The following is a 115,343-nucleotide window of genomic DNA, read 5'->3' on the forward strand; positions in this document are numbered from 1 at the left end:
GGATCATCGAGGCCTCGCGCGAGAAGCGCGACAGCCTGCAGGCGCGCATCGCCAAGATGATGGAGATCCGGGCCGAGGACCCGGGCGCCCACCGAATCCTCTGGCACGACCTGGAAGCTGAGCGGCACGCGATCGAGCGCGCGGTGCCCACGGCCGTCAGCGTCTACGGCAACCAGGATCTGGACGAGCGCGAGCAGGCCATCGTGGACTTCAGCGACGGCCGCATCCAAGAGCTGGCGGCCAAGCCCGTGATCGCGGGCAGCGGCTGCAACTTCCAGCGGCACTGTGCCTGGGCCGTGTTCCTGGGCATCGGCTTCAAGTTCAACGACTTCATTCAGGCGATCCACCGGCTGCAGCGCTTCCTCCAGACGAAGGAGGTGCGCGTCGACCTGATCTACACCGAGGCCGAGCGCCAGATCCGAAGGGACCTGGAGCGCAAATGGGCCCAGCACCACGAAATGATGGCAAAAATGACAGAAATCATCCGCGAGTTCGGCCTATCCCAGGCTGGCATGGCCGCTTCCCTCACCCGCAAAATGGGCGTGGAGCGCACCGAGGTGAAAGGCGAGCGCTTCACCTGCGTCCACAACGACTGCGTGCGCGAGACGGCCGCCATGGCCGACAACAGCGTGGGCCTGGTGCTGACCAGCATCCCCTTCAGCACGCAGTACGAGTACTCGCCCAACTATGCGGACTTCGGCCACACCGACAACAACGAGCACTTCTTCCAGCAGATGGACTTTCTGGTGCCGCAGCTGTTGCGGGTGCTGCAGCCGGGCCGGATAGCCGCCATCCACGTCAAGGACAGGATCGTGCCCAGCGGCCTGGGTGACCATGCCTTCCAGACGGTCTACCCTTTCCACCTGGACACGATCGAGTGCTTCCGGCGGCACGGCTTCGGCTACATGGGCATGAAGACCATCGTCACCGACGTGGTGCGCGAAAACAACCAGACCTATCGCCTGGGCTGGACCGAGCAGTGCAAAGACGGTACCAAGATGGGCGTGGGCATGCCGGAGTACTTGCTGATCTTCCGCAAGCCGCCGACCAGCACCGAGAAGACCTACGCGGACACGCCCGTGGTCAAGGACAAGGCCACCTATACCCGGGCCCGATGGCAGGCGGACGCGCACGGCTTTGCGCGCAGCTCGGGCGACCGGCCGCTGCAGCCGGAGCACCTGGCCGGCCTTCCCCACGATGCGATCTACCAGCTGTTCAAGAAGCACAGCCTGCAGGAGGTCTACAACTATGAGCACCACGTGCGCATTGCCCAGCACCTGGAGGACGCCGGCCAGTTGCCGGTGACCTTCATGCTGCTACAGCCTCAGAGCTGGAGCGACGAGGTCTGGAGCGACATCACCCGCATGCTGACCTTGAACGGCGCCCAGTCGGCCAAGGGCAAGGAAATGCACCTGTGCCCGATGCAGTTCGATATCGCTGACCGGGCCATCGTGCAGTGGAGCAATCCGGGCGATGAGGTCTACGACCCTTTCGGCGGCCTGATGACTGTGCCCTACCGCGCTCTGAAGCTGGGCCGGCGCGGCCGCGGGTGCGAGCTATCGCTCCAGTACTTCCTCGATGGCGTCAGCTACTGCCAGGCCATGGAGCGCGAGATCAGCATGCCGTCCCTTTTCGATTCGCTCGAGCTGGCCTGACGCACTTCCATTCCATTCACCCAGCCCACCACCAGGTGGGCTTTCTTTTTGGGACACGTGATGATCACCAAGGAAATCAAGCACTTCCACCTTTTCTGCGGCCTGGGCGGCGGCGCACGCGGCTTCAACCGGGCCAGCCCGCGCGTGGGCAACCTGCAGGCGCGCTTCCGCTGCCTGGGCGGCATCGACGTGGACGCGGCCAGCATCCGCGACTTCAGCCGCCTGACGGGCGTGCCCGGCACCGTGCTTGACCTGTTCGACCGCGAGCAGTACCGCACCTTCCACGGCAGCGAGCCGCCGGCGGACTGGCGCGAGGCCACGGCCACCGACATCCAGCGCGCGGCAGGCGGCGAGCGCCCCCACATCGTTTTCCTCTCGGCTCCCTGCAAGGGCTTCAGCGGCCTGCTGTCCGAGGGCAAGAGCAAGACCGACAAGTACCAGGCCCTGAACCGCCTGACCCTGCGCGGCGTCTGGCTGATGCTCGAGGCCTGGCACGACGACCCGCCGGAACTGATCATCTTCGAGAACGTGCCCAGGATTGCCACGCGCGGCCGGCACCTGCTGGACCAGATCGTCAGCCTGCTGCGCGCCTACGGCTACGCGGTGGCCGAGACGACGCACGACTGTGGCGAGATCGGCGGCCTGGCCCAGAGCCGCAAGCGTTTCCTGCTGGTGGCCCGGCACATCGAGAAGGTACCGCCCTTCCTGTACCAGCCCGATGCCAAGCCGCTGCGCGCCGTGGGCGACGTGCTGGGCCGCATGCTGCTGCCGGGCGACCTGCGCGCCGGTCCCATGCACCGCGTGCCGAGCCTGCAGTGGAAGACCTGGGTGCGGCTGGCGTTCGTGGAGGCCGGCTCGGACTGGCGCAGCCTGAATCGGCTGGCGGTCGAGGACGGAAAGCTGCGCGACTACCTGATCGTGCCAGAGATGCATGCCGGCGTCCTGGGCGTGCAGGGCTGGGAGCGGCCCAGCACCACCATCACAGGCAAAGGCCGGCCAGCCTGCGGCAACTTTGCCGTGGCCGATCCACGCTTCGAGCAGTCCGCCCTGTGGAAAGACGGCCAAGCCTACGGCGTGCGCCGCTGGGACGGCAGCACCGGCACTGTGGCCGGCCAGCAGGGCCCTGGCCAGGGCGCGTACAGCGTGGCGGATCCTCGGCACCATGGCCCAGCCAAGCACAGCAACGAGTTCCGCATCGTTCGCTGGGACCGGGCTTCCATGGCTGTGACCAGTGCTCACGGCACGGGCCAGGCCGTCGCCGACCCACGCGGCGGGGCCGACCCCTCGCAACTGCACGGCAAGCGCCATGTAACCGCCTGGATCGATCCGACACGCGCCGTTATCGCGGGCAGCACGTCGGGCGAAGGTGCATATGCCGTGGCAGATCCACGGCCGGGCATGCGCCGCGAGGCCGGCGACCATTACCTGACCGGCGGCCACTACGGCGTCGTGCCCTGGGAATCCTCGGCCGGAGCCGTCAGCGCCGCGGCCTGCCACGACAACGGCCGCTGGACTGTTGCCGACCCGCGCGCCATGCCGGCGCCGGCGGAAAAGCTGGTCTGCCGGATCGTGGCCGAGGACGGCACCTGGCACCGGCCCTTCACCACCCTGGAGCTGGCCGCCCTGCAGAGCCTCGTGGATCCAGAGGAGATGCTGGAACTGGACGGCTTGAGCGATCAGGCCTGGCGCGAGCGCATCGGCAATGCCGTCCCCAGCGCCGCCGGCGAGGCCATTGCCCACGTCATGGGCGAGACGCTGCTGCTGGCGTGGACTGGCGAGACCTTCCTGCTCTCGGCTCAGCCGATCTGGGTGCGGCCCATGGCTGTTGCCCTGTCCCTGCCTTCCGCAGCCGCCTGAGCGCTGCCCCGCTACCTGCTGGCCTGCCTTGCGCAGGCCATTTCCATGGAGAAAGCAATGTCAGAAAACAGCAAGATCGAATGGACCGATCACACCTTCAACCCCTGGGACGGCTGCCAGAAGGTAGGCCCAGGCTGTGACCACTGCTACGCTGAGACGCGCAATGCGCGCTATGCGGGCGGCACGGCGATCAACTGGGGCCCGGGCGCACCGCGGCGCAGGACCAGCGCCGCCAACTGGCGCAAGCCGCTGGCCTGGAACGCCAACCACGAGGCCTTCTTTGCCGAACACGGCCGCCGGCAGCGCGTCTTCTGCGCCTCGCTGGCCGACGTGTTCGACAACGCGGTCGATCCTCAGTGGCGCGCGGACCTTTTCAGCCTGATCGCCAAGACGCCCAATCTGGATTGGCTGCTGCTGACCAAGCGCATTGGCAACGTCAAGTCCATGCTGGCCGAGATTGCACTCGATGAAGAGGCCTATTGGCCGCTTTCGGAGGAAATGCCTCTGCCCAATGTCTGGGTCGGCGCCACCATCGTGAACCGTGAAGAAATGCTGCGGGACGGGCCGAAGCTCAAGACCATACCGGCGCGCGTGCACTTCTGGAGCTGCGAACCACTGCTGTCCGATCTCGGCGAGATTCCGCGCGAACTGTTGCCGGACTGGGTGATCGCCGGCGGCGAGAGCGGCCCCGGCGCGCGACCGATGCATCCCGACTGGGCGCGCTCCCTGCGCGATCAGTGCCAGGCAGCCGGCGTGGCCTTCCATTACAAGCAGCACGGCGAATGGTTGCCTATTGGCAAGGAGCCTGGAGAAGCCACGCGCCAGATCCTTGCGCACGCCCGCCCGGAAGCGCGCTGCTATTCGTGGCCAGACGGTGAAACCCTGGTGCACGTTGGCAAGAAGGCCGCAGGCCGCCTGCTGGACGGCCGCACCTGGGACGAGGTTCCCACGCCATGACAACCGCCGCCTTCAGCGCCCAGGCGCCGCACATCCGGGCCGCCCTGGCCCAGGTCAAGCGCACGTACTGCGCCCCGCCCGCCTTCGCCCCGGCCGAGAAAGTGTCCGGGCACTTCGAGTGTCCGCGCTGCAAGAGCCGGCTGAACTTCACCGTCCTGACCAGCGGCCTGACCTCGGGCCGCTGCACGGCCGCCGCCTGTATTTCATGGAGCATGCAATGACAGACAAGAGAACTTGCGAAATTTCGCAAACTGCCGTCCGCGGCAATGTGGACGAATTGGCCATGCTGGTGCGCCGGCTCGTCCAGTCCCTTCGCAAAGCCGCGCCGGACAACGATCTCGCCGACCAAGCGCTGGACTACCTCAAGCGATACGGCATGGGTGGAACACTTCTGCGCGATGCTCCAACAAATGTTCCACTGGATGTTCCAGCAGGAATGAAGCCCAGCAAGGCTCCGGGGGCCGCTGGAACATCGCCCAGCGCCAGCGCACCGGAAAATGTTCCAGCACTGCGGGCAGCGCTCGAGGATGCCAAGGCCGCCATCAACAGCATGAAGATGGAAGCCGAGACGGCCGCCCAGGGCGACGAGCAGATGATGCTGGAGGCCTGCGAGCAAATCTCGACCGAGGGCCTGGCTGCTTCGCTGGCGATCGATGCCGTGCTTGCCGCTGCCCCGACAGCGGATGCGCTGGGTGCCAAATGCGCGGCGTGCTTCTTCGCAGGCTGCTGCGAGCACCAGGCGACCGAGCACGCATCGAGGCCGTGATGCGCGATCTGCGCGACCAGGCGAACAACGAAGCGGAAATCGCATGGAAGCGTCACAAGGGGCCGATGGCCGCGTACTGGCGTGCCGTGGCCACCTATGCCCGGCACATAGCGCATGCCTTGAGCAAACCGAAATCACAGCCCGCCCAGGCGCAGGAGGGACAGCAGCATGAACTATGACCATAAACGCGTAAGCCCTGAAGGGCGCGCCCTGGGCATCCAGCTTGCGCGCTTGGTGGAACCCATCATCAAGAACCTCGAAAAGCAAGGCGAGCCGGACGAGCGATGCAAGTCCTGTGCCTTCCGCGCTGGCACGGTTCCCAATGGCTGCCTGCAGACCATGGCAGATGCGATCAAGGCCATGCTGGAGCAGAAGCCTTTTCTCTGCCATGTCCAGCGCTATGCGAACGGCCAGCACAAGCTGTGCGCAGGCTGGCTTGCAACCCAGTGGGGTTCGGCAGATTGGCAACCAGTCCAGTGCTCCTGGGAATTCTCACCTCCCGATGTGCCGGACCTTCATTCAGCTGAGGAAGGAGATCAGCAGCCATGAGCCGCCGTGCACGACAAAGGCGCGACAAGCGCCAGCCCTGGCCAACATGGCCAGACGACGAAACCTAATCGACAGCCGCCTTCGGGCGGCATTTTCATGGAGCAGCCATGAACACGAACATCACCCTCTCTGAACAGGAAATCGCCGACATTACCGGCTACAGGCAGCCAGCCCGCCAGCTGGCCCAACTTCTGGCGCTGGGGTTCTTCCGTGCCCGAATCTCACGGTCGGGCCGCGTGCTGCTGGAACGTGCGCACTACGACGCCGTTTGCACCGGTGCGACCTCAACCTCCATGGCCCAACAGCCACAGCTGCGTAAGCCATCGCTTCGTCTGGCAACTTGAATTTGAGTATGACCAAATCTGACCTACCAAAACGTGTCCACATCAAGAGCGGCTCGTACTGGCATGTACGCGCCGAAGGGAAGAAGCGCGTTTGGACCAAGCTCTGCCGTGTGCGCGATGGCATGCCGGCCATGTACCGGGCCCTCGCAGACTTGGAACAGGCAGAGCTGAAGTCAGAAATGATGCCCGCCCTGATTGCTGACTGGATGCTGGAGGTATCCAGTCAGCACAAGCCAAAAACCCAGGCGAATGACCTCTATCAGACCAACACCATCAAGGAAGCCTTCGCCGAGTTCCGGGCCAGCCAAGTGCGGCCGTCACACATCGCCGAATTCCTGAAAGCCTACAAGAATCGGCCTCGATCCTATAACGCCTACCGCACGATGCTGCGCGAGCTCATGCGATATGCCGAGGAGAAGGACTACCGGGCCGAGGGCACGAACCCCGTGGACTCGATCAAGACCGCGAAGACGCCGCCTCGCACCCGGTACATCACAGACTCGGAGCTGCGGCGAATCAAAGTTGGTATCTGCTACGGCGATGACGGCAAGCGCACGCGCAGCGGTCCGATGATCTGCTGCCTGGTCGAGATGGCCCTGCTCACTGGGCAACGGGCCAGTGACTTGCTGGAACTGGAATGGGGAGACATCAGCAGCAAAGGCATCCTCTTCAGGCCTGGAAAGACCGCTGACAGCACGGCAGTCGCGATCCTGGTGCAGTGGACGCCACGCCTGCGGAAGCTGGTGGACCGGCTCAAGGCCTTCCCACAAAGTGGCCATCGTCATGTGTTTTGCAAACTCGACGGCCAGGCCTACACCTATTCCGGCGCCTCCAGCGCTTGGAAGCGAGGCCTCAAACGGGCCGGCCTGGTGAACACCCAGTTTCGGGATCTGCGCGCCAAAGCGCTCACTGACATCGACGAGTCCCACGACATCAAAGCCGCCCAGCGCCTTGGCGGCCACTCCACCCAATCCCAGACAGCTGACTACATTCGGCATAAGCGAGCCATCACCGCGAAGGCCGCAAAGTAGGTGCAAAAGCCATCTAACCAAGCTCTGCAAGTTATTGATAAATAACGACGCGGAACAGACATAGCGTTAGAAGAAAATCGCCTAAGCGGTTGTTTTTCTTGGCAAACGTCTCTGCTTTGGGAGCAGAGGGTCGCGAGTTCGAATCCCGCCGCTCCGACCATAAAAGACAACGGCCTACGTGAGAAATCACGCAGGCCGTTTTTCTATGCATTTCCGGGCCCTCCAACGCACTGGAAAGCCCTTCTTGCATGGATCCCGCCAGCCAGGCCTGCAAACTCAATTGTCTGGCGGCGCTGCCGCCGCAGGCAGCCGGCCCGCAAGCCCGAAACCACTCGCCTCACGCTTCGCTCAGGCGCCGGTCCCTGGTCCTGGCCTGATAGGCACGCGCCTTTTCTGCGTACATGGCCTGGTCCGCGCGCTGCACGATGGACTCTATGGGCGTGCCCTCGTGACCGCAGGCCATGCCCATGGACACATGGATGGTGTGCCCCGGATAGAACTGGTTGTTCAATTCCAGCAGCGACAGGATCCGCTCCTGCACGGCCTGGGCGCCCCGCTCGTCGGTTGCCGGCAGCAGCACCATGAACTCGTCGCCGCCAATGCGGGCCGCACAGGCCGGCGCATCCACGGCCTTGGCCAGCACTTCGCCCATGCGGCGCAGCATGGCATCCCCTGCCGCATGTCCATGCTCGTCATTGACGCCCTTGAGGCCATTCATGTCTATGGCAATCAGCGACAGCGGCCAAGGCCCCTTGCGGGACAGGCGGTTGAGCTCCTCCGTATAGAAAGCCCGGTTGCGCAGCTGGGTCAGTACATCATGCTTGCCCAGGTACTCCAGATAGGCCTCGGCCTTCTTGCGGGCCGTGATGTCCACCAGAGACAGCAGCACCAGGCCCCAGTTCTCCATATGGCTGGACATGATGGAGAACTCCAGGTGGATGTGGAGCACATCGCCGGTCAGCGCGTAGTTCACAACCTCCCGCTGCTGCACCAGCTTGCCGTCCCACAGGTCCTGCAATTGCTCGGCAAACGACTCATACATCTCCCCGCGGAAGATCTTGGGCAGGTTTTGCAGCAGCTGGGCCTTGCTCTGCGCACCGAACATCTGCAGCGTCTGCCGGTTGACGTCGAGGACGTGGATCTCCTGCATGCACCGCGTGACGAATTCCGGATGTACCTTCAGGAAAGTGCGAAAGTCGCTGATCCCCTTTGCCCGCACTTCATCGAGCAACCGCTTGACCTCGCGGAAGTCCTCCACCCATAGCGATACGGGCGAGTACTCGAACAAGTCCCTGGCATATTGCTCGCTGCGCTGCAATTGCAGCGTGCTCTGCACTTCGGTGGTGACATCTTCCAGCGAAACCAGTACCCGGCTCCAGCTATCCTCATAGCCGGGTAGCACCCGGGCCCGCACCTGCACATCCAGCCGCCGCCCATCCAGTGCATAGTTGACCGACCGGGTCTCGAAGCTGAGCTGCCCCTGCCATAGCGCGAGCAACTCGCTCACGATGCTATCGAGCATGTCACCGCGAAAGACTTCATGCAAACGGCCTTGCAATGTCTGCTGGTCGGGAGCCTTGAACAAATCCAGGGTGTATTGGTTGACGCGCAGGACCTTGTAGGACTGGCTGCAACGCGCCAGTCGCTGCGGGTCTTCTCGCAGAAATGCAAGCAGGTCCACAACCCCGTTGGCTCGCCATTGATCGAACAACTGCCTGAGCTCGCTGTAATCCTCCATCCAGAGCGATACAGGAGCAAGGTCGAACATGTCTTCGAAGTCCAGACCTTCTGCGAGTGAATTTGTCACAAAGAACACCTCCACTCACAATTATTGCCGACATGGCCATGCGGGCGGGCCCATCGCATGAACGCAGCGAAGATCTGACACGGACATTGCCCGAAGGAGCCGGGCCAAGCGCCGGTTGGGAAGAGAGAGGCCTATCTCTTGAACTGGGAATGCAGGCTTACCAGACGCTTGGCCAATGTTTCCGCGTCATAGGCCATCGCATAGACAGAAGTCGTGCCGATGCTTACATGCTCATACCAGAGATGAAGCGCCTCGACGCCCGCCCTGACGCCGACAGCCCCTTGCCGTATGGCTGCCGAAATCGTTACAGCTTGAAATTCGGCAATCTCATTTCTTCCATCAAGAATCCGGGCGCTGTAGATGCCGGGGTCCGTTTGATCGATGTGCAAGGAAATGATCATGCCCTGATGGTAGGGCATGACTGACGTGCGAGCGACTAACTTTTGGCAATGGAATAAGAATAATTCTTGGTTTTAACTATCACATCAAATATCCCAGAACGATTCAATAACGACACATGCTGCAACAGCTATTCCATCAAACCATATAAGGCCGACCGGCCATCAAGAATAGCTCCTACGACCTTTCCATCGGCTTGTCACCAATATTGAACAAGGTTTGCCCGATCCAGAACCACCCGATTTTCAGATGCCTGCATGGCACATTTTTCTGCAGGCTCCACGGGGGATTGAAGCAACACAAGCAGTATTCCGTCCGTCTATTCGATTAGCCGAGTAAAACATGCCAAACATCCAATACAACGTGCAGGAAAAAAACAAAAAAGACGTAATGGGCTCCATGCCTGATTCTTCCAGCGCATCCTATGCCGATCATTCACGGCTGCTGACCGCTTTCGATCACTTTGCCAACAAGGTCACGCGCTGGGCAGGAACACCCATCGCATTCTGCGCAGCACTGGTCGCAGTGTGCATATGGGCAGCGGTGGGCCCGATGTTCCATTACTCGGAGACTTGGCAGTTGGTCATCAACACCGGCACCACCATCGTGACCTTCCTGATGGTCTTCCTCATCCAGCAAAGCCAGAACAAGGACAGCGTGGCATTGCACCTCAAGCTCAACGAACTGCTGGCCGCCAGCAAAGTGGCAAGCAATCGCATGATCGGTATCGAAGACCTTGATGAAGAACAGCTGCGCGAAGTGGCTGCCTTCTATGACAGCCTGGCTGCCCGGGCGCGCAAGGCGGGCAAGGACAAGGAATGCCACTCCATCGATGATGACGATTCAAAGCCCGTCGACTTCTAGCTGCATATGCGCAGGACTCCTCGCCCTCCGCCTTACGCCCGCAATCGGGCCATGGCCTCGCGCTTGCCCATTTTGAGAATTGCCTGAAGACGTTCCAGCTGCGCTGCGCGCGGCATCACTTTGCCGCTTTCCCAGCGACTGACGGAAAGAGTGGATGCCTCCAGCAAGACGGCCATGGCCTGTTGGGAAATTCCCAGTTTCTTCCGTTTGGCAACCAGCATCTGCGCATTGAACTTGAAGCGATTTGCTTTGGGGGCCGCTTCCTCGGCAGCCTGGGAAGCCGCTTTTTCATTGGTGCCGACCCGGACCATATCTCTTCTTGCAGTTTTCAAGTCGGAAGCCAATTTCTTGATTTCCTGCTTCAGCGCCACGATCTCGGCCCGCTGAGCCGCAGCGGCCTTTCGCAGGACTTCGAGTTCCGCTTTGATTTCCTTGCGCGCCACACGCGAAACTTCAGTCCGGAATGCATCAGAAAAAGCAGTCATCATTTCACCCCCTTGTGATGTACTGTACAAAGCTCATCCGTCCATGTGAAGCGGTAGCTGAAACCACAAGGCGCAACGCCATGCATATACAAAGATGGCAAGGTTTTTCTGCCGCCATCCGGCCGATACCGGCACAGAGTACTCGGGCACCAGCACCGGCCAAGCTCGTTTTATTGAAAGAAGGTTTGCATTTGCCATCGTCGCATGCAGCCTCACCGCCGCATGCCATTCCGCAGCGCCACCATCAGAGCCGTGTTTCAGCAAACTTTAAGACGCCGGCGCGACGCTTGCGGCTGAGTCGCTTCATGGAAGCCCAGGTCTAACCATGGCTTCCATGCAGACACTCACGCTAGGCCACAGACGGCAAGCGTTCTCGCACCGACATGAAGGCATCGAAAGCATTCGCCACTTCGATGGACGCATCCGATGCAAAGGATCACACAGGAAATACCATATGAAAACACATACGGCCTCATACAAAGAATTGCTGGCACAGCGTGCGGCACTGGAGCAGCAAATTGCTACAGCCCGTGAAGCAGAGGTCACCGAAGCAATACATCAGATCCGGACCTTGGTAGAGAGTTTCGGTCTCACCCATGAAGATGTTTTTCCTCCAGCCAAGAAGAGGCGTACGACTGGCTTGGTAGCTCCGAGATACCAGGATCCGGCGACCGGCCATACCTGGACTGGCCGCGGCAAGCCGCCTGTCTGGATCAAGGACAAGGACCGCACGCAGTTCGAAATCCAATAAACTCTGGAAAAAATGGCCTTGAAGGCCATTTTTTCCAATACGTCAGCGCTTTATGCCATCACTCGGCACCACCGCTTCCTCGCATGGCATTGAAAGCGTTTTCCGCCCTCTACAGCAAGTGGCTCTTCCAATTCTTCAGATACACGGCTGAAAAACCGAGGTAACGGCAAGCATACAAAGCCATATCCATTGGTGCGACGTACGTATTTCGAGCATCAGGCTACAGTGAACTTCTACGTCTATGGCTCTTTCGACGCCTCGTCTGCAGGCATCACTGCACCACTGACTGCTGCACTCCCGAATGCGCCGACCACGCTTCCCAAGGCACTCCCCACCACCGCCCCTACCGGGCCGGCAACTGCAGCGCCGATTGCAGCACCGGCCGCCATGCCTGCAACCGCAGCGCCACCCGCCATGCTGGTCCGCGCCTCCCGCGCCGCTTCCGCGGGAGACAGCCCGAACTGAGCACCGGCATCAGCATCCTGCGACGGAACACCATGCCCGGGTTTGGCCTGTTCGAGCAGGTCGGGGTCCACCGGCTTGTCGATATGGCGCGGAAAGTTGCTCGCTCTCATCAGCAGGCCTTTCGAATTCCATAAAGCAGATGCTCCCATCCATCCCTACAACGACTCCAGGGGGATAGCCGCTCTTCATCTAAGTCCTGCAGGCAACCCCGGTTGCCGGAGCCGGTCCCGGAGCGCCGTAGTCATGCGGACAGTTGTTGCCCGCTCCGTTTTCAGCCCGCTTGCAGCCAGTAAGACACAAAAGAAAAAACGCGCCAAGCTGCAAGCACTGGCGCGTTTTCTGATTTGGGGTGGCTGATGGGACTCGAACCCACGACAACAGGAATCACAATCCTGGACTCTACCAACTGAGCTACAGCCACCGTAGAAGCAATGATTCTACTGTAAAAACATCGCCTTTCGAGGCTTGCAAAGCAAGTACGACTTTTGGCAATGTAAAACGCCTCATGGTGCATGAGGCGTTTTTTTCTGATCTGGGGTGGCTGATGGGACTCGAACCCACGACAACAGGAATCACAATCCTGGACTCTACCAACTGAGCTACAGCCACCGTAGAGACATCTATTGTACTTCAGGAAAATCAGTCCTCAGTCGAACTTCGAACTAATTTCCCAATTCAGTTCAAGGCCGGGCGACCTTGATCTGGACCTTCAGCTGTTTCTTCAGCAGCTCGTAATATGCCATCACTTCGGCCAGCGACGACCACTGCACGAATTGGGCCCGCTGCTGCTCCAGCAACTGGGCGTCCGTCGCGGGGCGCTCCACAATGCGACCGACCTTCACCACGGCATAGCCTTCGGAACCCAGGTCCACACCCACCCAGGAAGGCAGTGCAGCCGTCGACGCGCTCAGCGCCGCATCCACGACCTCTCGCGGCAGATTCTGGGGCTGGTCGCGGCTCACGGTCACGGCAGCAGCCAGCTGCGCGGCATCAGGCTTGGCCTTCCAGGCGGCCAGCTTGGCCTGCCCTTCCTGGCGAGCCAGTTCGGCCGACTTCTGTGCCACATACAGCTGCTTGAGCTTGTCGCCCACCTCGTTCATCGGCAAGGTGCGGGCCGCCGAATATTGCGTCACGCGGCCGGCGGCCAGGCTGTTGGGAGCCAGCTCCACCGCGTCGGTATTACGCTTGTTTTCCAGCGAATCCTTGGAGAACAACGCCTCCAGGAAACGGGCATTGGCCAGAGGGCCTTGCGCGCCCGCAGAAGGCTGGCGGGTCACATGGTCAACCTTGTGGATGGTCAGCTTGAACTTGTCGGCAACGGGCTGCAGGCTGTCCGACTGCTCGTAGACGCCATTCGAGAAGGCTTCGGCCATTTCGGCGAATTTGCGCTGGGCCTGCTGCTTCCTGAGCTCGGCCTCCAGCTTGGGACGCATTTCCTCGAACGAAGGCGCCTTGGGCTTTTTGATGCCGGTCAGCTCGATGATGTGGTAGCCGAAGTCGGATTCGATCACATCGCTGATCTCGCCTTCCTTCATGCCGAACACGGCATCCTCGAACGGCTTGACCATGGCGCCGCGGCCAAAATACCCCAGGTCGCCGCCGGAAGCCGCGGAACCCGGATCCTGCGAGTTGGCCTTGGCCACTTCCGCAAAGCTCTTGGGGTTCGCACGTACCTTGGCCAGCAGTTCCTCCGCCCTGGCCTTTGCCTTGGCACGATCGGCCGCCGGAGCATCCTTGGCGGCATTGATCAGGATATGGCTGGCGCGCCGTTCTTCAGGGCCGGCCAGACGTTCCGCGTTTTCCTTGTAATAGGTGCGCAGATCGTCTTCGCTCAGCGTGATCCCGGCCTCCACGGCAGCCAGATCCAGCTGCACATATTCCACCGAAGCCTCTTCGGGCTGCTGGAAGCGGCTGGTATGGGCTTCGTAATAAGCCTTGAGCTCGGCTTCTGAAGGCTGCACCTTGTCGGCGAACGCCTTGGCATCGAAGCGGGCCACCTGCACTTCCCGGCGCTGGTACAGCGCATCCATGGCCTGCTTGAGCTCCGCATCGGTCGTGAACACCGTGCCGGAAATGCCGCCCAGCACCTGGTTGAGGGCCAGTTCATTGCGCAGATTGGCTTCGAAGCCTTCGGGCGTCATGCCCTGCGAGCCCACGAGTGCCTTGTAGGCCTGTGCGTCCAACGAGCCATCGGGCTTGCGCAGGGCAGCAATCGCGGGAATCTCCTGCAAGGTGCGCACCAGCTGCTCGTCGGTCGTGGTCAGATGCAGCTTCTTCACGGCCGCCGCCAGCACGCGGTCGCGCACCAGCTTTTCCAGCGTGGCGTAGCGGGCCTCTGGCGAGTCCAGCAGCTTCACATCCATGTTGGGATTCTGGGCGCGCAGCCTGTCGCTTTCCACGCGATGCGCATTGTCCCAATCCTGTTGCGTGATGTCATGACCATCCACCCGGGCCACGGTCTTGCTCGACTCCGTGAAATAGTTCTGGTTGATCCCGACAAAGATGAAGGAGGGAATGATCAGCAAGAACAACAAGATCATCACGAACTTGGAATGCTTGCGGATGGATTCGAACATGGTCTATCTTTCTGCGGCAGCAAAAACAAAGGCGAACTTGCGTTCGCCTTCGGTATTGTTCAGTGGTGAAGCCATCAGGCACGCCCGAGATACGCCACAGACCGGGTCTCTACAGAGCATCAAAGCGCCACAGCATGTGCCATCCAACCTCCACCAACGGGTTAGGCTAATCTGGAGCATTCTACCTGCGCGCCCTACGGTTGCCGCTGCCCGCTGTTGCATGGCCGTCATAAAACCGGATTTGCTCCATGTCGCGGGACAGTGCCTGGCAACAATGCAGAAACGAAAAAGCACCTGGAAACTCCAGGTGCTTTTCAATGTTTTGGTGGTGGGTGCTAACGGGGTCGAACCGCTGACCTACGCCTTGTAAGGGCGCCGCTCTACCAACTGAGCTAAGCACCCCACCGAAAACCGGTTGTCAGTTCAGGGCATCCTTCAATGCCTTGCCCGGACGGAACTTTGGAACCTTGGCGGCCTTGATCTTGATGGTGTCGCCGGTGCGAGGATTGCGGCCGGTGCGGGCAGCACGCTTGCCGACGGCGAATGTGCCAAAACCAACGAGCGATACTGTACCACCTTTTTTCAGCGTCTTTTTCACTGCGTCGATGGTGGAATCCAGTGCACGCGCAGCAGCGGCCTTGGAAATGTCGGCGTTGGTAGCGATGTGCTCAATCAGTTCGGTTTTATTCACAAGATGCCTCTCGAGAAATAAGTGAATGGAATGCCTCTGTGGCCGCAAATTTGGCGCAACCAGATGACCGGTGCGGACAGATACGGAATCTGGCTTGCTGCTCATCTGCACTGCCTTGCGACATCTGCATTCGGCTTGAAGCCATGGACTTTCCACATGTCAATTCGCGCTGCGCATCACAGCGACAAGATTTGATTCTATGCGGTTTTGCGGGCTTTTTCGGCTTCGCAAGTGGCTTTTTTGCTGGGTGCGGCGTGTCGGCTTCACGGATTGACAAGGGTTCACAAAGCATCCGGCTTTTCCCGCACTCGCCGGCGCGCCGTCCACGCACTGCCGCAAAAGCGGCAAATACTCACAAAAACATAGCAAAAAGCGCTTGATGAAAAAGCGCTTCAAGGGATTTCGACGCAGCTCAGTGCGAGATGCGGGCGCGGATCTCGGGCAAAGCTTTCTGCAGGTAATAGACCATGGACCAGACCGTGAGCACGGCCGCGATCCAGATCAGCCCCTGTCCCCAGACGCCGGTATCGAAGCCGCGAAACAACACGCCGTCGTAGAGCAGGAAGGGAATGGCTACCATCTGCGCCGTGGTCTTGAGCTTGCCCAGCATATGCACGGCCACGCTCTTGCTGGCACCGATGTGCGCCATCCATTCGCGCAGCGCGGAGATGGCAATCTCGCGCCCGATGATGATCAGGGCCACGAACACGTCCGTGCGCTGCAGGTGCACCAGCACCAGCAGCGAAGCGCAGACCAGGAACTTGTCGGCCACCGGATCAAGAAACGCGCCGAACGCCGAGGTCTGGTTGAGCCTGCGTGCCAGGTAGCCGTCGAGCCAGTCCGTGGCGGCGAAGACGATGAACATCAGCGTGGCAATCAGATTGCGTGTCGCAGGCTCCAGCGGCGTATAGAACACCCCGACGATGAGCGGAATCGCCACGATCCGCGTACAGGTCATCAAGGTGGGGATGGTCAGAAACATGGGCGCCATTGTGTCACGGGCGCAGGCTCCGGGCATGCGTCAAGACCGACGTGAAGCGCACAAAGCAACACATCGCACGGGTGCTGCGTGCCCTACCGCAGCGGCATGCCTCAATGCAGCGCACGGTAGATGTCTTCGGCGAGACTTGCGGAGATGCCGTCCACCGTCATCAGGTCCTCCACGCTGGCCTCTGCCACGCCACGCACGCCGCCAAAGCGCTGCAGCAGCCGCGCACGCTTCTTGGGCCCGACGCCGGGGATTTCCTCCAGCTGCCCGCCGCCCACGCGCACCTTGGCCCGCGCCGCGCGCATGCCGGTGATCGCGAAGCGGTGGGCCTCGTCGCGGATCTGGGCCACCAGCATGAGCGCTGCGGAGTCGTGGCCCAGGTAGACCTTGTCGCGCCCATCGGCAAAGACCAGCTCTTCGAGGCCGACCTTGCGGCCCTCGCCCTTTTCCACGCCGACGATGCGCGACAGGTCCAGCCCCAGCTCGGTGAACACTTCGCGTGCCATGCTGACTTGGCCCTTGCCTCCGTCCACCAGCACCAGGTCGGGCAGTCGCGGCTGCTTGCCGGTCAGCTCCGCCCCGCCCGCCTCGCGCTGGGCTTCGGCCACGGGCCGGTAGCGGCGCGTGAGAACCTGACGCATGGCCGCGTAGTCGTCGCCTCCCGTGATGCCTTCGATGTTGAAGCGGCGGTATTCGCTGCTCTGCATCCGGTGGTGATGGAACACCACGCAGGAAGCCTGCGTGTTCTCGCCGCTGGTGTGCGAGATGTCGAAGCATTCGATGCTCAGCTCGTCGAGGTTGTCCACGGGCAGGTCCAGCGCCTCTGCCAGGGCCCGCGTGCGCGCCTGCTGCGATCCTTCCTCGGCCAACAGCCGCGCGAGCTGGATGTCGGCATTCTTTTGCGCCATCTCCAGCCAGATGCGGCGCTGCTCGCGCGGCTGCTGCACCACCGTGATGCGCACGCCGCTCTGCTCGGTCAGCAGCTCCACCAGCTTTCGGTCCACCGGGTGGCTGACGATCAGCGTGGGCGGCACGGCCACGCCCACATAGTGCTGCGCGATGAAGGCATCGAGCACCAATTCTTCCACCGGACGTGCGGCAGCGGCCGCATCGAGTTCCTGCTCGCTCGTATACACCGAGGCTGCATCGCCCAGGTTGGCCGGGAAATACGGCCGGTCGCCCAGATGCCGGCCGCCGCGCACCATGGCCAGATTCACGCAGGCGCGCCCGCCCTGCACCTTGACGGCGAGGATGTCCACGTCCTTGTCGTCGGCAGTCTCGATGGACTGCTGGTGCAGCACGCGCGACAGCGCGGTGATCTGGTTGCGCACCTCGGCCGCCTTCTCGTATTCGAGCTTTTCCGCATGCTCCATCATGCGTGTCTCCAGTTGCCGCATCAGCTCCTGGGTTTCGCCGCGCAGCATGGCCTCGGCATTGCGCACGTCGAGCGCATAGGCCTCGGGCGAAATCAAATCCACGCAAGGCCCTGTGCAGCGCTTGATCTGGTAGAGCAGGCAGGGACGGCTGCGGTTGGCAAACACCGTGTCCTCGCAGGTGCGCAGGCGAAACACCTTCTGCAGCAACTGCATGCTTTCCTTCACGGCCCAGGCGCTGGGATACGGGCCGAAGTAGCGGTGCTTCTTGTCGACGGCACCGCGGTAATAGGCCATGCGCGGGAAGGTCTGGAAGGCAGGCTCTCCGTCCTTGCCGTCGCGCTGCGCCACCCCGGTGATCTTCAGATAGGGGTAGCTCTTGTCATCCCGGAACAGGATGTTGTACTTGGGGTGCTGGGTCTTGATGAGGTTGTTTTCCAGCAGCAGTGCCTCGGCCTCGGAGCGCACCACCGTGGTTTCCATGCGCGCGATCTTGCCGACCATGTGGCCTATGCGCGTGCCGCCATGGTCTTTCTGGAAATAGCTGGAGACGCGGCGCTTGAGGTTGATAGCCTTGCCCACGTAGAGCAAGGTGCCTGCGGCGTCGAAGTAGCGGTAAACGCCCGGCAGCGGCGGCAGTGCCGCCACCTGGGCCAGCAGTTCATCGGAATGCGGGGAAGACATGGTCGCTATTGTCCGCGCATGCGGGTACCCCTGGCACCGCAGTCCGCCCGCGAAAGGAAGCCGGCCCGCACTCCGCCGTACATCGCTTCAACAAGAATAGCTACCGACGCTTCATAGACAAGCGATTCAGCCATTTCCATGCAAAAAAGCCCGGATGACCCGGGCCTTTTGCCATGCCGGCAGCCGGCTTACTCGGCCTCGATCCTGGAGGATTTCACCACCTGGGCCCAGTTCGCGTATTCGGTCTTGACCATGGCGCCCAGCTGTTGCGGGTTCATGTAGTCGGCCGTGGCACCCTGCTCCTCGGCTTTCTTTCTGAAGGCCGGGTCTTCCACCACCTTCTTGAGATCGGCCGTCAGCTTGTCGATCACGGGCTGGGGCGTGGCCTTGGGCGCGAACACGGCAAACCACGAGGTGGCATTCACGCCGGGATAGCCGGCTTCGGCCGTCGTCGGTACATTGGGCAGGCTGGGCAGGCGCTGCTTGCCCGTCACGGCCAGCACGCGCAGCTTGCCGCTTTGCACATGGGGCATGAAGGGCGGCGCGGTGCCGAAGGTCAGGTCCACCTGGCCCCCCAGCAGGTCCTGCAGCGCGGGACCCGTGCCCTTGTAGGGAACGTGCACCATCTTCACGCCGGCCTGCTGCTCCAGCATGGCGCCCGTCACATGCTGCAGCGAGCCGTTGCCCGAGGAGGCGTAGTTGAGCTTGCCCGGATGGGCCTTGGCGTAGCTGACCAGTTCGGCCAGCGTCTTCACCGGCAGCTCGGCGCGCGCCACGATGATCTGCGGGGCCGACAGCACATTGGCCACGGGCGCGAAGTCGCTCTGCTCCCAGCTCCTGGCCTTGACCAGATGGGGCGAGATCACGTGGTAGCCCGAGTACTGCATGAGCAGGGTGTAGCCGTCGGGCTCGGCCCGCTTGACCAGGTTGGCGGCAATGGCGCCGTTGCCGCCGCCCTTGTTGTCCACCACCACGGACTGGCCCAGCACCGGGGCCAGGGCCTGCGCCGCCATGCGGCCGGCCAGGTCGGTGGTGCCGCCCGCTGCGGCCGGCACGATCATCAGCACGGTCTTGCTGGGATAGCCACCCTGGGCCAGGGCTTGGCCGGCCGGCAGGCCCAGGGCCAGGGCCGCAGCAGCTGCTGCTGCCAGGTGAATGCGTCGACGTTGAATGCGCATGGAAATGTCTCCTTGTTGATGCCGATGTGATTTTTTTGTGGTGCAGGCGAAAGCCCTGTGCGGCGCCTCCCCCGAGACTCCGCACGCCGACATGCGCCGACAGCTTGCCGGCGCGGCCGTTCAGGCCCTGGCCAGGGCACGTTCCCTGATGTCCGCGAAATCGGCAGGCGGCTGGTGCAGGTCCCAGCGCGTGCCGGCCTTGGCGATCTGGCTGGGCGTCTCATGCCCGATCAGTTCGGGCAGCGCGCGCGCCGCGGCCACGATCTGCGCCAGCTCCACGCCCGTGTCGTAGCCCATGAGCTGCAGCGCGTGCACGATCTCCTCGGTGCAGGCGTTGCCCGAGGCACCTGGCGCATACGGGCAGCCGCCCAGGCCGCCGATCGAGGCATCGAAGCGGTCCGCGCCCGCATCGATGGACGCCAGAACATTGGCCAGCGCCATGCCGCGCGTGTTGTGGAAATGCAGCGTCAGGCCCAGCGCGGGCCAGCGCGCCTTGAAGGCCCGGACCAGTTCATGCACCTGGCTCGGATAGGCCATGCCCGTGGTGTCGCACAGCGTGATGCCCTGCACGCCCAGATCGGCAAAGCGCTGTACCCAGTCCAGCACTTCGGCCTGCGGCACCTCGCCCTCCATGGGGCAGCCGAAGCAGCACGACAGCGAGACATTGACCGGCACGCCGGCCTGCTGCGCCGTGGCGATGACCTGCCGCAGCGAGGCGAACGATTGCCTGCGCTGCATGCGCAGATTGCAGAGGTTGTGCGTCTCGCTGACCGACATGACCAGGTTGAGTTCGTCCGTGCGGGCCTCGATGGCGCGCTCGGCACCGCGCACGTTGGGCACCAGCGCCGTGTAGACGGTGCCGGGCCGGCGCTCTATCTCGCGCATCACGATCTCGCCGTCGCGCAGCGCGGGAATGGCCGTGGGCGAGACGAAGGCCGTGACCTCGATCTTGGACAGGCCGGCTTGAGACAGCGCATTGACCAGCGCGATCTTGTCCCCGGTGGGCACGAAGGCCTGCTCCATCTGCAGGCCGTCGCGCGTGCCGACCTCGTTCATGAAGATGCGCCGGCCCGCGCCCTGCCAGGCGGAAGTGTGGAATGCTGTGCTCATTGGATGATGCCCTTTTCACGCAGCTGCGCGATCTGCGCGGCCGTCAGGCCCACCTCGGCCAGCACCGCGTCGGTGTCGTCGCCCACATGGGGGGCGCTGGCGCGCACCGTGCCCGGCGTGAGCGAGAGCTTGGGCACGATGCCGGGCACCTCGAGGTCGTAGCCGTCGCGCGTGCGCTGGGTCAGGATCATGTCGCGGGCGCGGTAGTGCGGGTCCTCGGCAATGTCGCGCGCCGTATAGACCTTGCCGGCGGGCACGCGGGCCTTGGCCAGCTCCTGCATCACGGCATGCACGGTGCGGCCATGCGTCCAGTCGCCGATGGCCGCATCGATCTCGGCCACGCGTGCCACACGGCCCGCGTTATGGGTCAGGTCGGGCGCATCGGCCAGATCCTGGCGGCCTATGGCCGCCATCAGGCGCTTGAAGATGGAGTCGCCGTTGCCTGCCACCAGCACCCAGCCATCCTGGCAGGGATAGGCATTGGACGGGGCGATGCCCGGCAGCGCGCTGCCTGCGGCCTCGCGCACGGCGCCGAAGGCGCTGTATTCGGGAATCAGGCTTTCCATCACGTTGAACACGGCCTCGTGCAGGGCCACGTCGATGACCTGGCCCGGACCGCCGTTCACCTTGCGGTGGTACAGCGCCATCATCACGCCGATCACGCCATGCAGCGCGGCCAGCGTGTCGCCGATCGACACACCCACGCGCACCGGCACGCGGCCGGGTTCGGCCGTCAGATGGCGCAGGCCGCCCATGGCCTCGCCGATCACGCCGAAGCCCGGCAGATCGCGGTAGGGGCCTGTCTGGCCGTAGCCCGAGATGCGCAGGATCACCAGGCCGGGATTGATGGCATGCAGCGCCTCGGGCGACATGCCCCAGCCTTCCAGCGTGCCGGGGCGGAAGTTCTCGACCAGCACATCGGCCTCGGCGATGAGGCGGCGGGCCACGTCCTGGGCTTCCTTCTGGCGCAGGTCCAGTGCCACCGAGCGCTTGTTGCGCGACTGTACCTGCCACCAGACGGAGGTCCCCTCCTTGATCAGCCGCCAGTTGCGCAGCGGGTCGCCCGCGCCGGGGGCCTCGATCTTGATCACGTCGGCGCCGAATTCGCCCAGCGTCTTGCCGCAGAACGGGCCGGCGATCAACTGCCCCATTTCCACCACCTTCACGCCTTGCAGCGCGCTGGGCGTATCCACGGGCGTGGCGGGATTCCTGATGTTGCTTGCGTTCATCCAGTTGTCTCTCTTGGCGCCATGTCTCCAGGCGAAACACGGCTTTCGGGCCATCTTGCCTCGGGAGCGGCACATTGCAAAACGCTCAAATGCGAAGCTGCCATCGCATTCGGGCATGGCCCGGCGGGATAAAGTCCCTCCCTATGAAACTGGATCCGATCACCTTGCGCCTGTTCGTGGCCGTGATGGAAGAAAACGCCATTGCACGGGCTGCCGCGCGCGAGCACATTGCCCCTTCGGCCGCCAGCCGGCGCCTGGCGGAGCTCGAGGACCGGCTGCAGGTGGAACTGTTCACCCGCAGCAACCGCGGCAGCACGCCCACGGCGGCGGCCTATGCGCTGCTGCACATGGCGCGCGGCGTGCTCAACGAGCTCGACGGCATCGCCACGCAGATGAAGGACTATGCGCACGACGGCGGCCGGGGCCTGCGCGGCCATGTGCGCGTGATGGCCAACATTTCCAGCATCACCCAGTTCCTGCCCGCGCAGCTGCAGAGCTTTCTGAGCCAGCATCCGCATGTGGACGTGCGCCTGCAGGAGCGCGTGAGCAACGACATCGCACGCGCCGTGGCCGACAACGAGGCCGATATCGGCCTGCTCAACAACGGCAGCTACGGCAACAAGATCAGCCTGCGGCCCTACCGCAGCGACCGCCTGGCCGTGGTCGTGCCGCGCGGCCATGCGCTGGCGCGCCACCGCAGCCTGGCGCTGGCCCAGGTGGTGGCGCACGACCTGATCGGCATGCATGCCGACAGCGCGCTCAACCACCTGATCACGCGCGCGGCCGCCGATCAGGGCCTGCAGCCGCGCCTGCGCATGAAGGTGACAGGCTATGACGCGCTGTGCCTGATGGTGGCCGCAGGCCTGGGCATAGGCATACTGCCCGAAGGCAGCGCGCGTATCTACATGGGTACGCTGCCGCTGCGCTGCATACGGCTGGCCGAGCCCTGGGCCGAGCGCCAGCTCATGCTGTGCGTGCGCTCGCAGGATGCGCTCTCGCCCGTGGCCCAGTTGCTGGTCGAACATCTATGCGAGCCCGGCCCCACAGAGATTGAATAGAACATGCTGGATTTTCATCCCCTTTCCTCCGAGGCCGCGCCCCTGGCCCATGCGCCGCGCACCTGGGATATTTTTTGCCAGGTCATCGACAACTTCGGCGATGTAGGCGCGTGCTGGCGCATCGCCGCCGAACTGGCCGCGCGCGGCCAGCAGGTGCGGCTGTGGATGGACGATGCCAGCGCCCTGCAATGGATGGCGCCGCAGCCGCATCCGGCGGGGCTGGCCGTGCGCCCATGGCCCGCACAAGCCGCAAACGTGCCCGAGTCCGCCGGCGATGTCGTCATCGAAGCCTTTGGTTGCGAGATACCCGCGCCCTTTGTGCGGCGCATTGCCGACAGGGCCGCCACGGGAGCGCCGCCGGTATGGATCAATCTGGAATACCTGTCGGCCGAAGACTATGTGGAGCGCTGCCACCGCCTGCCTTCGCCGTTGATGTCCGGGCCCGCGGCCGGCATGACGCGCTGGTTCTTCTACCCTGGCTTCACCACTGCCACCGGTGCGCTGGCGCGCGAGCAGGACCTGGCCGCGCGCCAGCAGGCCTTCGCGGGCCGGAGGGCCGGCTGGCGTTCGCGTTTGGGCATGGCCGAAGGCGATTGCGCGATTTCGCTGTTCTGCTACGAACCCGCAGCCCTGCCCCGGTTCATGGAGCAGCTGCAGGCAGCCGCTACGCTGCGGCCGCACCTGCTGGTGACGCCGGGCCGCGCCACGGCGGCCGTCCAGGCCTTGCCGCCACCTGCGGCGGACCGGCCCGCCCTCCACTATCTGCAGCCCAGCCCCCAGCCGCTGTTCGACGAGATGCTCTGGGGCTGCGACTTGAATCTGGTGCGTGGCGAGGATTCGCTGGTGCGCGCGCTGTGGGCCGGCCAGCCCCTGGTCTGGCACATCTATCCGCAGCATGACGCTGCGCACCATGGCAAGCTCGAGGCCTTTCTCGACTGGCTGCAGGCGCCAGCCAGCCTGCGCGCCTTCCACCATGCCTGGAACGGCATGACCGCACCGCAAGCATTGCCTTTGCTCAACCCTGCGATGCTGCAGGAATGGCAGCAATGCGTGCAGGCCGCACGCACGCGGCTGGCAATGCAAACGGATTTGATTGCACAGCTTCAAGCCTTTGTTGCGGAAAAAAGCTAAAATCTACGTTTTGCCTCCCGGTGCGCGCCGCTTGCAGCCGCAAACTCGCTGTCCGGGTCGCTCCACCGCCGCGGACCACGCGGCAGGCCCCGCCGCCGCACTTTGACTTTTGCGATCAGCTTGCCTGCCGTGTAGAGCGGCTCCAACCTTTCATAAGCAAGCCATGAAAATCGCTCAAGAAATCCGCGCCGGCAACGTGATCATGCAGGGCAAGGACCCCATGATCGTCCTGAAGACCGAATACGCCCGTGGCGGCCGTGGCGCAGCTACCGTGCGCATGAAGCTCAAGTCCCTGCTGGGCAACATGGGCACCGAAGTGGTCTTCAAGGCCGACGACAAGATCGACAACGTGATCCTGGACAAGAAGGAGTGCACCTACTCCTACTTCGCCGACCCCATGTACGTCTGGATGGACTCCGAATACAACCAGTACGAAGTGGAAGCCGCCAACATGGGCGATGCCATCAGCTACCTGGAAGACGGCATGGAAGCCGAAGTCGTGTTCTACGACGGCAAGGCCATCTCCTGCGAACTGCCCACCACCGTGGTGCGTGAAATCACCTGGACCGAACCTGCCGTCAAGGGCGACACATCGGGCAAGGTGCTCAAGCCCGCCAAGATCGCCACCGGCTTCGAAGTGGCCGTGCCCCTGTTCGTGGACCAGGGCGACAAGGTCGAAATCGACACCCGCACCGGCGAATACCGCAAGCGCGTCTAAGCTGCGCCTGCGCTCCCCTGCAAAGCCCCTGGCAGCCCGTCTGCCAGGGGCTTTTTCTTTGCCGGGCCAGCATTGCACAATATTTACCCGGATTTAATTGACTTCATATTTTTATACGGATAATATTTGGCACCATGCCGCTGCATCTTGGGAGGCCGCTGTGGGCCCCCAGGTCAGCGGCATGATCTTTCACCGCCACTGCCGGATAGGACAAGCACATTGACAGGAGAGGCCCTTGCGCAACACATCGAGGTCCTCCCCCAGGACATGCGAAGCTACCTGCACCCGATCAGCCAGCTGGCCGAGACCCTTGCAGAACTGAAGGTTCTGCAGGCCTCCAATTTCTCGTCGCAATACCAGACACACAACACATGACGAAGTCCGACAATGCCCTGCCGCAGGCCGCCGCGCCTGCTCTGCCCGCTCCCGCAGGCCCGCCCATCGCCTCCGGCAGCCAGCCCTTGTGGCGCATCTTTCTGGTGTTCCTCGGGCCCATGGTCCTGGCCAACATCCTGCAGTCGCTGTCCGGCACCATCAACAGCGTCTTCATCGGCCAGATGCTGGGCGTACAGGCACTGGCTGCGGTTGCGGCCTTCTTCCCTGTGATGTTCCTGTTCATTGCCTTCGTGATCGGCCTGGGCGCAGGCGCCTCGGTATTGGTCGGCCAGGCCTACGGTGCACGCCTGCAGGACAAGCTGCGCGCCATCGCCGGCACGGCCATGTGCGTGGGCATGCTGTTCGGCGCCGTCGTCGCCCTGTTCGGCGGCCTGTTCACCGAGCCGCTGATGCGCCTGCTGGGTACGCCGCCCGACATCATGGAGCAGGCCACGCTGTATTCGCGCATCGTGCTGCTGGGCATGCCCGGGCTGTTCGTGTTCCTGCTGGCCACCTCGCTGCTGCGCGGCGTGGGCGACACGGTCTCTCCCATGCTGGCGCTGCTGATCTCCACGGCCACGGGCCTCATCTGCACACCGGCGCTGATCGCGGGCTGGGGCGGGCTGCCGCGCCTGGGCGTGGCCAGCGCGGGCGTGTCCATGATCATCGGCTTCACGCTGGCCCTGGCCTGGCTGTGCTGGCGACTGCGCCGCATTGCCAGCCCGCTGGCACCCAACGCCGCGCTGTGGAAGGCGATGCGCATCGACAGGGCACTGCTCAAGAGCATTCTGCGCGTGGGCATTCCCACGGGAGTGCAGATGATCGCCTCGTCCCTGGCTGGCCTGGTCGTCGTCTCCCTGGTCAACGGCTTCGGCTCCAGCGCCACGGCGGCCTACGGCGCGGTCAACCAGATCAACTCGTTCGCCCAGTTTCCCGTGATCTCGGTGGCCATCACGGCATCCATACTCGGTGCGCAGGCCATCGGCGCGGGCCACAGCGAACGACTGGGAGCCATCACCGCCACGGCCATCCGCATGAACCTTGCTCTGGGGACGGCCCTGGCGCTGATCGGCAGCCTGTTCGCCCGGCCGCTGCTGGGCCTGTTCATCACCGACGAGCAGGTGCTGGCGCTGGCGATCGAGCTGCTGTACATCGTGCTGTGGAGCGGGCTGCTGCTGGGCTGCTTCATTGCGCTGTCCTCGGTCATGCGTGCCAGCGGCGACGTGGTCATTCCGACGGCCATCACCATCGCGGTGCTGGCCGTGCTGGAGCTGCCGCTGGCCTGGTGGCTCAGCCGCGGCTTCGGCCTCATGGGCATCTGGATGGCTTTTCCGCTGTCCTACACCATCACTCTGGGCCTGCAGACCGCCTACTACCGGCTGGCCTGGAAGAAAAAGCCGATCCGAAGAATGGTCTGATGCAGGAAAAAGCAAAAGGCTTCCCGAGGGAAGCCTTTTGCCTGCATGAACGCTCAGGCGTTCAGGTCGAGCACGACGCGGCCTTCGATCCTGCCCGCGTGCATGCGGGAGAAGATGTCGTTGATGTTCTCCAGCCGGTCGGTGGTCACCGTGGCCCTGACCTTGCCCATGGCCGCGAAGTCCAGCGACTCCTGCAAATCCAGCCGCGTGCCCACGATGGAGCCGCGCACGGTCACGCCGCTGAGCACCATGTTGAAAATGGGCAGCGGGAAGCTGCCGGGCGGCAGGCCGTTGAGCGACACCGTGCCGCCGCGCCGCACCATGCCCAGCGCCTGCTCGAAGGCCTGGGGCGACACGGCCGTCACCAGGGCGCCGTGGGCTCCGCCAATCTCCTTCTTGAGGTAGGCTGCCGGGTCCGTGGTCAGGGCGTTGACCGTGACCTGGGCCCCCAGGCGCCGGGCCAGCTCCAGCTTGGCATCGTCCACATCCACGGCCGCCACATTCAGGCCCATGGCCTTGGCATACTGCACGGCCATATGGCCCAGGCCACCGATGCCCGAGATCACCACCCAGTTGCCGGGCCTGGTGTCGGTGACCTTCAACCCCTTGTAGACGGTGACGCCCGCGCATAGCACCGGAGCGATCTCGATGAGGTCCACATTGCCGGGCAGCAGGCCCACGAAATTGGCATCGGCCAGCGCATACTGCGCAAAGCCGCCGTTGACGGAATAGCCGGTGTTCTTCTGCTGCTCGCACAGCGTCTCCCAGCCGCCCAGGCAATGCTCGCAATGGCCGCAGGCCGTGTAAAGCCACGGAATGCCGACGCGGTCGCCTTCCTTGACATGGGTGACACCCGCACCCACGGCAGCCACATAGCCCACGCCTTCATGGCCCGGGATGAAGGGCGGATTGGGCTTGACCGGCCAGTCGCCATGCGCGGCATGCAAGTCGGTATGGCAGACGCCGCAGGCTTCGATCTTCACCAGCACGTGGCCGGGATCGGGCCGGGGCACCTGGACTTCTTCAATGATCAGGGGCTTGCCAAACTCCCGCACCACAGCGGCCTTCATGGTCCTGTTCATTCGCGCCATCCTTTCACTGCTACAAACGATATGGACAGCATCTCAGCGAACTGGCCGCTCCGCCCTGATGAAGATCAAGGCTCTCCGCAAAGCAAAAAAGGCAGGGGGGCCCTGCCTTTTTTGCTTGGCCGCCAGCGCGCCTCAGACCGGCTGGCCCACCAGATCGTGGCCCTGCGTGCCCACAATCTTCACATTGATCAGCTCGCCCACCTTGTAGGTCTTGCTGGCCTTCTCGGGCGGCAGCAGATGGACCACGCCGTCGATCTCCGGAGCATCGGCATAGGTACGGCCCACGCCGCCCTTCTTGCCCAGGCCGATGGACTTGTCCACCAGCACCTTCATGACCTGGCCCACGCGGCGCTGCAGACGCTGGATGGATACCTCCTCGGCCACCTCCATGAAGCGCGCGCGGCGCGCCTCGCGCACTTCCTCGGGCAGCATGCCGGGCAGCTCGTTGGCCGTCGCGCCTTCCACGGGGCTGTAGGCAAAGCAGCCGGCACGGTCGATCCCGGCCTCGCGGATGAAATCCAGCAGATGCTCGAACTCCTCCTCCGTCTCGCCAGGGAAGCCGGCAATGAAGGTGGAGCGGATCACCAGCTCGGGGCAGACCTTGCGCCACTCGCGGATGCGCTCCAGGTTCTTCTCGCCGCTGGCCGGGCGCTTCATGCGCTTGAGGACATCAGGGTGGCTGTGCTGCAGCGGCACGTCCAGATAGGGCAGCACCAGGCCCTGCGCCATCAGCGGCAGGATGGCGTCCACCGTAGGATAGGGGTACACATAGTGAAGCCGCACCCAGGCGCCGTGCTGTGCGGCCAGCTTGCCCAGTTCCTCGGTCAGCTCCAGCATGCGGGTCTTGACCGGCTTGCCGTCCCAGAAGCCCGTGCGGTACTTCACGTCCACGCCGTAGGCCGAGGTGTCCTGGCTGATGACCAGCAGCTCCTTGACGCCGCCTTCGAACAGTGCCTTGGCTTCCTTGAGCACGTCGCCGATCGGGCGCGAGACCAGATCGCCGCGCATCGAGGGAATGATGCAGAAGGTGCAGCGGTGGTTGCAGCCTTCGGAAATCTTCAGGTAGGCATAGTGCTTGGGCGTGAGCTTGATGCCGGCTTCGCCGATGGCCCCCGGGATTCCACCGGGGATCAGGTCCACGAAGGGATCGTGCGGCTTGGGCAGGTGGGTGTGGACGGCATCCATCACCTCCTGCGTGGCATGCGGGCCGGTCACGGCCAGCACGCTGGGGTGCACTTCGGCCACCATGCTGCCGCCTTCCTTGCCCGACTTGGCGCCCAGGCAGCCCGTCACGATCACCTTGCCGTTGGCGGCCAGCGCCTCGCCGATGGTATCCAGGCTTTCCTTGACCGCGTCATCGATGAAGCCGCAGGTATTGACGATGACCAGGTCCGCCCCCTCGAAGGTCTTGGAGGTCTGATAGCCCTCGGCGCTGAGCTGCGTGAGGATCAGCTCGCTGTCGGTCAACGCCTTCGGACATCCGAGGGATACGAAGCCGACCTTGGGCGCCGCCTGTGTGGGGGTGTTGTGTTCGCTAGTCATTGATGTGCTTTAAATCCTTGCGCCCCGGCCGGACAGGACAGCAGCGCGTACGGCCCATCCATGCCCGGCGAGCCAAAACCAACCCTCGATTTTAACGGTGGGCCTGCAACCGTGCTCCGGCACGGCCATGCGCCCGGCCCTGTCTCTGCAGGATTTGCCATGAAAAATGCCGCTCACCGGCATCGGTGAGCGGCATTTCCCCTAGGGCGGTTCCGGAGTGCCGTTCGCAGGGAATGAGGCGCCCGGTGCCTGGGCAGTTACTTCTTCAGCAGATGCTTGAGCGCATTCTGCAGGCGGCGGGCCGAGGCTTCGTCGCGGGCGCTGGCCAGTACCTGCGCTGCATCCTGGCCCCAGGTTTCCTGGGGCGAAGGATCGTTGCGGCGCGTGAGCATCTGCAGTTGCAGCGCGCGGCGGGCGGCCAGCTGGTCGGCCGGCGTGGGCACGTCGGCGGCCATTTCCAGGCGCAGCAGCGCCTGCGAAGCATCACCCTTGGGAGCGGATGCAATGGCCTGGGACCAGGCAGAACGCACAGGTGCCGTCACGCGGCCGCCCAGTTGCTGGGCCGAAGGCAGTTGCGACGCATCGCGCGCTTCCCAGGCGCTCATCAGCTGGCTCAGCGCCTCGCCGTGGGCCTGGGCCGCCAGCTTGCGCAAGGCTTCCTGGGCATGCTCCATGGCCTCGCGCTGGGCGCGGAAGGCCGGATCGGCCAGGCGCGGACCGCGCTCCTCGCGGGCGAAGTCACGCCCGCCGCGGCCGGCATCGCGGCCACGCTCGCCACCGCGGGCATCGCGACCACGGCCGGCATCCCTGCGGTCGCCGGGACGGCCTGCACCGGGACGGCCGGAGACAGCGGCTGCCGCATCCTTTTTCATGCCGGGGCGGTCGTCGCCACGCACGGCCACGACGGAACGGGCAGGCTGGGCCGGTGCTTGCGTTTCCGAAGCGTCGGACGCTTGCTCCGTCTGGCTTTGCGCCTGATTCTGCTGCGCGTCTGCGACGGCCTGGCTCTTGAGCACGGATTCGAGCTCGGCCATGGCTGCGCGGATCTGCTGCGCATCGCCGCTGGCATTGGCCGCCTCGACGGCCTTCGAAGCTTCCAGCACGCGGCGATCGCGTTCGGACAGCTCGGCTGCGGCACGCGGGCCGCGCTCGCTGCCCTTGCGGTTGAAGGCTTCGTCCAGCGGCTTGCGGAAGGCATCCCACAACTTTTGCTCGTGCTTGCGGTCCAGCGGCACGGCCTGGGCCTCGGCCTGCCAGCGCTGCTGCAGGGCCTTGACGGCATCGATGCGCAGGCTGGGCGCAGCGCCCAGGGCCGTGGCTTCTTCGATCATGGCATGGCGGCGCTGCAGGCTGGCCTTTTGCGCGGCATGCAGCGGCGCTTCGGCTGCAGCCATGGCCTGCTTGAACAGCGGCTGCAATTCGGCAAACAGCTTTTCGCCGATGTGGCCGCTCTCGCGCCAGCGCTCGGCAAACTGCCGCAGCGCGCGGGCCATGCCCTTCCAGTCTTCGCTGGCGGCATGCTCGGCCGCCCAGGCCTTGATTTCCTCGATCAGGGCCAGGCGCAGGGCCTTGGCCTGGCTGCTGTCCTGGCGCACCTTCTCATGCCAGGCCTCGACAACCTTGTAGGCCGCGTTGCAGGCCTCGTCGAACTTCTTCCACAGCGCATGGTTGGCCACCGCACCCTGGTCGGCCTGCTTCCACTGCTCGCGCAGGCTGCGCAGGGTTTCCTGGATCTTGCGGCCGCCCAGGGCCTGGCCTTCAGGGCGGTTGATCAGGCCTTCGGCCTTGGCCACCAGCTCCTCGCGCAGCTTGTCGGCATTCTGGCGCTGCCAGCCTTCGGCTTCGCCGGCAGCCACCAGGGCTTCGTGCACTTCGCTCACCAGCGCGTCGTCCACAAAGCGGCCATGGGACTTGATGGCGGCGCGCATGGCCTGCACGGCGGCAGAGCCGGCCTTGCCGGCAGCGGTTTCTTCCTTGAGAGCCTGCAGCGCCTGTCCGATGGCGGCCTTGGCGGCTTCCACCTGCTCGGGCGAAGGCTTGCCTCGGCCGCCGGCTGCGGCACGGCCCGCAGCTGCGGGCTTGGCGGCTTCCGCAGGCGCAGCCTCGGGCGGCAGGCCGCGCGCCACGCGGATCTCATCGGCCCATACGGGCACCGTGGGCAACGGCGCGTTCTCGTCGGCGGCCGCCGCTTCGGTCTGGGCCAGTGCGGACTGGAAGGCTTCCCAGACCAGGGTCAGCTGTGCCGAGGCGGCTTCCAGCTGGGGCGGGAAACGGGCATCCACGCTGCTCCAGCTGGCATCGCCGGTCAGCTCACCGGCCTGCTCCTGCCAGCGGCCCACGTCGGCGCGCAGCGCTTCCAGCGCGGCCTGGGCATCGCGCCAGGACTTGGTGGACAGTACCTCGATACGCTGCGCCAGCAGCAGGGCCACTTCGCGCTGCACCTGGGTGCGGTGCTGCAGGTCTTCCACCGCCTTCACGCGCTCGGCCAGTTGGGCCTTGAACTGCGACAGCGGCTCGCGCGACAGCGCCGCACCGGCCTTGGCCGCATCACGCTGCCAGGCAGCTGCAGCGGCGGCATCGAAAGGCGTGGCCGACAGCAGGGCCTGGGCCTTCTCGGCCCATTCCACGGAGATTTTTTCCTGGTTTTCGGTACGGCGGATCTCGTCCAGGCGCTCGCGCACCGCACGAGCCGCGCTCTTGTCGCGCGCGCTCAGTTCCTTGAGAACGTCCTGGAGCTGCTCCACCGAAGGCTGGGTCGCGAGCCATTCGCGGATGCGCGCGGCGCGGTCGCCCGAGGTTTCGGCGGAGAAAGCGCCACCCGTCAATGCATCCAGCGGATGTTGCTCAGAATTCTTGCTGGGAGCTGGGTTCACTTCGGGTGCATCGGACATGGTGCTGCGAGGAGGAATAGATGACATGTACTGATAAAGGAATGCTTGCTGTCCGCTCCGACGGGAGCGTGGCAACCATTGCCAGCCTATATGGGGGCATATGGAGCAAGCGCAAGCCTGGACGCGGCCGCGTCCGGGCAAAGGCGTATTTTCGCCGTTATTTGCGGCTCGGCCAAAAAACGCCGGAATAAGCGTGCCGTTCCTAGCGGCATGGCCGGCAGGAAGGTACAGCGTACCAAAGTCGGGTCGGCCGCTGCCGCTGCCTGACCTTTGGGCAGGGAGAAAGGCGCGGGCCTTTCCCGATCACTGGGTGGACAGGCTGAGCTGGGCGCGCGGCGTCCAGTCCTTGTCCTGGCCGTCCGTCCTTGGCGCGCCGAGGAACAGGCGCTCCAGCGGCAGCTGCTGGCTGGCCAGATAGTCGCGCACTGCCACGCCGCGCGCCAGCGCGAGTTCGCGCATGGCATCGTCGGGCACGGCGATGCTGTCCACCAGCAGGGCCTTCATCTGCTCGGGCGGCAGGTCCTTGGCCAGGCCGATCATGTTGCGCGGCTTCTTGATGTCGGAACGGCTGTAGACGGCCTTGAGCAGCGCGGGGCGTTCGGCGTCGGTGATCTCGGCCACATCCTCGCCGCTCTTGCCATCGCGGATGGCTTGGCGGCGCTTTTGCGCCAGCAGCAGGCGATCCAGCTCCACGGACTTCCAGGCCTGGCGGTCCTCGGCATCGCGGGCCTCGCCCACCACGGTCATCTTGAGCGCCGGGCGGTCGTTGAGCGCCTTGACGATCTTGGCCAGGCCTTCCCTGGCCTTGGCGTCCAGCTTGGCACTGCCCGGGGCGAAGTTCACCGCACCCGACTCGTCGCCGCCCGAGAACGCACCCGACAGCAGCGCGAACGGCGCCGTCACGGCCTTCATGATCAGGTTGCCGATCACCTTGAAGATGATGGGCGCCAGGCGGAACTGCGGATCGTTGAGCGAGCCGCTGATGGGCACGTCCAGGTCGATCACGCCATTGCGGTCGGCCAGAAGGGCCACGGCCAGGCGCACCGGCAGCGAGGCCGGTGCCCCGGGCACGGCTTCGCCGAAGGTCAGCTGGTTGAGCACCAGCTTGTTGGAGGCCGTGAGCTGGCCGTCGGGCTGGATCTTGTAGTTCACGTCCATGTGCAGCTTGCCACGCTCGATGCCATGGCCTGCGTACTTGATCGAATACGGCGACAGCGGCGACAGCTCCAGATCGCGCATCTGCGCCCGCACGTCCATGGCCAGCGGCCTGGCCAGCGGATTGATCTTGCCGGTGATGTCCAGCGAGGCCGTGCCCTGGGCTCGGCCCTTGATTTCCAGGTCGGCCATCTGGGGCCCGTCCTGGCCTTCGGGGGCCTGCGAGGAGAACGCGCTCAGGCGGCCCGACAGCTCACTGAGGTCGGCCGAGTAATTGGGCTGGATGAAATAGTCGGAGAACTGCACCTTGCCGCCCGTCAGCACGATGGGGCCCACCTTGATGACGGGCGCCGGGCCGGAGTCTTCGGGCTTGGCAGGCGCCGCGGCGGCAACGGGCGCTTCCGGCTTTTCGCCGGCCGCGGCCTTGGCATCGGCCTGCGCGTTCTGCTGCACCGACTGCTCGGAGCGCTCGGTCTTGACGATGTCCTGCAGGTTGATGCGGCCGTTGCGCTGCACGATGACGCGCGCGAAGAAATCGCCCAGTGCCGTCTCGCGCACGGTCACGCGCAGCGGCTGCGCGGGCTTGAGCTGCAGCTCCAGTCCGCGCACGGCCAGCGTTTTCCAGGCAAGCAGGTCGTCGCCCAGACCCAGGCCGGTCTCGCGCGCCAGCGCCTTGGCGCGGTCGGCCGTGGAATCGTTGAGCACCGCTGTCAGTGCGCCCTTGGCCGTGCGCGGCTTGTCGCCGGTTTCAGGCTGCACGGGCGCTGCCAGCCGCGAGCGCATGCGCAGGTCGTTGAGCTCCACATCGCCTTGTACGTTGACTTCGGGCCCTCTGGCCAGCGCCGCATACTGCACCTTGCCCCGGAAGTTGCCGTCGGCACGTACCAGGTCCACGTTGAGCTGGCTGCCGAAATACGGCTCGAACGCATGCAGCGGCACGCCGCGCGCCTGCAGCTGGCCCTGGGCCGAAACCGGCGCCAGGCCGAACTGGCCCCGGAAGCTCAGGCTGCCGGCCTGCACGCGCCGGCCCGAGCCCACCTTGGCCGACAGCTCCAGCGGCGTGGGCGCCGCCTTGGCGGCCAGGGGCTCCAGCGCACCCAGACGTACACGCAGGGCACTCAACTCCAGTTGCACATTGTTTCTGGCACCGGTCTCCGCAGAGGGCGCTTCATCCCTGTACTGAATCACGCCGCCATCGACGTCCACCGCAGCCAGCTTGACCGCCCAGGGCCTGGCCGGCCCACTGCCCTTGGCTGGCGCCGCCTTCGCACGGGATGCATGGGGAGCCGCAGATGCAGCAGGCAGCCAGCGCTCATACATCCAGCGGCCCTGGGCATCGCGCGTCGCGGCCAATTGCGGCTTTTGCAGGACGATGGATTCGATCTGCACCTGCTGCGACGCCAGATCCACCTGCGCACCCTGCACTTTCAACTGCTCGATGCTGACGGGCGCCTGCTTGTCCTGCAGCTGTACCTTGTCGGCCGTCAGTTCGGCGATCCGGGCCACGATCCCGTCCTTGCCCCAGGCCAGTTCGGCCCGGGTGTCGAGCATGGCCGTCAACCGGGGCTTGAAGTGCGCAGCGACATAGGGCTCCACCCACTGCAGCGGCAGTTGCCCCAGCTCCAGGTTGAGTCGGCCCTCTTGCACGGTCGCCGTTCCCTGCACGGCCAGGGAGACTGCGCCAGTTCCTTCCTGCGCCTGGGCGCCCTGGTTCAGCCGGGCCTTGAGCGCCAGATGCATGGGCTGGCTCATGGGCCACAGCACGTCGCGCGCCTCGACATGCAGGGGAGCCAGCGTCAGGACTGCGGGCGCCGTGCCGGTGGCGGCATCGTTCCAGTGCACGGTTGCACCGTCCATGTCGAACTGGTGCAGCGACAGCTTCAGGCCCTTGTCGGCTGCGGGTTGGGCCTCGGCGGTCTTTTCGGCTGGCGCCGCAGGCTCCTTGGTCTTGGCCTGGGCAGCTCCATCATGGGAAGTACCCTGCAGGCTCAGCCAGTTGATCACGCCCTCGGCATTGCGGCTGGCGAAGATTTCCGGCTTGTCCCAGCGCACCGATTCCAGTTCGACCTGCTGCTGCAGCGGCTGCACGTTCTTGAGCTGGGCTTGCAGCTGATCGAAGCGCAGCAGCGGCGCATTCTGCCGGTCATCGATGGCCACCTTGCTCAGCGCCAGCTTGCCGCTGACATGGACCATGGGTTCGGCCAGTTGCTCGAAGCGGATATCCAGGTCGGTATCCAGCACCCCCGAGCGCGGTTGCACGGGCACGGAGGCAGGCACATAGCCCAGGTACGGCGTCAGATCGATGCCCTCCCATTTGAGCTGTACGGAAGTCTGGCGCCTGTCGGTGAACGGCGTGCTCTCGGCCTGCGACTGGAACCGGCTGCCGTTGAGGTCGAAGGCCAGGTGGGGCAGCACCTTGATTTCGCGCTTGGACGCCAGGTTGCTGATGAAGGGAATGCTCAGCTGCAAATCCTTGAGCTCATGCTTGCGCTGCACCACCTCGTCGTTCAGCTCCACCCGGCCGTCGCGCAGGGCGATGTTGTAGAGCGCGAACTGCACGGGCTTGGACGGCTCGGGGCTGGGCTCGGCCAGCTTGGCCAGCACGTCGTCGATGTCCAGCCGGCCCAGCGCATGCTGGGTCAGGCGCACCACGGGCGCGTCCACCTCCACGGCGTCGAGCACGGGCGCCAGCCTGAACAGCGACTGCAGGCTGGCGTTGACATAGATCCGCTTGATCTGCAGCTGCGGCTCGGCTGCGGCGTTTTCTACCAAATTTTGGCTTCCAGCGCTTTCCCCACCTGCGTCGGAAGCTATGCTTTTTGAGGCTTTGTCTATGCTCAGGTCATGGAGGGTAATGGCCAGCGCCCAGGGCTCGAACTGCACCTTGCCCACATGCACAGGGCGCCCCAGCTTGGCCGATGCCTGCTTCTCCAGCTGGCTCTTGGCAATCACGGGCACCAGCGCCCAGGCCAGAAACCCCAGCAGCAGGATGGCAGAAACAGCCCAGATCAGGCGACGCAACCAGGGGCGAGATGCAAGCAATGGCATGAGAGATAGGAAATGGCAAAGAACTCGGGGCAGGCAGGCCCGGCCTCGGGGCAGCGGCGGGCCGGTACGCAAGCAGGTCCGGCCATGGCGCAAATGTACTCTTTGCAGGCACCTTCAGGCAGGACAGGCGCGGTACCGCGCCGCTGACGCGGCATACGGCGCAAAACGCTCTATATATAAGAGCGTGCAGCGGCTTTCCCTGGGAGTGTGCCTGCCATTGACAACCTGCACGGCCAAGGCACCCGGTGCAAATGCAAAAAATCTACAGAAGCCCGAGAAAGCAAAGCAGATGCCTCCAAACGACAAAGCCCGGAAGCGGAGAAACCGGCTTCCGGGCTTTACGGCAAGTACCAGACTGTGCCGTTTTTCGCAGTCAAGGAGGGTGTGGTCCTTGCTGCTGGAAGCAAGAGATTGCTCCCTGGGGTGCCGCAGCGAAGTTGTAGAGCAAATGGCCGGGTAGAGTTCCCTGGCTGGGTTTGCCTTTCCCTTTCCTTTGGCAGTCACCTGCGATGTGCAGGTGGATTCACTATATCCCTGCAGATCCCGCCCAGCCAGGTTTTTTTCATTTTTTTGCGTTTTGATGACAAACCCGGCAATGTGAGCATCCACACCGCTTGAACAGAGCGATTTGCGGCCTTGGAAATTCAAACAACTGTATTCATATACAGTTTTATTATAAATTTAAAGTATAAAAACCAAGGTTGTTAGTGTTGACCTAATATTTAGCCCCCCCCTAGAATCCGCCAGCGCTCGAATAGAGCGTTTTTTGTTTCCGCTGCCTCACGACTGAGCAGATCTGCAAACGCCCTCTGCGGGCTTTTTTTGCGGATCCGCAGCGTACCTCATCAAGGGTGAGTCTTCGGCCTTGCATCGCGCACCCGCTGCGCCTGCCCTGGGCTGACACCGCCGCTAGAAAGGACAAGCTATGCCAGCGTCAGGAAAATTTGTCGCCTCCGCGCGCACGTTGGGCCATCAGGTGGCCAACGGTTTTCTTGCTCTCACTCACAACGGCTTCGCCCTGCTGGGCCTGGCCGTGGCCATTGCGGCCCTTACTCTGATCTCCCGCCCCGACCTGCGCCAGGCCGGCGAGGCCCAGCTGCGCCAGTGGCTGGACCAGCGCCACCCCCAGGCCCTGGCCGCTGCGCCGGCGCCGGCCGCCAATTCGCTGGCTCAGCCGGTCGTTGCCAGCGACCGCGCCACCGCAGCCAACCCCAAGGCCCTGCCCAAGGAACAGGCCGCCGTGGCCTACTGGCTCAGCAAGAAATACCGCGTCGCGCCCGAGCCCATCGCCGCCCTGGTCAGCGCCGCCTACGAGCAAGGCAAGGCCAACAAGCTCGACCCCACGCTGATCCTGGCCATCATGGCCATCGAATCGAGCTTCAACCCGTTTGCCCAGAGCACCGTCGGCGCCCAGGGCCTGATGCAGGTCATGACCTCGGTGCACACCGACAAGTACGAAAGCTTCGGTGGCCAGCATGCGGCTTTCGACCCGGTGACCAACCTCAAGGTCGGCGTCAAGGTGCTCAAGGAATGCATTGCGCGTGCCGGCTCCATCGAAGGCGGTCTGCGCTACTACGTGGGCGCAGCCAACCTCGAAAGCGATGGCGGCTATGCCGCCAAGGTGCTGGCCGAGCACCAGCGCCTGCGCCTGGCTGCCGGCCTGCGCGCCGAATCGGTGATGACCGCCAAGGTCGCGACACCGGTCCAGAAAGCCAGGCCTGCTGCCGTGGCCACCAAGGACGACTCCGTTCCCCCGCCGGCTGCCGACCTGAACGCCAAGCCCGTGGCCGGTGCCATCGCCCCGGCCGCCACGCTGGCACTGGCGCAGGCCGGGCAGAAAGCCAAGATCGGCGCCACCATCACCCACGCGGAACAGGTGGCGCTGGCCGAACCCAAGATCTGACATTCCTGCCGCAGGCAGTCCCAGGCGAAACGAGCTGGCTCAAGCCAGCTTTTTTATTTTGGCGGCAGGTCCGCGCCCGGGCGAACAGCCCGCAGGCAGCCGGCCCGTGCCAGCTCAGCTACACTAGCGGATGTACGCAACTGGCGATAGGCGCAGCTTCCTCTGGGGCTGCCGCTGACGTGGAAACCGACGGATGGGCTTTCATCTGTAACCACCGGGGAGCGTACCGCCCAGGGCCTGCGCGATTGGGACCTGCAAGCGTTTCAGCCGTTCGCCTGGGCAGCCCTTGGCCTCAAGGGAATTTCAAGTTCACAGGACTGCCATGTTTCAACGCACCAATACCGTCGCCAAAGTCGACCCCGAGCTGTTTGCCGCCATCCAGGCCGAAGACCTGCGCCAGCAGGAACACATCGAGCTGATCGCCAGCGAGAACTACTGCTCTCCCGCCGTCATGGAGGCCCAGGGCTCCCAGCTGACCAACAAGTACGCCGAAGGCTATCCCGGCAAGCGCTACTACGGCGGCTGCGAGAACGTCGATGTGGTCGAGCAGCTGGCCATCGACCGCGTCAAGCAGATCTTCGGCGCCGAGGCCGCCAACGTGCAACCCAACTCCGGCTCGCAGGCCAACCAGGCCGTGCTGATGGCCTTTGCCAAACCCGGCGACACCATCCTGGGCATGAGCCTGGCCGAAGGCGGCCACCTGACCCACGGCATGGCGCTGAACATGTCGGGCAAGTGGTTCAATGCCGTCTCCTACGGCCTGAACGCCGAGGAAGCCATCGATTACGACAAGCTCGAAGCCCTGGCCCGCGAGCACAAGCCCCGCATCATCGTGGCCGGCGCCTCGGCCTATGCGCTGCGCATCGATTTCGAGCGCTTCGCCAAGATCGCCAAGGAAGTCGGCGCCATCTTCTGGGTGGACATGGCCCACTATGCCGGCCTGATCGCCGCCGGCGTGTACCCCAACCCCGTGCCCCACGCCGACGTGGTCACGACCACCACGCACAAGAGCCTGCGCGGCCCGCGCGGCGGCGTGATCCTGATGAAGGCAGAGCACGAGAAGGCCATCAACAGCGCCATCTTCCCCGGCCTGCAGGGCGGCCCGCTGATGCACGTGATCGCCGGCAAGGCCGTGGCCTTCAAGGAAGCGCTGACGCCCGAGTTCAAGGCCTACCAGGAGCAGGTCATCAAGAACGCCAAGGTATTCGCCGACACGCTGACCGAGCGCGGCCTGCGCATCGTTTCCGGCCGTACCGAAAGCCACGTGATGCTGGTGGACCTGCGCGCCAAGGGCATTACCGGCAAGGCGGCCGAAGCCGCTCTGGGCCAGGCCCACATCACGGTCAACAAGAACGCCATCCCCAACGACCCCGAAAAGCCCTTCGTGACCAGCGGCATCCGCATCGGCACGCCCGCCATGACCACGCGCGGCTTCGGCGAGGAAGAGACCCGCATCACGGCCAATCTGGTGGCCGACGTGCTGGACAACCCCAACGACGAGGCAGTGATTGCGGCCGTGCGCGCCAAGGTGGCCGAGCTGACCGCAAGGTTCCCCGTCTACGGCCAGTAATCGAGGCTTTCGCCGCTACGCCATGAAGTGCCCTTTCTGCAGTCACCCGGACACGCAAGTCGTGGAGACGCGCGAGTCCGAAGACGGGGGCTTCATCCGCCGCCGCCGCCGCTGCGGCGGCTGCGACAAGCGCTTCACGACCTATGAGCGGCCCGAAGTCAGCTTTCCGACCATCGTCAAGAAGGACGGCCGGCGCATCGAATACGAGCGCGCCAAGCTGCTGGGCTCGTTCCAGATCGCGCTGCGCAAGCGTCCTGTCAGCACCGAGCGCATCGACAAGGCCATAGACCGCATCGAGGACCGGCTGCTCAACGTGGGCACGCGCGAAATCGACTCCAGCCGCCTGGGCGAATTGGTAATGGAAGAGCTCAAGGGCATGGACAAGGTCGGCTACATCCGCTTTGCCAGCGTGTACCGCAGCTTCGAGGATGTAGACGACTTCAAGAGCATCATGGACGAGATGCGTGCGCCCAAGTAAGTGAAGACGCCGCGCTGGAAGCGGCCCGCGTTACCAAAGGCATCGATGGCGACATCGGTGCCTTTTTTCATCTCCGCACGGCAGGCCCCGGACCCGCGATGAAAAAAGCCCGCGCTCCTTCGGGCGCGGGCTTTCCAGGCATGGCTGGCACTGGATCGCGATCAGAGCGCTCCGTCGCCCAGCACAATGCCTTCGCGCCGCGGATCGGCCCCGCCCTGCAGCATGGGCTTGCCGTCCTTGGTCACGCGCATGATGGTCGCCACGCCGCTCGACTGCGGGCTGTTGGACACCTTGTGCCCCTTGGCCTTGAGGCCGTCGATCAGGCCCGTGAGGTCCAGCGTGGTGTTGGAGCCGTCCACGTTCGTGGTCGGGCTGTTGCTGGCGCCGAAAACCACGAGCGACGTGGCCTGCTGCGCATCCAGGCCCCAGTCCAGCGCACCCACCACGGTCTTGAGCACGTACTGGATGATGTTGCCGCCGCCCGGCGAGCCCGTGGCCATCACGAACTCGCCCGGCTCGTTGCCCTTGAAGACCAGCGTCGGCGCCATGGTGCTGCGCGGGCGCTTGCCCGGCGCCAGGCGATTGGCGATCGGCACGCCGCTTGCAGGGTCCGCCGGATCGGCGGAGAAGTCGGTGAGCTGGTTGGTCAGCAGAAAGCCGTCGACCATGTGGAACGAGCCCATGCTGGACTCGACCGTCGTCGTCATCGACACCGCATTGCCATAGGCATCGACCACCGACAGATGCGTGGTGCCATGCTCCACCGTCTTGTCCACGCCCAGCGGCACCGGACCGAGGTCGCCAGCCGTGGCCGTGCCCATGCTCTGGTCCATGTTGATGAGGCTGGCGCGATGCTTGAGATAGTCCGTGTTGAGCATGGTGGCGACGCCGCTTCCAGGCAGCGGGATGAAATCGGTATCCGCCACATACTTGTCGCGGTCCGCGTAGGCCAGACGCTCGGCTTCCGAGACCAGGTGCACACCCGTCACGCTCGGGATGCCGCCCTCGTTGGACGGGTTCGCGGGCCCGTACTGCGCCAGGTTGAACTGGCCCAAGATGCCCAGCGACTGCGCGATCGCGATGCCACCCGAAGAAGGCGGCGCCATGGTGCAGACGTGGTAGCTGCTGCGGTAGTTCACGCAGACCGGATCGCGCTTCTTGGCCTGGTAGCCGGCCAGATCGCCCAGGGTGATCAGGCCGGGGGTGATGGGCGTCCTGGCCGCATCGTCGCCCACCGACTGCGCCACCTTGGCCACGATGGCCTGCGCGATCTCGCCCGTATAAAGCGCATCGGCGCCCTTCTGCGCGATCGCCTTCAGCGTCTTCGCATAGGGCAGATTGGTCATGGTCTCGCCGGTGGCGCGCGGCGTTCCATCCGCGTGGAAATAAGTGGCCATGGCATTGGCATCGAGCGCGAGGCTGGAAGCATTGCTCTTGATCGCATCGCCCAGGCGGCCGGGAATCCTGAAGCCGTCGGTCGACAGCTTGATGCCATAGTCGAACAGGCCGCTCCAGGCCAGCTTGCCGTGTTCCTTCTGCGCCATCTCCAGCATGCGCAGCACGCCGGGCACGCCGATGGAGCGGCCGCTGCGGCGGGCGGACGGTACAGGCTTGGGCGAGTTCGGGTCCGCCTGGTCCTGGCGCAGCAGGTAATAGCCGGTGGCCGCCGCAGGCGCGGTCTCGCGGCCGTCATAGGCCACGACCTTCCTGGTCTTGGCGTCGAAATACACCATGAACGCGCTGCCGGCGATGGTGCTGGATTGCGGCTCCACCAGGCCCAGCACAGCCTGCATGGCCACCGCGGCATCGACGGCCGAGCCGCCGGCCTTGAGGATGTCGCAGCCGGCCTTGACGGCCAGCGGCGTATTGGCAACGGCCATGTAGCGGCTCGAATTCTTGGCCGTCAGCCCCAGCCGGTAGCCCGAAGCCGCCTCCGGCGCGGCGGGGTCGCCGGCCAGGCCGGAGCCGACGACGACCGAGGCGCCGCCGCTGCCCTGTACCGTGCAGCTGTTGGGATTGTTGTCGACGATCAACGCCTGCTCGAGACCGCCGCTTTGCCCGTCCCCACCGCAGCTGGCCAGAAGAAATACCGCCAGCGTCAACGGCGCCAGCGGCCAGAGTTTTCTTGTGCGCATGCTTGCTTGCCTCCTTGTGTGCATGGTGTGCGGCGCGATGAAGCGCCCGAAGCCGGATGGCGTCCCGCACAGCCGTACGGCCCGGGCCGTGCATCCGGTACGGGGCGGCAGCCCGCTCCGCCCGGCGAGCAGGAAGGACGCCACCCGCCTGCCACTTTATCGGCAGGCGCCGGCAAGCCCGATGGTGTTTGGTCTCTTGCACGACAGATGGTTCTCATGCGTACCATCTTGCGGAGGCCGCGGCCACACCCGTGGAAGCGGTGCACAGGAATGCAAAAAAAGAAGCTGCCAGCGTCCGGAACACCTTGGCTTCAGGTGGTTTCATCACCTAAACCAAGGCATGCCATGCGCTGGCAGCTTCGTTTTTGCTAGCAGCAGCTCAGCGGCTGGCGGATGCGGGAATCGGCAGCAGGCCCGTATCCACGTCGCCGCACTGGGCACGATGGCGCAGTGCGTGGTCCATGACCACCAGGGCCAGCAGCGCCTCGGCAATGGGCGCGGCGCGGATGCCCACGCAGGGGTCGTGGCGGCCCTTGGTGATGACCTCGGTGCTCTGGCCATGCACGTCGATGGATTCACGCGGCTTGATGATGGAGCTGGTGGGCTTGACGGCGATGCGCACTTCCAGGTCCTGGCCCGTGCTGATGCCGCCCACGATGCCGCCCGCGTTGTTGCTGCGAAAGCCCTCGGGGCTCAGCGAATCGCCATGCGTGGTGCCGCGCTGGGCCACGCTGTCGAAACCGGCGCCGATCTCCACGGCCTTGACCGCGTTCAGGCCCATCATGGCGTAGGCAATGTCGGCGTCCAGGCGGTCGTACAGCGGCTGGCCCAGGCCCACGGGCATGCCGCTGGCCTGGATGCGCAGCGCCGCGCCGCAGGAGTCGCCCGACTTGCGCAGCTGCTCCATGTATTCCTCGTAGCGGCTCACATCGGACACGGGCGCGAAGAACGGGTTGTGGGGCACATGCTCCCAGCTCTCGAACGGAATATCGAGTTCGCCCACCTGGGTCATGCAGGCGCGAAACTGGGTGCCGAACTTTTCCTTGAGCCATTTCTTGGCCACGGCGCCTGCGGCCACCGTGGGCGCCGTCAGGCGGGCCGAGGAGCGGCCGCCGCCGCGCGGATCGCGGATGCCGTATTTCTGGAAATAGGCATAGTCGGCATGGCCGGGGCGAAAGCTCTGGGCGATGTTGGAGTAATCCTTGCTGCGCTGGTCCGTGTTGCGGATCAAGAGCGCGATCGGCGTGCCCGTGGTCCTGCCCTCGTACACGCCCGAGAGGATTTCCACCGCGTCGGGCTCGTTGCGCTGGGTCACGAACTTGCTGGTGCCGGGGCGGCGGCGGTCCAGGTCGCGCTGGATGTCCGCCTCGCTCAGTTCCATGCCCGGGGGGCAGCCGTCAATCACGCAGCCGATGGCCGGGCCGTGGGATTCACCGAAATTCGTGACGCAAAAAAGGGTGCCAAAGGTATTGCCGCTCATAGACCGACGATTATGCCTGCGGCCTTTGCCGCGCGGCCGTGCGCGGGCGTCACAAGACTGCTGCGCAGCCATCGCGCATGCCGCAGGCCCGGCTCTGCGCTCTTCGGGCTACCAGCGCGGCGGCTGGCTGCCGGGCGGCATGGACGGATGGTCCCAGGCCACGGGCGTGCGCGAGAACTGCGCACAGTGGCGCACGGCCTGCAGCCGGCCGAAGCCGCTGTCCAGCGTTTCCAGGTATGGCGTGATATCGGGCCGCGCCGCATCCCAGTCCGGCTGCGCCACGCGCCCCAGGCTGCGCAGCCAGTGCGCCACCCCGGCCAGCGTGACGCGCACGCGCCAGCTGCCGCCCTCGGCGGCCTGCCTGAGCAGCGCCGCCTGCACGCCAAAGGCCAGCAGAAAGCCCGCGCCATAGTCCAGCGCCTGCATGGGCAGCACACGCGGCTTGGCCAGGAGGGGATTGCCGGGCTCGCGTGCCTGCGCCTCGTCCACATTGATGCCGCTGGCCGTCTGCACGATGGAATCGAAGCCGCGCCGGCCTGCCCACGGCCCCTGCCAGCCATAGGCGCACAGCTCGGCCACCACCAGGCCCGGGCGCAGCTGCGCCAGCCGTTCGGCGCCAAAGCCCCGGGCCTGCAGGGCACCGGGCCGGTAGGCCTGCATGAAGACATGGGCCTGGGAAGCCAGCGCCTCCAGCGCCTGCCGGCCTTCTCCATCGTTCAGGTCCAGGTGCACGGAGCGCTTGCCCCGGCTGGTGTCGGCAATGGCTTCAATATTGGGCAGGCTCGGGCTGTTGACCAGCATGACATCGGCGCCGTAGGCCGCCAGCGTGCGCCCTGCCACCGGGCCGGCCAGGATGCGGGTCAGATCCAGCACCCTGATGCCCGCCAGCGGTCGCTGCTGCGCATCCAGCCCCGGCAGCTTGCGCGGCGGCGCATCGCCCATGCGCTGCAGCGCCACCAGCGGCTGGGCGGCCACCACGGCATCCTGCCCCAGGGCCTGCCAGGCCGCATGGCTGCGCGAGGCCGCCACGGGCAACCCCTGCCCGGCCGCCCTGGCTTCGAAGTCCTGCGCACGCCAGTGCTGCAGCGCCTGCTCCACGGCCGCACGCGGCGTCTCGCTTCCAGCGGGCAAACCCAGCAGCGCCAGCGCACCGTCGCGGTGGTGGTCGAAGTTCGCATGGATGCGCACCCAGCCCGGCTCGCCCACGGCCGTACCGCAGGCATACAGGCCCGAGATCGGCGCCCACAGCTGCGGCACCTGGCCGTCGAGCGTGAAAAAGCCGCTGCTCTCGAACGCCGCATGCTGGGCGTCGATGCCCACGGTCTGCGCCGGCAGGCCCGGCGTGCGCAGCGCGCCGATCTCGGTGGCCGCCAGCGCCGCCGCGCCCACGCTGGCCTGCACCACATCGGCTGAGGCAAAGCTGGAGGCAAAACCGCGCGCCGCGCCCGTCAGCGCTGCGCGATCCAGGGCCCGCGCGTCCAGCCCGCACTGCGTCCAAAGGGCTGCCAGCGCGGCCGGTGCACGAGAGGCTGGGTTGGAGGAATCGTTTTCCATAGCTACCACCGCTTGTCCTTCAACGGCTTGAGGCCGATTTCATTCAAAAAACTGCAGCCCTGGCTCCCAAATGACAGACCCCGCGGCTGCGGGGTCTGGGTGCATGGATTCAGTGCCGGGCCGGCTCCGGTGCCGTCACTCGGCGCCCTGGCGCTCGCCTTCGGGCCAGTCGCGGATATAGGCCTTGAGCATGCGGTTCTCGAAGTTCTGGCTGTCCACCACGGCCTTGGCCACGTCGTAGAGGCTGATCACGCCCATGAGCATGCGCTTGTCCATCACCGGCATGTAGCGCGCATGGCGGTCCAGCATCATGCGGCGCACCTCGTCCATGTCGGTTTCCAGCGTGCAGGTCATGGGCGCGTCGTCCATGGCCGAGCGCACGGTCATGTTGGCAATGCCGCCGGTCTTGACGAAGCCCTGGATCACTTCGCGGAAAGTCAGCATGCCCACCACGTCGCCATGCTCCATGACGACCAGCGAGCCAATGTCCTTGTCCGACATGACCTGCACGGCCGCAGCCAGGCTTTCGTCGGGCGACACCGTGTACAGCGTGTTGCCCTTGACGCGCAGGATGTCACTTACTTTCATTGCCGTTCTCCAATCTTCTCTGGGGTCTCCCGCCCGGCGCAGGCCCGGCTGTCGCCATGGCGGCCGCCGCGCGGCGCGGAAGTGATAGTGCGAGCACAAATATAGCCCACAATGCCCGCTGCAACCGACAACCATGGAGACCTTGCGATGCCCGGTTATTCCGATCCCGGCTTTGACACCCTGAGCCTGCACGCCGGCGCCCAGCCCGACCCGGCCACCGGGGCGCGGGCCGTGCCCATCCACCTGACGACCTCCTTCGTCTTCGAGTCCAGCGACCATGCGGCCAGCCTGTTCAACCTGGAGCGGCCCGGCCACGTCTACAGCCGCCTGAGCAACCCAACCAACGCCGTGCTGGAGCAGCGCGTGTCGGCACTGGAAGGCGGCGTGGGCGCCATCGCCGTGGCCAGCGGCCAGGCGGCGCTGCACCTGTCCATCGCCACGCTGATGGGCGCGGGCAGCCACATCGTGGCCAGCACGGCGCTGTACGGCGGCAGCCAGAACCTGCTGCACTACACGCTGCGCCGCTTCGGCATCGAGACGACCTTCGTTGCGCCCGGCGACATCGACGGCTGGCGCGCTGCCATCCGCCCTAACACCAGGCTGTTCTTCGGCGAGACCGTGGGCAACCCCGGGCTGGATGTGCTGGACATTCCCACCGTGTCTTCAATAGCCCACGAGGCCGGCGTGCCCCTGCTGGTGGACTCCACCCTCACCTCGCCCTGGCTGATCAAGCCTTTCGAACATGGCGCGGACATGGTCTACCACTCGGCCACCAAGTTCCTCTCAGGCCACGGCACGGTGATCGGCGGCATCGTGGTGGACGGCGGCAGCTTCGACTGGGAAAAAAGCGGCAAATTTCCCGAACTCACCGCGCCCTACGATGGCTTCCACAACATGGTGTTCAGCGAGGAAAGCACGGTGGGCGCCTTTTTGCTGCGCGCGCGCCGCGAGGGCCTGCGCGACTTCGGCGCCTGCATGAGCCCGCACACCGCCTGGCTGATCCTGCAAGGCATAGAGACTTTGCCGCTGCGCATGCAGCAGCACATGCGCAACACCGAGAAGGTGGTGCAGTTCCTGGCCAGCCATCCGCTGGTCAGCCGCGTGGGCCATCCCATGCTGGAGTCGCATCCCTCGCATGCATTGGCAAAGCAGTTGCTGCCGCGCGGCGCGGGCTCGGTGTTCAGCTTCGACATCGCCGGCAACCGCAACCAGGGCAAAAAGTTCATCGAGACGCTCAAGCTCTTCAGCCACCTGGCCAACGTGGGCGACTGCCGCTCGCTGGTCATCCACCCGGCCAGCACCACGCACTTCCGCATGAGCGACGAGGCGCTGGCCCAGGCCGGCATCGGCCAGGGCACGATCCGCCTGTCCATCGGCCTGGAGGATGCCGACGATCTGATCGACGATCTGAAGCGCGCGCTCAAGGCCGCCGAGAAAGCGGCTTGAGGCAGACTTCGCCCATGGCCGGCACCACAGCTTTCGACTGGCAGGCTTTCGAGCAGACCCTGTTCGATGCCTGGTGGCAGGACGCGCAGGGCTTTCTCGCGGCCCATCCCGCCGAACGCATTTACGCATTCGCGCTCGGCGGGCTGTACCGCGAGGAAGACGGGCCCATCTACCTGCCCTGCCTTGCCGCGAATTCCGAGGCCGCCTATGCCGAGGACTTCGGCGGCGACGCGGATGGCGAACCGGACAGCCTCGGCCATGTGCGCTTCCATCCGGCCGACTGGCGCTGGCCCGAGCTCGGCTCCGACGCCACCTCGGCCAGGCTCCGGCAGGCCGAGGTGGCGCTGAACGCCGAAGCAACCTCCGGCACCGTGGCGCACTGGCGTGCGACCGAGGCGCGCCTGCTCGGCGTGCTGGTGCGCGTGTGCAGGTCGCTCGCCCAGGCGCTCCGAAGCTCCCGCTGGCAAGACCGGCTCACCGAGGACTTCATCTGCTGGCTCTCCACCCCGGATGACGGTGAAGAAGCGGACCTCGCGCGCCAATGCCTTGGCGACGAGGTTTTCGCGCGCATCTTCAGCGGCAATGCCCAGCAGGACGAGGAGCGGCGGCGCATTGCCGCATTGCCGCTGGATGACCGGATCCGCTACCACATCGCCTGCCTGCAGGGCATTCCCGATGCATCGCTGGGCCTGGACCGCGCGCACGCGCAGTCGCAGCGCGAGGCAGCGCAGACCGCGCTCTGGCACATCGGCGGCCTGCGGGTGGCCCATGCGCTGCTGCCGCTGCTGGACAAGCCCATGCAGCAATGGCAGGCGGCCTTCATGCTCGCGCGGCTGGGCGTTGCCGATGGGCAGGTGATTGCGGCGCTGCGCATGCATGTGCTCCAGCCCGCCGGGAAACGCGAGCACGAGAGCGGCCGCGACTGGTGCGCAGCCGCCCTGGGCGCACTCGGCGACAGCGACTGGCTGCTGCAACAGCTGGACGCCGATCGCGCGGCCTTGCCTGTCCAGCGCATTGCCCACGGCATCGCCCACCCATACCGTGCCTGGAACAGCCGTGAAGACACGGCCCCCATTGCGCTGGACTACGCGCCGCTCGAAGCGGCCCTGGCCCATCGCACCCAGGCGGCGTCCATGCTGCAGGCGCTTGCCAGCGAGCTGGCGCCCGGGTCGGGCTACTGCACGCTGCGCGCGGGCGACGTGGCCGAGGCCGTGCGCGGCCTGCAATCGCCCCATGCGCTGGTGCGCATGCACGCCGCCGCCATCGTGGGCGAGCGTGCGCTCGGCGACGCCGCGGCGCAACAGCTGCTGCCTGCGCTGGCCCATGCCATCGCGCACGAGGCCGAGCTGTCCGTTCGCCGCCTTGCCATGATTTCGCTGCGGGACTGGAGACATGAATGCGCGCCCTGGCGCGCCAGCATCGCGCAGGCGGCAGAGCGCGATGCCAGCGAGGAGATCCGCGGCATTGCCCGCGAGCTGCTGCGCCAGCTGCCCGAAAACAGGATGCCCGCACCATGACCTTCGAGCCGATGACGATCCGCAGTTTCGAAACCGCCGACACGGAAGCCGTGGTCCGGCTCTGGAGCGCATGCGGACTTACGCGCCCCTGGAACGATCCCTACAAGGACATCGAGCGCAAGCGCACCGTGCAGCCCGAGATGTTCCTCGTCGGCACCGGCGCGGAAGGCGCCATCATCGCAAGCGCCATGTTCGGCTACGAGGGCCATCGCGGCTGGGTGAACTATCTGGCCGTGCATCCCGACCATGAACGCCGCGGCCATGCCCGCGCGCTCATGCAGCGCGGCGAAGCCATGCTCGTCGAGCGCGGTTGCCCCAAGCTCAACCTCCAGGTGCGCAGCGGCAACGATGCCGTCATCGCTTTCTACCAGCGCCTCGGCTATGCGGACGACCACACGGTATCGCTGGGCAAGCGGCTGATTCCCGATCCGCCACGCCAGGCGCTGCCATCCACGCATTCCCCATCCATTCTTTAGGAGACCCGCGCATGCACATCGACGTCCATGGCGCCCAGATCTATGCCTATACCGGCGGCAAGTCTTTCGATGCCGCCAAGCCCACGGCCATCTTCATCCACGGCGTGCTGTGCGACCACAGCGTCTGGGCGCTGCAAAGCCGCTACATGGCCAATCACGGCTGGAACGTGCTGGCCATCGACCTGCCCGGCCATTGCAGAAGCGGCGGCGAGGCGCCCAGGTCCGTCGAGGACGCGGCCGCCTTCATCGGCCGGCTGATGGATGCGGCAGGCCTGGAAAAAGCCGCGCTGATCGGCCACAGCTGGGGCAGCCTGATCGCGATGGAAGCCGCCGCGCGGCTCAGGCAGCGCATCAGCCACCTGGTGCTGGTGGGCACGGCCTTTCCGATGAAGGTCTCGCCCGCCCTGCTCGACTCGGCGCTGAACACGCCCGAAAAGGCCATTGCCATGGTCAACACCTTCTCGCGCGCCACGCTGTCGCCGCCTGGCGGCGCGGGCAGCTGGGTCTATGGCGCAGGCATGGCCCTGGGCCGGCGCGTGCTGGCCAGCAATGCCGACACCAATCTGCTGCATGCCGGCTTCGTGGCCTGCGACCGCTATGCGGGCGGCGAAGCCGCCATGGCCGGGATCACGGCGCCCGTGCTGTTCGTGCTGGGCGAGCAGGACCAGATGACCTCGCCCCGGGCCGCCAGGGGGCTGGTCGATGCAGCGCAGGCCGCGGGCAGGCAGGTCAAGGTGCAGATGATTCCCAACGGCCACAACCAGATGACGGAATCGCCCGACGAGACCCTGTTCGCGATTCGCGATTTCCTCGCGCGCTGAGGCCTTATGCTCGGCGCATGACCGATGCTTTTCTGCCCTGCAGCCGACTGCCCCGAGCCTGTGCCGGCTGGAGCGCCATCGCGCTGACCGGCCTCACGCCCCGGCGCAGGCTGGATCTTGCGGACAAGAGGGCGGACTGGAAAGAGGCGCTGGCGGCCCTTGGGCGCTTCGCGGCGAGCCCCGGCTATGCACGGCCCATGGACATGCGCGCTGACGCCGCACTGGACAATTACCACCAGTGGCAGGAAGCCGGGCAGCAGGCCTGCCGGCTGCTGATCTACGGCCTGGACCTGGGGCTGGACGGCGCAGTGCTGCGCCCCATCTACCTGGAAACCGTGGCCTTGTGGAAGGATGCCGCCGCCGTGGCCGGCCATGCCCGCGCCAGTATGGCGCAATACGGGCAGGACGATGGCGTGGCCCCGCCGATTGCCACGATTGCCACGCGCGGCAGCGGCTATCCCTGTGCCGTCATCCTGCTGGCCCTGGCCTCGCTGCTCGATGCCCAGGACGAGGTGCCGGCCATCGTGGAGCAAGTGCTGGCCTTCGATACCGACCGGCTGCTCGACTATCTGAGCGCCGGCGCCATCGAGCTGCACGCCGTCAACGAGACACTGTTCCACAAGCGTCCCTACGGCGCACTGCTGCCGTTCTTCGAGCAGCTCGATGCCGCCCTGCCCGGCCCGCTGGTTCCCTACCTGAAGGCCCAGTACGAAGAGTTCCACCGACTCTCGCCCAGGCAGCAGAAAAAAGGCGGGCCCTGGCTGGGCACCTATTACTGGGCACTGGAGGTCGCCGCGCTGTCCGTGCTGTACGGCTGGGACGATACGGCGCTGCGCGCCTCGCCTTGCTATCCGGCCGACCTGGTGGACTTTGCCCGGGTGCGTGCCACCGCCTGAAACAACCAAGGAAACTCTGGATGCCTTCTTCCACGACGAACAACGAAATACGCCTGATCGACTGCAACGAGGCCGAACACGCCGCACCCATCCTCGACATCCTGAACGAAGCCATCGTCAACTCGACGGCGCTGTACGACTACGTGCCCCGACCTCCGCAAGCCATGCAGGCCTGGTTCGCCACCAAGCGCGCGGGCGGCTTTCCCGTGGTGGGCGCCGTCGATGCCTCGGGCACGCTGCTGGGCTTTGCCAGCTGGGGCGCATTCCGCGCCTTTCCGGCCTACAAGTACACGGTGGAGCACAGCGTCTATGTGCACCACACGCAACGCGGGCGCGGCCTGGGCAAGCTGCTGATGCAGGAGCTGATACGCCGCGCGCGCCAGGCCCAGGTCCATGTACTGGTGGCCTGCATCGATGCCTCCAACGGCGCCAGCATCGACCTGCACCAGCGGCTGGGCTTCACCCATTCGGGCACTTTTCCCCAGGCCGGCTTCAAGTTCGGGCGCTGGCTGGACGTGGCCTTCTACCAGCTCACGCTGGAGACGCCGCTGCACCCCGTGGACGGCTGAACGCCCGGGGCATTGCTGCCAGCAGGCCCATGCGCCGGAGCGGCGCAGGCCGTCCGGGCCTCAAAGCGCGGCCAGAAAGCGCGCGATGCGTTCCGTGATGCGCCCGGGCAGTTCGCGGTGCGGCACATGGCCGCCGCCGGCGATGATCTCGGTCTCCACCGGCCCCGCCGCCCACTGCCGGATGTTCTCGGGATGCACCAGCGAGCCGAATTCGTCGCGCTCGCCATGGATGGCCAGCACCGGGCAATGCACGCGGGCCAGAGCCTGGTCCAGGCGGTAACCCGCAAACTCGGGCGAGAGCCAGCTGTCCACCCAGGCCGACAGCACCCAGGCCGCCTTGTCGCCGTGGTAGCGGGCCAGGCGCTGCAGCTGGCCCGGCTGGGCAAAATCGTCGCGCGCCGCGCGGATGCCCTGCAGCGTGCGGTCCTCCACAAAGGTCTGGGCCGATTCGGTGACCAGGGCCTGGCACTGCGCCCCATAGGCAGCGGCCACCATGGCGGCCATGCCGCCGCCCACGCTGTGGCCCAGCGCGACAAAGGCATCGAGCCCCAGCGCCCGGTGCACCGGGGTGAAGCCGGCCTGCACCTCCTGCGCCACGAAGTCGGCGGCCAGCCGGCCGGGGTGGGGATCCGACCAGCCAAAGCCCAGCCGGTCATAGGCGATCACGTCGCGCCCCGTGGCGGCGGCCAGTTGCTCGGGGAACTCGCGCCACAGCGCCACGCTGCCCAGCGAATCATGCAGCAGCACGACGGGCGCGCGGCCGCCTGCGCCATCCGCATGCCAGCGCCTGGCATACAGGCGGCCGGCGGGCGTGGGCACGAGGGCTTCGCTGGTGGCACAAGAAGGGATGGCGGACGGATTCATGGTGGACGAACCTCGGGCATGAAAGGCGGGCGGGCTGGCTGCGTCGCCCTGCATGGGACAAGCCTAAAGGCTGCAGGCCGCCTGCGGCTGCCGCCATGGCGACGCTGGCAGCATTTGCCGCGCCGCCGTCCCATTTTGCGCAAGGCCGCCAGCCCTTCCCTGTCTTGAGTCTTGGCGGTTTCCCGCTGGCCGGCGGCAGCTGCAGGGCGTATAAAAGCCATGGGCGTGCCCTTGCCGCGCGCCCTGCATGCATCCGGGCCGGCACGCCCGCTCCCGCGATGCGCCGGCGGCAATTCCAAAACACTCCAGGCCGCGCCATCTTGCAAAGGATTTGCCATGTCCCGCACCTCCGACCCTGGAGTCCCTGGCGCTGCCACTCCGGTGGACCCGCGCCAGTTCAAGAGCTTTGCCGAGTTCTACCCCTTCTATCTGCGCGAGCACAGCAATGCCATGTGCCGGCGCTTGCATTTCGTCGGCACCTCGCTGTCGCTGCTGTTCCTGATCGGCTTGGTGGTGACCGGCCACCTCTGGTATCTGATCGCCGGCCTGGCCTGCGGCTACGGTTTTGCCTGGGTCGGCCATTTCGCTTTCGAGAAGAACCGGCCGGCCAGCTTCAAGCGCCCGCTCTACAGCTTCATCGGCGACTGGATGATGTGGCGCGACATTCTGCTGGGCCGCATCTCTCTGCACTGATTCCTTATCGATTTTCGTAGCGGGCAGCGCTTGCCATGGTCCGATTTCAGGCGATAAACCGCCTGAAAACCTTGCTCCACATGCGCAAGCCGCTATGCGTCCAGGAGCTCAAAGCAAGTCCGCCAGCGTCATCTGCGAAAGCTGGGCCCGCTGCCACAGCGGCGCCACGGCGTCCGACGGCGCCAGCAGCAGGGCCTGCACCAGCGGCGCCACAGAGGTGGCGCGCGGATCGACCAGCAGCACATAGCGCGGCTCGGTGCTCTCCAGCGATGCCTGGGCGCCCGGCGGCTGCACGGCGCCCACCCAGTCCAGCTGCGCCAGCGCCTCCAGCACGGGCAGGATCTGCGCGGGCTCCATGCGCAGGCGGCGCGCCAGCTGCCACAGGTACAGGCCCTTGTGCGGCAGCTCGCGCTCCCGGGCCAGGCATTGCAGGATTTCCACGGCCAGCTCGAACTGCCAGCCCTGGTGGCCGCCGAGCCGCTCCACACCGGCCAGCACCGTGGGCAGATAGGCGGTGACCAGCGCGCCGAGCAGCACGATGCACCAGGCCACGTACATCCAGATCAGCAAAATGGGCAAGGTGGCAAAGGCGCCGTAGATCACCGAATACGTGGGTACCGAGGTCAGGTAGACGCCAAGGACCTTCTTGGCCAGCTCCATGCAGACCGAGACGAAGATGCCGCCCACCCAGGCATGGCGCCAGCGCACCGGCGTGTTGGGCACGTAGTGGTACAGGCCGGCCATGCCCGCGGCCAGCACCATGAACTCGATGGAGTCGAACACGAAGCGCAGGCTCTCGGGCAGGGCATTGACCAATCCCCTGGATGCCGACATCACATACGACGACAGCACCAGGCTCAGCCCCAGCACCAGCGGCCCCAGCGTGATCGCGGCCCAGTAGATCAGCACGCGCTGGCCCAGCGGCCGCAGCTGGCGCACGCGCCAGATGTTGTTGAGCGTGCGGTCTATGGTCAGTATCAGCGCCACGGCCGTGACCATCAGGATCGAAAAGCCCACCAGCCCCAGCCGGCTGGCCTTGGAGGCGAACTGCGTGAGGTAGCCCAGCACCTGGCGCGCGATGGTCTCGGGGATCAGGCTGTCCACCAGCCAGCGCTCCAGCACCTGCTGCACCTTGCCGAAAATCGGAAACGCCGTGAACAGGGCCAGCGCCACCGTGAAGAACGGCACCAGCGCCAGCAGCGTGGTGAAGGTCAGGCTGCTGGCCGTCACGCCCAACCGGTCCTCGCGGAAACGCGCGCTCAGCACATGCCAGGTATTGGCCCACGGAAAGGTGCGCAGGCGCTGGTGGATGCGCCGGCCGCGGCGGTGCACATAGGCCTTGATCTCCTCGGCGGACACCGGCTTCAGCGCAATGCGCGGCAGCAGGCGGGGCACCATCTGCGCATAGCGCTGCCTGGCGGGGCGCGTGAAGCGCCCGATTCTTTCCTGCAGGGGCTCCGCTGCCGGTCCCGGTGTTGCCTGCTGGGCCTGCCGTGCCGGCTCCTGCGGTTGCGGTGCCGCAGCCGCATAGGGTGAAGGGCTGGCAAAGGAGCCGGCAGCCGGCGCCTGTTCGGCCCCCAGCTGCAGCTCCTGCTGGGCAGAGGCGCCGGGCTCGGCCGCAGCCGCCGGCGCGGGGCGGGCCGCAACGGCCGTGCGGGCGGCCTGCAGCCAGCCCGGCGTGGCGCCTTCGGCTGCCGGCGGGACTGCGGGAAGCGCCGACGGGTCGAGGCTGGGCTCGCGGCCCGGGCCGCCCGGCGGGTCCTGTTCGGCGCGCCGCTCCGGCTCGCCCTGCAACGCGGCCCAGAAGCCGGGGTTCTTGGACTTTTTCATCGCCGGGCCGCCCCTGGATGACAAGCGCCCCTCTTGGGGGCAGCGACCACACGGAGTGAGGGAGCGTGGGGGCCATTCATGCGCGCACCTCGGCCGCCCATTCAACGGGCACGGCGCTGCGCACGCCCTTTTCGAGCGGCGCCGCAAGGCCGATACGAACAACTACAGATACAAGAGTCACTGCCATGGCCGATATGATGCCATCGCTATGACCGACGCCATTTCCCCGCCCCCGCCTGCCGCCCCCGCAGACTCCCCGCAGCAGGCGCCCGCCACGCCCGGCGCCGATGTCGCCGCAACGCGCTGGCTGGCCGCGGGCAGCCTGTTTGCGCTGATCGTGCTGTGCGTGGCCTGGGAGCTGTGGCTGGCGCCCATGCGCCCCGGCGGCAGCTGGCTGTTCCTCAAGGCGCTGCCGCTGGCCTTTGCGCTCGCGGGCCTGCTCAAGCGCCGCATGTATACCTACCGCTGGGTCAGCCTGCTGGTGTGGCTGTATTTCACCGAAGGCGTGGTGCGCGCCTGGAGCGATGCCGCGCCCAGCCGCTGGCTGGCCCTGGCCGAAGTGGCGTTGTGCCTGCTGCTGTTCGCGGCCTGCGCGGCCCATGTGCGCTGGCGCCAGCGCGCGGCGCGCCGGACATCGGCCCAGACCGCACAAGACTGAATTTTCCATCCACCAGCTCCGAAGAGCATTGAGAGAGTTGCAAGCATGACCGCATTCCTAGACCAGTTGCGCCAGATCGTCGGTGCCGCCCATGTCCTGACCGACGGCGACCTCGCCGCCTGGGAGCAGGACTGGCGCAAGCGCGTGCAGGGCAAGGCCCTGGCCGTGGTGCGTCCCGCCGATACCGCCCAGGTGGCGGCCGTGGTCAAGGCCTGCGCCGAGGCCAGGGTCGCCCTCGTGCCCCAGGGCGGCAATACCGGCCTGTCGGTCGGCTCCACGCCGGATGGCAGCGGCACGCAGATCGTGCTCAGCCTCACGCGGCTGAACCGCGTGCGCCATATCGACAGGGACAACCTGAGCTTCACCGTGGAAGCCGGCTGCATTCTGCAAAGCCTGCAGGAGACCGCGGAAAAGCACGGCCTGCTGTTCCCGCTGTCGCTGGCCGCCGAAGGCAGCTGCACCATTGGCGGCAACCTGGGCACGAACGCCGGCGGCACGCAGGTGGTGCGCTACGGCAATACGCGCGAGCTGTGCCTGGGCCTGGAAGTGGTCACGCCCCAGGGCGAGGTGTGGGACGGCCTCAAGGGCCTGCGCAAGGACAACACCGGCTACGACCTGCGCGACCTGTTCATCGGCAGCGAAGGCACGCTGGGCATCATCACCGCCGCGACCATGAAGCTCTTTCCCCAGCCCGCGGCCCAGCTCACGGCCTGGGCCGCCGTGCCGTCGATGGAAGCCGCCGTGCGCCTGCTGGGCATGGCGCACCAGCACCTGGGCGCGGGCCTGACGGGCTTCGAGGTCATGGGCCAGTTCGCGCTGAGCCTGGTCGCCAAGCACATGCCGCAGCTGCGCGTGCCCTTCGCGGACCAGGAGGATGCCCCCTACTGCGTGCTGCTGGAGAATTCGGACAGCGAGTCCGAAGCCCATGCGCGCGAGCGCTTCGAGCACCTGCTGGAGCTGGCCTTCGAGGACGGCTGCGTGCTCGATGCCGTGGTGGCCGAGAGCCTGGCCCAGGCGCATGAGCTGTGGCATATCCGCGAAAGCATCCCGCTGGCCCAGGCCGAGGAAGGCCTGAACATCAAGCACGACATCTCGATCGCGGCCTCGCGCATTCCGGCCTTCGTGGCGCATACCGACGCGCTGCTGCAGCGCGAGATCGCCGGCGTGCGCCTGGTCAACTTCGGGCACCTGGGCGACGGCAACCTGCACTACAACGTGCAGGCGCCGGCCGATGGCGACCCCAAGGCCTTCCTGCGCGAGCAGGAAGAGCGCGTCAACCACCTGGTCTACGAGGCCGTGGCCGCATTTGGCGGCTCGTTCTCGGCCGAGCACGGCGTGGGCGCGCTCAAGGTGGACAAGCTGGAGACATACCAGTCGCCCGTGGCGCTCTCGATGATGCGTGCCATCAAGAATGCGCTGGACCCGCTGGGCATCATGAACCCCGGCGTGGTGCTGGCCAGGGGCTGAGCCTTTGCCGCTGCGCCCGTAAAAAAGCCCCGCCGGCAAGCCCGCGGGGCTTTTTTGCAACCCGGCCGCTCGCTCAGGATGCCGGTGCCGTGGTCTGGTTGCCGATGACGGTCTTGATCTCGGGCGTCCACTCGATGTCCGGGCCCTCCACATCGGTGTAGACGGTGTGGCGGCCCTGGGTCAGCAGCCACACGCGTATGCCGTTGCGCGCCGGGTCGATCACGATGGCGGCCATCTCCTCGCCGCCCTGGTGCGGCCGGTTGCCCGCAAGGCTCAGCAGCTTGCCCTCGAGCTTCAAGGGCCCCACGGTGTCCATGTTCTTGAGCAGCGTTTCGTACTGCTCGCCCAGCAGGGGCTTGAGGTGGGCCGCCAGCGGGCCGGTCTTCAGGTAATCCGTGCCCTCATGCCGGTATTTGCCCACCTGGCTGCTCAGGCTGTCCAGCCGGGCCTCGCCCTCGGCGCCCCGGTACGGAATGCGCACTTCCTGGACGGAAGAATCGCCGGCCGGCGCCGCAGGGGCTGCCGAAGCAGCGGCGGTATTGCTCACGCCATGGACCGCCGAATTGGCCTCGGGCGCCGCAGGCTTCGTGCGGTCCGCCTCGGCGCCAGGCGCGCCGGGCTTGTCGCAGGCCGCCAGCAGCGCGCAGCAGGCGCCGGCAGCCAGCACGGTTTTCCAGGACAGGGACTTCAAATGCATGCATCAACTCCTCGAATCGGATCAATCCGGTACAAACTTGCGGTCATTGTGACCCTGGCGCGCGCCCCGGGTTCCTCAGGCTGAACCGGCAATTGCGCCCCGGGCATGTCCTACACCGCCGCCTCCGCTGCAACGCAGGCATGAAGCGCACCGGCAGATGCGGACATGCGCCGACATGCCGCAAGGGCTCGCCCGGCGTGGCACACTAGGCCCGATTCCGGCCCGGCTGGCGCAGTGCCCTGCACTGGCGCCGGCAGGCCCCGACAGATTGCCGATTTCCACGGTCCACCGGCCAGGGGCCCCGACGGCCCGGCCATATTTCCAAGTTCTGCACCATGGACTCCACCCGCCAGCCACTGCGCCCCGTGCGCTGCCAATACGAAACCTTCATGCGCCATGTGTTCGAGCATGGCGTCTCCAAGACCGACCGCACGGGCACCGGCACGCGCAGCGTGTTCGGCTACCAGATGCGCTTCGATCTGTCCGAGGGCTTCCCGCTGGTCACCACCAAGAAGGTGCACCTGAAGTCCATCATCCTGGAGCTGCTGTGGTTCCTGCGCGGCGACAGCAATGTGAAATGGCTGCAGGAGCGTGGCTGCACCATCTGGGACGAATGGGCGCGCGAGGACGGCAGCCTGGGGCCCGTCTACGGCGTGCAGTGGCGCAGCTGGCCCAGGGCCGACGGCACCCACATCGACCAGATCGCCGAGGTGGTCAGGCAGCTCAAGACCAATCCCGACTCCCGCCGCATCATCGTCAGCGCCTGGAACGTGGCCGACCTGGACAAGATGGCGCTCATGCCCTGCCACGCCTTCTTCCAGTTCTACGTGGCCGACGGCAAGCTCAGCTGCCAGCTCTACCAGCGCAGCGCCGACATCTTCCTCGGCGTGCCGTTCAACATCGCCAGCTACGCGCTGCTGACCCACATGCTGGCCCAGCAGTGCGACCTGGAGGTAGGCGACTTCATCTGGACCGGCGGCGACTGCCACATCTACAACAACCACTTCGAGCAGGTGCAGACCCAGCTGGCGCGCTACCCGTTCGCCTACCCCACGCTGCATATCAAGCGCCGCCCGGACTCCATCTTCGACTACGCATACGAAGACTTCGAAGTACAGAGCTACCAGCACCATGCGGCCATCAAGGCGCCGGTGGCAGTCTGAGGGTTGCTATGAAAACAAAAGCTGCCCGCGCATGATGTTCCTTGTTTTCACGATGGAATCCATCTGAAACCCAGCACGGACCAGCGCCAGCAGCTCACCTATCGATAGAAATGGCCATTCACCTGATTTATGCCCGCGCCGCCAACGGCGTCATCGGCAAGGACAACGCCATGCCCTGGCACCTGCCGGAGGACCTGGCGCACTTCAAGCAGCTCACCCAGGGCTGCGCCGTCGTCATGGGCCGCAAGACCTGGGACTCGCTGCCCGCGCGCTTTCGACCGCTGCCCGGGCGCACCAACATCGTGGTCACGCGCCAGAGCGGCTGGCAGCCCGAGCCGCCCTCGGACCAGGTGCTGCGCGCCGACAGCCTGGAGCAGGCTCTGGAGCACGGCCAGCAAATCTCGCAGGACGTCTGGGTCATGGGCGGCGCCCAGATCTATGCCCAGGCCCTGCCCCTGGCCCACAGCGTGGAAGTGACCGAGATCGGCCGCGACTACGAAGGTGATGCCTACGCCCCCACGCTGGGTGCGCAATGGCACGAAGTCTCGCGCAGCAGCCATGTGGCGGCCAGCGGCCTGCCCTATGACTTCGTGCGCTACGAAAAGCGCTAGCACTGCCGCCGCGCCCAGCCACCCGCAGGCCGCAAAAGCGGCCTGCGCCGCTTTTGCGGCCGCTGTCCGCTCCCCCAGTCCGTCCCGTGACATTTTCCACTAGCGTGTTGCGGCGCAACAAACCGATAATGGCAGACATTGCCTGGGTAACCATCCAAACCAACAGCACCCGGCTTGGCGCTCTGGCATCCGTCCCACCCTGTTCGTGAACCGAGCTTCGCCGCCATCGTCCGCCCATGAGCCTCGTCCAGCCCCTTCCTTCCGGCCCACTCGATATCGTGGGCGACATCCACGGCGAAATCGACGCACTGGAGCAGCTGCTGGGCCATCTGGGCTACGACCCTGAGGGCCGCCATCCCGACGGCCGCCGCCTGGTCTTCGTGGGCGACTTCTGCGACCGCGGCCCCGACAGCCCCGCGGTGCTGAACCTCATCGTGCCCATGCTGGCCTCGGGCAAGGCCTCGGCCGTGCTCGGCAACCACGAGATCAACCTGCTGCGCGAAGACGCCAAGGACGGCTCGGGCTGGTTCTTCGACAGCCGCCGCGAATCCGACAAGCCCAAGTACGGCCCGTTCGCGCGCCTGCCGCGGGCCGATGCGCCGGCCATCCTCGCAGAGCTCGGCCGCCTGCCCATCGCGCTGGAACGCGAGGACCTGCGCATCGTTCATGCGGCCTGGCGGCCCGACCAGATCGCCATGGCCCGCGAGCTGCCGGCCGGCAGCGCCCGCCAGGCATACGACCGGTACGAGGACGCAGCGGCCCGCCAGGCCCGCGCCAGCCGCGTGGCCGAGCGCATGCAGGAAGAAAATCTGCGCTGGCCCCACAGCCTCGAAGACCCGAAAGCACCACCGCCCTTCCTGGCCGCGCACAGCGAAAACGAACTGGCCAAGGCCATGGTCAACCCGCTCAAGGTGCTGACCACGGGCGTGGAGCGCGAATGCCGCACCCCCTTCTACGCAGGCGGCAAATGGCGCTTCGTGGAGCGCGTGGCCTGGTGGGATGAATACGCCGACGACACCGCCGTCATCGTCGGCCACTACTGGCGCCGCCTGCTGCCCGGCGACGCGGCGGCCCACGGCGCGCAGGCGGAAAACCTGTTCGGCCACACCACGCCGCTGTCCTGGCATGGCCTGCGCGGCAATGTATTCTGCGTGGACTACTCGGTCGGCGGCCGCTGGGTCGCGCGCCTGAACGGCGAAGACCCCCAGCGCCGCTTCAAGCTCGCCGCCATGCGCTGGCCCGAGCGCACGCTGGTGTTCGACGATGGCGTACAGGCGGGTTCGGAGAATTTCGGGCAGACAAGCTGACAGCTTGCCTTAAGGCTGAATCAGCATGGCCCGCCTATGCGGCAGTGAACGTGGTGACGGTCGGCTCCATCGGCATGGTTATTTTCTGAGCTGCCTATGCGGCAGCGAACGCCGGCCCATGCCGCCCGGGAAGGCTGGAGTGTTTTCTGAGCTGCCTATGCGGCAGCGAACCCGGATGTGCGCACGCAGTTCGAGTTCGACCATTTCTGAGCTGCCTATGCGGCAGCGAACGGCGCACCGGTATTCTCTGGCGGCAGCAGTGTTTTCTGAGCTGCCTATGCGGCAGCGAACATGCCAGGGGCTCAGCACAGAGTGCGTGCCATTTTCTGAGCTGCCTATGCGGCAGCGAACGGAGCCTGTCGAAACCATTGGTGCAAAGGATTTTTCTGAGCTGCCTATGCGGCAGCGAACGCGCTTCCACCAGGGCGGCTGCTCTTCGGCGATTTCTGAGCTGCCTATGCGGCAGCGAACCAGCACTGCACGAACACGCCCCCGAACCATTGTTTCTGAGCTGCCTATGCGGCAGCGAACATTTCTGGTTCGGATTTGCTGGCGGCGCCGTTTTTCTGAGCTGCCTATGCGGCAGCGAACGCGGATTGCGTCCAGGCGCTTGGCACGTCGATTTTCTGAGCTGCCTATGCGGCAGCGAACCCTGACGCTCCCTAGCATGGATGGGCATCACTTTTCTGAGCTGCCTATGCGGCAGCGAACACGACCCCAAGGTCAATGACCCTGCATGTGCATTTCTGAGCTGCCTATGCGGCAGCGAACTCGACGACCTTTCACCTCGCCGTTGATCTGCCTTTCTGAGCTGCCTATGCGGCAGCGAACCCCGTCTGACTGTCCGGCAGATCAACGGCGAGTTTCTGAGCTGCCTATGCGGCAGCGAACATTGCTGAACAGGATGCCTTTCAGCTGTGGAATTTCTGAGCTGCCTATGCGGCAGCGAACTTCGCGGCCGGCCTGATAGTCGATGCCGGTATTTTCTGAGCTGCCTATGCGGCAGCGAACAGCCACCATACCCAACCAGTGCAGCACCACCATTTCTGAGCTGCCTATGCGGCAGCGAACCCGGATCTGACTAGGCGCGCATGGGCCATCAGTTTCTGAGCTGCCTATGCGGCAGCGAACGCCACGTTCTTCCGCAATCGCAAGCTCCTCGATTTCTGAGCTGCCTATGCGGCAGCGAACCCGTTAGCAACCCGAATCCTGGCTCTGATCCGTTTCTGAGCTGCCTATGCGGCAGCGAACGCCACGCGAGCGCGAGCCCTGCAGGCGCGACTTTTCTGAGCTGCCTATGCGGCAGCGAACATGTCGCAAGGCGAAATGATTGCCGGCGTCGTTTTCTGAGCTGCCTATGCGGCAGCGAACCTCGACACCAAAGCGATCCGTCGTTGTGTCATTTTCTGAGCTGCCTATGCGGCAGCGAACCTCGATAGGACTGCCTGAGCCCGATTTCGGTGTTTCTGAGCTGCCTATGCGGCAGCGAACTCAAACTGCTGTGGGCCTTGGGCTGGTCCGATTTTCTGAGCTGCCTATGCGGCAGCGAACACGCGCGGCCAGCGCCTGTACGGCTTCTGGGCTTTCTGAGCTGCCTATGCGGCAGCGAACACGTGTCTCCAGCCAGCGCTGGAAATGCTCTATTTCTGAGCTGCCTATGCGGCAGCGAACGTTGCGTGAATCGTTCGTGGAGCAGACCTGCATTTCTGAGCTGCCTATGCGGCAGCGAACGGCACGGTACTTGCGGAGCGTTGCGGCGCTGATTTCTGAGCTGCCTATGCGGCAGCGAACTTCCACAATGCATCGGCTCTTGATCCGCTTAATTTCTGAGCTGCCTATGCGGCAGCGAACGGCTGTGTTCAGGCCATAGTTGACAACGATCATTTCTGAGCTGCCTATGCGGCAGCGAACCAACTCACAAGCCAGTCGCCGCTCCTTTTCTTTTTCTGAGCTGCCTATGCGGCAGCGAACTGCAATGGTTGAGCCGCTGGCAGCGCATGCGATTTCTGAGCTGCCTATGCGGCAGCGAACAAGGCGACACCGTACGGGGAGCGTCCAGTGATTTTCTGAGCTGCCTATGCGGCAGCGAACTCGCAGGCTCTCGCAAAGCAGGTTTTTTCTCATTTCTGAGCTGCCTATGCGGCAGCGAACCCGGTCAAAGAACAAGCGGATCTTGCCGGCCTTTTCTGAGCTGCCTATGCGGCAGCGAACTGCTGTTGATCACTTGGGTGTTTGAACCATCATTTCTGAGCTGCCTATGCGGCAGCGAACGTTACGCCCTGGCCCCGCTGATCAAGCGTGCAGTTTCTGAGCTGCCTATGCGGCAGCGAACATATTTCGCCGTTACGCCGCCGGCCATCCGCCCTTTCTGAGCTGCCTATGCGGCAGCGAACGCTCCTGTCCGGCTGATCAATACGCGACTGTATTTCTGAGCTGCCTATGCGGCAGCGAACGGCGACGGTGGCGTCTTAGGCGGCAGCTTGTATTTCTGAGCTGCCTATGCGGCAGCGAACGCTCCTGTCCGGCTGATCAATACGCGACTGTATTTCTGAGCTGCCTATGCGGCAGCGAACGTCCAGGGCCGATCAGAAATAGCCGGAATGAAGTTTCTGAGCTGCCTATGCGGCAGCGAACCACCGTACAGCCTGCCCCTGGGATTCCGCATATTTCTGAGCTGCCTATGCGGCAGCGAACAACGTGGACCCTGTGCACGTCTATGAAGCTGATTTCTGAGCTGCCTATGCGGCAGCGAACCAGATCGACGCAATGATGCGCCGCCCTTCCAATTTCTGAGCTGCCTATGCGGCAGCGAACGCCAGCCTGGGCCAGTTGCAGCTCGCGTTCGATTTCTGAGCTGCCTATGCGGCAGCGAACCATAGCAACCCCTTGTTATACGGTGTGTATAATTTCTGAGCTGCCTATGCGGCAGCGAACTGGACTCTAAATCGTGCAACCTCTTGATTTTTAAAGAACAAACCTTCCAAGCAGCGCGATACCCCAATTTCCGAGGAACGCGCTAAGTGGTTGATTTATATGAAGCACCACCCAACCCTCGGAAAAAGGGTCAAAACCAAGGAATCGTGGACCCCAGGCTCAATCCATAGGTGTTGAAGCGATCCGGCGCTGCGTTTGACTGCGCCGGCCCCTGATCCACAAACAGGCAAAACGGCTGGCCGGTACTGGTGCTGCGCAACTGCACAAAGGGCAGTTGAGGGCTTCGTTCCACACTGTCAGGAATGGCTACCGCAGCTTGCTCCAGGGTTTCGTTCTTGCGCCGCATCCGACGCCGGCGCAAACGGTCAACGCTGGTCTTGAACTGGCGGCGCTGCACTTGCCAGCGCGGCGCATCTGGTGGTGCCGGCAACAGGGCCGCCAGTTGCACATGGTCGCGCATGCCCTGCAGCCAGGGCAGCTCCATCAGCCGTTGCAGGGCCGCCTCCGTACCGTGCAGGCGCAACACTTCGCCCAGCGAGCGCGGGCGCAAGCTGTAGTGCTGAAAGCTGATACCGATATCGCTCGTCTTCAGTTGCACCAGTGCACGGTGCAGCTTGGAGACCAGGGCGCCCAGCAGATGGGCATGGCTGAACTCGGGATCGGGCAGCAGCGCGATGTCGATGTAGTGTGTGGTCATGGCCATCAGCTCGCATCGCCAAACACGCCGCCGCGGATCAGCACGGCCATCACGAAGTGCTGCTGTTCCACCGCGGGCACCTTGTCCTTGAGCAGCCAATCGTCCAGCAGCGTGTAGAAGTCGAGCTTCTGCTTGGGCTGGCGATAGGCCTTACCCTGGGTGGTGACGGAGCCATAGGGCTCGACTGCGATGGGGCCGAGGTCTTGCGCGCCCTCGTACCAGGTGTCGATGGTGCGCAGGGCATTGCCGATTTTTTGGGAGTGCATGGCAGCCACGTTGTCCACGTGGTAGAGCGTCTTGCTCTTCTTGCTGGCACCCTTGTCCAAAACCAGCTCCTGCGACGGGAAGACCTCCTGCCCGGCGCCCACACGCACAAAGGCGGTGACCTGCAGCAGTACATGGCGTTTGCCTGCCAAGCCTTCGGCAATGATCGTCCCCAGTTCCTCGACCTGGGAATTGGAGGCATCCAGCTCACGGGTACTGTGCTCAAGCGCCTTGAAAGACCAAGATTTTTCCGCCTTGCCATCTTTCAAGACGGCGACTTCCACGTTCACCTCTTCCGCGCCCACGCGGTTGCGCCACAGGAAGCGGCCATTGGCCAGGTTGGCTGCATAGCGGTTGGCCAGCTCGGCAAAGCCATGCTGCTGCACATAGCCTTGCACGGTCTGCAACAGCTTGGCCTGGTATTCGGCGCTGTTGCAGGCTGAAGGCATGCCGGCGCCGGCCAGCACCCGCAGCGTGAACTGCACCTTCAGGGTGTCGGCTTCGGCTGGCAAGGCCGCCACATCCACGGTTTGCAGGTTGGGGTTCTGGATTGCGGCGTCCAGCTTGGCCTCATCCTGCTGCTCTTTGGCCTTGAGCCGATTGCTGATGGTGCCGCGCACCGATTTTTCCTTGATGCGAACCGGCGACCAGCTTTCCGAAGCCGCCTTCTGGCTCCAGAGACCCGCGTGGAAGACGGCATCGGAGGGGTCCAGCTTGCGCTCGAAAGCCAGGACGGATGCGGTTTTCAGGTTGTTCGACATGGTTAGAAATCCTTTAGCAATTCGTTGAAACGGTTGGGGTGGAGCAAGGGTGAGCAACGGCTCGCCTAGTCATCGACATAAGCGTCGTCCTCCTCTTCCCACTCGTCTTCCAGGTTTGCATGGCCGTCGTGGTCTACAGGCAATGTGTGCGGTGGCTGGTAGCCATTGCGGCAGCGAAACAGTCCCCTGGCGGTATCAGTCTCTGCAGTCCACAGCAGTTGCTCCAGATCGGTGAGCCTGTGAGGACTGATCCATTCGCCCATCGAATACACCGACTCCACAAAGCGCAGCGGGGTCGCCATGTCCCGCGCATTGGCCACCGTGCCTGCCCCATGGCTGGCCGAAAGCGCTGCATAGCCCACGGGAATGGGGACCGTCCAGCCACTGCCCTTGGGGCGCAGCGGATCGCCCCAGTACACCTTGCCCTCAGCTAGCGCCTTGCCATCCGGGTCTGCCAATACCTGGTGGTTGAAGCGCGAGGCATGCAGCCACGCATCCAGCAACGTGGCTTGCGCATCGCTCTTGCGCAGATGCTCCAGGCGTGCAGCCAGCAAGTCATCGCGCGCCACCAGTGCAAAGCCCGGCAGCCACTGGCGGCGCCAGCGCCGAAAGTCTTCTTCCCGGGTTTTAGGGTCCTCGGCCAGCAACGCCATCCAGGGACGCACTTTTTTGCCGGGCACCAGGCGCGACGGCAGCAGTGTTCCACCCGCGACCCGCATCGGGGCAGCAATCTCGCCAGCCTTGGCCGCCCATTCGGCCATGCGATCTTCACCACCTTGGACCAGCACGCTGGCGGCGCCAGGGGCGAGTTGCTCTGCCACCGCAAAGATCAGCGACACCTGCAGGTGCATGCGTCCCTCTTCCACAATCGCGGCCGTGCTGCCGTCCTTGTCTACCGGGTTGCGTGTCAGGTTGAAGGTGCGCACATAGCCCTGTGCCACCTGCTCCTGATGGTGGTGGCAGACCACACCCACACTCAGCAGCTTCAGGGGGACATGAGCTTGTGCCAGCTTGCGCTGCAGCGCCCACATCAGCCCCGTGAAGGCAGTGATGGAAGGGAAACCATGCGTGAGCGGACTGGATATGGCATTGGCGTTTTGCACGCGCAAATGCGGCAATACCAGAATGGCTTGGGTTTGGGGTTTCCTGGTCATTCATCACCCCCTGCTGCCAACCCATCATGCGTCTTGCGGATGGGGATGTAGTGAGGGGCGTCCAGCTTGTCGCGCAGCTCTCGCAATTGCTGCTTAAAGCCGTCTTCATCGGTCAGCAGTTCCTTGCGCCACTCGCGCGCCTCCGCATCCCCAAACTGTTCACCCAAGGCCTGGTTCAGCCAGGTGGAGAAGCGCATGCCAATCTCCGCCGGCCAGTCCATGTCCATCCAGTCGCTGGCGAACTGAGCCTCTTCAGGCAACTCCGCGCGCAATGGGTCAAGCCACAGCTTTTCCAGGTAGTTCAGCTGCTGGAAGCGCTCGTCATCCTTGCTCCAACCGGGTTGAACCAGTTGCTGCAACTCATTGGCAAATGCGACCAACTCATCCAGCAAGGTATCGGTATAGGTTTTGCGCGTATCGCGGGTGGGCTTGTTCGACTGAGTGGCTTCCGCCAGAAATTTGCGCAACGCGCGCACCGTGCGGCGCACTTCGGGGCGGGCGATGAACATGCGATCAAAGACTGATTCCGCATGTACTGGCAAACGCACGGCACTCGGTGTCCAGGCGGGTGGCAGGGAGGACAGGAGATAGTTGACCCCGCCGCGCTCGCTATTGAGCTGGCTGATGTTCTGGGGCTTGGTCCCACCCATCTTTTGCGCGGCCAGGCCCGGATAGTCATGGAATACGCCGTCGTGGCTTTTACGGTCGCGGCGTGCCAGCCGCGCGGCCTTGTTGGCCTCGCCAAAGCGATGCTCCTGGATTTCACCGTACACCGCATGCGCCAGCGAGGTGGCATAGAGCGGCGCCAGCAGCTCATATTGGGCATCGTCGCAAGCGTCATCGCCGGTCAGCCAGTACAGCTGCTTGGCACGGCCATGGCTGCTGGGGCCGCCGGCACGCGGCGCCGTCAGCGACACCAGCGCCTCGCGCAAGGCCTGGGCTTGCCCCGGGTCGTCGTGCAAAGCCTGTAGAGCATCCGCCTCTTCGGCCAGCAAGGCCGACAGCAGACTGCGCCCGCCCACCTGCAGCTTCAGGAACTTGTAGACATCCAGCGCAGCAGCGTTGCCTACGACATCGCCTGCGAATTCCGTGCCCAGCGCATGGCTGCCCAGTTCGCAAAGCACCGGCAATTGCCCAGGCTCCACATACAGATTGGTACCGCGTGCGTCGGGGTGAATGGGCTTGAGGGAATGTGTGACAACCTGGATTTGCTGCACACGCCGTGCGGCGTCTTCCAGCCAAACATCAGGCATATGCTGTTCTTGCAGTTCCTGCCGCTTGGGGTCATCGTCCGCTAGCTTATCCAGCTTGGCCCGCAAGCGCTCACCAATGAATGCGTGCGCTGCAGCTTTGAAGCTGTCGTATACCGGCGCATCTTCGATTTCTGCCATTACGGTCTCCTCCTTTCCCATTCAGGGTGATTGCAACTTCTCATCCACTGGCTTTGCTAAATCCCAAAGCCCCATGGAACCGCCAGCCCTGCCGTTCATCCGGCAGGCTGGCGGTGGCATATCGTTTGGCGCAGTCTTGCAGCGAGAGGCCCATCTCCTGGGCCAGCGTGCGCAGTTCCTCCAGCAAATCCACCTGTATCCACGGCTGCACGCTGTGCTGCGGACCCGGCCACAGAGCGGTGTCAGCTATCGGGGTACGCATGGTTTCGTCTATGCAGACATAGAGCTGCTCACCGCGCCGCTCGCCCTCGACCACGCGATGCAGCAATAGCGCTTCCTCGTCTTCATCGGGCAGTAGCACCACGTCCACACGCCGCTGCGGGTCGTCGCGGAAGCGCTGGTATTGCGGCAGCACACCCGTCAGCCAAAGGCACTGCGGTTGATCGCCATCGGCTTCATGCCAGGCCAGACAGGCCGCACGCTTGACAGCGGTAGTAGTAGCACTGCCGGCCTCGCGCGGAAGCATGGCATCGCGCATGCGGGCGTGCTCCAGATCCACCCAGTTGCGACTGGGGCTGAGCTTGCCTGCAGCCCGCGCAACCCGGGGCCGCGCATCCACCGGCCATGGCGACTGGCCCCACTCCTTGAGCTGGCGTGACAGCAGCTTGTTCAGGCTGTGCGATTCCAGATGGAAGTGCGCGGCGGCATCCGTGCCGCCCGGCGGCAGCCGCTCCATTTCGAAGCCGGGCTTGCAATAGGCGGCCTGGCCTTTGCGCTCCAATGCACGCAGATTGGTGTCCAGCACGAACACATTGGTCTCATGCACTTGCTCGCTGCGGTGGCGCCGTACCCGGCCCGCGAGCTGGATCAGCGAACGCATGGAAGAAGGCTCGACCACGGCCCAGTCGTAATCGTGGTCGCGTCCCACCTCCGTGACAGGCGACCCCAGCACGATAAAGAGCTGATTCTGCTCGGGATGAGCGTCGATGAGCGCTCGAATACCGGGCTGCAGAAGGGCCGGATCACGCCCCTCGTCGGCGCCACGCCGGTTGAGCACGGTATCCAATTGCCGTTCGATCACCGAGCGTGCCAGCAGCGGAAACTGCGAGTGGTACACGCACAGATGCACGCGCACGCCAGCAGCAGGAGCGCCCTGTGCGTACATGGCCAATGCCACGTCGAACAGCGGCGAAATATTGGCCATGCGGATCAGCCCAAAGCTCACGCGCTTGCCGCTAGCCGGATCCTGGCCATGGTTTTGAGGCGCCTGATGCAGCTCCCAGGCGTGTTGCAGCAGGAGTTGCGCCCATTCCTTGCGGCGCTGCGCTTCGCTCATGCCTATGCAGCTCCAGCTTTGCGGCAAGCTCCCAATGCGGGCCAGCCGCCGCACGGAGGTCTTGGCCAACTGCGTCATGCGCTTTTGCACAAAAGCCTGGTGCGCTTCGCCAAAGGCACGGCTATCGGCGCAGTCCTGGGCCGTCTGCTGAAACTCGTCTACCCACAGGCAGCAGATGTTGCTGGCCTCGTGCGGCCGCTCGCTGCGGTGTTTCTGGAAGACCTCGCGGCCCGCCCGATATGCGCGAAACAATCCCTCCACCAGCGCAGGCGGCAAGGTCGCCGAGGACAGCAGCACGCGCGAGCCCAGCAGGCCCGCCCAGTGCACAAGCCGCGTCAGCGCAGGCAAGTCGGCCATGTCAAAGTCATCGGGCTCGTCCAGCACCAGATCGCCGGTCAGCAAGCGCAGCATGGGCGCGATCTGGCGGCCGCCGCGCAGGCTTTCGGTGGCCGGCGTCAAATGGTCCACCGTACAGACCAGCAGCGGCGCGGCAATCAGGCTGCGCACCTGGGCATCATCGCTCAGTCGTTCCAGCAGCGGGTGGCGGTCATTGCCTTCAAACAGCACCTGCCCGCCCTCATCAAGCAAAGCCTGCGTAGAAGCAGAGCCAGTGGCTTCGGCCTGGCGCTCCCAGTATTCGAAAAGTGCACGGCTCGCGCTGCCGCCCACCTTGATGGCCAATTGCTCTTCGCTCAAGCCCAGATCGTGCTGAAAGCTGCGGCCCGTCTGCAAGGTCAGCGTGCGCAGGCCGATGGCAAAGGCGCAGCGCATACCCAGCTGCGGGTCGGCCAGCGCGTTCATGATGCGCGCATTGCCCAGCGTCTTGCCGCAACCGGTCGAAGCCATGTTGACGATGAACGCGCCCTGGCTGGCTGCCCTATGGCGCACGCTGGCGGCCAGGTCCGCAGCCTTGTCCTGCCACTGGAAACGCGCGTTGCCGTTGCGCTTTTTCAGGCCCTTGTGGTTTTGCAGGGCCGGCAGGCTGTGCGCCAAAGTGGGCAATGCATGGGTGATAAGGCTGGCATGGGCCTGCACGCCCAACAAGTGCTCATCCAGGGTCTGGTTGAAAAAAGGCGGTTTGCATCCGCCCCTCAAGCGCTGGCCGCTACTGTTTTTAAGTGTGTTGGCAAACAGCGGATAGCCATCGTTGCGATAGGGCTTGCGCCGGGCATCATCCTCGATGCTGGAGTAATGGTGGTCAGCCAGCATCAGGCACATGCGGCTCACATGCATGGTGAAGGGGTCATGCAGCGCAGGCACCTGCTGGTAATGCGGCACCAGCTCCAGCAGCTTGCCGGCATAACGAGCCGCCTGCTTGCGCCATGCGGATTGGCTCACCGGCAACCCATGGGGGAACTGCCAATACGCTCCCAGCTTCGCAGCCTCGACCGCTTCGCGTGGCTCGTTCCAGTCTGCGTTCACTCGTGCCAACAGGCCATGAAGCAGGCGCGCAGACACATCGGACGGACGCGAACCAAAGCGTTTGAAGATAGCGCCGCCGTCATCATCGCTGTCGTCGGCATCAAGGGTGCTTTTGCGATTGGGCAGGCAAGGCAGGCGGTGGTGGGTCAGCACCAGCCAGGCCACGGACTGCGCCAATGGCGGGAGGCAGGCGAAGGGGTTGGCCGCGTCTTTTTGTGCGGCATCCCAGCGTGCATCGGTCAATCCATCTTTCAGCAAGCCGTGCAGCCACTGATCCTCGAAATCCTCCCTCCTCGTGCCAACATCAGCGCAGGCGGCCAGCCTTTGCAACCAGCCCACATCGTCGTCCCCACCCACAAAAGCCTGGAACAAGCGCACCGACACCCATTCATGGCGATAGTGGTTGCGCTCGCGCAGGCCGGGGCTTTTCAGCCGATCCTGAAACGCCTGCGTCGCCTTGCCCAGATCGTGCAGCAAGGCGGCAAGCGCCGCCAGCGCCGTGATCAGGGGCAGGTGGTGCCAGGCGTTCTCATCCTCGGTGCGCAGCACATTGCGGGCCGTGGTGTTGGTGGGCACGGCGCCTTCGGCATTGAACTGGCGCCCATCGCCGACCACCCACAGCAGCTCACTGTGGTCGCGGCCGCGTATCCAGTGGCAGGCCACGGCCGTGTTCTTGCGCGCGCTCTGGCGCAGCAGCTTGCGCACCGTGTCCAGGCCGGCTTGCGTGATAGGCGTCTGCCAGGTGCGATCGCCGCGGCGCTCGGCAAACTGGTCGAGAATGCGGCGGGTTTCAGTCAGGGCACGCTTGCTACATTGGGAGACGAACAGCACATTCATGCCTCAGCCTCCGGTGGCATCGCCAGGCGCGCAGTCTCAACAGCGATGCGCTTGAGCGTGTCGATGATGAAGTCCAGCGACTCGCTGCGCGTGAGTGCTTCGATGCATTGGCGGCGAAACTGCTGCTCGTCGTCTCCGCGCATGGCCGACAGAAAGGCCTGGGGCAGGATGGCGGCGTCCTTGACCAGATCGGCCGCATCGAACACCAGGCCGCCGCGCCGCGTCTTGCCGTGCAGCACGGCCAGCCCGTGCGGCAGGCCCAGCACCCAGGTAGCCGTGGCGCCCAGGCCATAGGCCAGGTAATTGCCGTGGTCGAGGAACCGATTTGCCGCATCGGTGCCCGTGCCGCGCTTGGCGCGCGTGAACTCGCCGTAGCCCACGGCATCCACCGCCAGCTTGAAAAGCGCCTTGGTGAGCCGGGCCTCGTCGGTCAGCAGCGCGGTCACATCCGGCGCGTTGGCGATAAGCGGTGTGAACTGCCGCACCAGTGCCTTCAGGCGCTCCATGTCCACCGCAAAGCCCGCTTCGCGCAGGGTGCGGGTATTCCATTCGGACAGCAAGCGCTGCAGGCGCCAGGTCTGCAACTGCTTGGCCGCCTGCAGGCGCAGTTCGTCGTCGAACCAGAACTTCACCCAGGCCTGCAGGTATTCGGTGGGCCGGTATTCGCTTTGCGGCGTCAGCCAGGCCACTTCCACATCGACCTCGTTGGCACTGAACAGCGGCGTGCCGCCACCACCGCAAAAGCCCACCAACACCCCGGCCTTGGCCAGTTCGCGCATCGCCGCCTGGGTGATGGACGTGCCCGTACCCAGCAGAATGCTGGTGGTATTGGCAATGGGAATGTTCCAGTACAGACTTTTCTTGCCGGCGTCGGTCACATATTCGACGCGCCCGCCGTTGACGAGCACGCGGCAATGTTCAAGGTAGTAGATATTGGCCCGCTTGGAATGCAGGATGGTTTTGAGATCTTGGCCTTTGATTTCTTGCACAGTGCCTCCGTACAGAGGTTGTAACAAAAAACAAGAGGCTTTCTGTTGAAATCCATCGAGACAGAAAAGAAGCTCACTTTTTTCTTTTTCGAGAAAGAAAAAAAAAGGGGTGGGCAGTTTCAAGCCCTCACCCATTCTGCTTGCCTCCTCGACGAGGCATCCGGTCCACTCTGAACCCAGCCACGCCCTCCTCAACGGTTTGATGATTGCATATTGCAATTGGTGAACACGTTGATGGGACTGGAATGGTTAAAGGGAAAAGCCAGTCCTCATTTCTTTCATCGATCTCAGCGGAACACGCTGACAGCTTCATCCAACTGGCGCGTCTGGGTCTGCAGGCTTTCCGCGGCCGCGGCATTTTGCTGTACCAGGGCTGCATTTTGCTGCGTGATCGAATCCAGATGACCGATCGAATGATTGGCTTCGGCAATGCCGTCGCGCTGCTCGTGCGTGGCGCCGCTGATCTGGGCAATCAGCGCCGTGACCTGCTCCACGTGGGCCACTACCTCCTCGATCTCCGAGCGCGTCTTGTGCACCAGCGTGGCGCCGCTTTCCACGCGGCCCACGCTGGAGTCGATCAGCTCCTTGATTTCCTTGGCCGCATTGGCGCTGCGCTGGGCCAGAGCCCGCACCTCGCTGGCCACGACCGCAAAGCCGCGCCCCTGTTCGCCGGCACGTGCCGCCTCCACGGCGGCATTGAGTGCGAGGATGTTGGTCTGGAAGGCAATGCCGTCGATCACGCCGATGATGTCGTTCATGCGGTAGGAGCTGCTGGCGATCTCGGCCATGACGTCAACGACTTTCTGCATGGCCTGCCCGCCCTGGTTCACGGCCTGGCTGGATTTCTTGGCCAGCGCATTGGCTTCCTGGGAAGTGGCGTTGTTGTTCTGGACGGTGGCGTTCATCTGCTCCATGACCGATGCCGTCTGCGCCAGGCTGGACGTGGAATGGTGTGTGCGCTCGCGCAGGTCCTGGTTGCCGCGCGAGATTTCGTCCACGGCGGTGCGCACGCTGGTCACCTGCTGGCTCACATCGTCGATCAGCCAGCGGAACATCAGGCCCAGCTGGCTGATGGTTCGCATGGTCATGCCGATTTCGTCGACACGATCCATCTGCACCACATCGCGGTTATTGCCGGTGGCCACGTCCAGCGCCTGCTTGCGCAATTGCTCTATCGGACGCGCAAGCTGGGATTCCAGCAGGTAGTTGCCGATCACGAAAGCGGCGGTGATCAATGCATAGGCGGGAATATCTTCGGCATGAATGCCCTGCAATGCAAAAAGGCTGACCATGGTCAGCGCCCATACCAGCAGCATATTGAGCCGTATCCGAGAACGGACGGAAATGACACGCCCGATGGAGAAAATGCGCTTCCAGCCCGAGCGGATGACCAGCCCCTTGAAAAACTGCTTGCCGGCAGCTTCTCCCTTGAGCATGGCCTGATAGAGCTTCTGGGCCCCCTGCACCTCCTCGGCACCAGGCTTGGTGCGCACCGACATATAGCCCTGGGTGACGCCGTTGCGGATGATCGGTATGGCATTGGCCCGGACCCAGTAATGGTCGCCGTTCTTGCAGCGGTTCTTGATCAGGGCACTCCAGGGCTCGCCATTCTTGAGCGTGCGCCATAAATCGGCAAAAGCCTCGGGCGGCATATCGGGATGGCGCACCAGGTTATGGGGCTGGTTATAGAGCTCGTCCAATGCAAATCCGCTGACCTGAACGAAGGCCGCATTGGCATAGGTAATGCGGCTTTTTGCGTCCGTGGTGGACATCAGGGTGGCATTGTCCGGAAACTCGTATTCGCGCTGCGTCACGGGATGGTTGATACGCATATTAGCTCCCTCCAGAAACCGAGATTCACCATTAAATATGCATTATTTTTTACATTCAGCAACATCCAAAGCGGCAATAAATTTCAACTTGTGGCTTATTTCGCCACAGCGATCCGTTTCCATGAAATGCCGTTCGAATGCCGGCGCTGCCCGGCCCGTGTCCGGTATCACCACCAGGGGTTGGTACCATCCTGCCCAAGGTGCGAGATGAACAGCCAAAGGCAACCGCCGGCGGCCGGCTCGAAGGGGCCCGCCCTTTTGGGCAAGCGCACCCAACTAGGAAAGTTCTAGAACATGAAGATTGCAACGTGGAACGTCAACTCGCTGTCCGTGCGCCTGCCGCAGGTGCTGGACTGGCTGCAGGCCAACCCGGTCGATGCGCTGGGCCTGCAGGAGCTCAAGCTGACGGACGACAAGTTTCCCCACGCCGAATTCAATGAGGCCGGCTACCAGGCCATCAGCCATGGCCAGAAGACGTACAACGGCGTGGCCTGGATCACGCGCACGCAGGGTGCGGATGTGGTGCGCAATATTCCGGGTCTGGACGACGAACAGGCGCGCATCATCGCCACGACCATTGCCTCGCCGGCGGGCGACATCCGGCTGATCAACGGCTACTTCGTCAACGGTCAGGCGCCCGGCACCGACAAGTTTGCGTACAAGATGCGCTGGCTGCAAGCGCTGCACAACTGGGTCCAGGGGCAGCTGGCGCTGCATCCGCGCCTGGTGCTGGTCGGGGACTTCAATGTCGCCCCGGAGGACCGCGACTCCTTCGATCCCGTGGGATTGAAAGACACCATCCACCACACGGTGGAGGAGCGAGCCCACTTCCAGCAGCTGCTGCAGCTGGGCCTGAGCGACGCCTTCCGCCTGTTCGAGCAACCCGAGAAGAGCTTTTCCTGGTGGGATTACCGCATGCTGGGCTTCCAGAAGAACCGGGGCCTGCGCATCGACCACATTCTGGTCAGCAGCGAACTCAAGAGCCGCGTCAGCGCCTGCTCCATCGACCGCTTGCCGCGCAAGAACAAGCAGCCCAGCGACCATGCGCCCGTTGTCGTGTGCCTGGATCTCTAGCCGGCCGCAGCCCTGCACAGATGAAAAAAGCCAGGAGGCGCCTCCTGGCTTTTTTCATGGATCGCAATAAGGACCGCGGCTGCCGCCGCGGTCAGGCCGCATCCCGGCCCAGCAGCAGCACGGCGTCCAGATGCCCGCGGATGACCAGCATCTGCCGCTTGATAACCTGCGCGGCAGGCAGGGGCAAGCTGCCGGTGTCGATGCGCCCGTAGCTGTCTAGCCAGGCCTGCAGCTCGTCGATCAGCCCCTCGATGGGCTCTTGCACCATGAGGCCCGAATCACGCCATTCGGACACCATTTTCTCGACCTGCTTGTAGCGAGCCCCCACACGCAACCTGACATTTTTGCGCGCAAGCCGGGGGCTGAGCGGCAGAAAAGTCTGTTCCAGCTCCCTGAGCAGAACGGGATGCTCGCGGGCAAAGCGCAGCAGCACCGAGCGCAGCATGCCCTCGGGCTCTTCGCCCAGGCAGGCTTCATAGCTGCGCTGTACGCGCCGGCCGGTACTGATCACCCGCTGGATGCGCTCCACGGTTTCCGGTTCCAGCCGCACCGCAGGCACCATCGTGCGCGGCAGGCGCGCGCGCTCCCAGGCTGCCTTCACCGCAAGCCGTGCCTGCGGCCAGGTCAGAAAGCTGGAGGCGTGCTCCCGGCTCCAGCGCTCGCACAGCTCCGACTCGTGGGCGGCAAACTCCTGCCTGCAGGCTTCGGGCGAGAGCGGCACCGGGGCGGATTGCGATTGCGCGGCCTGCCAGCCCAGCGCATAGGCGGGCTGGTACTGGTCGTAGCCGCGGCCGGCCACGAAATACGGTTCCGACAGATAGTGCTCATGCCAGAACAGATCTTCCGCAAGAGGCAGGCCGATGCTTTGCGTACCTGTTTTTTGGGAGGTGCGCTCCTTGGCCAGCTGGGTTACGGCCAGCGCGGAACGACGAAAGAATGACGAGAACATGCGGTACGGGTGCCAGCAGCCAGCCACCATGGCTGCCGGCAATCCAGGAAAGGACACGAGGCAAATTATTGTCTTGCCCGCGGAGTCCCTCCGTCAGTCCTCGCAGCTGCTCGGATTAGGAGCATGCCTACAAATAAACTCCTGAAAAGTGAGCTGCTTTCGCTTGATCTACCTGCGCTTCGAGGAGTTTTCACTCGCAAATGCTTGCCGGCAGGCGCCTGCGCGCTCACAAACTACTCAAAAACTTCGTCGTCCAGCCCCAGTTCCTGCAGTTTGCGCGTGATGGTGTTGCGGCCTATGCCCAGGCGGTTGGCCGCCTCCACGCGCCGGCCATGCGTGGCCGCCAGGGCCGCGCGCAGCAGCTGGGCTTCAAATTTGCGCGACAGCTGATCCCACACATCGTTGTCGCCCTGCGCCAGCAACTGCCTGGCTTCCTGGCTCAGCCCCTGCAGCCAGTCCTGCATGTCGCCGTCTCCAGGAAACGGCGCCAGGCGCGGCGGCGGGAAGGAGGAAGCCAGCAGGGGCATGGCCGCTTCCGCATGCGCCGCCGGCGGCTGTGCCGGAGAAGGTGCAAGCGGTGGCTCCGCCACCGTGGAATCCGTGCCCAGCACCTCGGGAGGCAGGTCCTTGACGGCAATCTGCTGCGCCGGCGCCATGACGGTCAGCCAGTGGCAGATGTTCTCGAGCTGGCGCACATTGCCGGGGAATTTGAAGGCCTGCAGCTTCTCCATCGCCGCCGCGCCGATGCGCTTGGGCTCCACCCCCAGCTGGCGCGCGCTTTGCAGCAAAAAATGCTGGGTCAGCATGGGCACGTCCTCACGGCGTTCGCGCAGCGCAGGCAGGCGCAGGCGGATCACGTTGAGGCGGTGGAACAGGTCTTCCCGGAATTCGCCTTCGCGCACCCGGCGCTCCAGGTCCTGGTGGGTGGCGGCGATCACGCGCACATGGGCCTTTACCGCCTGATGCCCCCCCACACGGTAGAAGTGCCCGTCCGAGAGCACGCGCAGCAGGCGGGTCTGCAGCTCGAACGGCATGTCGCCGATTTCATCGAGGAACAGCGTCCCCCCCTCGGCCTGCTCGAAGCGGCCGCGGCGCTGGGTCTGTGCTCCCGTGAAGGCGCCGCGCTCGTGGCCGAACAGCTCGGACTCGAGCAGATCGCGCGGAATGGCTGCCGTGTTGATGGCCACGAACGGCCCGGCGCTGACCGGGGAATGCTTGTGCAGTGCCCGGGCCACCAGTTCCTTGCCGGAACCGGACTCGCCGGTGATCAGCACCGTGACCTGGCTCTGGCTCAGCCGGCCTATGGCCCGGAACACATCCTGCATGGCCGGCGCCTGGCCCAGCATCTCGGCCTGCAGCGGCGCATGGACCTCGGATTCCTCCTCGCGCTGGCTTTCCTCCACCGCGCGGCGGATCAGCTCCACGGCCTTGGGCACGTCGAAGGGCTTGGGCAGATATTCGAACGCCCCGCGCTGAAAGGCCGAGACAGCGCTGTCCAGGTCCGAATAGGCCGTCATGATGATCATGGGCAGGCCGGGCTGCTGCGCCCGCACCTGTTCGAGCAGCTCCAGCCCCGAGCCGCCCGGCATGCGGATGTCGCTGACCAGCACCTGAGGCGGCAGGCGCTCGGGATCGCTGGAGCTGGCATCCGCCAGCGCGTGGATCACCTCGCGCGCCTGGGTAAAGCTGCGCGTGGCCCAGCCTTCGCGCGCCAGCGCTTTTTCCAGCACGAAACGGATGGAAGGGTCATCATCCACAATCCAGATTGGCTTCATTGGTGCTGCATCCTTCCCTTCAATAGCTAGCTGTGCCTCCAGGCGTCACGGCAGCGGAATGAGTATGCGGAAATCCGTGCGGCCGGGCTGGCTGTCGCATTCGATCAAGCCATGGTGGCGCTGCACGAACGTCTGTGCCAGCGTCAGCCCCAGCCCGGAGCCGCCATCCCGCCCCGACACCAGAGGATAGAAAATCCGCTCCTTGATGGCATCGGGCACGCCTGGTCCGTTGTCGATGACATGCAATTCCAGTGCCAGCCTGTAGCGCTGCTTTCCCAATGTGACCTGGCGCGCCACCCGGGTCTTGAGCGTGATCTGCGCATCGCCCGCGGCAATGTGGCGGTGCAGCGCCTGGGCCGCGTTCTGCACGATGTTGAGCAGGGCCTGGATCAGCTGGGCGCTATCGCCCCTGAATTCCGGAATGGAAATATCGTAGTCGCGTGCAATGGACAGCCCCTGCGGATATTCGATCAGCACCAGGGAGCGTACGCGCTCGCAGACCTGATGGATATTGACATCGCCCACCTCGTGCGGGTGGCGGTGCGGCGCCAGCAGCCGGTCGACCAGGGCCTGCAGGCGGTCGGCCTCATGGACGATGACCGTGGTGTATTCGCGCAGCTCGGGAGAATCCAGGTCCATCTGCAGCAACTGGGCCGCGCCGCGAATGCCGCCCAGCGGATTCTTGATCTCATGGGCCAGGTTGCGGATCAGCTCCTTGTTGGCCTGCGCCTGCTCGCGCAGCCGCTCCTCCCTGTCCTGGCGCGCCTGCTGCTCCAGCGGCCACATTTCCACCAGCACCTGGCTTTCGGGTTCCATCAAGGACACGGTGACATGCACCGGCAGCGCATCCTGCCCCTGGCGCAACAGGCTGGCCTCGAAGCGCAGAGCCGCAAAGTCGTTGTCGCGCGCCCCGGACAACGCCTTTTCCAGCAAGGCCGGCTCTGCAAAGCAGACCGCGAACTCGCTGCCGTCCATGGTCCTGCGGGACTGGCCCAGCGCATTTTCCAGCGCGGCGTTGGCGAAGCACACGCAGCCCTGCTCGTCCAGCACGGCGATCAGCGTGCACAGCCAGTCCAATGCCTGGTAACTTTTCATGAAGGGCAAGCCTCCTGCCAATTATTCATAACCGACCATGAAGGCGGCGCAATCCAGGCGCGCAAGGCGGCATGGGCCGCCACGCGGCCCTCGCTCCCGCTGGAGCCGGGCGGAGCCACTCAGGGGATCAGTTGGGCAAACGGTCCAGTTCCCGCTTGATACCCGCCACATCGCTTTCCTGGCGCGCAATATCGGCCTTGAGCTTTTCCACGCGCTCGGGATAGCCCTGGGGATTGCGCAGCTCCAGGGCCGTGCGCACCGGGTTGCCGTCGTTGTATTCGGTCTTCAGTTCGGCAAGCCGTGCCTGGGCCTTGGCCAGCTCGCTCTGCAGAATGGCCCGCGCATCGGCATCGCGCGCACGCTGGGCGCTGTTGTCCACACGCGCGGGTACCGGGCTGCCCGCAGCCGGCTTGGGACGGGCGGCATCGGCGCCGCTGCCCGCCGGGCGGGAAGAGCCATGGATCACGGTCACGCCGCTGCCGTCCACGGGCTTGCATCCTTTGGCCTTGGCCTGCGAGACATTGTTCGTGTATTCGTTGCCGCAGCGGTAGATCACGCTTTGCGACCATGCCGCACCCGCCAGCAGGGCGATCAGCAATGGCACCAACATTTTTTTCATCAGTTTCCTCGGGCAGTCCCCGGCCCCACTCGGCCGGTCAATGCAGCAAGTATCGCTCCATACGTGCAAACAGCTGCCATTGCCTGATTCTCCTGCCCCTGTTTGGTTCACCAGGTTGCGGCTGTTGAATCATCGCGCCCATGAAAAAGGCGGCCGAAGCCGCCTTTTTGCCGATGCAGATGCTGCACCTGCGCTGCCATTACAGCGAGAAATACATATCGTATTCGGCCGGGTGCACCGACATGCGCATGCGCGTGACTTCTTGCATCTTCAGTTCGATGTAGGCGTCGAGCATGCTGTCGGTGAAGACGCCGCCCTTGGTCAGGAAGGCGCGGTCTGCATCCAGGGCTTCCAGTGCCTGGTCGAGGCTGTGGCACACGGTGGGCACCAGCTTGTCTTCCTCGGGCGGCAGATGGTAGAGGTCCTTGGTGGCGGCTTCGCCGGGGTGGATCTTGTTTTCCACACCGTCCAGGCCGGCCATCAGCAGCGCCGCAAAGCCCAGGTAGGGGTTCATCAGCGGATCGGGGAAGCGGGCTTCCACGCGGCGTCCCTTGGGATTGGCCACATAAGGGATGCGGATCGAGGCGGAACGGTTCTTGGCCGAGTAGGCCAGCTTGACCGGAGCTTCGAAGTGCGGCACCAGGCGCTTGTAGCTGTTGGTGCCGGGGTTGGTGATGGCGTTCAGGGCACGGGCGTGCTTGATGATGCCGCCGATGTAGTACAGCGCATAGTCCGACAGGCCGGCATAGCCGTCGCCTGCGAACAGGTTCTTGCCGTCCTTCCAGACCGACTGGTGCACGTGCATGCCCGAGCCGTTGTCGCCGTGGTAGGGCTTGGGCATGAAGGTCACGGTCTTGCCGTAGCTGTTGGCCACGTTCTGGATCACATACTTTTGCAGCACGGTCCAGTCGGCGCGCTCGACCAGGGTCGAGAACTTGGTGCCGATTTCGTTCTGGCCGGCGCCGGCCACTTCGTGGTGGAATACTTCGACCGGAATGCCCAGCTGCTCCAAGATCAGCACCATCTCGGCGCGCAGGTCCTGCGTGGTGTCCACCGGGGGCACTGGGAAGTAGCCGCCCTTGACGCGCGGACGGTGGCCGCGGTTGCCGGTGTCGAACTTAGCGCCCGTGTTCCAGGGAGCTTCGTACTCTTCGATCTCATAGAAGGTGCTGCCGGGCTCGGTGCTCCAGCGCACGCCGTCGAAGATGAAGAATTCGGGTTCGGGACCGAAGTAGGCGGTATCGCCCAGGCCGGATGCCTTCAGATAGGCTTCGGCGCGCTTGGCCACCGAACGCGGATCGCGGTCATAGGCCTTGCCGTCGCTGGGCTCGATCACGTCGCAGCTCAGGATCAGCGTGGTCTCTTCGAAGAACGGATCGATGTTGGCCGTGTTCGGGTCGGGAATCAGCTGCATGTCGGAAGCTTCGATACCCTTCCAGCCTGCAATCGACGAACCGTCGAAGGCATGGCCCGAGGAGAATTTTTCCTCGTCGAAATGCGACACGGGCACCGTGGTGTGGTGCTGCTTGCCCAGGGTATCGGTGAAACGGAAGTCCACGAACTTGACTTCGTTTTCTTCCACCATCTGCATGACGTCTGCAACGGTCTTTGCCATCGGATCACTCCCGCCAAATTGGCTGATCAAAATAAAAGATAGATAGGGATAAGCAGTTTGCGTGCCAATCTGCCGCAGCGCCGGACACACGGCTTTCCTGCCGCACAGGCACGGCTGGAGCGTGCCCGCGAGATGCCACGCACCTTCACCAAATCGGTGCGCATTGTCTCATTGCCTGAAGCGCTCGTTGAAATGCACTTTATTGGTGCATATTGATTGCACCAAAAAAGCGCATTCCGCATTCATGCACCGGTGAAGGGCATGGAGCCACGGGGACCGCCGCCTCTTGCCTGCGGAGCATGGCCTGCAGTGGCTTCGGGCGCGAAGGGAACCTGCAGTTCGTCCTGTCCACCCACCCGGCTCTCGCGCATCTGCTGCAGCGCCGCCAGGCAATAGTGGGCAAACCACAGCGAGGAGAAGGCGAACACGAATGCATAGATCCAGATCGCAATCGGCACCAGAATCCAGAACGCGGCGATGAACACTAGGCCCGAGGCCCAGACGATGCCGGGCGCGGCGCCCAGATAGCCGCAGATCACCCCGATGAGCATCAGGGCCAGCCGGTTGCGCACGAACAGTCGGCGGCGCTCCTGCTTGCTCGCATGTTCCGCCAACGCATCGAAGGCCATGACGCGGTAGGTCAGCCAGCCCCAGATCAGCGGCGTCAGCACCAGCATCAGCGGCGGCATGAACCACAACGGCAGCGTGACCAGCAAGGCGATCAGCGCAATCAGGGTGGAGCCGCCCGACCACGTGATGCTGGCCAGCGTGCCGCCCCCATGTTTTTTCTCCAGTGCAGGAAAGCGTCTCTGGGCCACCCAGCGGGTCAGCGCCGGTGTCATGAACAGCGAGACCAGCAGCAGCGAGACGACGATGACGATGGGCGTGGATCCCAGCACCACCAGCACCGAGGCCACGAGCTCGGACGCATAGCCCACGCCATGGCTCTGCAGCCACAGCCACAGGGAGTGCAGCCAGCCCACACCGTCCAGCAGTTGCTGGACCTTGAGCACGGCCGGCGCCCAGAAGAAATAGCCGAGCACCCAGACCATCACGGCCATGAGCACCAGCGGAAACAGCGACCACGCAATCACCCGCCTATGGAGGCAATACGCCATCGCACGCCAGAAAGAGTCGAGTAGCAAGCCCATGGGCAAAGCATACCCGAGCTTGCCAAAAGCGTGTTTACGATTGTGAGGAACTGTTCAGGCCCCGCGCCGCCTCAGGCCCGCCCCACCAGCCGCAGAATGCCGCGCCACTGCTGGGCCCAGAATCCCCGGCCATAGTCGCGCAGCCGGCCCTGGGCATCGGGCTGTACCTGGTCGCGCACGCCCGTGGGGTCGTAGCGCAGATCGAAGTTGGCCGTGCCGAAGGCCATGTCCCACCAGGGCAGCAGCACGCCGAAGTTGTTGCCGCGGGCGCGCTTGTTGCGCACCGGCGCCATGGCTTCGTGGCCTATGCCGATGGCATGGTGGCGGCGGTGGAAGCGCGGGCTGATCCACAGGCGCTCGCCCAGCCTGCCGAACCAGATGCGCACATTGGCATGCTGGAAGCTCTGGCTCAATTGGGTCAGCGCCACGATGGCCACGAACTGCCCTGGCGCCACGCCGATGAGCTGGGCCACCAGAACCACGATGGTGTCGTGGATCACATCATCGAGCAGATGGTTGCGGTCGTCGCTCCAGACCGTCATCTGGCGTTGGGAATGGTGCAGCGCATGCAGCTTCCACCACCAGCGGTAATGGTGCTGGCCGCGATGGATCCAGTATTCGACCAGGTCGAAGACCAGCAGGTACAGGATCAGGCTGATCCATGCGTTGTCGGTCACGCCGGGCCAGATATCGTCCAGGTGGAACACCGGCAGTCCCCAGACATGCAGGCGCCCCATGACCAGGTCCCACAGCGGGTCCAGCGTGAAGAACAGCGCCAGGCGAAGCAGACCGAGGCGATGGATCAGCGTATAGAAGATGTCCACGCGGATGGCCTTGCGGTCGGTCACTGCCTCCACGGGCATCCAGCGCTGCAGCGGCGCGATCACGGCCACCATGACGACGATCTGCAACAGGCCCACCAGCAGCCAGCCGGTGGCCGCATAGCCATCCTCCAGCAGGTTCGCCAGGCCCGCGTGGAACAGCACAGGCTGAACCACGCCTTCGAACAGGCCCTGCTGCGCATCCCCAAACAACTGAACCAGCCAGTCCACAACTTCCTCCTAACACTCAGGCCGCATGCGGCCGGGCGATCCAGCCCTGGTACGCCGGATGCTCGGCCAGCGTTCGAAAACAGAAGCCTCTTTCCAGCAGGCCCACGATCAAGGGCTCCAGCACCGCCGGCGCCCATGGGTCCTTGCGCGACCAGATCCCCAGATGCGCCAGCAGGATATCGCCGCTGCGGATGTTCTTCAGCGCCCGATCCAGCAGCTTGTCATTCGGATACCTATCGCTGGGCAGCTCGTCGCCCAGAAAGCCTGCCGCCGCCCAGCCCACCTGCTGGTAGCCGCCCTTTTGCGCCGCGGCGATCAGGGCCGGCGATGTCTTGCCGCCCGGCGCGCGGTACAGGGGCAGTGTCTTGTGGCCCGTGATGCTTTCAAGACGATTCGCGGCCTTGGCAATCTCGGCGCAATACTCGTCCGCCGAGACCACGAAGGTCTGGTTGGCACGCTCGCCGGCCGAGGGCCGGACCTTGAAATGCGTCACCTGGCCCGTTGCCGAATCGCGTATGTCCGCCATCCAGTACATGTGGTCATAGGTGTGCGAGGCCAGCCGATGCCCTTCTTCGGCGCGCGCCTTCCACCAGGGCGCCCAGAAGTCGCCCAGGCTGCTGCCGCCCTCCTTCGTGGGCTCGTTCGCCGCGAAGAAGGTGACCGGCACCCGGTGCTTCTGCAGCACCTGGGCCACGAACTGGGCAATGCCCATGTGGCCGGTATCGAAGGTCAGGTACACGGGCTTGCCGCAGCCCGGCGCAGCGGGCGCACCGCCCTGCGCCGCCGCGGCCGAAGCCTGCAGCGCCCAGAGGCCGGAACCGGCGAATGCCGCCGTGGCCGAGATGAATTGACGTCTTAGCATCCACCCTCCTTGAGGTGGCCGGATTGCCGGCCCGCCGCATGCCGGGCGGAAGCGGCAGCCGGCCGAAAGGCCGTGCCGCGGCCCCGGCTGCCTGGATGGAGCCGGGCGCAGGCTCGAAGTTCCGCGGCGATCAGCGTGCCGCGTGGGCCAGCGTCCACACGCCGTGCGGCGACTTGCCCACGCTCACCTGCTGCACCACCTTCTTTTCCACGGTGTCGATCACCGAAAGCTTGCGCGCCCAGCGCGAGCTGACCAGCAGGTAGCGGCCGTCGGCGGAGACATCCATGCAGTCCGGGCCGCCGGGCGCCGGGTAGCTGGCCACGACCTGGTCGGTCACCATGTCGATCTTGCTGATGGTGTTGGCCACGCGGTTGCTCACATACAGGTGGCGGTTGTCGCCGGCGGCGCGGAAGGCATGGGCGCCGGCCGCGGTCTTGATCTGGCCCAGGCTGCGCGGCTCGGGACCGGTGATGTCGAAGACCTCGACGCCATCGCCGCCGGTCAGGCCCACGAACAGCTTCCTGCCGTCGGGGCTGCCGTAGACGTCGGCCGGCATGGGGCCGGTGGGCACGCGCGCCTTGATGGTCTGCGTGGCGATGTCGATGGCGACCAGGGCGTCGCTGTCCTGCATGGTCGAATACACGGTCTTGCTGTCCGCGTCGATGAACAGGTGGCTGGGCGTCTTGCCCGTGGACACACGCTTGACCAGTTGCGGCGTCTGCGTGGCCGCATCCCAGCGGTAGAAGTCGATGTGGTTGAGGCGGTTGGCCGCGGTGATGAACCACTTCATGTCCGGCGAAAAGCGCAGGTGGTAGGGGTCCACGATGTCGCGGATCACGCGCTGCACGGCACCCGTGCGCGGGTCCACCAGCGTGAGCGAGTCGCCCAGCGCATTGGCCACGACCAGGGATTTCTCGTCGGGCGTCAGGTACAGGTGATGGGGCTCCTTGCCCGTGGGAATGCGCGACAGCTCCTTCCAGCCCACGGGGTCGATCACGCTGATGGAGGCGTCGAGCGAATTGAGCACGAAGATGGGCGTGGTGCCCTGCACGGACTGCGCGGCCTTGGCCGGCATCACGGCACCCACGGGTGCCGCGAGAGAGGCCGACGGCGCTGCCGCCTGCCCCTGGCCAGCCAGGCTGGCAGCCGTATTGCGTGCAGCAGCGGCTGCACCGCCGGCCGCCGGAGCCGCAGCCGCCGGTGCCGCGGGCTGCGCCACAGCCGCCCTGGCCGGCTTCAAGCCCGGCCAACCCGAAGTGGCCAGCCATGCGGCGGCTCCGCCGCCCACCGCGAGCACCACGACCACGCCCAGCACACTGATGCGCCCAATAGAGAGACGTCTCACAAAACCACCACCTTCTCAGAATTGACGCAGTGTAGCCGCGCCCGGACAGCCCGCCGGACTCAGGGCCCAATAGCCGGCTGCGGACTGTGAAAAATGCTGGGGCACCGCCGGGCATGGAACGCCGGCCACGGCGTGGGAACTGCGCCCGTCCACCCGGGCCGCCGGCAAAAAAACCACAGCTGGCCCGGCTTCGCCCACCAACTGCACGGCATTTGCGCTGCCGCAAGACATGGCGAAATCGCCGCCTTGCACAGGTGCCGTACCCAGCCTTGCATGAAAAAAGTGAGCTGCTTGCGCCTGATATTCAATGACTTCAAACATAAAACACCTTGAACTCATTTATTTTCATGCGCTTGCAGCTCTTGATCCAGGAGCAAACCACACAGGGACCGTCCCATGAAAAAAGAGCCCCAAGGGCTCTTTCTGGCGGGCGCAAAGACAGGCTGTACGCTCAGATCTTCCACTTTTCCAGCAGCTTTTCGGGGCGCAGCGTGTCGTAGCCTTCGAACGGCTGGTGGATCCAGGGGTTGGTCGGCAGGAAGTCCACCGAATAATCGGCCTCGAAGGTCGAGATGCCCTTGGTCCAGATCACGGCGCTGCGCAGCTCGGTGATGGGCTGGTAGTTGGTCTTGAGCATGGCGATCACGGCCTTGAGCGTGGCGCCCGAGTCCGCCAGGTCGTCCACCAGCAGCACGCGGCCGGCGATCTCACCCTTGGGCGTTGCGATGAAGCGGCCGATATCCAGATGGCCCTGCACCGTGCCGGCTTCGGCACGGTAGGAGCTGGTGGACATGATGGCCAGGGGCTTGTCGAAAATGCGGCTCAGGATGTCGCCGGGGCGCAGGCCGCCACGGGCCAGGCACAGGATGGTGTCGAACTCCCAGCCCGACTGGTGGATCTTGATTGCCAGCTTCTCGATGAGACCGTGGTACTCGTCATAGCTTACATACAGGTGCTTGCCGTCTTCCGTCAGCATATGGGGTCCTATTGAATGGTGGGTTCAGTAAAAACCGTGAGCCGCCGTTATTGCGCGCTGTACGGGTTGTGCATCAGGATGGTGTGGTCGCGGTCCGGGCTGGTCGAGACCATGGCAATCGGCACGCCGGTCACTTCGGCGATGCGGTCCAGGTAGCGGCGCGCATTGACGGGCAGCTTGTCGTATTCGGTCACGCCCACGGTGGATTCGGTCCAGCCGGGGATGGATTCGTAGATGGGCTTGCAGCGCTCGATGTCGTCCGCGCCCAGGGGCAGCAGGTCGATCTTCTCGCCGTCGAGCTCATAGCCCACGCACAGCTGCAGTTCCTCGATGCCGTCGAGCACGTCCAGCTTGGTGATGCACAGGCCCGACAGGCCATTGATCTGGGCCGAGCGCTTGAGCAGCGCGGCGTCGAACCAGCCGCAGCGGCGCGAACGGCCGGTGGTCACGCCCTTCTCGGCGCCCACGGTGCTCATGATCCAGCCGGGCGTGCCTTCCTTTTCCCATTCCAGCTCGGTCGGGAAGGGACCGCCGCCCACGCGGGTGCAGTAGGCCTTGGTGATGCCCAGGATGTAGTGCAGCAGGCCGGGGCCCACGCCGGCGCCGGCAGCCGCATTGCCGGCCACGCAGTTGGACGAGGTGACGTAGGGATAGGTGCCGTGGTCCACGTCCAGCAGCGTGCCCTGCGCACCTTCGAACAGCAGGTTGCCGCCGGCTGCGTGCACTTCGTTGAGCTCGCGCGACACGTCGGCGATCATGGGCTTGAGCAGCTCGGCATGGCGCATGGCCTCGTCGTACACCGCGTCGAACTGGACTTCGCCGTCCCGCATGTACGGAGCCAGGCCGGCGCCGAAGTCGAAGCTCTTCGAGCCCAGCACGTTCACCAGGATATGGTTGTGCAGGTTCAGCAGTTCGCGCAGCTTGGCGGCGAAGCGCTCGGGATGCTTCAGGTCCTGCACGCGCAGCGCGCGGCGGGCTATCTTGTCCTCGTAGGCCGGGCCGATGCCCTTGCCCGTGGTGCCGATCTTCTGCACGCCGCCCTGCTCGCGGGCCGCTTCGCGGGCCACGTCCAGCGCCTGGTGGAAAGGCAGGATCAGCGGGCAGGCTTCGGATACGCGCAGGCGGTCGCGCACCTGCACGCCGGCCTTTTCCAGGCCTTCGATTTCCTCGAACAGCTTGCCCACGGACAGCACCACGCCGTTGCCGATGTAGCACTTCACGCCGGGGCGCATGATGCCGCTGGGGATCAGGTGCAGCGCGGTCTTGACGCCGTTGATGACCAGCGTGTGGCCGGCATTGTGGCCGCCCTGGAAACGCACGACGCCGTTGGCGCTCTCGGTCAGCCAGTCGACCAGCTTGCCCTTGCCCTCGTCACCCCACTGGGTGCCGACCACGACCACATTGCGACCTTTGGATGTTTTCATATTCCAATCCGGTAAATCGAAGAATTAGTCAAAAGCCTAAATGGCTTGCACGACCCATTGCCCGCCCTGCTGGACGAGCTCGCGGTCGCAGTGGAACTCGTCCACTTCGCTTTCGTGCCCCGGCAGTACGCAGACCACCGTCTCGCCCTTCTGGCGCAATGCGGCGATGGCCGCGGCCACCTGCACGTCATCGCCCCAGGGAGCGCGAATGGCAGCCTTGAGCGGGCGCTCGGGCACGACAGCCACCAGTTGTTTGATATCGAGGCTGAAGCCGGCCGCCGGGCGGTTGCGCCCGAAGACAGCGCCGACTTCGTCATAGCGGCCGCCGCGCACCAGCGCATCGCTGCCGCCGGGCACGTAGATCGCAAAGCGCGTGCCGCTGTAATAGGAATAGCCGCGCAGGTCGGCCAGATCGAAGCTCACCTTCACGCCGCTCAGCCGCTCGGCCAGCCAGCGCAGATGCGATAGCAGCTTGCGCACGCCGGGCGTGCGCTCCAGCAGCTTTTCGGCCTGATCCAGCACTTCCATGCCGCCATACAGCTGCAGCAGCGCCAGCAGGCCTTCGCGCGAAGCTGCGGGGAAATCCCGCGTCAGGCGGGCCAGCTCGGTCGCGTCCTTGGAGGCCAGTGCCGCATGCACGTTGCGCAGCACCTGCGCCTCCACCATCACGCCGGCCAGCAGATTGCGAACGATGCGGACATCGGCCAGGTCCACGCTGATGTCGGTGACGCCGGCGCTCCTGAGGCAATCGAGCGCCAGGTGCAGGGCTTCCAGGTCGGCTTCCAGCCCTTCGTGGCCGTAGATCTCGGCGCCGAACTGCAGCGGCTCGCGCGTCGCGCGCGGGCGGTCGGGCCGCGCATGGACCACGGGGCCGCAGTAGCACAGCCGGGTCAGGCCTTTGCGGTTGAGCAAATGGGCGTCGATGCGTGCCACCTGCTGCGTCATGTCGGCGCGCAGGCCCATGGTGCGGCCGGAGAGCTGGTCGACCAGTTTGCAGGTTTGGATATCCAGGGCTTCGCCGGTACCGGTCAGCAGGGAGTCCAGGTACTCCAGCATGGGCGGCATGACCAGTTCATAGCCATAGCCGCGCGCGGTATCGAGCAGTCCTCGACGCAATTCTTCGATGTGCCGCGCCTCGGAGGGCAAAACATCGGCAATGTGATCCGGCAGGACCCAAGCAGACATGGAGAAAGGGGGAGGCTGTTAAAAACGCGATTCTACCGGCTTTGCCGGGCATGCCCAATTTGCCCCGCAAGGCCTGGCCGATATTTGCGGTATTCAGAGCAGGATCAGCAAAATGACTCCCGCTGCGATACAGAGCAGGCCGCAAAAGCGCAGCTGCCCGTCGCGCAGCTGCATGAGCTGCAGGAACAGCTGGCGCCACTGCTGCGGCGCAAACAGCGGCATCAGCCCCTCGAAGATCAGCATCAGCGCAAGGGCCAGGCCCAGGGAATCGCTCCACTCCATATCCCGCTCTCCATCTCCATCGCTGGGTCGCAACACAATGAACAATGGCCCGCGAAGGGGCCATTGCGATGACAGTCCTGCCGGCCCTACCGGGCAGCGGCGCCGCCATTGCGGTAGGCCTTGAAGAAATCGCTCTGCGACGGATCGAGCACCAGCACGTCGCTCTTCTTGGCAAAGCTTTCCTTGTAGGCTTCCAGGCTGCGGTAGAACTGCGCGAACTGCGGATCCTTGCCGAAGGCTTCGGCATAGACGCGCGCGGCTTCGGCATCGCCTTCGCCCTTGACCTTCTGCGCGTCGCGGTAGGCATTGGCAATCGTGATGTCGCGCTGGCGGTCGGCCTCGGCACGGATTTTCTCGCCTTCGGCCGCGCCGGTGGAGCGCAGCTCGTTGGCCACGCGCTTGCGCTCGGCCTCCATGCGGCGGTAGACCGATTCGGTGATGGTCTCGGCATAGTCCACACGGGTGATGCGCACGTCCACGATGTCCACGCCCCAGGGCTTGGCGCCGCGCACGGTCTCCAGCACCTCGCGCTTGACGTCGGCCATCAGCGCCTCGCGCTTGGACGACAGCAGCTCGCGCACGGTGCGGCGGTTGATTTCCTCCTGGAAGGCATTGCGCACCACGCGGTTGAGCTGCAGCGCGCCCGCGCTTTCATCCAGTCCCACGTTGCGGATGTATTCCGACGGGTCGGAGATGCGCCAGCGCACATACCAGTCGATCACCACGCGCTGCTTTTCGGCCGTCAGCATGGGCTCGGTGTCGGTGCTGTCCAGCGTCAGCAGGCGCTTGTCGATGTAGCGCACGTTCTGGAACGGCGGCGGCAGCTTCCAGTTCAGTCCGGGCTCTGTGATCACTTCCTTGATCTGGCCCAGCGCATAGACCACGCCGAACTGGCGCTGGTCGACCACGAACAGCGTGGAACTCAGCAAAGCCAGCACGACCAGAACGCTGGTGACAAAAAATCCGATTCGATTCACTGCATTCTCCTAGCGCGATTCACGTTCACGGCTGCGGTCACGGCTGCGGGCCTCGCCCGCGGGCACCGGCGTCACACGCACGGCAGGCGGCACCGACGATGCCGGGGCGCCGGCAGCCGGCACCCCGGAGGCATCGGCCGCGCCTGCGGCGGCCGTGTTGCTGCTCACGCTCTGCATGATCTTGTCCAGCGGCAGGTACAGCAGGTTCGAGCCCTGGCGGGACTCCACCAGCACCTTGGTCACGTTGCTGTAGATCTGCTGCATGGCGTCGATGTACAGGCGGTCGCGCGTGACCTGCGGCGCCTTCTGGTACTCGGTGAACAGCGAGCTGAAGCGCCCGGCATCGCCCTGCGCCTGCGCCACGATGCGGGCCTTGTAGGCAGCCGCCTCTTCGCCCAGCCGCGCCGCCGAGCCGGCAGCGCGCGGAATCACGTCGTTGGCATAGGCCTGGGCCTCGTTCTTGGCGCGCTCGCGCTCCTGGCCGGCCTTGAGCACGTCGTCGAAGGCCGCCTGCACCTGCTCGGGCGGACGCACGCCGCCCTGTTGCAGGTTGATGCCCACCACTTCCACGCCCACCTTGTAGCGATCCAGAATGGTCTGCATCAGATCGCGCACGCGCGGCGCGATCTGGTCGCGCTCCTCGGCCAGGGCCGAATCCATGCGCATCTTGCCCACGACTTCGCGCACGGCCGACTCGGCCACCTGCACCACGGCTTCCGACGGGCTGCGGCTTTCGAACAGCCAGGCGCGCGCGTCGTTCAAGCGGTACTGCACGGCGAACTTGATCTCGACGATGTTCTCGTCCTCGGTCAGCATGGCCGACTCGCGCAGACCCGTGCTGCGCACGATGTTGTCGCTGCCCACGTCGGCCGAGCGGATCTGCGAGACATAGACCAGCTCATGCTTCTGGATCGGATACGGCAGGCGCCAGTTGAAGCCCGCGCCCACGGTGCTCTTGTACTTGCCGAACTGGGTGATGACGGCCTGCTGGCCTTCCTGCACGATGAAAAAGCCCGTGCCCAGCCAGATCAGCACGGCCACGCCGGCGATCACGAAGATGCCCTTGCCGGCATTGAAGGGCTCGGAAGGCTGGCCGCCGCTGCGGCCGGGCGGCAGGCCACGGCCCGGCTTGCCGCCAAACAGGCCGGAAAGCTTGCGGTTGAGGTCATGCCAGAGCTCGTCCAGGTCCGGCGGCTGGCCCTGCTGGGAAGGCGGCCGCGGACGCTGCTCGGGGGCGGGCGGAAGTTCCGGGCGTTCGCTGTCGGGGCGCTGGCCGTCAGGGCGCGAGCCTTCTTCGTTGTTGTTGTCGCTGCGGCCCCAGCGGGGATCGTTCAGATTGAACATCCCGCGAATGCGTTGTGGCAGCACCGCCCAGCGATGGACGCGTTGTGAAAAATTCATGCGAGAAGTCTCTGTATTTCCAAAAAGACATGAACCATGGCTGGCATTGTGCCCAATAGAGACATGAGTCCCTAGTATTGCGCGTCGGAATCAGGGGACATCCCGGAGGATTCGTCCTGCCTTTCATCGTCTGCGTTGCCAGCCCCCTCTCGTGCTTGCAATACCCGGTCCGCCAGCATCTGGCGCAGCTGCGGCAGTCCCTGCCCCGAGCGGGCGCTGACGAACACGCGCGGCACAGGAACGCCGTCGAGCTCGTAGTCGTCCTGCAGCGCGGCAGGCAGGCGCTCGGGCTCGATGGCATCCAGCTTGTTGAAGACCAGGATCTGGGGCACATCATGAGCCCCGATTTCAGCCAGAACTTTTTGGACTTGTTGGATTTGTTCCGGATAGCCGGGGTTCGATGCATCCACGACGTGCAGCAGCAGATCCGCGTCGATGGCTTCCTGCAGCGTGGCCTGGAAGGCATCGACCAGCCCGTGCGGCAGGTCCCGGATGAAGCCGACGGTATCGGACAGCGACACAGATTCCTGCGCCTCGTTCAGATACATCTGGCGCGTGGTGGTGTCCAGCGTGGCGAACAGCTGGTCGGCCGCATAGGCGCGGGCCTTGACCATGGCGTTGAACAGCGTGGACTTGCCGGCATTGGTGTAGCCCACCAGCGAAATATTGAAGACCTCGTGGCGCGCGCGCTGGCGCCGCTGGGTGGTGCGCTGCTTCTTGACCTTCTTCAGGCGCTCCTTGGTGCGCTTGATGGCCTCGTCGATCATGCGGCGGTCCAGCTCGATCTGCTTTTCGCCCGGGCCGCCGCGGCCGCCGATGCCGCCCATCTGCCGCTCCAGGTGGCTCCAGCGGCGCACCAGGCGCGTGCTGACGTACTGCAGCCGGGCCAGTTCCACCTGCAGCTTGCCCTCGTGGCTTCTGGCCCGCTGGGCGAAGATCTCCAGGATCAGCATGGTGCGGTCGTTGACCGGCATCTGGATATGGCGCTCCAGATTGCGCTGCTGGGCCGGGCTCAGGGCCTGGTCGAACCAGATTTCCTTGGCGCCGTGCATCTGGGCCAGCATGCGGATCTCGTCGGCCTTGCCGCTGCCCACGAACAGTGCGGCATCGGGCGCCTTGCGCTTGCAGGTCAGGCGTGCAACGGGCTGCAGGCCGGCGGTCTGCGCCAGCAGGCCCAGCTCCTCCAGCTCGTCGTCAAAATGGGGAAAGCCAAAATCCACGCCCACCAGCAGCACCGGTGCAGACGCGGAGCGTTCAAAGAATTCAGAACTCAAATACCTCTCCCGTGGGGTGAGGAGCCTCGCAGGCAGTGCTGCGAGGCATCAGCACGGCACGGCCGATCAAGCGGCGGCGGCTTCGTTGTCCGCAGTGGCTGCGGCGGAGAAATTCACGGCGCGGCCGGGAACGATGGTGGAGATAGCGTGCTTGTAGACCATCTGGGTCACGGTGTTGCGCAGCAGCACCACGTATTGGTCAAACGACTCGATTTGGCCTTGCAGCTTGATGCCGTTGACCAGGTAGATGGAAACCGGCACATGCTCGCGGCGCAGCGCGTTCAGGAACGGATCTTGGAGGAGTTGACCTTTATTGCTCACGATATTCTCCGTGTTCGAAGAGTGTTGTTGTAAACCGACACGTTACCACAGCGCCATCAGGGTCCATGCAAAAAAGGGTTTTCCCCTACGCGCTGCGGCACGTCATTTGTTCTTGTCGGCAAAAGGATTATGGGAGGTTTTCATCTCGATGCGCAACGGCGTGCCCACGAGATTGAACTCCTTGCGGAACCGGGTTTCCAGGAAGCGCTTGTAGGCATCGGTGACCAGCTCCAGCGAATTGCCGTGGATCACGATGACCGGCGGATTCATGCCGCCCTGGTGGGCATAGCGCATCTTGGGACGGTAGGCGCCGACCTTCTTGGGCGTCTGGAACTGGATGGCCTCCATCAGCAGGCGCGTGAGCACCGGCGTGGGCATCTTGCAGGTGGCCGCGCGGTGGGCCTGGATGATGGACTTCCACAGCGGCTCGATGCCCTGGCGCTTCTGGGCCGAGATGAAGTGCAGCGGAGCGAACTTCAGGAAGGACAGACGCGACTCGATGGAGCGCTCCAGCATCTGGCGCTGGTAGTCGTCCACGGCATCCCATTTGTTGATGGCCAGCACCACGGAGCGGCCGCTTTCCAGGATGTAGCCCGCGATGTGGGCGTCCTGGTCGGTCACGCCCTGCGTGGCATCGATGAGCAGCAGCACCACATTGGCAGTCTCGATGGCCTGCAGCGTCTTGACCACCGAGAACTTCTCGATGGCCTCGAACACACGGCCCTTGCGGCGCAGGCCGGCCGTGTCGATGAGCTCGAATTTCTGGCCGTTGCGCTCGAACGGCACGGTGATGGCATCGCGCGTGGTGCCGGGCATGTCGAAGGCCACGAGGCGCTCTTCGCCAAGCCAGGTGTTGATCAGCGTGGACTTGCCGGCATTGGGTCGGCCCGCCACCGCCAGCCGCACAGGGCGCTGGTCGTCGTCGCCAAAGATTTCCTCTTCGGGTTCGGGCAGGTTCAGCATGCCCAGTGCGGCGTCCACGAGGCTGCGCACGCCCTGGCCGTGCGCGGCCGATACCGCCATCACCTCGCCCAGGCCCAGCTCATAGAACTCGGACAGCTGCGCGCCGTCCTTCATGCCCTCGGCCTTGTTGGCCACCAGCACCGTGGGCTTGCTCAGGCGGCGCAGGTACTGGGCGATCTCATGATCCTGGCCCGACAGGCCAGCGCGCGCATCGAGCACGAATACGACCACGTCGGCCTCGGCCACGGCCTGCTGCGTCTGCTTGGCCATCTCCTTGAAGATGCCGCGCGTCGCATCGGGCTCGAAACCGCCGGTGTCGATGACGATGTATTCGTGCTTGCCCTGACGGCCCTGGCCGTAATGGCGGTCACGCGTCAGCCCTGCAAAGTCGGCGACGATGGCATCCCTCGACTTCGTGAGCCGGTTGAAGAGCGTCGACTTGCCCACATTGGGGCGCCCTACCAGGGCAATAACTGGCTTCATTACCAAAAATACCTATTGGGATCTGCAAGGCCCGCGAGAGCCCGGGCAGATCATGCTTATCAATCCGGCCGGAAGCCGTACACAGTTCCGCTGCGGCCGACCACCACCAGCGTATCGGCCACCGCCACCGGGGCCGTGGCCACACCGGTCTTGTCGGTTTCCAGGCGCGCCAGGGCCGAGCCGTCCTCGCGCGACAGCAGGTGCACCGTGCCCAGGTCGTCGCCCAGCACCACCGAGCGGCCCAGCACCAGCGGTGCCGTCAGCTTGCGGTACTGCAGCTTGTCGACGGACCACAGGCGCGAACCGTCGGCGCGGCGCCATGCCTGCACCGTGCCGTTGCTTTCGGCGCCGAACACGGATTGCTCGTCGCCGTCGATGCCATCGCTGCCCTTGGAGTTCTGGGTCCAGCGCACCGTGGCATTGTTGGTATCCACGCAGCCGACGGAGGCCTGGAAGGCGCGTGCGCAAACGCTGCTGCCGATACGGCTGACATGACCGACCAGATCCACCAGGCGCTCCACGTCATTGGTGCCGCGCGGGCTGGCCAGGGGAGCCTCCCAGCGCACGGAACCCGAATCCGGGTCCACGCCCACGAGACGGCCCGACAGGCCGGCCACCAGCGTGTTGCCCACGGCGATGAGCACGCCCGGCTGGCGCAGGATCAGGGGCTCGCCCGGACGGTCGGCAAACCACAGCTCGCGGCCGGTGTTGGCATCGAAGGCCGACAGCGAGCGGTCCGCAGCCATCACGAACACGCGCCCGCCGGCCACCAGCGGCGGCGTGTAGACGGCGGCCTGCAGCTTGTGGGACCACAGCTTCTTGCCTTCGGCAAACACCAGCAGCTGGTTGCTGCCGGTCACCATGGCCGTGCGCTCGCCATCGCTGCCCACGCCGGTGGTCAGAGGCTCGCCCGCGCTGATCTTGCCCAGCTGGTTGCCGGTGCGGCCATCCAGCGTGGTCACGCTGCCGTCCTTGGCCACCAGGGTCACGGTATCGCCGCGCACCAGCGCCGGCATGGCCAGGGGCGCTTCGCTGCCCAGCTTGGCCGTCCAGGCCTGGTGAACCTGGATCAGGCCGGGATTGGGCCCCAGGTCCAGCGGCTTGGGCTTTTCGCCGCTGCTGCTGAAGATGGAGCAGGCGCCCAGGGCCATGGACAGCGCGGACACGGCCAGCCAGCGCGGCACGGCAGGCGATTTCATTGCGGACTTCATTGAGCAGGCAAAAGTCTTCAAGATTAGTTCTCCGATGGCGTTGTCTTGGCCTGGGCCACGGTGGCAGGCGTGGCGCCCAGCGCATTGAGCTTGAACTCGATCAGGTGGCGGTAGTCCAGATCCTTGTCCAGCGCCTTGTAGGCGATCTGGTACTGGGCCACGGCCTCCTGCGGCTTGCCGAGGGCCGCATACAGGTCGCCGCGGCGGTCGGCCTGCAGCCCGGAGAAGGATTCGGGCATGGAGCCTTCCAGCGCCTTCAGGCCTTCGTCGAACTGCTTTTGCTGCTCCAGCACGGTGGACAGGCGGATCTTGGCGATGGCCTTGTAGCCCTCGTCGCCCGTCTCGGCCACCCAGGCCAGCGCGGCCCTGGCATCGTCGAACTTGCCCGCATCCACCGCAGCCTTGGCCACCAGCAGGCCGGTCTGGGCCGCCTGCACGGTGCCGCCGAATTTGCTCTTGAGCTCGGCAAACGCCTGGTCGGCACGGGCCTGGTCCTTGCCGGCCAGGGCCACGTCGACGGCATGCTCGAGCGCCGCCGCCTGCACGGCCTGGCGCTTTTGCCAGTACTGGTAGCCATTCCAGCCGGCCAAGCCCAGGAAGATCACCACCAGCACGCTGGTGATCAGCGTGCCCCAGGTGTTCCAGAAATGCTTGAGCTGATCGAGTTGCTCTTGTTCTTCAAGGTCGAAATGACTTGCCATGGCTTGTGTTGTTGTGCTGGGTCGTTAACGGGATGGAGCTCAGTCGGCCGATTTTAGGGTGTCGGCCCAGTCCTGAACCTGCGCCAGGGATTGCTGCTGCTGCGCGCCCTGCCCGTCACGCAGCGCCTTGACCGTGACCATGCCCTGGGCCAGCTCGTCCGCACCGAAGATCAGCGCAAAGCGCGCACCCGAGGCATCGGCCTTCTTGAACTGGGATTTCATCGAGCCCATGCCTTCGGCGGAGCCGCCGGCGGCCGCATGCATCTGCACGGCCACGCCGGCAGCGCGCAGACGCTGCACGGTCTGGAAGACCTGGGGCAGCGCCGCTGCATCGGGAATGATGGCATAGGCGTCGGCCGCGGGCTGCGGGATCTCGGCGCCGATTTCCTTGAGCAGCTCGAGCACGCGCTCGATGCCCATGCCCCAGCCCACGGCCGGAGCGGGCTTGCCGCCGATTTCCTCGATCAGGTAGTCGTAGCGGCCGCCGCCGCAGATCGTGCCCTGCGAGCCCAGCTTGTCGGTGATGAACTCGAACACCGTGAGGTTGTAGTAGTCCATGCCTCGCACCAGGCGCGGGTTCAGCGTCCAGGCCACGCCGTTGGCATCCAGGATGTCCTGCACGGCCTTCAGGTGGGCCTTGGAAGCCTCGCCCAGGTAGTCGAACAGCTTGGGCGCGGCGTTGACCATTTCCTGCATGGCAGGGTTCTTGGTGTCCAGCACACGCAGCGGGTTGGTGTACATGCGGCGCCTGGCCTCTTCGTCCATCACGCCGGTGTGCTGCTCGAAATAGGCGACCAGCGCCTCGCGGTGGGCCTTGCGCTCCTCGGGCTGGCCCAGGCTGTTGAGCTCCAGGCGCACGCCCTCGATGCCCAGCTCCTTCCAGAGCTGGTCGGCCAGCAGGATGACTTCGGCGTCCAGCTCGGGGCCGGCAAAGCCCATGGCTTCCACGCCCACCTGGTGGAACTGGCGGTAGCGGCCGCGCTGCGGGCGCTCGTGGCGGAACATGGGGCCGATGTAGAACAGGCGCTTGCCGCCGTCGTACAGCAGGTTGTTCTCGACGATGGCACGCACCACGCCGGCCGTGCCTTCGGGACGGATGGTCAGGTGCTCGCCGTTGAGCTTGTCCTCGAAGGAGTACATCTCCTTCTCGACGATGTCGGTCACCTCGCCCAGGCCGCGCACGAACAGGGCCGTGGGCTCGACGATGGGCGTGCGGATGTTGCGGTAGGCAAAGCGTCCCATCAGGTCGCGCACCTTGCCCTCGAACCACTCCCAGCGCGCGGAATCGGGCGGGAGGATGTCGTTCATGCCTTTGATGGCGGTCAGTTTTTCGTTCTTGGCCACGTGAAATCTCACATCTGGGCTACTCTGAAAAAAGGAGCTTGCTGCGCGCAGCAAACCTTGATTTCACAGAGAAACCATAATCAAATTCATATGGATAGCGCGCTAGCTGCTATCAATTCCTGAGACAGGCTTGCGACCATTGTGCCAGCAAGCCGCTCCTTCCCCTGTTTGCCGGTTCAGCCGCGGGTGCCGTAGCGGCGCTGCACATAGTCCTGGACGATGGCCTGGAACTCTTCGGCAATGCGCTCGCCGCGCAGCGTCATCGCCTTCTCGCCATCGATGAAGACCGGCGCCGCAGGCGCCTCGCCCGTGCCCGGCAGGCTGATGCCGATGTCGGCATGCTTGCTCTCGCCGGGACCGTTGACGATGCAGCCCATCACGGCCACCTTCATGGCTTCCACGCCCGGATAGCGGGCACGCCAGAGCGGCATTTCGCCGCGCAGGAAGTCGTCGATGCGCTTGGCCAGCTCCTGGAAGGTGGTGCTGGTCGTGCGCCCGCAGCCCGGACAGGCCGTGACGCTGGGCACGAACACGCGCAGGCCCAGAGCCTGCAGGATTTCGGAGGCCACCACCACTTCCTGCGTGCGCGCCTCGCCGGGCTGGGGCGTGAGCGAGACGCGGATGGTGTCGCCGATGCCTTCCTGCAGCAGCACGGACAGCGCGGCGGTGGAGGCCACCGTGCCCTTGGTGCCCATGCCGGCCTCGGTCAGGCCCAGGTGCAGCGCATAGTCGCAGCGCTGCGCCAGCGCACGGTAGACCGAGATCAGGTCCTGCACGCCGCTGACCTTGCACGAGAGGATGATGTTGTCGCCGTTCAGGCCCATCTCCTCGGCGCGGCGCGCGGACGAGACGGCCGAGGTGATCAGCGCCTCGTACATGACCTGGCGCGTATCCCAGGGACGGGCACGCCGGCTGTTGGCATCCATCAGCTCGGCCATGATTTCCTGGTCCAGCGAGCCCCAGTTCACGCCGATGCGCACTGCCTTGTCGTATTTGGCGGCAATCTCGATCATCTGGCCGAACTGGCGGTCCTTCTTGTCGCCCTTGCCCACGTTGCCGGGGTTGATGCGGTACTTGGACAGCGCCTCGGCGCAGGCCGGGTAGTCGGTCAGCAGGCGGTGGCCGTTGTAGTGGAAGTCGCCCACCAGCGGCACGTACTCGCCCATGCGGTCCAGCTGCTCGCGGATGTAGGGCACGGCGGCCGCGGCCTCGGGCGTGTTGACGGTGATGCGCACCATCTCCGAGCCCGCCTGGGCCAGCTGGCGCACCTGGATGGCAGTCTCCACGGCATCCACGGTGTCGGTATTGGTCATGGACTGCACGCGCACGGGCGCGTCGCCGCCCACGGTGACCACGTTGTTGCGCCAGACCACGCGCGCCTGGCGCGAGCGGCGCGGCAGCGGCGATGCGATCGCGATGGGTGCCGCCTCGCCCGGCTGCTGCGAATTCTCGGAATCTTGCACTCTTGTCACCTTGAGGATCACTTCACCTCGAAGCGGGCCACGTTGTCGCGCGTGCCCGCGATGTCCAGCGGCTCGCCGCGCACCAGTACCTGGGTACCCTTGGCATTGCCCACGATCACGGACAGGGGCAGCTCGCCGCCGGCGGTCACGGCCTCATCCTTGGCCAGCGTCTTTTCCAGCACCACCTTGCCCTTGGCATCCCTGACCTTGACCCACGATTGTGCGCTGGCGCGCATTTCCAGGACGGCGCCAGAGGCTTGCGCAGGGGCGGCGGCCACCGGAGCCTGGGCAGCAGCGCTGCCGGCTGCACTTGCCGCCGCTGCGGAACTGGCCGGCTCCGCTGCGGGCGCTGCTGCGGCAGGCGGCTGCACCGGCGTGGCCGCATTGACCGCGTCGGCCGTCACGGCCTCGCTGCTGCTGCCCGGGGCTGCCGCCGGCGCCTGGCTCGCCACCGGGCTGGTGACGGTGCTGCCGGCGGCGGCCCCTGCATCGGCCGCGCCGTGGGCAGCCGCCGCAGCGGCAGGCGCCTGGGCTTGCGGCCCGGCATCGCCGCTCTGGTGCAGCGGCACGAAATAGACGGCTGCCGCAGCCGCCAGCAGCAGCAGCACGCCGGCCACGACTTTGCGCGAACCGTGGGAAGAGCCACCCAGCGAGGTGCCCGCGCTGCGGAAATGGCTGCGCTCCTTGACGGTGGCATTGATGCCCGGGCCGGCCTTGCTCAGGCTCTTGGGCTCGGTGCGCGGCAGTGCAGCCAGCACCGGGGCCGCATCGATGCGCAAGGTGCGGCACATGCCCATGGCCAGCGCCCGCATGAACACGTGGTCGGGAAAGGCTGCGTAGTCGTCGGCCTCCAGGGCCTCCAGCTTGCCTTGCGGCACCTTCAATGTCGCCGCCAGGCTGGGCAGCTGCACGCGCGCGGCCTCGCGGGCCTGGCGCAGCAGGGCACCGGCCGTCATCTGGGGCTGCACTTGCTCGTCGCTTTGCATATTCACCTTGTCCACCGCACTGTCACTCATTGAATGCACCCCGCTCATACGCGAGCCACTGGCGCGATTGCGGGAAACGTCGCTGCAATTGATCGGCCAGCTGGCGCACACCGATGTCGTCGCGCAAAGCCCTGTCGATCTTGATGCCCAGCCACAGGCTCTCGGCGCTGGACTGGTTGGTATTGTTCAGGCGGCGAATATAGAACTGGGCCTTCTTGGCCTCGCCCTTTTGCCACAGCACGTTGGAGAGGTTGTAGGCCGCCGCGGGGTTGCCCACGTCCATCTCGTACGCGCTGAACAGGTTCTGGTAGGCCGGCTCCAGCTGGCCGGCCTGCTGGTAGCACAGGCCCTTGGCCAGCAGGGTCTTGGGCTGCTCGCGGTAGCCCGGCGCCTTCATCGCCTTGTCGAACCATTGCTGGGCCTGGTCGAAGTTCTGCTGCTGGCACTGCAGCCAGCCGTAGTTGTGGATCTGGTTGCCGTCCTGCGGGCTCAGCTCCATGGCCTTGCGCATGGCGATGTCGGCCTTGGGCCAGTCGCGGTTCTGCATCAGGATCAGGCCCAGCAGCCCATAGGCATCGGCATAGTTGGGATTGGCGGCGAGGGCCTGGCCCACCTCTTCCGTGGCCACATCCAGGCGCCCGGCCTGGAAATAGTTGGCGGCCAGTTCCAGGCGGATCTGGGCGCGGCGCTGGGCATCGGCTGCGGGCGCATTGGCCGTCGCGGTCGCCGTGGGCGGCACCAGCGTGCTGGCCGAGTTGCTGGCGCAGCCTGCCAGCACAGCAGCGACAACCGGCATTCCCCACCAGGCCCATGACCTCCACGAGCCCCCATGTTTTCCGCGCGGTTGTCCTGCCACTGCCTGCATGTACGGTTCCCTCTTGCGAATGTCCCTCAAGACACCTGCTTGAGGGTGATGGTGCGCTGCCTTGCCATGCGCTCGGCAGCACGAGTCCTGTCCTTCACGTCCCCGGCCAGCTGGCCGCAGGCCGCGTCGATATCGTCGCCGCGCGTCTTGCGCACGGTCGTCACGATGCCGGCGTTGTTCAGCAGATTGGCAAATTCGGTCACCCGGGCTGCGGGCGACCGCAGCAGTCCCGAAGCCGGGAAGGGGTTGAACGGAATCAGGTTGAATTTGCACCAGCTCTTGCCATCGCCGCGCGCGCGCACCAACTCTATCAGCTGGCGCGCATGCTCAGGCTGATCATTGACGCCATCGAGCATGCAATATTCGAAAGTGATGAAGTCGCGCGGCGCGAATTCCAGATAGCGCAGGCAGGCATCCAGCAACTCGGCGATGGGGTACTTCTTGTTCAGCGGCACCAGGTTGTCGCGCAGCGGATCGTTGGGCGCGTGCAGCGACACGGCCAGCGCCACCGGGCAATCCTTGGCCAGGCGGTCCATCATGGGCACCACGCCCGAGGTGGACACCGTCACGCGGCGCCGCGACAGGCCGTAGCCGTGGTCGTCCAGCATCGCCCTGAGCGCCGGCACCAGGGCGCCATAGTTCTGCAGCGGCTCGCCCATGCCCATCATCACCACGTTGGAGATGACGCGCTCGTCGGTGCCCAGGCGCTTTCTCAGCGCATGCTCCGCGTACCACAGCTGCGCCAGGATCTCGCCCGTGGTCAGATTGCGGCTGAAGCCCTGATGCCCCGTCGAGCAAAAGCGGCAGCCCACCGCGCAGCCGGCCTGGGACGACACGCACAGCGTGCCGCGGTCGTCCTCGGGAATGAAAACGGATTCGACGGCATTGCCGTCACCCACGTCGAAAAGCCACTTCACGGTACCGTCGGCCGAGACATGTTCGGTCACGACGGGCAAGGCGGTGATGTGGGCCCGGCTCTTGAGCTTTTCGCGCAGGGACTTGGCCAGATCGGTCATCTGGTCGAAATCGCTGGCGCCGCGCTGGTGGATCCAGCGGAAAAGCTGCGTGGCGCGGAAACGCTTCTCCCCGAGCTGCTCGCAGTATGCGGTCAGGCCCTCGAGGTCGAAATCAAGCAAATTGGTTGTCATATCGGCAGGTGGCTGCAGGTGGCGGTCCAACACCGGAGGCATTGAACGGCCTGGGTTTGCCACGCCGTTGCCTGCGGCTTGCGCTGCTGACACCGGCTCCGCAAACGCGAAGCCCTGGCGTCAGAGCGAAAGCATGCGGCAGAAAGCCAGCGTGGATTAACGCGAGTAAACGTTCATGCCGGGGAAGAAGAATGCCACTTCCACGGCTGCGGTTTCAGCGGCGTCGGAGCCGTGCACGGCGTTGGCGTCGATGCTGTCGGCGAAGTCGGCGCGGATCGTGCCCTTCTCGGCCTTCTTGGGGTCGGTGGCGCCCATCAGCTCACGGTTCTTCAGGATGGCGTTCTCGCCTTCCAGGGCCTGGATCATCACGGGGCCGGAGACCATGAAGTCCACCAGGTCCTTGAAGAAGGGGCGCTCCTTGTGCACGGCGTAGAACTGCTCGGCCTCCAGGCGCGACAGGTGGACCATCTTGGCGGCCACGACCTTCAGGCCGGCAGCTTCAAAACGGGCGTAGATTTGGCCGATCACGTTCTTGGCAACTGCGTCGGGCTTGATGATGGAGAGAGTGCGTTCGATAGCCATGGTGTTTGGTTCCTACTCAGGGTTACTATGGTTTTTGCCGGAAAGGCAAAACCGTCGATTTTAGCGGTGCCGCCATAGACCTGGGCGAACCCGGGCCACGCGGCACCACTCAAATACTGGCAGCGGGCCGCTCTCAGCGGCCGCCACGGCGACCACCGGGGCCGCGCTTGGCGTTCTGGCGCGCGCGCGAAAGGCTGTCGCCGCCGATATAGCCCACCGAGGTGCGCATGGGATCGGGCTGGCTGCCTTGCGTACGTCCGCCGGCCGCGCCTTTCTTGCTGCCGCCAAGCGCCTTGCCGCGCGGGCGATCGGGCCGGTCACCCAGCATGCCGCTGGGCGCTGGGCGGTTGCCGTCCCACTCGCCGCGGCGCTGGCCACCCCCTTCGCGGCGGCCGCTCTGGGGACGGTCGGCATTGAAGCCGCCGCGGCCGCCATTGCCCCGGCCGTTGCGGCTGTTGCGATTGCCGCCACGGCCGTTGTGGGCCGAGCGGTCGACGGCGGGGCGCTCCTTGACGCCGGCCACCGCCATCAGCGCCTGGATGTCCGCCTGATCCAGCTCCACCCAGGCGCCGCGCTTCAGGCCGCGCGGCAGCATCATGGCGCCGTAGCGGATGCGGATCAGGCGGCTGACCGCGTGGCCCACGGCCTCGAACATGCGGCGCACCTCGCGGTTGCGGCCCTCGGAGATGGTGACGCGATACCAGCAGTTGGCGCCTTCGCCGCCGCCGTCCTCGATGGAACCGAAGGCGGCTTCGCCGTCCTCCAGCTGCACGCCGTCCAGCAGGCGCTGCTTTTCCTCGCTGCTCAGCGCACCCAGCACGCGGGCCGCGTATTCGCGCTCCAGGCCGAAGCGCGGGTGCATGAGGGAGTTGGCGAGCTCACCCGAGCTGGTGAACAGCAGCAGGCCTTCGGTATTCAGGTCCAGGCGGCCCACGGACTGCCACTTGCCATGCTGCAGCTTGGGCAGCTTGCGGAACACCGTGGGACGGTTCTGCGGATCGTCATGCGTGACGACCTCGCCCACGGGCTTGTGGTAGGCGATCACGCGGGCCGGCGGCGGGTCGATGCGAAAGCGTATCGGCTTGCCGTTGACCTTGACCGTGTCGCCGAACTGGATGCGCTGGCCGATGTGGGCAGGCTCGTTGTTGACCGAGATGCGGCCTTCCAGAATCATCTGCTCCATTTCCAGGCGCGAGCCCAGGCCCGCCTGGGCCAGCACCTTGTGCAGCTTGGGTGAATCCACCTGGGGCTGGAGCACGCGCTTGGCCGGCATGGCCGCGCCGTTTTCCTCGTCGGCATCGAATTCGCCGGAGACCACGTCGGCAAAGCCATAGCCCTGCGAAGCCTTCTTCTGCGCCCTGGCATTGTTTCTGGCTGCAGCGCCCGTCTGTTCGACGGCATCTGCTTCCATTTCAAGAGCATCCCCGTCAGCATGCTCTTGGGCGGAGCCCACGACCTCCAACGGCTCCGGCACAGCTTCAGCCAGCGGCGCGGCATCGGCAACCGCTTCCGGCAGGCTCTTCTCGGCTGCCTTGCGGGGCTTTGCCGCCGCACGCTTGCGCGGAGCAGCAGGCTTTTTCTCGGCCGCAGCGCCGTCCTTGGGCTGGGTGGTCCGGGGCTTGCGCGGCTTCTTCGCGGCAGCGCTGGCGTCCGCTTCGGATGGCAGAGCCTGTCCATCCTGCATCTGGGTCGATGTCTCGTTCATTGAGATTTTCCTTCGGCAATGGATCCATTGCCGTCATCCATATTCATGTCGTCTGCCGGCTCGCCCTGCTCGGGCAGCGCGTCCGGCGCAATTGCTTTCGCTTCGTCGGCATCGTCTTCTTCGACGCCATAGTCGTCTTCCAGAAAGGCCTTCAGGCCCATCCATTCACGCCGGCCCGGCTTTGGCTCGGGGGCGCGCTTGGCACGGTCGGCTTGGCCCGCCGGCACAGGCTTTAGCGACGCCGTGGGCGCCGGCTTGGGCGACCTCTGCCCTGTCTCCACCGGCGGCTCAGCGACAGGCGGAGGCACCCGCTCATCACCCGGCTCGCCCTCATCCATCGCTTTGCCGGCCTGCTCCAGCTCCTTTGGCGAGTCGTCCGAAGGCTGCGGCAAAACCTCGCCCGCCTCCTCGACGGAAGGCTCCGCCGCCAGTTCCGGCCCGCCCGCAGCAGGCCCGGCACCATCCTGCGGACTTTGCCCGGATTCCGGCACCGGATCGACCGCGGCGGTCTGCGCCTCGTCCTCCGGCACGGCAGGCACTTGTTCTGCCCCCTCTTCCAGCGACTTGAACAGGCTTTGCTGGGCCTGCGTTTCCTCCAGCATGGGCAGCTGGTCCAGCGACTGCAGGCCCAGGTCGTCCAGGAACTGGCGCGTCGTGGCGAACAGCGCCGGACGTCCCACGGTCTCGCGGTGGCCGATCACCTCGATCCAGCCCCGGTCCTCCAGCTGCTTGATCAGCAGGCTGTTGACCGTCACCCCCCGGATGTCCTCGATATCCCCGCGCGTCACAGGCTGGCGGTAGGCGATGATGGCCAGCGTCTCCAGTGTCGCCCGCGTGTACTTGGGCGGCTTTTCGGGATGCAGCCGGTCCAGGTAGACGCGCATCTCGGGCCGGCTCTGAAAGCGCCAGCCCGAAGCCACCTGCACCAGTTCCACGCCCTTGAGCGCCCAGTCCTTTTGCAAGGAAAGCAACAAGTCCTTGAGCGTGTCCGAACCCAGCACATCGTCAAAAAGTGAGCGCAACTCGCGCAACGTGACTGGCTGCGGGGCACAAATCAATGCTGTTTCAAGAACCCGCTTGGCATCTACCGTATTCATGGGTGCAGCGTTTCGGGAACGGCTGTCGCACCTCTATCCGGTGGGACGCCAAATCAAAGAAGAGAGGAAGCGCCCAGAAGATGCCACGCAGAGATGGTCATACGGTTTGTGCAAATCCGGTTCAGGCAAGACATTTGCCCTGGGGCGCTGTCTTCGGCGCGGCCTTGCTTGCACAAGCCCTGGGTCAGAGGCTTTCCTGCAGATTGTAACGCAGACCCCAATTTTCCAGGGCGCTCGCCATATCCGGCGGCAAGGGAGCATGCAGGACCAGCGGCTTTTGCGACATCGGATGGACGAAGGCGAGCCTGAACGCATGCAGGGCCTGGCGCTCCAGCCCGCCCTCGGGCCGGCCGCCATATACGGCATCGGCCACCAGCGGGTGCGAGAGCGAAGCCATGTGCACGCGAATCTGGTGGGTCCGCCCGGTATGCAGCGTGCAGCGCACCAGGCAGTGCTGCGCATCTCCGGCCAGCCAGTCGAAGTCGGTACGCGCCGGCTTGCCCGGGTGCTGCGCCATGTCCACCACCGCCATGCGCAGGCGGTTGCGCGGATCGCGGCCTATGGGCGCATCGACTTCGCGATGCCTGCGCGGCCCCCAGCCCTTGCCCGGCACATGGGCGATGGCCAGGTACTGCCGGCTCACGTCGCGCGCCGCGATCATCTTGACCAGCGCATCCATGGTCGCGCGGTTGCGCGCCACCACCATCAAGCCGCTGGTGTCCTTGTCCAGCCGGTGGACGATGCCCGCGCGCGGCACCTGCCGCGCCTTTTCGTCGCGCGCCAGCAGGCCGTTGAGCAGCGTCCCCGTCCAGTTGCCGGGCGCCGGGTGCACCACCAGGCCCGCAGGCTTGTTGACCACCAGCAGGTCGTCATCCTCGTAGACCACTTCCAGCGTCATGGCTTCGGGCTGGAAGGCCATGCTTTGCTGGGTCGGGCGCATTTCCACCCGCAGCCGGTCGCCGGCGCCTACCTTGGCCGAGGATTTGGTCAGCACCTTGCCGTTCAGGGTCACGGCACCATCGGCCAGCAACTGCTGCAGATAGCTGCGCGAGAACTCGCTCACGCCCGATGCCAGGACCTTGTCCACGCGCTGGCCATGCTCGCCGGCGCCCACGGTCAGCTCGCGGATTTCCGGCGCGGCGCCGGCCGCCGCATCATCGGCTACCTCGTCGTCCCCGGACTCCTCCCAGCCTGGCTCGGCTTGCCGGGCCTCAAAAGACACAAGCCCCTGCGGGGCAGGGGCTTGCGAGGCTTTCTTGCGTTGGCCAGCCATGCTCAACGCGAAGGCAGATAGCGCGCGGGGTCGACAGGCTTGCCCTGGCGGCGCACTTCGAAGTGCAGCTTCACGCGATCGGCGTCGGTGCTGCCCATCTCGGCAATCTTCTGGCCCTTCTTCACCGTCTGGTCTTCCTTGACCAGCAGCGACTGGTTGTGGGCATAGGCCGTCAGATAGGTGTTGTTGTGCTTGAGGATGATGAGGTTGCCATAGCCGCGCAGGCCGGCACCCGCATACACCACGCGGCCGTCGGCCGCGGCGACCACGGGATCGCCGGCCTTGCCGCCGATGTCGAAGCCCTTGTTGCGCGCCTCGTCGAAGCCCGCGATCAGCGTACCGCTGGCCGGCCAGATGAAGTCCACATCGTCGGCGCCCTTGGCTGCCGGCGCAGGCGTCGGTGCGGCCACAGGCGTGGGCGCCGGCGTTGCCGTGCTGGAGCTGCCGGCGCTGCTGGAACTGCCGATGGGCGTCACCACCACCGGGGCCACGCCGCGGCCCGACGTCGATCCGCTCGATGCCACGGCGGTGCCCGTGCTTCCAGGCGGCACCACGCGCACGACCTGGCCCACCTCGATCACATTGGGATTGTCGAGATTGTTCCAGCGTGCAATGTCTTTCCAGCTCTGGCCATGCTCCAGGCCGATCTTGATCAGCGTGTCGCCAGGCTTGATCGTGTAATAACCGGGCTTGCCGGCGTTTTCTGCACCGGGCAAGGGTTTATCCATCCCGGAAGCGGAGGAGGCCGACTGTCCGCGGTCCTCCACAGGAGCCCTGTTTGCCTGGGTCGAGCAGCCGGCCAGGATCACACCTGCCAGAACAACCGTGCCCCAAGCCCCAAGACTTCGCGTTACCAACATAAGCTTTTTCCCTTCTAGGCGATCCCCGATTTTAGAGGGACAAAATTCACTGCTTCCAAAATTGACTGCTTAAATCCATGTGAACTCTTGTCAATCACCAGCAGTGCCTGCTTGCCGTCGCCGACCACGACCGGCGCCACCAGGCGTCCACCCACGGCGAGCTGGTCGCACCAGGCATCGGGGATGGAATTGCCGCCTGCTGCAGAAATAATGCCGGCATAAGGCGCGCCGTTGACAAAACCCTGCATGCCATCGCCCAGGATGAGATGCACATTGGTCAGTCGCCAAGGACGCAGATTATGGCGGGCCTTTTCGTGCAGCCCGCGCAGGCGCTCGATCGAATACACCTCGCGGGCCACCCGGGACAGCACGGCCGCCTGGTAGCCGCAGCCGGTGCCGATCTCCAGCACCCGGCCCAGGCCGGACCTGGCGGCCTCCGAGCCCAGCAGCAGCTCCACCATGCGGGCCACCACGCTGGGCTTGGAAATGGTCTGCCCGAGCCCTATGGGCAGGCTGGTGTCCTCGTAGGCCTGGTTGACCAGGGCGCTGTCCACAAAGCGATGGCGCTCCACGCTGGCCATGGCATGCAGCACGCCGGGATGGGTGATGCCTGCGGCCTCCAGGCGCTGCGCCATGCGCACCCGCACCGCAGCGGAGTCCAGCCCGACGCCCACGGCCGGCGCGGGCGAGCGGGCGGCCACCGGGGCCGCGGGCGAACGCGCCAGCACGGGTTTCGCGATGGCGGCCTGCGGCTGCGCCGAGCGCGCAACCCAGCCCGGCATCGGGGAAGAGGCAGAGCGGCGTTCGTTCACTGTGCCCCCGCCTGCGCCTGCGAGCCCGGCCCTGTTCCCGTGAGCTTGCCGACCGTCTGGGCCCAGTAGCCCAGGCGGTCATGGTCCGTCAGATCGATCTGCAGCGGCGTCATCGAGACATGGCCGTTGGCCGTGGCATGGAAGTCCGTGCCCTCCACATCGTCCATGGCGGCGCCGGCACTGCCGATCCAGTACATGGTTTCGCCGCGCGGGCTTTGCTGCACGATGGCCTTCTCCGCCGCATGGCGGCGCCCGAGGCGGCACAGCTTGACGGGCTTGAGCGCCGACAACGGCATGTTGGGAATGTTCACGTTCAGCAGCCAGGGCGCCGAGCCGATCAGGTTCTGGGACTGCATGTTCTGCACCAGCTGGCGCGCGGTGGCGGCGGCGGCCTCCAGCTCGCCCCAGCCCTTGTCCACCTGGGAAAAGGCAATCGACGGGATACCGAAGAGATACCCCTCCATGGCCGCGCCCACCGTGCCCGAATAAATGGTGTCGTCGCCCATGTTGGCGCCATTGTTGATGCCCGAGACGACCAGATCGGGCCGGTAGCCGAGCAGCCCGGTCAGCGCGATGTGCACGCAGTCGGCCGGCGTGCCGTTCACATAGCGGAAACCGTTGTGCGCCTGATGCACGTACAGAGGCGCATTCAGTGTCAGGGCGTTGGATTTGGCGCTGTTGTTGTGCTCCGGCGCCACGACTTCGACGTCGGCCACCGTGCGCAAGGCCTCGTACAAGGCCACGATGCCAGGGGCCTGGAAGCCATCGTCGTTACAAATAAGAATCTTCATGGATACAGCAGGGAATGCAGCGGATTGTAGGCGGGCAGCTCGTCACCGGTGGGACACGCGGCATTCCCACCACACTTCTATGATCGGCAGCGACATTCCCGGGCCCCTCGGGGCCGTACAGAACCGACAAGGAGACAACATGCACGCATGGCTTTGCACCACGCCCACGGGCGTCGACGCTTTGCAATGGTCCGAACTGCCGACACCCGCCCCCGGCCCCGGCCAGGTGCTGCTGCAGGTCAAGGCAGCCAGCCTGAACTTTCCCGATCTGCTGATCGTGCAGAACAAGTACCAGATCAAGCCTCCCCTGCCCTTTGTGCCGGGCTCCGAATACGCGGGCGTGGTGCAGGCCGTGGGGGAAGGTGTCACGCATCTCAAGGTCGGCCAGCATGTGGCCTGCCTGTCGGGCACGGGCGGCTTTGCCACCCACACGCTGGCGCCTGCGGCGCTGTGCATGCCGCTGCCCGACAGCTTCAGCTTCGTCGACGCGGCGGCCTTCATCATGACCTATGCGACCTCGCACCACGCCCTCATCGACCGCGGGCAGCTCAAGCCGGGCGAGACCGTGCTGGTGCTGGGCGCGGCCGGCGGCGTGGGCACGGCAGCCATACAGATTGCCAAGGCCGCGGGCGCCCGCGTGATCGCGGCGGCGTCCACCGACGAGAAGTGCGCACTGTGCAAAGCCCAGGGAGCCGACGCCACCATCAACTACAGCCAGGGCGACCTGCGCGAAGCCATCAAGGCGGCCACCGGCGGCAAGGGCCCCGACGTGATCTACGACCCCGTAGGCGGAGACTTCGCCGAGCCGGCCTTCCGCTCCATTGCCTGGCGCGGCCGCTACCTGATCATCGGCTTTGCCTCGGGCCCGATTCCCTCGCTGCCGCTGAACCTGGCCCTGCTCAAGGGCGCTTCGCTGGTCGGCGTGTTCTGGGGCGATTTCGCCAAGCGCGAGCCGCAGAACAACGCCGCCATGATGCAGGAGCTGGCCCAGTGGTACGCCCAGGACAGGATCAAGCCGGTGATCGACCGCACCATGCCCATGGGCGAACTGCACGCTGCCTATGCGCGCATGGGCTCGCGCCAGGTACAGGGCAAGCTGGTCCTGGTCAACGACTGAGCACCTGCAGCGCAAGCGGCCGACCGGCACGCCACGGTGCCGGTCGGCCGTACAGCCCCCCAGGCAGGCGATACTGCACGCCATACCAAGCCCACCAAGCACCTGGAGGTGCTGCCATGCCCTGCCTGCCCTGCCTATCCGTCCCTTTTTCAGACCGTCGCCGCTTCCTGTTGGCCGGCGGCCTGGCCACAGCCATCGGCGCTCTGCCGGCCTGGGCTCGCCAGGGCGAGAGAATCCGCCACAACCCATTCACGCTGGGCGTGGCCAGCGGCGACCCGGAGCCGGACAACGTGCTGCTCTGGACCCGGCTCACGCCGCCGCTGGCAGGTCTGGGCGAGATGGACGCCCCGGCCCTGCCGCCGCTCAAGCTGCGCTGGGAACTGGCCCATGACGAGGGCTTCACTCGCATCGTCGACCAGGGCGAGGCCATGGCGCTGCCGCAATGGGGCCATGCGGTCCATGTGCAGGTCAACGGCCTGGCGCCCGACCGCTGGTACCACTACCGCTTCATGCTGGGCGATGCCGCCAGCGCCACCGGCCGCTGCCGCACGGCGCCGGCCGCGCATGCCAGGGTTTCGCGCCTGCGCCTGGCCTATGCCTCCTGCCAGCGCTGGGAGCACGGCTACTACGCGGCCTGGGCCCAGGTGGCGCAGGATGCGCCGGACATGGTGCTGTTCCTGGGAGACTACATCTATGAATACGCCACCCCGGCCATGACCCTGGGGCTGGCACGCACCCAGCCGCTGCGCACGGCCCAGACCCTGGGCGACTACCGCGACCGCTATGCCCTGCACAAGAGCGACCCGCAGTTGCAGGCTGCCCATGCGGCCTGCAACTGGGCCGTCATCTGGGACGACCATGAAGTCGAAAACGACTACGCCTCCGACAACGGGCGCGGCGATCCGGCCCGGTTCCTGGCCCGCCGCATGGCGGCCTGGCAGGCGTTCTACGAGAACATGCCGCTGCGCGCCCCGGTCCTGCAGCGCAGCTTCCAGGGACTGTCGCTGTACCGCGACCTGCGCTGGGGCAATCTGGTGCGCCTGCATTTGCTCGACGGGCGCCAGTACCGCGGCATCCAGGCCTGCCGCGCCCCTGGGCAGACCGATGCGGGCTCGGTCCTGCCGCAGGAATGCGCCCAGCTAGACGATCCCGCGCGCAGCTTTCTCGGCTGGGAGCAGGAGCAATGGCTGTACCGGCAGCTGCAGGGCGACGGCCAGGGCAAGGCCCAGGCGCCCATCTGGAGCGTGCTGGCGCAGACCACGCTGTTCAGCACGCGCCGCTATCCCTCCGGCAAGCAGTCCACCGACAGCTGGGACGGCTATCCTGCGGCGCGCCAGCGCCTGGTCCAGCAGATCGCCCAGAGCGCGCCGCGCAACAGCGTGCTGCTGGGCGGCGACATCCATCAGAACTATGTGTGCGCGGTGCCGCTGCAGGCCCACCTGGCCCCCGACAAGGCCAATCCGGTGATCGCCAGCGAATTCTGCGGCACCTCCATCAGCTCGCGCAGCGGCACCACGCAGGCCAAGGTCGATGCCGTGGTCGCCCACAACCCCCAGGTGCTGTTCGCGCGCTGCGAGGAACGCGGCTACGGCCTGGCCGAGATCACGCCCCAGCGCTGGAACAACGAGCTGCGCGCCGTGGCCAATCCGCTGCGCGCCGACAGCCCCATCTACACGCTGGCGAAATTCACGGTCGAGGACCGGCGAGCCGGCCCGCAGGCCGCCTAAGAACGTGTTCACGATCTGCGAGCGCCTGACCGCCGGCAGTGGAAAACGCAAAACTCCTATGATGCGGGTCCATGGCAATCGTCAACACCCCGGCCCATCTGCGTCCGCAGCAGATCCATTTTTTCCGTGCAGCCTGCGGCTGCATCGCCGAACACCGTGCCGGAGGTGCGCAATGAAGCGCGGCAAGCAACGCAGCATTCCCCTGCACGGGCCCGACGAGATTGCGCTTTCGCGCACGGCCGGCGGGCTGGCCGCCCGTGTGCTGGCCATGCTCACCCCCCATGTGCAGCCGGGTGTCAGCACCGAAAAGCTGGACCGGCTCTGCCATGACTACATCGTGGACGAGCTGCACTGCACGCCCACCAACGTCGGCTACTACGGCTTTCCCAAGACGGTGTGCACCTCCGTCAACCATGTGGTCTGCCACGGCATCCCGGATGCCAAGCAGATTCTCAAGGACGGGGACATCGTGAACGTGGACGTGGCCGTGACCACGCCCGAAGGCTGGATCGGCGACACCAGCCGCATGTACTACGTGGGCCAGCCCGGCAGCCAGGCCAGGCGCCTCGTCGACACCACCTACGAGGCCCTGCTGGCGGGCATACGCGCCGTGCGCCCCGGCGCCACCCTGGGCGACATAGGCCACGCCATCCAGAGCGTGGCCCAGCGCGAGCGCTTCAGCGTGGTGCGCGAATACTGCGGCCACGGCATCGGCAAGGTCTACCACGACGAGCCCCAGGTGCTGCACTACGGTACGCCGGGTCAGGGGCTGGTGCTGCAGACGGGCATGATTTTCACGATCGAGCCCATGCTCAATGCCGGCAAGGCCGCCACGCGCGAACTCAGCGACGGCTGGACCGTGATCACCAACGACAAGTCGCTGTCGGCCCAGTGGGAGCACATGGTGGCCGTGACCGAAACCGGTTTCGAGGTGCTCACCCCGTGGCCCGAGGGCACGGGCAGCTATCCGGCCATCTAGGCCTTTGCGGCCTTGCGCCGCCATGGAAGGCCCCCTACTGGGGCGGCGATCCGCATCAGATGTTGGGCGGCATATCCTGGGGCTGCGGCGGAATCTCGCCCGGCGGCACATCCTGCGGCTCGTCTATGGGCTGGGGAGTTCCTGGCTGAGGCGTCGTGGCAGTATTCATCGCGCATTCTCCATACCGGCAAGCAGGCTTGCGCACGCACCTGCTTGCGCGCAAGTCCTTGTAGATTCAACACCCATGACGAATTACCTGTACCTGGGCCTGGCCATTGTGGCCGAAGTGATTGCCACCTCGTTCCTGGCCAAGGCCTCGGGCTTCACGCGCCTCGGGCCTACGCTGGTGGCCATCGCGGGCTATGTGGTGGCGTTCTACTTTCTTTCGCTCACGCTGCGCACCGTCCCCACGGGCGTGGCCTATGCCATCTGGTCGGGCGTGGGCATCGTGCTGGTCTCCGCCGTGGCCTTTTTCTGGCAGGGCCAGCGCCTGGATGCGCCCGCCCTCGCGGGCATGGGCCTCATCGTTGCCGGCGTGCTGGTCATCAACCTGTTTTCCAAGACCGCCGGCCACTAAAAACCGGTCAGCGCGCCAGATCCTCGAGCCACTGCATGCTGGCCCGCAGCTCCTCGGGCCGGATCTCGTGGGCACCCGGATATTCCTGGTAGCAGAGGTTCAAGGGCAGGCGCTTGGCCCGGTCGCGGATGGCGTGGGCGCTGGTCAGCGGGATCACATTGTCGTAGGTGCCGTGGCTGACCCACAGGGATTTTCCGGCCAGCGCGGCATCGGGCGCCTGCTGCGGCAGCACCTCGGGCAGCAGGCGGCTATGCCAGGCCATGGCGGCGCGCAGGGTCTGCGGCTGCGTGAGCAGCTGGCTCAGCGCCATGATGCCGCCCTGGCTGAAGCCGCCCACGACCACGCGTCCGGACGGAATGTCCAGCAGCCGTGCGGCCTGCTCCACGGCCTGCTGCACCAGCTTGCGCGCCTGCTGCTCTTGTTGCACATCGATATGGCGCGTGCCGTCGGCATCCACCGTGAACTGGAACCAGGCATAGGCCCCCGGCCCCATGACAAACGGCGCGCGCAGGCTGATCACATGGAACTGCGCCGGCACGAACGGCGCGAGGCCCATCAGGTCGTGCTCGTTGCTGCCCACGCCGTGCATGAGCACCAGCAGCCAGGGTGCGCGGCCCGGCTCCGGCTCGGCCGGCCGCTCCAGAAAGCTCAGTGACAAATCGGTAATGGCAATCATGGCGGTTTCCTTGCATATCCGGGGCATGGGCAGATTCATCTTCAAAAACGACTTCAGCGCTTTGCAGGAAAGCGCGAGCC

99 protein-coding genes, 3 tRNA genes, 1 CRISPR repeat array and 1 riboswitch (1 of these 104 cut by a window edge) are annotated in these 115,343 nt (G+C 65.2%); of the genes, 36 read left to right on the top strand and 66 right to left on the bottom strand.

All coding sequences use genetic code 11. From position 1 onward, the window contains the following. From Cte04_RS02660 to Cte04_RS02700, 9 genes are all read left to right on the top strand, one after another. Positions 1–1,655 carry the 3' portion of a DNA methyltransferase gene (locus Cte04_RS02660; protein WP_066471265.1) on the top strand. It extends 883 nt beyond the left edge of the window, so the window shows 1,655 of its 2,538 coding nt (coding positions 884–2,538); its start codon lies beyond the left edge, outside the window; its stop codon occupies positions 1,653–1,655. Between the two features lie 60 nt (positions 1,656–1,715). Beyond that, the gene (locus Cte04_RS02665; protein WP_066471276.1) at positions 1,716–3,512 is read left to right on the top strand and encodes a DNA cytosine methyltransferase; all 1,797 of its coding nucleotides are present in this window, start codon (positions 1,716–1,718) and stop codon (positions 3,510–3,512) included. Positions 3,513–3,569: 57 nt separating this feature from the next. Further along, complete coding sequence (locus Cte04_RS02670; RefSeq protein WP_066471278.1) at positions 3,570–4,469, top strand: phage Gp37/Gp68 family protein; 900 nt, start codon at positions 3,570–3,572, stop codon at positions 4,467–4,469. Further along, positions 4,466–4,690 (top strand): hypothetical protein, encoded by a 225-nt coding sequence (locus Cte04_RS02675; RefSeq protein WP_066471280.1) that lies wholly within the window; start codon positions 4,466–4,468, stop codon positions 4,688–4,690. Before Cte04_RS02670 ends, Cte04_RS02675 begins: the two co-directional genes overlap by 4 nt. Then, positions 4,687–5,235 carry a hypothetical protein gene (locus tag Cte04_RS02680; protein ID WP_174522874.1) on the top strand — a complete coding sequence of 183 codons (549 nt, stop codon included), beginning with the start codon at positions 4,687–4,689 and terminating at the stop codon, positions 5,233–5,235. The genes Cte04_RS02675 and Cte04_RS02680 overlap by 4 nt, the downstream gene beginning before the upstream one ends. Next, positions 5,235–5,414: a hypothetical protein gene (locus tag Cte04_RS02685; protein WP_245633259.1), complete on the top strand. Its 180-nt coding sequence runs from the start codon at positions 5,235–5,237 to the stop codon at positions 5,412–5,414. The genes Cte04_RS02680 and Cte04_RS02685 overlap by 1 nt, the downstream gene beginning before the upstream one ends. Then, the gene (locus Cte04_RS02690) at positions 5,404–5,784 is read left to right on the top strand and encodes a hypothetical protein (protein WP_157081796.1); all 381 of its coding nucleotides are present in this window, start codon (positions 5,404–5,406) and stop codon (positions 5,782–5,784) included. The genes Cte04_RS02685 and Cte04_RS02690 overlap by 11 nt, the downstream gene beginning before the upstream one ends. 107 nt (positions 5,785–5,891) lie before the next feature. Continuing rightward, entirely contained in the window at positions 5,892–6,128 is a 237-nt protein-coding gene (locus Cte04_RS02695; protein ID WP_066471292.1) for a DUF4224 domain-containing protein, read from the top strand. 8 nt (positions 6,129–6,136) lie between these two features. After that, positions 6,137–7,159, top strand: a complete 1,023-nt coding sequence (locus tag Cte04_RS02700) for a tyrosine-type recombinase/integrase (protein WP_245633260.1) — start codon at positions 6,137–6,139, stop codon at positions 7,157–7,159. A 337-nt stretch (positions 7,160–7,496) separates the two neighbouring features. Here the strand turns inward: Cte04_RS02700 and Cte04_RS02705 are convergent, their stop codons facing one another. Beyond that, a complete protein-coding gene (locus Cte04_RS02705; RefSeq protein ID WP_066471929.1) occupies positions 7,497–8,927 on the bottom strand; it encodes a sensor domain-containing diguanylate cyclase in 1,431 nt (476 codons plus the stop codon). A gap of 170 nt (positions 8,928–9,097) precedes the next feature. Then, positions 9,098–9,367, bottom strand: coding sequence for a hypothetical protein (locus Cte04_RS02710; RefSeq protein ID WP_066471932.1), 270 nt, complete (start codon positions 9,365–9,367; stop codon positions 9,098–9,100). A 340-nt stretch (positions 9,368–9,707) separates the two neighbouring features. Between Cte04_RS02710 and Cte04_RS02715 the strand changes: the two genes are divergently transcribed. Further along, the gene (locus Cte04_RS02715) at positions 9,708–10,229 is read left to right on the top strand and encodes a low affinity iron permease family protein (RefSeq protein WP_066471296.1); all 522 of its coding nucleotides are present in this window, start codon (positions 9,708–9,710) and stop codon (positions 10,227–10,229) included. A 32-nt stretch (positions 10,230–10,261) separates the two neighbouring features. On the opposite strand, the gene Cte04_RS02720 is transcribed toward Cte04_RS02715, so the two are convergent. After that, positions 10,262–10,717 (bottom strand): helix-turn-helix domain-containing protein, encoded by a 456-nt coding sequence (locus Cte04_RS02720; protein WP_245633262.1) that lies wholly within the window; start codon positions 10,715–10,717, stop codon positions 10,262–10,264. A gap of 451 nt (positions 10,718–11,168) precedes the next feature. Between Cte04_RS02720 and Cte04_RS02725 the strand changes: the two genes are divergently transcribed. Continuing rightward, entirely contained in the window at positions 11,169–11,465 is a 297-nt protein-coding gene (locus tag Cte04_RS02725; RefSeq protein ID WP_083526461.1) for an H-NS histone family protein, read from the top strand. 239 nt (positions 11,466–11,704) lie between these two features. Here the strand turns inward: Cte04_RS02725 and Cte04_RS02730 are convergent, their stop codons facing one another. From Cte04_RS02730 to Cte04_RS02780, 11 genes are all read right to left on the bottom strand, one after another. Next, a complete protein-coding gene (locus Cte04_RS02730) occupies positions 11,705–12,040 on the bottom strand; it encodes a bacteriocin (protein ID WP_066471304.1) in 336 nt (111 codons plus the stop codon). Positions 12,041–12,275: 235 nt separating this feature from the next. Beyond that, positions 12,276–12,351, bottom strand: a tRNA-His gene (locus Cte04_RS02735). Positions 12,352–12,463: 112 nt separating this feature from the next. After that, positions 12,464–12,539 (bottom strand) — tRNA-His (locus tag Cte04_RS02740). A gap of 71 nt (positions 12,540–12,610) precedes the next feature. Then, positions 12,611–14,506: a SurA N-terminal domain-containing protein gene (locus Cte04_RS02745; RefSeq protein WP_066471307.1), complete on the bottom strand. Its 1,896-nt coding sequence runs from the start codon at positions 14,504–14,506 to the stop codon at positions 12,611–12,613. Positions 14,507–14,832: 326 nt separating this feature from the next. Beyond that, positions 14,833–14,908 (bottom strand) — tRNA-Val (locus tag Cte04_RS02750). A gap of 16 nt (positions 14,909–14,924) precedes the next feature. Then, a complete protein-coding gene (locus Cte04_RS02755) occupies positions 14,925–15,197 on the bottom strand; it encodes an HU family DNA-binding protein (protein ID WP_066471310.1) in 273 nt (90 codons plus the stop codon). A 412-nt stretch (positions 15,198–15,609) separates the two neighbouring features. Beyond that, positions 15,610–16,179 carry a CDP-diacylglycerol--glycerol-3-phosphate 3-phosphatidyltransferase gene (gene pgsA / locus Cte04_RS02760; protein WP_066471941.1) on the bottom strand — a complete coding sequence of 190 codons (570 nt, stop codon included), beginning with the start codon at positions 16,177–16,179 and terminating at the stop codon, positions 15,610–15,612. Between the two features lie 110 nt (positions 16,180–16,289). Beyond that, positions 16,290–18,242 (bottom strand): excinuclease ABC subunit UvrC, encoded by a 1,953-nt coding sequence (gene uvrC, locus Cte04_RS02765; RefSeq protein ID WP_066471313.1) that lies wholly within the window; start codon positions 18,240–18,242, stop codon positions 16,290–16,292. 188 nt (positions 18,243–18,430) lie between these two features. Beyond that, the gene (locus Cte04_RS02770; RefSeq protein ID WP_066471315.1) at positions 18,431–19,420 is read right to left on the bottom strand and encodes a Bug family tripartite tricarboxylate transporter substrate binding protein; all 990 of its coding nucleotides are present in this window, start codon (positions 19,418–19,420) and stop codon (positions 18,431–18,433) included. A 120-nt stretch (positions 19,421–19,540) separates the two neighbouring features. Continuing rightward, positions 19,541–20,530 (bottom strand): hydroxymethylglutaryl-CoA lyase, encoded by a 990-nt coding sequence (locus Cte04_RS02775; protein ID WP_066471317.1) that lies wholly within the window; start codon positions 20,528–20,530, stop codon positions 19,541–19,543. Next, entirely contained in the window at positions 20,527–21,759 is a 1,233-nt protein-coding gene (locus Cte04_RS02780; RefSeq protein ID WP_066471320.1) for a CaiB/BaiF CoA transferase family protein, read from the bottom strand. Before Cte04_RS02780 ends, Cte04_RS02775 begins: the two co-directional genes overlap by 4 nt. Positions 21,760–21,902: 143 nt before the next feature. Between Cte04_RS02780 and Cte04_RS02785 the strand changes: the two genes are divergently transcribed. The 4 genes from Cte04_RS02785 to Cte04_RS02800 all read left to right on the top strand — a co-directional run bounded on the left by Cte04_RS02785 (position 21,903) and on the right by Cte04_RS02800 (position 26,459). Then, on the top strand, positions 21,903–22,817 hold the full coding sequence (locus Cte04_RS02785) for a LysR family transcriptional regulator (protein WP_066471324.1): 915 nt from the start codon (positions 21,903–21,905) through the stop codon (positions 22,815–22,817). A 3-nt stretch (positions 22,818–22,820) separates the two neighbouring features. Continuing rightward, positions 22,821–23,948: an elongation factor P maturation arginine rhamnosyltransferase EarP gene (earP, locus tag Cte04_RS02790; RefSeq protein ID WP_066471327.1), complete on the top strand. Its 1,128-nt coding sequence runs from the start codon at positions 22,821–22,823 to the stop codon at positions 23,946–23,948. A 163-nt stretch (positions 23,949–24,111) separates the two neighbouring features. Further along, a complete protein-coding gene (gene efp, locus Cte04_RS02795) occupies positions 24,112–24,666 on the top strand; it encodes an elongation factor P (protein ID WP_066471336.1) in 555 nt (184 codons plus the stop codon). Between the two features lie 371 nt (positions 24,667–25,037). Next, positions 25,038–26,459, top strand: a complete 1,422-nt coding sequence (locus tag Cte04_RS02800) for an MATE family efflux transporter (protein WP_066471338.1) — start codon at positions 25,038–25,040, stop codon at positions 26,457–26,459. Positions 26,460–26,512: 53 nt separating this feature from the next. On the opposite strand, the gene adhP is transcribed toward Cte04_RS02800, so the two are convergent. The 4 genes from adhP to Cte04_RS02820 form a co-directional block, all read right to left on the bottom strand. Then, positions 26,513–27,541 carry an alcohol dehydrogenase AdhP gene (gene adhP / locus Cte04_RS02805; protein WP_066471341.1) on the bottom strand — a complete coding sequence of 343 codons (1,029 nt, stop codon included), beginning with the start codon at positions 27,539–27,541 and terminating at the stop codon, positions 26,513–26,515. A gap of 141 nt (positions 27,542–27,682) precedes the next feature. Continuing rightward, a complete protein-coding gene (rimO, locus tag Cte04_RS02810; RefSeq protein ID WP_066471344.1) occupies positions 27,683–29,092 on the bottom strand; it encodes a 30S ribosomal protein S12 methylthiotransferase RimO in 1,410 nt (469 codons plus the stop codon). A gap of 257 nt (positions 29,093–29,349) precedes the next feature. Next, complete coding sequence (locus Cte04_RS02815; protein WP_066471349.1) at positions 29,350–31,983, bottom strand: DUF349 domain-containing protein; 2,634 nt, start codon at positions 31,981–31,983, stop codon at positions 29,350–29,352. 303 nt (positions 31,984–32,286) lie between these two features. Next, positions 32,287–36,186 (bottom strand): DUF748 domain-containing protein, encoded by a 3,900-nt coding sequence (locus tag Cte04_RS02820; protein WP_066471351.1) that lies wholly within the window; start codon positions 36,184–36,186, stop codon positions 32,287–32,289. Positions 36,187–37,111: 925 nt separating this feature from the next. Here Cte04_RS02820 and Cte04_RS02825 point away from each other — a divergent pair. The 3 genes from Cte04_RS02825 (at position 37,112) to nrdR (ending at position 40,137) form a co-directional block, all read left to right on the top strand. After that, the gene (locus Cte04_RS02825; RefSeq protein ID WP_083526462.1) at positions 37,112–38,089 is read left to right on the top strand and encodes a lytic transglycosylase domain-containing protein; all 978 of its coding nucleotides are present in this window, start codon (positions 37,112–37,114) and stop codon (positions 38,087–38,089) included. A gap of 126 nt (positions 38,090–38,215) precedes the next feature. Further along, a riboswitch (ZMP/ZTP riboswitch) is annotated at positions 38,216–38,377 on the top strand. A 34-nt stretch (positions 38,378–38,411) separates the two neighbouring features. After that, entirely contained in the window at positions 38,412–39,659 is a 1,248-nt protein-coding gene (glyA, locus tag Cte04_RS02830; protein WP_066471353.1) for a serine hydroxymethyltransferase, read from the top strand. Positions 39,660–39,681: 22 nt separating this feature from the next. Beyond that, complete coding sequence (nrdR, locus tag Cte04_RS02835; protein ID WP_066471358.1) at positions 39,682–40,137, top strand: transcriptional regulator NrdR; 456 nt, start codon at positions 39,682–39,684, stop codon at positions 40,135–40,137. 161 nt (positions 40,138–40,298) lie between these two features. Here nrdR and Cte04_RS02840 read toward each other — a convergent pair whose 3' ends face one another. The 4 genes from Cte04_RS02840 to Cte04_RS02855 all read right to left on the bottom strand — a co-directional run bounded on the left by Cte04_RS02840 (position 40,299) and on the right by Cte04_RS02855 (position 45,894). Continuing rightward, positions 40,299–42,272: a gamma-glutamyltransferase family protein gene (locus Cte04_RS02840; protein WP_066471361.1), complete on the bottom strand. Its 1,974-nt coding sequence runs from the start codon at positions 42,270–42,272 to the stop codon at positions 40,299–40,301. Positions 42,273–42,651: 379 nt separating this feature from the next. Next, the gene (gene aroC, locus Cte04_RS02845; protein ID WP_066471364.1) at positions 42,652–43,752 is read right to left on the bottom strand and encodes a chorismate synthase; all 1,101 of its coding nucleotides are present in this window, start codon (positions 43,750–43,752) and stop codon (positions 42,652–42,654) included. A gap of 108 nt (positions 43,753–43,860) precedes the next feature. Next, entirely contained in the window at positions 43,861–45,306 is a 1,446-nt protein-coding gene (locus Cte04_RS02850; RefSeq protein ID WP_066471367.1) for a CoA transferase, read from the bottom strand. Positions 45,307–45,441: 135 nt separating this feature from the next. Further along, positions 45,442–45,894, bottom strand: a complete 453-nt coding sequence (locus Cte04_RS02855) for a CBS domain-containing protein (RefSeq protein WP_066471370.1) — start codon at positions 45,892–45,894, stop codon at positions 45,442–45,444. Positions 45,895–46,041: 147 nt separating this feature from the next. Here Cte04_RS02855 and Cte04_RS02860 point away from each other — a divergent pair, with 147 nt between their 5' ends. The 6 genes from Cte04_RS02860 to Cte04_RS02885 are packed head-to-tail and all read left to right on the top strand — an operon-like array spanning position 46,042 to position 51,619. Next, positions 46,042–47,340 carry an O-acetylhomoserine aminocarboxypropyltransferase gene (locus Cte04_RS02860; protein WP_066471373.1) on the top strand — a complete coding sequence of 433 codons (1,299 nt, stop codon included), beginning with the start codon at positions 46,042–46,044 and terminating at the stop codon, positions 47,338–47,340. Between the two features lie 14 nt (positions 47,341–47,354). Next, a complete protein-coding gene (locus tag Cte04_RS02865) occupies positions 47,355–48,857 on the top strand; it encodes a DUF4303 domain-containing protein (RefSeq protein WP_066471377.1) in 1,503 nt (500 codons plus the stop codon). Continuing rightward, entirely contained in the window at positions 48,854–49,333 is a 480-nt protein-coding gene (locus Cte04_RS02870) for a GNAT family acetyltransferase (RefSeq protein ID WP_245633263.1), read from the top strand. Before Cte04_RS02865 ends, Cte04_RS02870 begins: the two co-directional genes overlap by 4 nt. A gap of 11 nt (positions 49,334–49,344) precedes the next feature. Further along, positions 49,345–50,154 carry an alpha/beta fold hydrolase gene (locus tag Cte04_RS02875; protein ID WP_066471385.1) on the top strand — a complete coding sequence of 270 codons (810 nt, stop codon included), beginning with the start codon at positions 49,345–49,347 and terminating at the stop codon, positions 50,152–50,154. Between the two features lie 17 nt (positions 50,155–50,171). Continuing rightward, a complete protein-coding gene (locus Cte04_RS02880) occupies positions 50,172–51,050 on the top strand; it encodes a PoNe immunity protein domain-containing protein (protein ID WP_066471387.1) in 879 nt (292 codons plus the stop codon). Between the two features lie 20 nt (positions 51,051–51,070). Then, complete coding sequence (locus tag Cte04_RS02885; RefSeq protein ID WP_066471390.1) at positions 51,071–51,619, top strand: GNAT family N-acetyltransferase; 549 nt, start codon at positions 51,071–51,073, stop codon at positions 51,617–51,619. 60 nt (positions 51,620–51,679) lie between these two features. Here the strand turns inward: Cte04_RS02885 and Cte04_RS02890 are convergent, their stop codons facing one another. Next, the gene (locus tag Cte04_RS02890; protein ID WP_066471392.1) at positions 51,680–52,483 is read right to left on the bottom strand and encodes an alpha/beta fold hydrolase; all 804 of its coding nucleotides are present in this window, start codon (positions 52,481–52,483) and stop codon (positions 51,680–51,682) included. A gap of 336 nt (positions 52,484–52,819) precedes the next feature. On the opposite strand from Cte04_RS02890, the gene Cte04_RS02895 reads away from it, so the two are divergent. Then, the gene (locus Cte04_RS02895; protein WP_066471395.1) at positions 52,820–53,176 is read left to right on the top strand and encodes an Mpo1-like protein; all 357 of its coding nucleotides are present in this window, start codon (positions 52,820–52,822) and stop codon (positions 53,174–53,176) included. A gap of 108 nt (positions 53,177–53,284) precedes the next feature. On the opposite strand, the gene Cte04_RS02900 is transcribed toward Cte04_RS02895, so the two are convergent. Beyond that, positions 53,285–54,550 (bottom strand): YihY family inner membrane protein, encoded by a 1,266-nt coding sequence (locus Cte04_RS02900; RefSeq protein WP_245633280.1) that lies wholly within the window; start codon positions 54,548–54,550, stop codon positions 53,285–53,287. A gap of 664 nt (positions 54,551–55,214) precedes the next feature. On the opposite strand from Cte04_RS02900, the gene Cte04_RS02905 reads away from it, so the two are divergent. Next, entirely contained in the window at positions 55,215–55,664 is a 450-nt protein-coding gene (locus Cte04_RS02905) for a DUF2069 domain-containing protein (RefSeq protein WP_083526463.1), read from the top strand. 45 nt (positions 55,665–55,709) lie between these two features. Next, positions 55,710–57,131, top strand: coding sequence for an FAD-binding oxidoreductase (locus tag Cte04_RS02910; RefSeq protein ID WP_066471400.1), 1,422 nt, complete (start codon positions 55,710–55,712; stop codon positions 57,129–57,131). A 73-nt stretch (positions 57,132–57,204) separates the two neighbouring features. Here Cte04_RS02910 and Cte04_RS02915 read toward each other — a convergent pair whose 3' ends face one another. Next, positions 57,205–57,828, bottom strand: a complete 624-nt coding sequence (locus tag Cte04_RS02915) for an Ivy family c-type lysozyme inhibitor (RefSeq protein WP_066471405.1) — start codon at positions 57,826–57,828, stop codon at positions 57,205–57,207. Positions 57,829–58,163: 335 nt separating this feature from the next. On the opposite strand from Cte04_RS02915, the gene Cte04_RS02920 reads away from it, so the two are divergent. From Cte04_RS02920 to Cte04_RS02930, 3 genes are all read left to right on the top strand, one after another. Next, positions 58,164–58,991: a thymidylate synthase gene (locus Cte04_RS02920; RefSeq protein ID WP_066471408.1), complete on the top strand. Its 828-nt coding sequence runs from the start codon at positions 58,164–58,166 to the stop codon at positions 58,989–58,991. 110 nt (positions 58,992–59,101) lie between these two features. Then, complete coding sequence (locus Cte04_RS02925) at positions 59,102–59,602, top strand: dihydrofolate reductase (RefSeq protein WP_066471411.1); 501 nt, start codon at positions 59,102–59,104, stop codon at positions 59,600–59,602. A gap of 236 nt (positions 59,603–59,838) precedes the next feature. After that, positions 59,839–60,909: a metallophosphoesterase gene (locus Cte04_RS02930; RefSeq protein ID WP_066471413.1), complete on the top strand. Its 1,071-nt coding sequence runs from the start codon at positions 59,839–59,841 to the stop codon at positions 60,907–60,909. Positions 60,910–60,991: 82 nt separating this feature from the next. Beyond that, positions 60,992–63,843: a CRISPR direct-repeat array (repeat unit 28 nt; unit sequence TTTCTGAGCTGCCTATGCGGCAGCGAAC). Positions 63,844–63,973: 130 nt separating this feature from the next. Here Cte04_RS02930 and cas6f read toward each other — a convergent pair. The 7 genes from cas6f to Cte04_RS02965 form a co-directional block, all read right to left on the bottom strand. Continuing rightward, the gene (gene cas6f, locus Cte04_RS02935) at positions 63,974–64,546 is read right to left on the bottom strand and encodes a type I-F CRISPR-associated endoribonuclease Cas6/Csy4 (RefSeq protein ID WP_245633264.1); all 573 of its coding nucleotides are present in this window, start codon (positions 64,544–64,546) and stop codon (positions 63,974–63,976) included. Further along, positions 64,546–65,565, bottom strand: coding sequence for a type I-F CRISPR-associated protein Csy3 (gene csy3, locus Cte04_RS02940; RefSeq protein ID WP_066471415.1), 1,020 nt, complete (start codon positions 65,563–65,565; stop codon positions 64,546–64,548). Before csy3 ends, cas6f begins: the two co-directional genes overlap by 1 nt. A 65-nt stretch (positions 65,566–65,630) precedes the next feature. After that, positions 65,631–66,719 carry a type I-F CRISPR-associated protein Csy2 gene (csy2, locus tag Cte04_RS02945; RefSeq protein WP_066471417.1) on the bottom strand — a complete coding sequence of 363 codons (1,089 nt, stop codon included), beginning with the start codon at positions 66,717–66,719 and terminating at the stop codon, positions 65,631–65,633. Continuing rightward, entirely contained in the window at positions 66,716–68,110 is a 1,395-nt protein-coding gene (gene csy1 / locus Cte04_RS02950; protein WP_066471425.1) for a type I-F CRISPR-associated protein Csy1, read from the bottom strand. The genes csy2 and csy1 overlap by 4 nt, the downstream gene beginning before the upstream one ends. A 40-nt stretch (positions 68,111–68,150) precedes the next feature. Then, complete coding sequence (cas3f, locus tag Cte04_RS02955; RefSeq protein WP_066471431.1) at positions 68,151–71,705, bottom strand: type I-F CRISPR-associated helicase Cas3f; 3,555 nt, start codon at positions 71,703–71,705, stop codon at positions 68,151–68,153. After that, the gene (cas1f, locus tag Cte04_RS02960; RefSeq protein WP_066471433.1) at positions 71,702–72,694 is read right to left on the bottom strand and encodes a type I-F CRISPR-associated endonuclease Cas1f; all 993 of its coding nucleotides are present in this window, start codon (positions 72,692–72,694) and stop codon (positions 71,702–71,704) included. The genes cas3f and cas1f overlap by 4 nt, the downstream gene beginning before the upstream one ends. Before the next feature lie 287 nt (positions 72,695–72,981). Next, entirely contained in the window at positions 72,982–74,526 is a 1,545-nt protein-coding gene (locus Cte04_RS02965) for a methyl-accepting chemotaxis protein (RefSeq protein WP_066471441.1), read from the bottom strand. A 294-nt stretch (positions 74,527–74,820) separates the two neighbouring features. Here Cte04_RS02965 and xth point away from each other — a divergent pair, with 294 nt between their 5' ends. Further along, complete coding sequence (xth, locus tag Cte04_RS02970; protein WP_066471445.1) at positions 74,821–75,600, top strand: exodeoxyribonuclease III; 780 nt, start codon at positions 74,821–74,823, stop codon at positions 75,598–75,600. 91 nt (positions 75,601–75,691) lie between these two features. On the opposite strand, the gene Cte04_RS02975 is transcribed toward xth, so the two are convergent. The 5 genes from Cte04_RS02975 to glnA all read right to left on the bottom strand — a co-directional run bounded on the left by Cte04_RS02975 (position 75,692) and on the right by glnA (position 81,653). Continuing rightward, positions 75,692–76,549, bottom strand: coding sequence for a hypothetical protein (locus Cte04_RS02975; protein WP_157081797.1), 858 nt, complete (start codon positions 76,547–76,549; stop codon positions 75,692–75,694). A 233-nt stretch (positions 76,550–76,782) separates the two neighbouring features. Next, a complete protein-coding gene (gene ntrC / locus Cte04_RS02980) occupies positions 76,783–78,324 on the bottom strand; it encodes a nitrogen regulation protein NR(I) (RefSeq protein WP_066471457.1) in 1,542 nt (513 codons plus the stop codon). Positions 78,325–78,369: 45 nt separating this feature from the next. Beyond that, the gene (glnL, locus tag Cte04_RS02985; protein WP_066471954.1) at positions 78,370–79,419 is read right to left on the bottom strand and encodes a nitrogen regulation protein NR(II); all 1,050 of its coding nucleotides are present in this window, start codon (positions 79,417–79,419) and stop codon (positions 78,370–78,372) included. A 127-nt stretch (positions 79,420–79,546) separates the two neighbouring features. Further along, positions 79,547–80,038, bottom strand: a complete 492-nt coding sequence (locus tag Cte04_RS02990) for a hypothetical protein (protein WP_066471459.1) — start codon at positions 80,036–80,038, stop codon at positions 79,547–79,549. A gap of 199 nt (positions 80,039–80,237) precedes the next feature. Next, a complete protein-coding gene (gene glnA / locus Cte04_RS02995) occupies positions 80,238–81,653 on the bottom strand; it encodes a type I glutamate--ammonia ligase (RefSeq protein ID WP_066471460.1) in 1,416 nt (471 codons plus the stop codon). A 57-nt stretch (positions 81,654–81,710) separates the two neighbouring features. Between glnA and Cte04_RS03000 the strand changes: the two genes are divergently transcribed. Further along, the gene (locus Cte04_RS03000) at positions 81,711–81,869 is read left to right on the top strand and encodes a hypothetical protein (RefSeq protein ID WP_157081798.1); all 159 of its coding nucleotides are present in this window, start codon (positions 81,711–81,713) and stop codon (positions 81,867–81,869) included. A 26-nt stretch (positions 81,870–81,895) separates the two neighbouring features. On the opposite strand, the gene Cte04_RS03005 is transcribed toward Cte04_RS03000, so the two are convergent. The 28 genes from Cte04_RS03005 to surE all read right to left on the bottom strand — a co-directional run bounded on the left by Cte04_RS03005 (position 81,896) and on the right by surE (position 110,187). Further along, positions 81,896–82,804 (bottom strand): EI24 domain-containing protein, encoded by a 909-nt coding sequence (locus Cte04_RS03005; protein ID WP_066471463.1) that lies wholly within the window; start codon positions 82,802–82,804, stop codon positions 81,896–81,898. 71 nt (positions 82,805–82,875) lie between these two features. Continuing rightward, entirely contained in the window at positions 82,876–83,856 is a 981-nt protein-coding gene (locus Cte04_RS03010; protein WP_066471466.1) for a sterol desaturase family protein, read from the bottom strand. A 16-nt stretch (positions 83,857–83,872) separates the two neighbouring features. Further along, entirely contained in the window at positions 83,873–84,718 is an 846-nt protein-coding gene (locus tag Cte04_RS03015; RefSeq protein ID WP_066471469.1) for a polysaccharide deacetylase family protein, read from the bottom strand. A 130-nt stretch (positions 84,719–84,848) separates the two neighbouring features. Then, entirely contained in the window at positions 84,849–85,793 is a 945-nt protein-coding gene (locus Cte04_RS03020; protein ID WP_066471957.1) for a YncE family protein, read from the bottom strand. A gap of 285 nt (positions 85,794–86,078) precedes the next feature. After that, the gene (locus Cte04_RS21855) at positions 86,079–86,384 is read right to left on the bottom strand and encodes a hypothetical protein (protein WP_217997562.1); all 306 of its coding nucleotides are present in this window, start codon (positions 86,382–86,384) and stop codon (positions 86,079–86,081) included. Positions 86,385–86,514: 130 nt separating this feature from the next. Beyond that, on the bottom strand, positions 86,515–87,039 hold the full coding sequence (locus tag Cte04_RS03025) for a phosphoribosyltransferase (protein WP_066471472.1): 525 nt from the start codon (positions 87,037–87,039) through the stop codon (positions 86,515–86,517). A gap of 47 nt (positions 87,040–87,086) precedes the next feature. Beyond that, positions 87,087–88,463, bottom strand: coding sequence for an adenylosuccinate synthase (locus tag Cte04_RS03030; RefSeq protein WP_066471478.1), 1,377 nt, complete (start codon positions 88,461–88,463; stop codon positions 87,087–87,089). A gap of 36 nt (positions 88,464–88,499) precedes the next feature. Further along, on the bottom strand, positions 88,500–89,648 hold the full coding sequence (locus Cte04_RS03035) for an ATP phosphoribosyltransferase regulatory subunit (RefSeq protein WP_066471479.1): 1,149 nt from the start codon (positions 89,646–89,648) through the stop codon (positions 88,500–88,502). Positions 89,649–89,741: 93 nt separating this feature from the next. Continuing rightward, a complete protein-coding gene (locus tag Cte04_RS03040) occupies positions 89,742–89,930 on the bottom strand; it encodes a DUF2065 domain-containing protein (protein ID WP_066471481.1) in 189 nt (62 codons plus the stop codon). 86 nt (positions 89,931–90,016) lie between these two features. After that, positions 90,017–90,907, bottom strand: coding sequence for a protease modulator HflC (gene hflC / locus Cte04_RS03045; protein WP_066471483.1), 891 nt, complete (start codon positions 90,905–90,907; stop codon positions 90,017–90,019). A 9-nt stretch (positions 90,908–90,916) separates the two neighbouring features. Continuing rightward, complete coding sequence (gene hflK / locus Cte04_RS03050; protein WP_066471485.1) at positions 90,917–92,308, bottom strand: FtsH protease activity modulator HflK; 1,392 nt, start codon at positions 92,306–92,308, stop codon at positions 90,917–90,919. Between the two features lie 71 nt (positions 92,309–92,379). Further along, positions 92,380–93,582: a GTPase HflX gene (gene hflX / locus Cte04_RS03055; RefSeq protein WP_066471488.1), complete on the bottom strand. Its 1,203-nt coding sequence runs from the start codon at positions 93,580–93,582 to the stop codon at positions 92,380–92,382. A 66-nt stretch (positions 93,583–93,648) separates the two neighbouring features. Continuing rightward, the gene (hfq, locus tag Cte04_RS03060; protein ID WP_066471490.1) at positions 93,649–93,903 is read right to left on the bottom strand and encodes an RNA chaperone Hfq; all 255 of its coding nucleotides are present in this window, start codon (positions 93,901–93,903) and stop codon (positions 93,649–93,651) included. 102 nt (positions 93,904–94,005) lie between these two features. After that, on the bottom strand, positions 94,006–95,349 hold the full coding sequence (gene der, locus Cte04_RS03065) for a ribosome biogenesis GTPase Der (protein ID WP_066471496.1): 1,344 nt from the start codon (positions 95,347–95,349) through the stop codon (positions 94,006–94,008). Between the two features lie 59 nt (positions 95,350–95,408). Beyond that, positions 95,409–96,548, bottom strand: coding sequence for an outer membrane protein assembly factor BamB (gene bamB / locus Cte04_RS03070; protein ID WP_245633265.1), 1,140 nt, complete (start codon positions 96,546–96,548; stop codon positions 95,409–95,411). 35 nt (positions 96,549–96,583) lie between these two features. Continuing rightward, positions 96,584–97,261 (bottom strand): YfgM family protein, encoded by a 678-nt coding sequence (locus tag Cte04_RS03075; protein WP_066471499.1) that lies wholly within the window; start codon positions 97,259–97,261, stop codon positions 96,584–96,586. 39 nt (positions 97,262–97,300) lie between these two features. Beyond that, on the bottom strand, positions 97,301–98,569 hold the full coding sequence (hisS, locus tag Cte04_RS03080) for a histidine--tRNA ligase (protein ID WP_217997563.1): 1,269 nt from the start codon (positions 98,567–98,569) through the stop codon (positions 97,301–97,303). A gap of 212 nt (positions 98,570–98,781) precedes the next feature. Further along, on the bottom strand, positions 98,782–100,068 hold the full coding sequence (gene ispG, locus Cte04_RS03085; RefSeq protein ID WP_066471504.1) for a flavodoxin-dependent (E)-4-hydroxy-3-methylbut-2-enyl-diphosphate synthase: 1,287 nt from the start codon (positions 100,066–100,068) through the stop codon (positions 98,782–98,784). A gap of 17 nt (positions 100,069–100,085) precedes the next feature. After that, positions 100,086–101,084 (bottom strand): helix-turn-helix domain-containing protein, encoded by a 999-nt coding sequence (locus Cte04_RS03090; RefSeq protein WP_245633266.1) that lies wholly within the window; start codon positions 101,082–101,084, stop codon positions 100,086–100,088. Continuing rightward, positions 101,077–101,919 (bottom strand): type IV pilus biogenesis/stability protein PilW, encoded by an 843-nt coding sequence (gene pilW / locus Cte04_RS03095; RefSeq protein WP_174522875.1) that lies wholly within the window; start codon positions 101,917–101,919, stop codon positions 101,077–101,079. The genes Cte04_RS03090 and pilW overlap by 8 nt, the downstream gene beginning before the upstream one ends. Before the next feature lie 26 nt (positions 101,920–101,945). Further along, a complete protein-coding gene (rlmN, locus tag Cte04_RS03100) occupies positions 101,946–103,067 on the bottom strand; it encodes a dual-specificity RNA methyltransferase RlmN (RefSeq protein ID WP_066471973.1) in 1,122 nt (373 codons plus the stop codon). A 156-nt stretch (positions 103,068–103,223) separates the two neighbouring features. Then, entirely contained in the window at positions 103,224–103,649 is a 426-nt protein-coding gene (ndk, locus tag Cte04_RS03105; protein ID WP_066471512.1) for a nucleoside-diphosphate kinase, read from the bottom strand. 133 nt (positions 103,650–103,782) lie between these two features. Beyond that, the gene (locus Cte04_RS03110; RefSeq protein WP_066471514.1) at positions 103,783–105,354 is read right to left on the bottom strand and encodes a pseudouridine synthase; all 1,572 of its coding nucleotides are present in this window, start codon (positions 105,352–105,354) and stop codon (positions 103,783–103,785) included. Then, positions 105,351–106,451, bottom strand: a complete 1,101-nt coding sequence (gene scpB, locus Cte04_RS03115) for an SMC-Scp complex subunit ScpB (protein ID WP_066471516.1) — start codon at positions 106,449–106,451, stop codon at positions 105,351–105,353. Before scpB ends, Cte04_RS03110 begins: the two co-directional genes overlap by 4 nt. A gap of 184 nt (positions 106,452–106,635) precedes the next feature. Further along, positions 106,636–107,724, bottom strand: a complete 1,089-nt coding sequence (locus tag Cte04_RS03120) for an RluA family pseudouridine synthase (protein WP_066471524.1) — start codon at positions 107,722–107,724, stop codon at positions 106,636–106,638. A gap of 2 nt (positions 107,725–107,726) precedes the next feature. Continuing rightward, positions 107,727–108,584 (bottom strand): peptidoglycan DD-metalloendopeptidase family protein, encoded by an 858-nt coding sequence (locus Cte04_RS03125; protein WP_066471530.1) that lies wholly within the window; start codon positions 108,582–108,584, stop codon positions 107,727–107,729. A gap of 14 nt (positions 108,585–108,598) precedes the next feature. Then, positions 108,599–109,366, bottom strand: a complete 768-nt coding sequence (locus tag Cte04_RS03130) for a protein-L-isoaspartate(D-aspartate) O-methyltransferase (RefSeq protein WP_157081817.1) — start codon at positions 109,364–109,366, stop codon at positions 108,599–108,601. A 26-nt stretch (positions 109,367–109,392) separates the two neighbouring features. Next, a complete protein-coding gene (gene surE / locus Cte04_RS03135) occupies positions 109,393–110,187 on the bottom strand; it encodes a 5'/3'-nucleotidase SurE (protein ID WP_066471535.1) in 795 nt (264 codons plus the stop codon). A 139-nt stretch (positions 110,188–110,326) separates the two neighbouring features. Between surE and Cte04_RS03140 the strand changes: the two genes are divergently transcribed. From Cte04_RS03140 to Cte04_RS03155, 4 genes are all read left to right on the top strand, one after another. Further along, positions 110,327–111,304, top strand: coding sequence for an NADPH:quinone oxidoreductase family protein (locus tag Cte04_RS03140; RefSeq protein WP_066471977.1), 978 nt, complete (start codon positions 110,327–110,329; stop codon positions 111,302–111,304). Positions 111,305–111,420: 116 nt separating this feature from the next. Beyond that, positions 111,421–113,031: an alkaline phosphatase D family protein gene (locus Cte04_RS03145; RefSeq protein WP_066471544.1), complete on the top strand. Its 1,611-nt coding sequence runs from the start codon at positions 111,421–111,423 to the stop codon at positions 113,029–113,031. 172 nt (positions 113,032–113,203) lie between these two features. Next, positions 113,204–114,010, top strand: coding sequence for a type I methionyl aminopeptidase (gene map, locus Cte04_RS03150; protein ID WP_066471548.1), 807 nt, complete (start codon positions 113,204–113,206; stop codon positions 114,008–114,010). 244 nt (positions 114,011–114,254) lie between these two features. Further along, entirely contained in the window at positions 114,255–114,587 is a 333-nt protein-coding gene (locus Cte04_RS03155) for an SMR family transporter (protein WP_066471553.1), read from the top strand. A gap of 7 nt (positions 114,588–114,594) precedes the next feature. On the opposite strand, the gene Cte04_RS03160 is transcribed toward Cte04_RS03155, so the two are convergent. After that, a complete protein-coding gene (locus tag Cte04_RS03160) occupies positions 114,595–115,263 on the bottom strand; it encodes an alpha/beta hydrolase (RefSeq protein ID WP_370671013.1) in 669 nt (222 codons plus the stop codon). Positions 115,264–115,343 lie beyond the last annotated feature (80 nt).

This window comes from Comamonas terrae (genome assembly GCF_001544075.1).
In the GTDB taxonomy this organism is placed as follows: Bacteria; Pseudomonadota; Gammaproteobacteria; order Burkholderiales; family Burkholderiaceae_C; genus Comamonas; species Comamonas terrae.

Bases quoted from the DNA above. Each gene is read 5' to 3' on its own strand.
- Cte04_RS02665 (WP_066471276.1), top strand. From the start codon at position 1,716: ATGATCACCAAGGAAATCAAGCACTTCCACCTTTTCTGCGGCCTGGGC.
- Cte04_RS02670 (WP_066471278.1), top strand. From the start codon at position 3,570: ATGTCAGAAAACAGCAAGATCGAATGGACCGATCACACCTTCAACCCC.
- Cte04_RS02675 (WP_066471280.1), top strand. From the start codon at position 4,466: ATGACAACCGCCGCCTTCAGCGCCCAGGCGCCGCACATCCGGGCCGCC.
- Cte04_RS02680 (WP_174522874.1), top strand. From the start codon at position 4,687: ATGACAGACAAGAGAACTTGCGAAATTTCGCAAACTGCCGTCCGCGGC.
- Cte04_RS02685 (WP_245633259.1), top strand. From the start codon at position 5,235: ATGCGCGATCTGCGCGACCAGGCGAACAACGAAGCGGAAATCGCATGG.
- Cte04_RS02690 (WP_157081796.1), top strand. From the start codon at position 5,404: ATGAACTATGACCATAAACGCGTAAGCCCTGAAGGGCGCGCCCTGGGC.
- Cte04_RS02695 (WP_066471292.1), top strand. From the start codon at position 5,892: ATGAACACGAACATCACCCTCTCTGAACAGGAAATCGCCGACATTACC.
- Cte04_RS02700 (WP_245633260.1), top strand. From the start codon at position 6,137: ATGACCAAATCTGACCTACCAAAACGTGTCCACATCAAGAGCGGCTCG.
- Cte04_RS02705 (WP_066471929.1), bottom strand. From the start codon at position 8,927: ATGTTCGACCTTGCTCCTGTATCGCTCTGGATGGAGGATTACAGCGAG.
- Cte04_RS02710 (WP_066471932.1), bottom strand. From the start codon at position 9,367: ATGATCATTTCCTTGCACATCGATCAAACGGACCCCGGCATCTACAGC.
- Cte04_RS02715 (WP_066471296.1), top strand. From the start codon at position 9,708: ATGCCAAACATCCAATACAACGTGCAGGAAAAAAACAAAAAAGACGTA.
- Cte04_RS02720 (WP_245633262.1), bottom strand. From the start codon at position 10,717: ATGATGACTGCTTTTTCTGATGCATTCCGGACTGAAGTTTCGCGTGTG.
- Cte04_RS02725 (WP_083526461.1), top strand. From the start codon at position 11,169: ATGAAAACACATACGGCCTCATACAAAGAATTGCTGGCACAGCGTGCG.
- Cte04_RS02730 (WP_066471304.1), bottom strand. From the start codon at position 12,040: ATGAGAGCGAGCAACTTTCCGCGCCATATCGACAAGCCGGTGGACCCC.
- Cte04_RS02745 (WP_066471307.1), bottom strand. From the start codon at position 14,506: ATGTTCGAATCCATCCGCAAGCATTCCAAGTTCGTGATGATCTTGTTG.
- pgsA (WP_066471941.1), bottom strand. From the start codon at position 16,179: ATGTTTCTGACCATCCCCACCTTGATGACCTGTACGCGGATCGTGGCG.
- uvrC (WP_066471313.1), bottom strand. From the start codon at position 18,242: ATGTCTTCCCCGCATTCCGATGAACTGCTGGCCCAGGTGGCGGCACTG.
- Cte04_RS02770 (WP_066471315.1), bottom strand. From the start codon at position 19,420: ATGCGCATTCAACGTCGACGCATTCACCTGGCAGCAGCAGCTGCTGCG.
- Cte04_RS02775 (WP_066471317.1), bottom strand. From the start codon at position 20,530: ATGAGCACAGCATTCCACACTTCCGCCTGGCAGGGCGCGGGCCGGCGC.
- Cte04_RS02780 (WP_066471320.1), bottom strand. From the start codon at position 21,759: ATGAACGCAAGCAACATCAGGAATCCCGCCACGCCCGTGGATACGCCC.
- Cte04_RS02785 (WP_066471324.1), top strand. From the start codon at position 21,903: ATGAAACTGGATCCGATCACCTTGCGCCTGTTCGTGGCCGTGATGGAA.
- earP (WP_066471327.1), top strand. From the start codon at position 22,821: ATGCTGGATTTTCATCCCCTTTCCTCCGAGGCCGCGCCCCTGGCCCAT.
- efp (WP_066471336.1), top strand. From the start codon at position 24,112: ATGAAAATCGCTCAAGAAATCCGCGCCGGCAACGTGATCATGCAGGGC.
- Cte04_RS02800 (WP_066471338.1), top strand. From the start codon at position 25,038: ATGACGAAGTCCGACAATGCCCTGCCGCAGGCCGCCGCGCCTGCTCTG.
- adhP (WP_066471341.1), bottom strand. From the start codon at position 27,541: ATGAACAGGACCATGAAGGCCGCTGTGGTGCGGGAGTTTGGCAAGCCC.
- rimO (WP_066471344.1), bottom strand. From the start codon at position 29,092: ATGACTAGCGAACACAACACCCCCACACAGGCGGCGCCCAAGGTCGGC.
- Cte04_RS02815 (WP_066471349.1), bottom strand. From the start codon at position 31,983: ATGTCCGATGCACCCGAAGTGAACCCAGCTCCCAGCAAGAATTCTGAG.
- Cte04_RS02820 (WP_066471351.1), bottom strand. From the start codon at position 36,186: ATGCCATTGCTTGCATCTCGCCCCTGGTTGCGTCGCCTGATCTGGGCT.
- Cte04_RS02825 (WP_083526462.1), top strand. From the start codon at position 37,112: ATGCCAGCGTCAGGAAAATTTGTCGCCTCCGCGCGCACGTTGGGCCAT.
- glyA (WP_066471353.1), top strand. From the start codon at position 38,412: ATGTTTCAACGCACCAATACCGTCGCCAAAGTCGACCCCGAGCTGTTT.
- nrdR (WP_066471358.1), top strand. From the start codon at position 39,682: ATGAAGTGCCCTTTCTGCAGTCACCCGGACACGCAAGTCGTGGAGACG.
- Cte04_RS02840 (WP_066471361.1), bottom strand. From the start codon at position 42,272: ATGCGCACAAGAAAACTCTGGCCGCTGGCGCCGTTGACGCTGGCGGTA.
- aroC (WP_066471364.1), bottom strand. From the start codon at position 43,752: ATGAGCGGCAATACCTTTGGCACCCTTTTTTGCGTCACGAATTTCGGT.
- Cte04_RS02850 (WP_066471367.1), bottom strand. From the start codon at position 45,306: ATGGAAAACGATTCCTCCAACCCAGCCTCTCGTGCACCGGCCGCGCTG.
- Cte04_RS02855 (WP_066471370.1), bottom strand. From the start codon at position 45,894: ATGAAAGTAAGTGACATCCTGCGCGTCAAGGGCAACACGCTGTACACG.
- Cte04_RS02860 (WP_066471373.1), top strand. From the start codon at position 46,042: ATGCCCGGTTATTCCGATCCCGGCTTTGACACCCTGAGCCTGCACGCC.
- Cte04_RS02865 (WP_066471377.1), top strand. From the start codon at position 47,355: ATGGCCGGCACCACAGCTTTCGACTGGCAGGCTTTCGAGCAGACCCTG.
- Cte04_RS02870 (WP_245633263.1), top strand. From the start codon at position 48,854: ATGACCTTCGAGCCGATGACGATCCGCAGTTTCGAAACCGCCGACACG.
- Cte04_RS02875 (WP_066471385.1), top strand. From the start codon at position 49,345: ATGCACATCGACGTCCATGGCGCCCAGATCTATGCCTATACCGGCGGC.
- Cte04_RS02880 (WP_066471387.1), top strand. From the start codon at position 50,172: ATGACCGATGCTTTTCTGCCCTGCAGCCGACTGCCCCGAGCCTGTGCC.
- Cte04_RS02885 (WP_066471390.1), top strand. From the start codon at position 51,071: ATGCCTTCTTCCACGACGAACAACGAAATACGCCTGATCGACTGCAAC.
- Cte04_RS02890 (WP_066471392.1), bottom strand. From the start codon at position 52,483: ATGAATCCGTCCGCCATCCCTTCTTGTGCCACCAGCGAAGCCCTCGTG.
- Cte04_RS02895 (WP_066471395.1), top strand. From the start codon at position 52,820: ATGTCCCGCACCTCCGACCCTGGAGTCCCTGGCGCTGCCACTCCGGTG.
- Cte04_RS02905 (WP_083526463.1), top strand. From the start codon at position 55,215: ATGACCGACGCCATTTCCCCGCCCCCGCCTGCCGCCCCCGCAGACTCC.
- Cte04_RS02910 (WP_066471400.1), top strand. From the start codon at position 55,710: ATGACCGCATTCCTAGACCAGTTGCGCCAGATCGTCGGTGCCGCCCAT.
- Cte04_RS02915 (WP_066471405.1), bottom strand. From the start codon at position 57,828: ATGCATTTGAAGTCCCTGTCCTGGAAAACCGTGCTGGCTGCCGGCGCC.
- Cte04_RS02920 (WP_066471408.1), top strand. From the start codon at position 58,164: ATGGACTCCACCCGCCAGCCACTGCGCCCCGTGCGCTGCCAATACGAA.
- Cte04_RS02925 (WP_066471411.1), top strand. From the start codon at position 59,102: ATGGCCATTCACCTGATTTATGCCCGCGCCGCCAACGGCGTCATCGGC.
- Cte04_RS02930 (WP_066471413.1), top strand. From the start codon at position 59,839: ATGAGCCTCGTCCAGCCCCTTCCTTCCGGCCCACTCGATATCGTGGGC.
- cas6f (WP_245633264.1), bottom strand. From the start codon at position 64,546: ATGGCCATGACCACACACTACATCGACATCGCGCTGCTGCCCGATCCC.
- csy3 (WP_066471415.1), bottom strand. From the start codon at position 65,565: ATGTCGAACAACCTGAAAACCGCATCCGTCCTGGCTTTCGAGCGCAAG.
- csy2 (WP_066471417.1), bottom strand. From the start codon at position 66,719: ATGACCAGGAAACCCCAAACCCAAGCCATTCTGGTATTGCCGCATTTG.
- csy1 (WP_066471425.1), bottom strand. From the start codon at position 68,110: ATGGCAGAAATCGAAGATGCGCCGGTATACGACAGCTTCAAAGCTGCA.
- cas3f (WP_066471431.1), bottom strand. From the start codon at position 71,705: ATGAATGTGCTGTTCGTCTCCCAATGTAGCAAGCGTGCCCTGACTGAA.
- Cte04_RS02965 (WP_066471441.1), bottom strand. From the start codon at position 74,526: ATGCGTATCAACCATCCCGTGACGCAGCGCGAATACGAGTTTCCGGAC.
- xth (WP_066471445.1), top strand. From the start codon at position 74,821: ATGAAGATTGCAACGTGGAACGTCAACTCGCTGTCCGTGCGCCTGCCG.
- Cte04_RS02975 (WP_157081797.1), bottom strand. From the start codon at position 76,549: ATGTTCTCGTCATTCTTTCGTCGTTCCGCGCTGGCCGTAACCCAGCTG.
- ntrC (WP_066471457.1), bottom strand. From the start codon at position 78,324: ATGAAGCCAATCTGGATTGTGGATGATGACCCTTCCATCCGTTTCGTG.
- glnL (WP_066471954.1), bottom strand. From the start codon at position 79,419: ATGAAAAGTTACCAGGCATTGGACTGGCTGTGCACGCTGATCGCCGTG.
- Cte04_RS02990 (WP_066471459.1), bottom strand. From the start codon at position 80,038: ATGAAAAAAATGTTGGTGCCATTGCTGATCGCCCTGCTGGCGGGTGCG.
- glnA (WP_066471460.1), bottom strand. From the start codon at position 81,653: ATGGCAAAGACCGTTGCAGACGTCATGCAGATGGTGGAAGAAAACGAA.
- Cte04_RS03005 (WP_066471463.1), bottom strand. From the start codon at position 82,804: ATGGGCTTGCTACTCGACTCTTTCTGGCGTGCGATGGCGTATTGCCTC.
- Cte04_RS03015 (WP_066471469.1), bottom strand. From the start codon at position 84,718: ATGCTAAGACGTCAATTCATCTCGGCCACGGCGGCATTCGCCGGTTCC.
- Cte04_RS03020 (WP_066471957.1), bottom strand. From the start codon at position 85,793: ATGCCGGCCAAGGCCGCGCAGTCCGTGCAGGGCACCACGCCCATCTTC.
- Cte04_RS21855 (WP_217997562.1), bottom strand. From the start codon at position 86,384: ATGTTTGAAGTCATTGAATATCAGGCGCAAGCAGCTCACTTTTTTCAT.
- Cte04_RS03025 (WP_066471472.1), bottom strand. From the start codon at position 87,039: ATGCTGACGGAAGACGGCAAGCACCTGTATGTAAGCTATGACGAGTAC.
- Cte04_RS03030 (WP_066471478.1), bottom strand. From the start codon at position 88,463: ATGAAAACATCCAAAGGTCGCAATGTGGTCGTGGTCGGCACCCAGTGG.
- Cte04_RS03035 (WP_066471479.1), bottom strand. From the start codon at position 89,648: ATGTCTGCTTGGGTCCTGCCGGATCACATTGCCGATGTTTTGCCCTCC.
- Cte04_RS03040 (WP_066471481.1), bottom strand. From the start codon at position 89,930: ATGGAGTGGAGCGATTCCCTGGGCCTGGCCCTTGCGCTGATGCTGATC.
- hflK (WP_066471485.1), bottom strand. From the start codon at position 92,308: ATGAATTTTTCACAACGCGTCCATCGCTGGGCGGTGCTGCCACAACGC.
- der (WP_066471496.1), bottom strand. From the start codon at position 95,349: ATGAAGCCAGTTATTGCCCTGGTAGGGCGCCCCAATGTGGGCAAGTCG.
- bamB (WP_245633265.1), bottom strand. From the start codon at position 96,548: ATGAAATCGCCTGCCGTGCCGCGCTGGCTGGCCGTGTCCGCGCTGTCC.
- Cte04_RS03075 (WP_066471499.1), bottom strand. From the start codon at position 97,261: ATGGCAAGTCATTTCGACCTTGAAGAACAAGAGCAACTCGATCAGCTC.
- hisS (WP_217997563.1), bottom strand. From the start codon at position 98,569: ATGAACGACATCCTCCCGCCCGATTCCGCGCGCTGGGAGTGGTTCGAG.
- Cte04_RS03090 (WP_245633266.1), bottom strand. From the start codon at position 101,084: ATGAGTGACAGTGCGGTGGACAAGGTGAATATGCAAAGCGACGAGCAA.
- pilW (WP_174522875.1), bottom strand. From the start codon at position 101,919: ATGCAGGCAGTGGCAGGACAACCGCGCGGAAAACATGGGGGCTCGTGG.
- rlmN (WP_066471973.1), bottom strand. From the start codon at position 103,067: ATGACAACCAATTTGCTTGATTTCGACCTCGAGGGCCTGACCGCATAC.
- ndk (WP_066471512.1), bottom strand. From the start codon at position 103,649: ATGGCTATCGAACGCACTCTCTCCATCATCAAGCCCGACGCAGTTGCC.
- Cte04_RS03110 (WP_066471514.1), bottom strand. From the start codon at position 105,354: ATGAACGAGACATCGACCCAGATGCAGGATGGACAGGCTCTGCCATCC.
- scpB (WP_066471516.1), bottom strand. From the start codon at position 106,451: ATGAATACGGTAGATGCCAAGCGGGTTCTTGAAACAGCATTGATTTGT.
- Cte04_RS03120 (WP_066471524.1), bottom strand. From the start codon at position 107,724: ATGGCTGGCCAACGCAAGAAAGCCTCGCAAGCCCCTGCCCCGCAGGGG.
- Cte04_RS03125 (WP_066471530.1), bottom strand. From the start codon at position 108,584: ATGTTGGTAACGCGAAGTCTTGGGGCTTGGGGCACGGTTGTTCTGGCA.
- Cte04_RS03130 (WP_157081817.1), bottom strand. From the start codon at position 109,366: ATGCCGGGCTGGGTTGCGCGCTCGGCGCAGCCGCAGGCCGCCATCGCG.
- surE (WP_066471535.1), bottom strand. From the start codon at position 110,187: ATGAAGATTCTTATTTGTAACGACGATGGCTTCCAGGCCCCTGGCATC.
- Cte04_RS03140 (WP_066471977.1), top strand. From the start codon at position 110,327: ATGCACGCATGGCTTTGCACCACGCCCACGGGCGTCGACGCTTTGCAA.
- Cte04_RS03145 (WP_066471544.1), top strand. From the start codon at position 111,421: ATGCCCTGCCTGCCCTGCCTATCCGTCCCTTTTTCAGACCGTCGCCGC.
- map (WP_066471548.1), top strand. From the start codon at position 113,204: ATGAAGCGCGGCAAGCAACGCAGCATTCCCCTGCACGGGCCCGACGAG.
- Cte04_RS03155 (WP_066471553.1), top strand. From the start codon at position 114,255: ATGACGAATTACCTGTACCTGGGCCTGGCCATTGTGGCCGAAGTGATT.
- Cte04_RS03160 (WP_370671013.1), bottom strand. From the start codon at position 115,263: ATGATTGCCATTACCGATTTGTCACTGAGCTTTCTGGAGCGGCCGGCC.